This is a genomic window from Confluentibacter citreus, assembly GCF_002807055.1.
GTDB classification, from domain to species: Bacteria; Bacteroidota; Bacteroidia; order Flavobacteriales; family Flavobacteriaceae; genus Confluentibacter; species Confluentibacter citreus.
Genome location: NZ_NIXN01000002.1, coordinates 115,343 through 230,685 on the forward strand (window position 1 = coordinate 115,343; position 115,343 = coordinate 230,685).

At 34.9% G+C, this 115,343-nt stretch carries 112 protein-coding genes and 2 tRNA genes (2 of these 114 running past the window's edge); 63 read left to right on the forward strand and 51 right to left on the reverse strand.

Translation table 11 applies throughout. From position 1 onward, the window contains the following. The 3 genes from CDH49_RS06235 to CDH49_RS06245 form a co-directional block, all read right to left on the reverse strand. A protein-coding gene (locus CDH49_RS06235) for a phosphoribosylaminoimidazolesuccinocarboxamide synthase (protein WP_100614591.1) crosses the window boundary here: on the reverse strand, positions 1-22 show its start. It extends 926 nt beyond the left edge of the window; 22 of the gene's 948 nt are visible here — the first part of the coding sequence; its start codon is at positions 20-22; its stop codon lies off the left edge, out of view. A gap of 282 nt (positions 23-304) precedes the next feature. After that, positions 305-817, reverse strand: coding sequence for a hypothetical protein (locus tag CDH49_RS06240; protein ID WP_100614592.1), 513 nt, complete (start codon positions 815-817; stop codon positions 305-307). A gap of 322 nt (positions 818-1,139) precedes the next feature. Next, on the reverse strand, positions 1,140-2,093 hold the full coding sequence (locus CDH49_RS06245) for a PhoH family protein (protein ID WP_100614904.1): 954 nt from the start codon (positions 2,091-2,093) through the stop codon (positions 1,140-1,142). Positions 2,094-2,335: 242 nt separating this feature from the next. Between CDH49_RS06245 and CDH49_RS06250 the strand changes: the two genes are divergently transcribed. From CDH49_RS06250 to dnaN, 5 genes are all read left to right on the forward strand, one after another. Next, the gene (locus tag CDH49_RS06250) at positions 2,336-3,223 is read left to right on the forward strand and encodes an SAM hydrolase/SAM-dependent halogenase family protein (RefSeq protein WP_100614593.1); all 888 of its coding nucleotides are present in this window, start codon (positions 2,336-2,338) and stop codon (positions 3,221-3,223) included. A gap of 58 nt (positions 3,224-3,281) precedes the next feature. Beyond that, entirely contained in the window at positions 3,282-4,001 is a 720-nt protein-coding gene (gene gldF, locus CDH49_RS06255; RefSeq protein ID WP_100614594.1) for a gliding motility-associated ABC transporter permease subunit GldF, read from the forward strand. Further along, entirely contained in the window at positions 3,998-4,483 is a 486-nt protein-coding gene (locus CDH49_RS06260; RefSeq protein WP_100614595.1) for a hypothetical protein, read from the forward strand. Before gldF ends, CDH49_RS06260 begins: the two co-directional genes overlap by 4 nt. Further along, positions 4,476-6,143 (forward strand): gliding motility-associated ABC transporter substrate-binding protein GldG, encoded by a 1,668-nt coding sequence (gene gldG, locus CDH49_RS06265; protein WP_100614596.1) that lies wholly within the window; start codon positions 4,476-4,478, stop codon positions 6,141-6,143. The genes CDH49_RS06260 and gldG overlap by 8 nt, the downstream gene beginning before the upstream one ends. Before the next feature lie 172 nt (positions 6,144-6,315). Beyond that, on the forward strand, positions 6,316-7,434 hold the full coding sequence (gene dnaN, locus CDH49_RS06270; protein WP_100614905.1) for a DNA polymerase III subunit beta: 1,119 nt from the start codon (positions 6,316-6,318) through the stop codon (positions 7,432-7,434). A gap of 151 nt (positions 7,435-7,585) precedes the next feature. On the opposite strand, the gene CDH49_RS06275 is transcribed toward dnaN, so the two are convergent. The 13 genes from CDH49_RS06275 to CDH49_RS06330 all read right to left on the reverse strand — a co-directional run bounded on the left by CDH49_RS06275 (position 7,586) and on the right by CDH49_RS06330 (position 20,530). Next, the gene (locus tag CDH49_RS06275; RefSeq protein WP_100614906.1) at positions 7,586-7,924 is read right to left on the reverse strand and encodes a DUF4870 domain-containing protein; all 339 of its coding nucleotides are present in this window, start codon (positions 7,922-7,924) and stop codon (positions 7,586-7,588) included. Between the two features lie 71 nt (positions 7,925-7,995). Then, entirely contained in the window at positions 7,996-8,181 is a 186-nt protein-coding gene (locus CDH49_RS06280; RefSeq protein WP_100614597.1) for a YgaP family membrane protein, read from the reverse strand. Between the two features lie 12 nt (positions 8,182-8,193). Continuing rightward, the gene (locus CDH49_RS06285) at positions 8,194-8,499 is read right to left on the reverse strand and encodes a hypothetical protein (RefSeq protein WP_100614598.1); all 306 of its coding nucleotides are present in this window, start codon (positions 8,497-8,499) and stop codon (positions 8,194-8,196) included. A 3-nt stretch (positions 8,500-8,502) separates the two neighbouring features. Then, on the reverse strand, positions 8,503-11,754 hold the full coding sequence (locus CDH49_RS06290) for an efflux RND transporter permease subunit (protein WP_100614599.1): 3,252 nt from the start codon (positions 11,752-11,754) through the stop codon (positions 8,503-8,505). 176 nt (positions 11,755-11,930) lie between these two features. Further along, entirely contained in the window at positions 11,931-13,004 is a 1,074-nt protein-coding gene (locus CDH49_RS06295) for an efflux RND transporter periplasmic adaptor subunit (RefSeq protein WP_100614600.1), read from the reverse strand. A 6-nt stretch (positions 13,005-13,010) separates the two neighbouring features. Continuing rightward, the gene (locus CDH49_RS06300; protein ID WP_100614601.1) at positions 13,011-14,321 is read right to left on the reverse strand and encodes a TolC family protein; all 1,311 of its coding nucleotides are present in this window, start codon (positions 14,319-14,321) and stop codon (positions 13,011-13,013) included. A 121-nt stretch (positions 14,322-14,442) separates the two neighbouring features. After that, the gene (locus CDH49_RS15735; RefSeq protein ID WP_193434717.1) at positions 14,443-14,595 is read right to left on the reverse strand and encodes a hypothetical protein; all 153 of its coding nucleotides are present in this window, start codon (positions 14,593-14,595) and stop codon (positions 14,443-14,445) included. Between the two features lie 12 nt (positions 14,596-14,607). Then, the gene (locus tag CDH49_RS06305) at positions 14,608-16,065 is read right to left on the reverse strand and encodes an NAD(P)/FAD-dependent oxidoreductase (protein WP_100614602.1); all 1,458 of its coding nucleotides are present in this window, start codon (positions 16,063-16,065) and stop codon (positions 14,608-14,610) included. 363 nt (positions 16,066-16,428) lie between these two features. Beyond that, entirely contained in the window at positions 16,429-17,505 is a 1,077-nt protein-coding gene (gene cydB, locus CDH49_RS06310; protein ID WP_100614603.1) for a cytochrome d ubiquinol oxidase subunit II, read from the reverse strand. Between the two features lie 2 nt (positions 17,506-17,507). Continuing rightward, positions 17,508-18,839 carry a cytochrome ubiquinol oxidase subunit I gene (locus tag CDH49_RS06315; RefSeq protein WP_100614604.1) on the reverse strand — a complete coding sequence of 444 codons (1,332 nt, stop codon included), beginning with the start codon at positions 18,837-18,839 and terminating at the stop codon, positions 17,508-17,510. Between the two features lie 59 nt (positions 18,840-18,898). After that, positions 18,899-19,195, reverse strand: a complete 297-nt coding sequence (gene trxA / locus CDH49_RS06320; protein WP_100614605.1) for a thioredoxin — start codon at positions 19,193-19,195, stop codon at positions 18,899-18,901. A gap of 11 nt (positions 19,196-19,206) precedes the next feature. Continuing rightward, the gene (locus tag CDH49_RS06325; protein ID WP_100614606.1) at positions 19,207-19,542 is read right to left on the reverse strand and encodes a cytochrome c family protein; all 336 of its coding nucleotides are present in this window, start codon (positions 19,540-19,542) and stop codon (positions 19,207-19,209) included. Between the two features lie 136 nt (positions 19,543-19,678). Continuing rightward, positions 19,679-20,530 carry a universal stress protein gene (locus CDH49_RS06330; RefSeq protein WP_100614607.1) on the reverse strand — a complete coding sequence of 284 codons (852 nt, stop codon included), beginning with the start codon at positions 20,528-20,530 and terminating at the stop codon, positions 19,679-19,681. Between the two features lie 179 nt (positions 20,531-20,709). Between CDH49_RS06330 and CDH49_RS06335 the strand changes: the two genes are divergently transcribed. The 4 genes from CDH49_RS06335 (at position 20,710) to CDH49_RS06350 (ending at position 24,099) form a co-directional block, all read left to right on the forward strand. Further along, positions 20,710-21,477: a DUF3108 domain-containing protein gene (locus tag CDH49_RS06335; RefSeq protein ID WP_239970599.1), complete on the forward strand. Its 768-nt coding sequence runs from the start codon at positions 20,710-20,712 to the stop codon at positions 21,475-21,477. A gap of 40 nt (positions 21,478-21,517) precedes the next feature. Next, positions 21,518-21,859, forward strand: coding sequence for an FUSC family protein (locus CDH49_RS06340; RefSeq protein WP_100614609.1), 342 nt, complete (start codon positions 21,518-21,520; stop codon positions 21,857-21,859). Positions 21,860-21,985: 126 nt separating this feature from the next. After that, on the forward strand, positions 21,986-23,041 hold the full coding sequence (locus tag CDH49_RS06345; RefSeq protein ID WP_100614907.1) for a M28 family peptidase: 1,056 nt from the start codon (positions 21,986-21,988) through the stop codon (positions 23,039-23,041). A gap of 44 nt (positions 23,042-23,085) precedes the next feature. Further along, positions 23,086-24,099 carry a M28 family metallopeptidase gene (locus tag CDH49_RS06350; protein ID WP_100614610.1) on the forward strand — a complete coding sequence of 338 codons (1,014 nt, stop codon included), beginning with the start codon at positions 23,086-23,088 and terminating at the stop codon, positions 24,097-24,099. 111 nt (positions 24,100-24,210) lie between these two features. Here the strand turns inward: CDH49_RS06350 and CDH49_RS06355 are convergent. Further along, positions 24,211-24,286, reverse strand: a tRNA-His gene (locus tag CDH49_RS06355). Between the two features lie 113 nt (positions 24,287-24,399). Continuing rightward, complete coding sequence (gene bshB1 / locus CDH49_RS06360) at positions 24,400-25,122, reverse strand: bacillithiol biosynthesis deacetylase BshB1 (RefSeq protein ID WP_100614611.1); 723 nt, start codon at positions 25,120-25,122, stop codon at positions 24,400-24,402. Between the two features lie 368 nt (positions 25,123-25,490). Here bshB1 and pckA point away from each other — a divergent pair, with 368 nt between their 5' ends. Both pckA and CDH49_RS06370 read left to right on the forward strand, forming a co-directional pair. Then, positions 25,491-27,122, forward strand: a complete 1,632-nt coding sequence (gene pckA, locus CDH49_RS06365; protein WP_100614612.1) for a phosphoenolpyruvate carboxykinase (ATP) — start codon at positions 25,491-25,493, stop codon at positions 27,120-27,122. 102 nt (positions 27,123-27,224) lie between these two features. Beyond that, positions 27,225-27,899 carry a DUF2490 domain-containing protein gene (locus CDH49_RS06370; RefSeq protein WP_100614614.1) on the forward strand — a complete coding sequence of 225 codons (675 nt, stop codon included), beginning with the start codon at positions 27,225-27,227 and terminating at the stop codon, positions 27,897-27,899. A gap of 1 nt (position 27,900) precedes the next feature. Here the strand turns inward: CDH49_RS06370 and CDH49_RS06375 are convergent, their stop codons facing one another. After that, on the reverse strand, positions 27,901-28,491 hold the full coding sequence (locus CDH49_RS06375; RefSeq protein WP_100614616.1) for a TMEM175 family protein: 591 nt from the start codon (positions 28,489-28,491) through the stop codon (positions 27,901-27,903). Positions 28,492-28,533: 42 nt separating this feature from the next. Further along, complete coding sequence (locus tag CDH49_RS06380) at positions 28,534-29,940, reverse strand: MATE family efflux transporter (RefSeq protein WP_100614617.1); 1,407 nt, start codon at positions 29,938-29,940, stop codon at positions 28,534-28,536. A gap of 190 nt (positions 29,941-30,130) precedes the next feature. Between CDH49_RS06380 and CDH49_RS06385 the strand changes: the two genes are divergently transcribed. Beyond that, positions 30,131-30,787, forward strand: a complete 657-nt coding sequence (locus CDH49_RS06385) for an HAD family hydrolase (protein ID WP_100614619.1) — start codon at positions 30,131-30,133, stop codon at positions 30,785-30,787. 70 nt (positions 30,788-30,857) lie between these two features. On the opposite strand, the gene CDH49_RS15740 is transcribed toward CDH49_RS06385, so the two are convergent. From CDH49_RS15740 to CDH49_RS06395, 3 genes are all read right to left on the reverse strand, one after another. After that, positions 30,858-31,016 (reverse strand): hypothetical protein, encoded by a 159-nt coding sequence (locus CDH49_RS15740; RefSeq protein ID WP_193434718.1) that lies wholly within the window; start codon positions 31,014-31,016, stop codon positions 30,858-30,860. A gap of 8 nt (positions 31,017-31,024) precedes the next feature. Further along, positions 31,025-34,213, reverse strand: coding sequence for a cytochrome c biogenesis protein CcsA (gene ccsA, locus CDH49_RS06390; RefSeq protein WP_100614620.1), 3,189 nt, complete (start codon positions 34,211-34,213; stop codon positions 31,025-31,027). 167 nt (positions 34,214-34,380) lie between these two features. Further along, the gene (locus tag CDH49_RS06395; protein WP_100614621.1) at positions 34,381-34,770 is read right to left on the reverse strand and encodes a group III truncated hemoglobin; all 390 of its coding nucleotides are present in this window, start codon (positions 34,768-34,770) and stop codon (positions 34,381-34,383) included. A 165-nt stretch (positions 34,771-34,935) separates the two neighbouring features. On the opposite strand from CDH49_RS06395, the gene CDH49_RS06400 reads away from it, so the two are divergent. From CDH49_RS06400 to CDH49_RS06440, 9 genes are all read left to right on the forward strand, one after another. Beyond that, positions 34,936-35,706, forward strand: a complete 771-nt coding sequence (locus tag CDH49_RS06400; protein ID WP_100614623.1) for a Rossmann-like and DUF2520 domain-containing protein — start codon at positions 34,936-34,938, stop codon at positions 35,704-35,706. Next, positions 35,687-36,196 carry a KdsC family phosphatase gene (locus tag CDH49_RS06405; RefSeq protein WP_100614625.1) on the forward strand — a complete coding sequence of 170 codons (510 nt, stop codon included), beginning with the start codon at positions 35,687-35,689 and terminating at the stop codon, positions 36,194-36,196. Before CDH49_RS06400 ends, CDH49_RS06405 begins: the two co-directional genes overlap by 20 nt. A gap of 70 nt (positions 36,197-36,266) precedes the next feature. Continuing rightward, the gene (locus CDH49_RS06410; RefSeq protein WP_317044381.1) at positions 36,267-37,184 is read left to right on the forward strand and encodes a geranylgeranylglycerol-phosphate geranylgeranyltransferase; all 918 of its coding nucleotides are present in this window, start codon (positions 36,267-36,269) and stop codon (positions 37,182-37,184) included. Beyond that, entirely contained in the window at positions 37,184-37,777 is a 594-nt protein-coding gene (locus CDH49_RS06415; RefSeq protein WP_100614627.1) for a Maf-like protein, read from the forward strand. The genes CDH49_RS06410 and CDH49_RS06415 overlap by 1 nt, the downstream gene beginning before the upstream one ends. 74 nt (positions 37,778-37,851) lie before the next feature. Then, on the forward strand, positions 37,852-38,385 hold the full coding sequence (locus CDH49_RS06420; RefSeq protein WP_100614629.1) for a mechanosensitive ion channel domain-containing protein: 534 nt from the start codon (positions 37,852-37,854) through the stop codon (positions 38,383-38,385). Between the two features lie 21 nt (positions 38,386-38,406). After that, positions 38,407-39,474, forward strand: a complete 1,068-nt coding sequence (gene corA, locus CDH49_RS06425) for a magnesium/cobalt transporter CorA (RefSeq protein WP_100614631.1) — start codon at positions 38,407-38,409, stop codon at positions 39,472-39,474. Positions 39,475-39,659: 185 nt separating this feature from the next. Then, a complete protein-coding gene (locus tag CDH49_RS06430) occupies positions 39,660-42,185 on the forward strand; it encodes a PIG-L family deacetylase (RefSeq protein WP_100614633.1) in 2,526 nt (841 codons plus the stop codon). A 103-nt stretch (positions 42,186-42,288) separates the two neighbouring features. Continuing rightward, positions 42,289-44,001 carry a sodium:solute symporter gene (locus CDH49_RS06435; RefSeq protein WP_100614634.1) on the forward strand — a complete coding sequence of 571 codons (1,713 nt, stop codon included), beginning with the start codon at positions 42,289-42,291 and terminating at the stop codon, positions 43,999-44,001. Further along, entirely contained in the window at positions 43,979-44,971 is a 993-nt protein-coding gene (locus CDH49_RS06440) for a Gfo/Idh/MocA family protein (RefSeq protein ID WP_100614636.1), read from the forward strand. The genes CDH49_RS06435 and CDH49_RS06440 overlap by 23 nt, the downstream gene beginning before the upstream one ends. 113 nt (positions 44,972-45,084) lie before the next feature. Here CDH49_RS06440 and CDH49_RS06445 read toward each other — a convergent pair whose 3' ends face one another. Continuing rightward, complete coding sequence (locus CDH49_RS06445) at positions 45,085-45,936, reverse strand: DUF2911 domain-containing protein (protein ID WP_100614638.1); 852 nt, start codon at positions 45,934-45,936, stop codon at positions 45,085-45,087. Positions 45,937-46,191: 255 nt separating this feature from the next. Here CDH49_RS06445 and CDH49_RS06450 point away from each other — a divergent pair, with 255 nt between their 5' ends. The 23 genes from CDH49_RS06450 to CDH49_RS06560 all read left to right on the forward strand — a co-directional run bounded on the left by CDH49_RS06450 (position 46,192) and on the right by CDH49_RS06560 (position 63,929). After that, a complete protein-coding gene (locus CDH49_RS06450; protein ID WP_157805279.1) occupies positions 46,192-47,088 on the forward strand; it encodes an alpha/beta hydrolase in 897 nt (298 codons plus the stop codon). Between the two features lie 183 nt (positions 47,089-47,271). Next, on the forward strand, positions 47,272-47,928 hold the full coding sequence (locus tag CDH49_RS06455; protein ID WP_100614642.1) for a TetR/AcrR family transcriptional regulator: 657 nt from the start codon (positions 47,272-47,274) through the stop codon (positions 47,926-47,928). An 8-nt stretch (positions 47,929-47,936) separates the two neighbouring features. Continuing rightward, positions 47,937-49,247, forward strand: a complete 1,311-nt coding sequence (locus CDH49_RS06460) for an ABC1 kinase family protein (protein ID WP_100614644.1) — start codon at positions 47,937-47,939, stop codon at positions 49,245-49,247. Beyond that, positions 49,247-49,870 (forward strand): flavin reductase family protein, encoded by a 624-nt coding sequence (locus CDH49_RS06465; RefSeq protein ID WP_100614646.1) that lies wholly within the window; start codon positions 49,247-49,249, stop codon positions 49,868-49,870. Before CDH49_RS06460 ends, CDH49_RS06465 begins: the two co-directional genes overlap by 1 nt. Beyond that, on the forward strand, positions 49,871-51,292 hold the full coding sequence (locus CDH49_RS06470) for an SDR family oxidoreductase (RefSeq protein ID WP_100614648.1): 1,422 nt from the start codon (positions 49,871-49,873) through the stop codon (positions 51,290-51,292). It abuts the gene before it with no gap. A gap of 6 nt (positions 51,293-51,298) precedes the next feature. Further along, on the forward strand, positions 51,299-51,433 hold the full coding sequence (locus CDH49_RS06475; protein ID WP_204524807.1) for a DUF2256 domain-containing protein: 135 nt from the start codon (positions 51,299-51,301) through the stop codon (positions 51,431-51,433). Positions 51,434-51,479: 46 nt separating this feature from the next. After that, a complete protein-coding gene (locus CDH49_RS06480) occupies positions 51,480-52,955 on the forward strand; it encodes a cryptochrome/deoxyribodipyrimidine photo-lyase family protein (RefSeq protein WP_100614652.1) in 1,476 nt (491 codons plus the stop codon). Between the two features lie 100 nt (positions 52,956-53,055). Further along, complete coding sequence (locus CDH49_RS06485) at positions 53,056-53,484, forward strand: hypothetical protein (RefSeq protein WP_100614653.1); 429 nt, start codon at positions 53,056-53,058, stop codon at positions 53,482-53,484. Then, positions 53,484-53,759 (forward strand): TIGR03643 family protein, encoded by a 276-nt coding sequence (locus tag CDH49_RS06490; protein WP_100614909.1) that lies wholly within the window; start codon positions 53,484-53,486, stop codon positions 53,757-53,759. The genes CDH49_RS06485 and CDH49_RS06490 overlap by 1 nt, the downstream gene beginning before the upstream one ends. Positions 53,760-53,895: 136 nt before the next feature. After that, positions 53,896-54,111 (forward strand): hypothetical protein, encoded by a 216-nt coding sequence (locus CDH49_RS06495; protein WP_100614655.1) that lies wholly within the window; start codon positions 53,896-53,898, stop codon positions 54,109-54,111. Between the two features lie 6 nt (positions 54,112-54,117). Then, positions 54,118-54,801: an SDR family NAD(P)-dependent oxidoreductase gene (locus tag CDH49_RS06500; protein ID WP_100614656.1), complete on the forward strand. Its 684-nt coding sequence runs from the start codon at positions 54,118-54,120 to the stop codon at positions 54,799-54,801. 18 nt (positions 54,802-54,819) lie between these two features. Next, positions 54,820-55,359, forward strand: a complete 540-nt coding sequence (locus tag CDH49_RS06505; protein ID WP_100614658.1) for a glutathione peroxidase — start codon at positions 54,820-54,822, stop codon at positions 55,357-55,359. Further along, positions 55,356-55,817, forward strand: a complete 462-nt coding sequence (locus CDH49_RS06510) for a TspO/MBR family protein (RefSeq protein WP_100614660.1) — start codon at positions 55,356-55,358, stop codon at positions 55,815-55,817. The genes CDH49_RS06505 and CDH49_RS06510 overlap by 4 nt, the downstream gene beginning before the upstream one ends. Next, the gene (locus CDH49_RS06515; RefSeq protein WP_100614662.1) at positions 55,817-56,278 is read left to right on the forward strand and encodes an SRPBCC family protein; all 462 of its coding nucleotides are present in this window, start codon (positions 55,817-55,819) and stop codon (positions 56,276-56,278) included. Before CDH49_RS06510 ends, CDH49_RS06515 begins: the two co-directional genes overlap by 1 nt. A gap of 3 nt (positions 56,279-56,281) precedes the next feature. Next, on the forward strand, positions 56,282-57,586 hold the full coding sequence (locus tag CDH49_RS06520; RefSeq protein WP_100614664.1) for a cryptochrome/photolyase family protein: 1,305 nt from the start codon (positions 56,282-56,284) through the stop codon (positions 57,584-57,586). A 65-nt stretch (positions 57,587-57,651) separates the two neighbouring features. After that, positions 57,652-58,161, forward strand: a complete 510-nt coding sequence (locus CDH49_RS06525) for a hypothetical protein (protein WP_204524802.1) — start codon at positions 57,652-57,654, stop codon at positions 58,159-58,161. Positions 58,162-58,326: 165 nt separating this feature from the next. Next, complete coding sequence (locus CDH49_RS06530) at positions 58,327-58,656, forward strand: ArsR/SmtB family transcription factor (protein WP_100614666.1); 330 nt, start codon at positions 58,327-58,329, stop codon at positions 58,654-58,656. A gap of 72 nt (positions 58,657-58,728) precedes the next feature. Beyond that, positions 58,729-59,196: a DUF6428 family protein gene (locus CDH49_RS06535; protein WP_100614668.1), complete on the forward strand. Its 468-nt coding sequence runs from the start codon at positions 58,729-58,731 to the stop codon at positions 59,194-59,196. 30 nt (positions 59,197-59,226) lie between these two features. Further along, on the forward strand, positions 59,227-59,844 hold the full coding sequence (locus CDH49_RS06540) for a low molecular weight phosphatase family protein (RefSeq protein WP_100614671.1): 618 nt from the start codon (positions 59,227-59,229) through the stop codon (positions 59,842-59,844). Positions 59,845-59,846: 2 nt separating this feature from the next. Next, entirely contained in the window at positions 59,847-60,893 is a 1,047-nt protein-coding gene (arsB, locus tag CDH49_RS06545) for an ACR3 family arsenite efflux transporter (protein ID WP_100614673.1), read from the forward strand. A 313-nt stretch (positions 60,894-61,206) separates the two neighbouring features. Beyond that, positions 61,207-61,626: a DUF3788 family protein gene (locus CDH49_RS06550; protein WP_157805280.1), complete on the forward strand. Its 420-nt coding sequence runs from the start codon at positions 61,207-61,209 to the stop codon at positions 61,624-61,626. Between the two features lie 420 nt (positions 61,627-62,046). Beyond that, positions 62,047-62,286 carry a hypothetical protein gene (locus CDH49_RS06555; RefSeq protein ID WP_100614676.1) on the forward strand — a complete coding sequence of 80 codons (240 nt, stop codon included), beginning with the start codon at positions 62,047-62,049 and terminating at the stop codon, positions 62,284-62,286. A 131-nt stretch (positions 62,287-62,417) separates the two neighbouring features. Beyond that, entirely contained in the window at positions 62,418-63,929 is a 1,512-nt protein-coding gene (locus CDH49_RS06560; RefSeq protein ID WP_100614678.1) for an ATP-binding protein, read from the forward strand. Positions 63,930-64,020: 91 nt separating this feature from the next. Here the strand turns inward: CDH49_RS06560 and murA are convergent, their stop codons facing one another. The 3 genes from murA to CDH49_RS06575 all read right to left on the reverse strand — a co-directional run bounded on the left by murA (position 64,021) and on the right by CDH49_RS06575 (position 66,367). Further along, positions 64,021-65,331, reverse strand: a complete 1,311-nt coding sequence (gene murA, locus CDH49_RS06565) for a UDP-N-acetylglucosamine 1-carboxyvinyltransferase (RefSeq protein WP_100614680.1) — start codon at positions 65,329-65,331, stop codon at positions 64,021-64,023. A 9-nt stretch (positions 65,332-65,340) separates the two neighbouring features. Beyond that, complete coding sequence (locus CDH49_RS06570) at positions 65,341-66,003, reverse strand: DUF4290 domain-containing protein (RefSeq protein ID WP_100614681.1); 663 nt, start codon at positions 66,001-66,003, stop codon at positions 65,341-65,343. A gap of 70 nt (positions 66,004-66,073) precedes the next feature. Then, positions 66,074-66,367 carry a DUF493 family protein gene (locus tag CDH49_RS06575; protein WP_100611322.1) on the reverse strand — a complete coding sequence of 98 codons (294 nt, stop codon included), beginning with the start codon at positions 66,365-66,367 and terminating at the stop codon, positions 66,074-66,076. Between the two features lie 133 nt (positions 66,368-66,500). Between CDH49_RS06575 and CDH49_RS06580 the strand changes: the two genes are divergently transcribed. The 5 genes from CDH49_RS06580 to CDH49_RS06600 all read left to right on the forward strand — a co-directional run bounded on the left by CDH49_RS06580 (position 66,501) and on the right by CDH49_RS06600 (position 71,126). Further along, the gene (locus tag CDH49_RS06580) at positions 66,501-67,043 is read left to right on the forward strand and encodes an AAA family ATPase (protein ID WP_100614683.1); all 543 of its coding nucleotides are present in this window, start codon (positions 66,501-66,503) and stop codon (positions 67,041-67,043) included. Next, positions 67,043-68,947, forward strand: a complete 1,905-nt coding sequence (locus CDH49_RS06585) for a RecQ family ATP-dependent DNA helicase (RefSeq protein WP_100614685.1) — start codon at positions 67,043-67,045, stop codon at positions 68,945-68,947. Before CDH49_RS06580 ends, CDH49_RS06585 begins: the two co-directional genes overlap by 1 nt. An 87-nt stretch (positions 68,948-69,034) precedes the next feature. Continuing rightward, the gene (gene fmt, locus CDH49_RS06590; RefSeq protein WP_100614687.1) at positions 69,035-69,982 is read left to right on the forward strand and encodes a methionyl-tRNA formyltransferase; all 948 of its coding nucleotides are present in this window, start codon (positions 69,035-69,037) and stop codon (positions 69,980-69,982) included. 189 nt (positions 69,983-70,171) lie between these two features. Next, positions 70,172-70,444 carry an HU family DNA-binding protein gene (locus CDH49_RS06595; protein WP_100611319.1) on the forward strand — a complete coding sequence of 91 codons (273 nt, stop codon included), beginning with the start codon at positions 70,172-70,174 and terminating at the stop codon, positions 70,442-70,444. 121 nt (positions 70,445-70,565) lie between these two features. Then, positions 70,566-71,126 (forward strand): YqgE/AlgH family protein, encoded by a 561-nt coding sequence (locus tag CDH49_RS06600; RefSeq protein ID WP_100614689.1) that lies wholly within the window; start codon positions 70,566-70,568, stop codon positions 71,124-71,126. Position 71,127: 1 nt separating this feature from the next. Here CDH49_RS06600 and CDH49_RS06605 read toward each other — a convergent pair whose 3' ends face one another. Both CDH49_RS06605 and CDH49_RS06610 read right to left on the reverse strand, forming a co-directional pair. Next, positions 71,128-71,964: an aminotransferase class IV gene (locus CDH49_RS06605; RefSeq protein WP_100614691.1), complete on the reverse strand. Its 837-nt coding sequence runs from the start codon at positions 71,962-71,964 to the stop codon at positions 71,128-71,130. 67 nt (positions 71,965-72,031) lie between these two features. Next, a complete protein-coding gene (locus CDH49_RS06610) occupies positions 72,032-72,421 on the reverse strand; it encodes an START-like domain-containing protein (protein ID WP_100614693.1) in 390 nt (129 codons plus the stop codon). A 131-nt stretch (positions 72,422-72,552) separates the two neighbouring features. Here CDH49_RS06610 and CDH49_RS06615 point away from each other — a divergent pair. Then, positions 72,553-72,626 (forward strand) — tRNA-Met (locus tag CDH49_RS06615). Positions 72,627-72,773: 147 nt separating this feature from the next. On the opposite strand, the gene CDH49_RS06620 is transcribed toward CDH49_RS06615, so the two are convergent. The 7 genes from CDH49_RS06620 to CDH49_RS06650 form a co-directional block, all read right to left on the reverse strand. Beyond that, positions 72,774-74,312, reverse strand: a complete 1,539-nt coding sequence (locus CDH49_RS06620; protein ID WP_100614695.1) for a SusD/RagB family nutrient-binding outer membrane lipoprotein — start codon at positions 74,310-74,312, stop codon at positions 72,774-72,776. A 14-nt stretch (positions 74,313-74,326) separates the two neighbouring features. Continuing rightward, positions 74,327-77,443, reverse strand: coding sequence for a SusC/RagA family TonB-linked outer membrane protein (locus CDH49_RS06625; protein WP_204524803.1), 3,117 nt, complete (start codon positions 77,441-77,443; stop codon positions 74,327-74,329). An 817-nt stretch (positions 77,444-78,260) separates the two neighbouring features. Continuing rightward, complete coding sequence (locus CDH49_RS06630) at positions 78,261-78,875, reverse strand: DEAD/DEAH box helicase (RefSeq protein ID WP_100614698.1); 615 nt, start codon at positions 78,873-78,875, stop codon at positions 78,261-78,263. Positions 78,876-79,040: 165 nt separating this feature from the next. Next, positions 79,041-79,619 carry a YceI family protein gene (locus CDH49_RS06635; RefSeq protein WP_100614700.1) on the reverse strand — a complete coding sequence of 193 codons (579 nt, stop codon included), beginning with the start codon at positions 79,617-79,619 and terminating at the stop codon, positions 79,041-79,043. Positions 79,620-79,789: 170 nt separating this feature from the next. Next, positions 79,790-80,374 (reverse strand): Crp/Fnr family transcriptional regulator, encoded by a 585-nt coding sequence (locus CDH49_RS06640; RefSeq protein WP_100614702.1) that lies wholly within the window; start codon positions 80,372-80,374, stop codon positions 79,790-79,792. 5 nt (positions 80,375-80,379) lie between these two features. After that, positions 80,380-80,898 carry a DinB family protein gene (locus CDH49_RS06645; RefSeq protein ID WP_100614703.1) on the reverse strand — a complete coding sequence of 173 codons (519 nt, stop codon included), beginning with the start codon at positions 80,896-80,898 and terminating at the stop codon, positions 80,380-80,382. Between the two features lie 6 nt (positions 80,899-80,904). Continuing rightward, entirely contained in the window at positions 80,905-82,671 is a 1,767-nt protein-coding gene (locus tag CDH49_RS06650; protein WP_100614705.1) for an ABC transporter ATP-binding protein, read from the reverse strand. A gap of 169 nt (positions 82,672-82,840) precedes the next feature. Between CDH49_RS06650 and CDH49_RS06655 the strand changes: the two genes are divergently transcribed. After that, entirely contained in the window at positions 82,841-83,266 is a 426-nt protein-coding gene (locus CDH49_RS06655) for a hypothetical protein (RefSeq protein ID WP_100614707.1), read from the forward strand. A gap of 40 nt (positions 83,267-83,306) precedes the next feature. On the opposite strand, the gene CDH49_RS06660 is transcribed toward CDH49_RS06655, so the two are convergent. Continuing rightward, positions 83,307-84,599, reverse strand: a complete 1,293-nt coding sequence (locus CDH49_RS06660) for a serine hydrolase domain-containing protein (protein WP_100614708.1) — start codon at positions 84,597-84,599, stop codon at positions 83,307-83,309. Between the two features lie 450 nt (positions 84,600-85,049). On the opposite strand from CDH49_RS06660, the gene CDH49_RS06665 reads away from it, so the two are divergent. The 4 genes from CDH49_RS06665 to galK are packed head-to-tail and all read left to right on the forward strand — an operon-like array spanning position 85,050 to position 89,448. Continuing rightward, positions 85,050-85,664 (forward strand): fumarylacetoacetate hydrolase family protein, encoded by a 615-nt coding sequence (locus CDH49_RS06665; RefSeq protein ID WP_100614911.1) that lies wholly within the window; start codon positions 85,050-85,052, stop codon positions 85,662-85,664. Positions 85,665-85,691: 27 nt separating this feature from the next. Then, positions 85,692-87,608, forward strand: coding sequence for a DUF294 nucleotidyltransferase-like domain-containing protein (locus CDH49_RS06670; RefSeq protein WP_100614709.1), 1,917 nt, complete (start codon positions 85,692-85,694; stop codon positions 87,606-87,608). A gap of 3 nt (positions 87,609-87,611) precedes the next feature. Next, the gene (locus CDH49_RS06675) at positions 87,612-88,277 is read left to right on the forward strand and encodes a 3'-5' exonuclease (protein WP_239970604.1); all 666 of its coding nucleotides are present in this window, start codon (positions 87,612-87,614) and stop codon (positions 88,275-88,277) included. 25 nt (positions 88,278-88,302) lie between these two features. Further along, positions 88,303-89,448, forward strand: a complete 1,146-nt coding sequence (gene galK, locus CDH49_RS06680; protein WP_100614713.1) for a galactokinase — start codon at positions 88,303-88,305, stop codon at positions 89,446-89,448. Between the two features lie 61 nt (positions 89,449-89,509). Here galK and CDH49_RS06685 read toward each other — a convergent pair whose 3' ends face one another. Next, complete coding sequence (locus CDH49_RS06685; protein WP_100614714.1) at positions 89,510-89,833, reverse strand: hypothetical protein; 324 nt, start codon at positions 89,831-89,833, stop codon at positions 89,510-89,512. 179 nt (positions 89,834-90,012) lie between these two features. On the opposite strand from CDH49_RS06685, the gene CDH49_RS06690 reads away from it, so the two are divergent. The 4 genes from CDH49_RS06690 to CDH49_RS06705 all read left to right on the forward strand — a co-directional run bounded on the left by CDH49_RS06690 (position 90,013) and on the right by CDH49_RS06705 (position 94,402). After that, positions 90,013-90,402 (forward strand): acyl-CoA thioesterase, encoded by a 390-nt coding sequence (locus tag CDH49_RS06690; RefSeq protein WP_100614716.1) that lies wholly within the window; start codon positions 90,013-90,015, stop codon positions 90,400-90,402. A gap of 70 nt (positions 90,403-90,472) precedes the next feature. Beyond that, the gene (locus tag CDH49_RS06695) at positions 90,473-92,038 is read left to right on the forward strand and encodes a hypothetical protein (RefSeq protein ID WP_100614718.1); all 1,566 of its coding nucleotides are present in this window, start codon (positions 90,473-90,475) and stop codon (positions 92,036-92,038) included. Positions 92,039-92,203: 165 nt separating this feature from the next. Next, the gene (locus CDH49_RS06700) at positions 92,204-93,169 is read left to right on the forward strand and encodes a WG repeat-containing protein (RefSeq protein ID WP_100614720.1); all 966 of its coding nucleotides are present in this window, start codon (positions 92,204-92,206) and stop codon (positions 93,167-93,169) included. 30 nt (positions 93,170-93,199) lie between these two features. Continuing rightward, a complete protein-coding gene (locus CDH49_RS06705) occupies positions 93,200-94,402 on the forward strand; it encodes a redoxin domain-containing protein (protein ID WP_100614722.1) in 1,203 nt (400 codons plus the stop codon). 249 nt (positions 94,403-94,651) lie between these two features. Here the strand turns inward: CDH49_RS06705 and glyA are convergent, their stop codons facing one another. Further along, entirely contained in the window at positions 94,652-95,926 is a 1,275-nt protein-coding gene (glyA, locus tag CDH49_RS06710) for a serine hydroxymethyltransferase (RefSeq protein ID WP_100614724.1), read from the reverse strand. A 201-nt stretch (positions 95,927-96,127) separates the two neighbouring features. Between glyA and fahA the strand changes: the two genes are divergently transcribed. Together fahA and CDH49_RS06720 are read left to right on the forward strand one after the other, a co-directional pair. Continuing rightward, positions 96,128-97,411: a fumarylacetoacetase gene (gene fahA / locus CDH49_RS06715; protein WP_100614725.1), complete on the forward strand. Its 1,284-nt coding sequence runs from the start codon at positions 96,128-96,130 to the stop codon at positions 97,409-97,411. Positions 97,412-97,743: 332 nt separating this feature from the next. Beyond that, on the forward strand, positions 97,744-98,925 hold the full coding sequence (locus CDH49_RS06720) for a hypothetical protein (RefSeq protein ID WP_100614727.1): 1,182 nt from the start codon (positions 97,744-97,746) through the stop codon (positions 98,923-98,925). Between the two features lie 46 nt (positions 98,926-98,971). Here the strand turns inward: CDH49_RS06720 and CDH49_RS06725 are convergent, their stop codons facing one another. The 5 genes from CDH49_RS06725 to ytxJ all read right to left on the reverse strand — a co-directional run bounded on the left by CDH49_RS06725 (position 98,972) and on the right by ytxJ (position 103,804). Further along, the gene (locus CDH49_RS06725; protein WP_100614728.1) at positions 98,972-99,895 is read right to left on the reverse strand and encodes an AraC family transcriptional regulator; all 924 of its coding nucleotides are present in this window, start codon (positions 99,893-99,895) and stop codon (positions 98,972-98,974) included. Positions 99,896-99,908: 13 nt separating this feature from the next. Beyond that, the gene (locus CDH49_RS06730) at positions 99,909-101,435 is read right to left on the reverse strand and encodes a carbon-nitrogen hydrolase family protein (RefSeq protein ID WP_100614729.1); all 1,527 of its coding nucleotides are present in this window, start codon (positions 101,433-101,435) and stop codon (positions 99,909-99,911) included. A 112-nt stretch (positions 101,436-101,547) separates the two neighbouring features. Further along, the gene (locus CDH49_RS06735) at positions 101,548-102,738 is read right to left on the reverse strand and encodes an endo-1,4-beta-xylanase (protein ID WP_100614731.1); all 1,191 of its coding nucleotides are present in this window, start codon (positions 102,736-102,738) and stop codon (positions 101,548-101,550) included. A 265-nt stretch (positions 102,739-103,003) separates the two neighbouring features. Next, the gene (locus CDH49_RS06745; protein WP_100614735.1) at positions 103,004-103,390 is read right to left on the reverse strand and encodes a gamma-glutamylcyclotransferase family protein; all 387 of its coding nucleotides are present in this window, start codon (positions 103,388-103,390) and stop codon (positions 103,004-103,006) included. Between the two features lie 6 nt (positions 103,391-103,396). Then, complete coding sequence (gene ytxJ, locus CDH49_RS06750; RefSeq protein WP_317044383.1) at positions 103,397-103,804, reverse strand: bacillithiol system redox-active protein YtxJ; 408 nt, start codon at positions 103,802-103,804, stop codon at positions 103,397-103,399. Positions 103,805-104,029: 225 nt separating this feature from the next. Here ytxJ and clpB point away from each other — a divergent pair, with 225 nt between their 5' ends. Further along, the gene (gene clpB / locus CDH49_RS06755; protein ID WP_100614736.1) at positions 104,030-106,687 is read left to right on the forward strand and encodes an ATP-dependent chaperone ClpB; all 2,658 of its coding nucleotides are present in this window, start codon (positions 104,030-104,032) and stop codon (positions 106,685-106,687) included. A 575-nt stretch (positions 106,688-107,262) separates the two neighbouring features. Next, positions 107,263-107,925, forward strand: coding sequence for a deoxyribose-phosphate aldolase (gene deoC, locus CDH49_RS06760; RefSeq protein WP_100614737.1), 663 nt, complete (start codon positions 107,263-107,265; stop codon positions 107,923-107,925). Here the strand turns inward: deoC and CDH49_RS06765 are convergent. The 7 genes from CDH49_RS06765 to CDH49_RS06800 all read right to left on the reverse strand — a co-directional run. Further along, positions 107,922-108,767: a 5-oxoprolinase subunit C family protein gene (locus CDH49_RS06765; protein WP_100614738.1), complete on the reverse strand. Its 846-nt coding sequence runs from the start codon at positions 108,765-108,767 to the stop codon at positions 107,922-107,924. The genes deoC and CDH49_RS06765 overlap by 4 nt on opposite strands. Beyond that, on the reverse strand, positions 108,760-109,491 hold the full coding sequence (gene pxpB, locus CDH49_RS06770; protein ID WP_100614739.1) for a 5-oxoprolinase subunit PxpB: 732 nt from the start codon (positions 109,489-109,491) through the stop codon (positions 108,760-108,762). The genes CDH49_RS06765 and pxpB overlap by 8 nt, the downstream gene beginning before the upstream one ends. Before the next feature lie 5 nt (positions 109,492-109,496). Then, positions 109,497-110,234: a 5-oxoprolinase subunit PxpA gene (gene pxpA / locus CDH49_RS06775; RefSeq protein WP_100614740.1), complete on the reverse strand. Its 738-nt coding sequence runs from the start codon at positions 110,232-110,234 to the stop codon at positions 109,497-109,499. 13 nt (positions 110,235-110,247) lie between these two features. Continuing rightward, a complete protein-coding gene (locus CDH49_RS06780; RefSeq protein WP_100614741.1) occupies positions 110,248-111,351 on the reverse strand; it encodes a DUF2891 domain-containing protein in 1,104 nt (367 codons plus the stop codon). A 484-nt stretch (positions 111,352-111,835) separates the two neighbouring features. Further along, a complete protein-coding gene (locus CDH49_RS06785; protein ID WP_100614742.1) occupies positions 111,836-112,348 on the reverse strand; it encodes a DinB family protein in 513 nt (170 codons plus the stop codon). A 151-nt stretch (positions 112,349-112,499) separates the two neighbouring features. Then, positions 112,500-113,213, reverse strand: coding sequence for a membrane or secreted protein (locus CDH49_RS06790; protein ID WP_100614743.1), 714 nt, complete (start codon positions 113,211-113,213; stop codon positions 112,500-112,502). 1,020 nt (positions 113,214-114,233) lie between these two features. Further along, positions 114,234-115,343: the 3' portion of an alpha/beta hydrolase-fold protein gene (locus CDH49_RS06800; RefSeq protein WP_100614745.1), read on the reverse strand. Its footprint extends 147 nt past the window's final position; the window shows 1,110 of its 1,257 coding nt (coding positions 148-1,257); its start codon lies beyond the right edge, outside the window; the stop codon is at positions 114,234-114,236.

Genomic DNA, 115,343 nt, shown 5'->3' on the forward strand with positions numbered 1-115,343 from the left:
TTGTAGTGGTAATCGTGTTCATATAATTAGCGGTTTTATGTGATATGCAAATGTAATTTGTTTCATAATGCCAAACAAAAAAAGGAGAAATAAACTTTCTCCTTTTCTAATTCAAATATGTATTTTAAATGAAATTTGTTAGTTTGTTTTTATAGAATAACTAACGAAAGTTCTCGATATAAAATATCTCATTCCTCTATATTTTACTTGAACTGACAGGCAGACTAAAATTAATATCCTAACCTTAAATATCCGTTCGAGTAATTCGCCCGAAGAGAATTGTATCAAGAAGTCTTATTTAAATTTAATTAAATCTAATATTGTATGTTACACCAACACCAACCGTTTGCAAATCAACATCGTTTTCTGCAAAGGTATTTTGGTAAAACGCATACAAATTCCAATCTCTGTTATGGTAACCAATTTGAGGGTTAACATACAATCCACCAGAGTTGTTATCAACATTCGTTAAAAAACCATACCCTAAATCGGCTCCTAAAAATAAGCCTTCAGGTGCAAAATAATAACGTGCAAATCCAGCTAAAGGAATGATACCAAAATCATCAAAACCATCTTTACCAAAAAAATGGGTATAACCAGAAGCTACACCAATGCCGAAATTTGGATTGAACAAGTATTGCCCTCTTAGGTCTAAACCTAAATTAAATGATGCAAAATCGCTAGCATCACCTACTGGAATACCAGCGGTTACTCCTGCTTTAAACCATGAGTTGTCTGGCGTAATGTTTATCTCAGTTTCTTGAGCAAAAATTGGACTAAATCCTAATAATCCGATAATAAAAAATAATTTTTTCATGTTGTTTTCTTAATATTTTATAGTGCAAATCTAGATGATTTATAGCTACCCTTTTTACATTATTTTTGTTAAAGTTTATAGAATTTTAAGAGACATCATGGTATAAAACCCCTAATCATTTGACTGCCTGATAAAAGCATGCACTAAATAAAAAAGCCAGTTAGATTAATAACTGGCTTTTTAATGCTATTCGTCATTACAAGGAATGCAAAATCGAAATAATCTGTAAGTTTTTACATTAAATTTAAGAGATTGCTTCGTCCTATGTCCTCAAAATGACGGTTCATTTTATGGATTAATGTTTTACAGGAATGAAAAACGACTACTCCACGTTTTCAATATGCTTATAAGCATCAATAATCTTTTTAACCAATCGGTGACGAAGCACATCTTTATCATCTAAAAAGATCATACCCACGCCTTCCACATTTTTTAAAATCAATAAAGCTTCCTTCAACCCCGAAATGGTACGTCTTGGTAAATCGATTTGCCCTGGGTCGCCCGTCAATAAAAACTTTGCATTTTTTCCCATACGGGTCAAAAACATCTTCATTTGGTTATGGGTCGTGTTTTGTCCTTCATCCAAAATCACAAACGCATTATCTAAGGTGCGTCCACGCATAAACGCCAAAGGTGCAATTTGTATGGTACCATTTTCAATATAAAGTGCCAATTTTTCAGCAGGAATCATATCCCTTAAGGCATCATATAAGGGTTGCATGTATGGGTCTAGTTTTTCCTTTAAATCACCTGGTAAAAAGCCTAAATTCTCCCCTGCTTCCACCGCTGGCCTTGTTAAGATAATACGCTTGACCTCTTTATTTTTTAGTGCCTGAACCGCTAGCGCAACACCCGTATAGGTTTTACCTGTACCAGCTGGGCCAATAGCGAAAACCATGTCATTAGTACGCATAAGCTCAACCATTTTACGCTGATTGGCTGTTTCCGCTTTTATAAGTTTCCCTCCTACACCATGCACCAAAACCTCGCCACTTTTTTGCGATGTTGTATAATCATCACTGGTTTGGCTTGTTAAAACACGCTCAATAACATTTTCGTCAAGCTTGTTATATTTTGTGAAATGTTTGATGAGCATATTGACACGACGATCAAATTCTTCCAGTAATTCATCATCGCCAAATGCTTTGACTTTATTACCTCGTGCTACAATTTTAAGTTTAGGAAAATACTTTTTAAGAAGTTCAATATTGATGTTTTCTGGTCCAAAAAACTCTTTTGGAGTGATTTCTTCAAGTTCAATAACAATTTCGTTCAAGGGCGGTTCTTTTTGTTTTATTTTCAACTAAGATTAACGAAAATAATGTTTACTCAGATGAAATGATTTATTATTTATTCAGTATTTTTTATTTTGTTAAATAAGACTTTATGACCTTTATTTTTCGTTCGAATTATAAAAACCAAAACGAAAATTTATGTAGGTTTGTAAAACAATCTCGTAAAACTCAAAAATACTAATTTTGAGTAACCAAACGTTAAAAACATATCAACAATTTGCCGATGGCGATTATCACATTAACTTCCGATTTTGGTGAAAAAGATCACTTTGTAGGTGCTATAAAAGGCGCTATCTATTGTGAACTCCCCGATGTGAAAATTGTTGATATCTCACACTTTGTATCGCCTTTCAACATTCCGCAGGCCGCTTACATCATTCAGAATGCCTATAAAAGTTTTCCTAAAGGAAGTGTTCATATTATTGGGGTGGATTCTGAGTTAAATCCCGAAAACAAGCACCTTGCCGTACAACTGGACGAGCATTATTTTATTTGTGCCGATAATGGTATTATGAGCATGCTGTGCAGTGAGATTGCGCCTGAAAAAATTGTTGAAATTAATATCCATGATAAAATTCTAGATAGTTTCCCAGGGTTGGATGTGTTTGTAAAAGTGGCTTGCCATATTGCAAGAGGTGGTACGTTGGAGGTTATTGGAAAAACCATTGATACCATAAAACCTACAAAGAGTCTTGTGCCGTTTATAAATGAAGATAAAACCCAAATTATTGGTAGTATCATTTATATTGACAATTATGGAAACGTTGTAACCAATATAAAACAAGGCTTTTTTGAAACCATTCAAAAAGGACGTGATTTTGAAATTTCGGCGAGAAATAATAAATTTAAAACGGTTTATTCAAAATACAGTGATGTAGTTAATTTTGATATTCCAGAAGATAAACGCCATGATGAAGGCCGAGGTTTGGTGGTATTTAATTCGGGTGGTTATTTAGAAATTGCTGTTTATAGAAGCAACCCAAACACCGTAGGTACAGCCTCTAGTTTAATGGGCTTGGATTTAATGGACACCGTAAGTGTTAATTTTACCGCAACACCCTTAGTGACTAAAGTCAAAGAACCTGTTGCTAAACTGCAAGAATATAAATAATGAAGACACTTTTAACTTTTAACTTTTAACTTTTAACTTTTAACTTTTAACTTAATAAATGTTTGCCATTTTAAAGAAAGAAATCAATTCATTTTTTGCATCGCCCATAGGGTATTTGGTCATTGCTATTTTTTTGATTTTAAACGGCTTGTTTTTATGGATTTTTAAAGGGGAGTTTAATGTGTTGGATTATGGTTTTGCTGATTTATCATCCTTTTTTTTATTGGCACCATGGATATTGATTTTCTTGATTCCCGCAGTCACCATGCGAAGTTTTTCAGATGAAAAAAAACAGGGTACTTTGGAATTATTGCTCACCAAACCCATTTCGCATTTAAAAATTGTTCTTGGTAAATATTTTGGGGCGCTCATTCTTATTATTATCGCTATTTTGCCAACCTTGCTATATGTTTATACAGTATATCAATTGGGAAATCCTATCGGTAATTTAGATATGGGTAGTACCTTGGGTTCTTATTTCGGACTTCTATTCTTAATGGCATCCTATACCGCTATTGGTATTTTTACATCGACCTTATCAGATAATCAAATCGTGGCTTTTATACTTTCGGTGTTTTTATGCTTTTTGTTTTATATCGGATTTGAAGGTATTTCAGAATTTACCTCAAGTACTTTTATGGAACAATTAGGCATGAGTTACCACTTTAAAAGTATGGGCCGTGGCGTTCTTGATACCAGGGATATTATCTATTTTCTCAGTGTTTCCTTCTTCTTTTTAACCATTACTAAACTCAATTTAAACAGAGAGACCAAATGATTGTTACACCGCTTTTTGTTATTTTTATTGTTACCGTTTTTATCCTGACATGGATATTTGCCAACACCATCGACAAGCGCAAATGGGTAAGCTTATTAATAAGTATTATAGCAACACCTATTGTCTATTTTTATGTTTTTTACCCGTTTATAAACATCTTTTTTAGTTATCATCACCAAAAGCATTTCGATTCGGAAGCTTGGAAAGAAAAACCTGCCTTAAGGTACGAAATGAGTACCCAAGTGGTTAATCAAAACTTGTTTCTGGGTAAAACCAAAGATGAAGTTAAGGCGATTTTAGGCACTAGTGAATGGTATGGGTGGGACGATTCCATAAAAGCCAATTCTCAAGACAAATGGAACTATAACCTTGGTTTTAAACCCGGTGCTTTTAATATGACCCAGGAATGTTTGGAACTTGTTTTTAAAAATGATGAAGTAACGAGCATTTCGCAATACCAAATGGAAAAAGAGTTTGACTAGACATATAAAATACATTGGCATTCTTTTAGTAGCTTTAATAGGTGTTAACTATCTAAGCAGCATCGCTTTTAAACGCTTTGATTTAACAAAAGATAAACGTTATACCTTGAGCGACGCTTCTATTAATATTATTAACAGCGTAGAATCACCTATCATCATTGATGTATTCTTAGAAGGTGACCATTTTCCTTCGGAATTTAGACGGCTTCAAAATGAAACCCGACAATTACTAGAAGAATTTTCAGCAAAAAATAGCAATATCGTTTTCAACTTCATGAATCCGCTGGAAGATGAAGCTACACGCGATAGTAATATGCAGCAATTGGTACAGCGCGGATTAACCCCCATGCAATTAAGCGTGCAGGAAAGCGGAAAATCTACCCAAGAAGTTATTTTTCCGTGGGCATTGGCAAGCTATAATGACGAAACCGTAATTATTCCACTGGTAAAGAATAAAATCGGTGCCTCACAACAAGAATTGGTCACAAACTCCGTGCAACATTTGGAATACGCTTTTGCCGATGGTTTTAGTAAACTAACAAAACCTAAGAGTAGAAAAATAGCTGTTTTAAAAGGTAATGGTGAATTACCAGATCGCTACATTGCTGACTTTGCCAAAAAATTAGGCGAATACTATTATTTAGCACCGTTTACGTTGGATAGCGTTGCTGTAAATCCGCAAAAAACATTAAAGGATTTACAGGTTTTCGATTTAATCATTGCTGCCAAACCAACCGAAGCTTTTAGTGAAGAAGAAAAATTAGTGCTAGATCAATACACCATGAACGGCGGAAAAAGTCTGTGGCTTATTGATGCCGTTGCCATGGAAAAAGATAGTTTGTATAATGAATCTGGAAGCAATTTTGCGGTGATTCGGGATTTAAATTTAACGGATTTCTTTTTTAAATATGGCGTTAGAATAAATCCGGTGCTGGTCAGTACCCTCTACTCTGCCCCCATTACTTTGGCTATGGGCGACGGTAGCGAGTCGCAATTTCAACACTTAAGATGGCCTTATTCTCCTTTGGCATCTTCAAACGACAATCATCCCATCGTTAACAATTTAAACTTGGTTCGGTTCGATTTTGCCAATCAAATCGATACGCTTAAAAATAACATTAAGAAAACCATTCTATTAGAAACTGCACCGCTTACAAAACTGGAAGGTACACCAAGGCAAATAAGCCTTGAAATGGTTACACAAGAACCTAATCCAGCCTTGTTCAATAATGGTAATCAAATACTGGCCGTGCTTTTGGAAGGTGAATTCACATCGGTGTACCAAAACAGAATCAAACCATTTAAACTATCCGAAGAAAAGGATAAAAGCGAACCAACCAAAATGATTGTGATTGCAGATGGTGATGTGATTAAAAATGATGTCACCAGAGGTGAACCCCAAGAATTGGGCTTTGATAAGTGGACCGGACAATTGTACGGAAACAAGGAATTTTTATTGAATGCCGTTAATTATTTATTGGACGATGACGGACTTATAAACATTCGTTCCAAAGAAATAACGGTAGCCTTCTTAAATCAGGAAAAAATTGCCGACCAAAAAACGACGTGGCAACTCGTAAATATCGCATTGCCACTGGCATTATTAGGCTTCTTCGGTTTTGGGTTTAACTACTTTAGAAAGAAAAAATACACTGCCTAAATGTTAATAAGTTTGTTTCCTATTTTAGGATGTATGGGATATATTTGTAAGTAATATATATTCAATCAAAACACATTAGTTTTCATGAAACAACCTTGTGTTTCGCTTTTTTAAAAAGCAAACCAATTAGTTATGTTTTATGTTGCCAACAAATAAAAACAACAACTTTCAAATGAAATTTATAGTATCGAGCACATATTTATTAAAACAATTACAGGTTTTGGGTGGTGTTATCAACAGTTCAAACACCTTACCTATTTTAGATAATTTCTTATTTGAATTAGACAAATCTAAATTAACGGTGTCTGCCAGCGATTTGGAAACCACCATGTTGTCTTCTTTAGAAGTTGAGAGCGATAGCAAAGGTAGTGTTGCCATTCCAGCACGCTTGTTATTGGAGACTTTAAAAACGTTTCCTGAACAACCTTTGACCTTTGTTGTAGGAGATAATAATACGGTTGAGATAAGCTCCAATCACGGTAAATATGCCTTGGCGTACGCTAATGGAAATGAGTTCCCAAAAGCGGTGGCTCTTGAAGATCCAAGCACTACTGTAGTTACTGGAGATATTTTGGCTACTGCCATTAGTAAAACCATTTTTGCAGCTGGTAATGATGATTTAAGACCTGTTATGAGCGGTGTGTTTTTTCAATTTTCTACCGAAGGATTAACTTTTGTTGCTACCGATGCTCATAAATTGGTGCGTTACAAACGTGAAGATGTAAAAGCCAATCAAGTAGCGGAATTCATCATGCCTAAAAAACCGTTGAATCTTTTAAAAGGTATTTTGGCTGCTAGTGAAGATGATGTGAAAATAGAATACAACGACTCGAACGCTAAATTTACTTTTGGTAATTCAGAATTAATCTGCCGTTTAATTGATGGCAAATACCCTAATTACGAAGCTGTTATACCAAAGGAAAATCCGAATAAATTAACCATCGACAGAACACAATTTTTAAATTCGGTGCGTCGTGTGAGCATCTTTTCAAATAAAACAACCCATCAGATCCGACTTAAAATTGCAGGAGCCGAATTAAATATTTCTGCGGAAGATATTGATTACAGCAACAAAGCCGAAGAGCGTTTGACTTGTGATTACCAGGGAGATGATATGCAAATAGGCTTTAACTCCCGTTTTTTAACGGAGATGCTGAGCAATCTAAATGCAGACGAGGTGCAGTTGGAAATGAGTTTACCTAACAGGGCTGGTATTTTAACCCCAGTTGATGGCCTTGATGAGGGCGAACAAATTACCATGTTGGTGATGCCTGTGATGTTAAATAGTTAATCCAATTCCTGCGTAGGCAGGAATCTTTTTAAATCAAAACCTAATAATAGATAGATTCCTGCCTTCGCAGGAAATCGAAGATTCGACAAAGTCAATATAAAAAAAGCTCACCAAATGGTGAGCTTTTTGTTTATCCCATACTAAAACTAAACTAACTAATAAATTTAAAAGAAAATGGGTATGTTGGGGTTTCACCATTACTGGCTTTTATTGCATTAATAACAGGAAAAATGATGGATATGATTCCTAAAACTATAAAGCCTAAAAGACCAAGTCCGAGTAATAAAATTAAAGGAATGCATATAATAAAATAGACAATTAGACTTAACTGAAAGTTTACAATATTCTTTCCGTGTGTATCCATGTTATATACCTTTTCCTTTTGTGTCGCCCAAAGAATTAATGGAATGATTAAACTTCCAAAACCAGTAACCAAAGTTACCAATTGGCTTAAATGGGTAATGACTATAAGTTGATTATCTTCTCTCATGGCTGTTGTGTTTTTGATTGATACCAATAAGACGCAACAGCCTGAAAAATGTTACAAACTAATAGCAATAATTAGTCTTTTATCCCCAATTTTTCTAAAATAGTATCCATTAAGCACCATTTTGTGATGGATGACTGTAATAAATTGGCACCCACAAAAGCGGTAAACCATAACCAGTTTTGGTTGACATAAATGGCAAGCAATAAGCTTATTAGTATAAAGGTTCCTGCAACGGCCCTGACGATTCTGTTTTTCATGTTAAATAATTTTTAATTTGATTTTTCTATGTTTACAACGGCTAGATGAATGTGCGACAAGCTTTGTTGTTGCTGGTTAAAATCACTGATGAGTCCAAACAATAAATCAACATGTTCTTCCTTAACAAAGGCATAAAAAAGAATGGATTCCGTTTGGTTCATCTCACTGGAAAACCAATTAGATTCAACAGCATCTTCAGTGCTATCCCTATAACCTGTTACATCTCGAAATGAGAATGTTTTTACATTGGCTTTTTTTAATTGAAGCTTGATGTCTTTTTCAAACTCTTTAATGGCGGTAATAATAACTAGCTTCATGGCTTATAGTTTTGATTCTTTAGCATTTACATCGATATCTTCTTGAGTCTCCACTTCAATATTGTTAGTCTCCCATTTTTTGCGTTCAGTGATATAATAAATTAAAGGCACCACAAGCAAGGTTAGAATGGTAGAAACAATGGCTCCTGCCACCAATGAAATCGCTAATCCTTGAAAAATAGGATCAAATAATATTATGGAAGCACCAATAACAACGGCGCCAGTTGTTAACAAAATGGGCGTTGTTCTCACGGCACCCGCATCAATAATGGCTTGCTTTATAGGAATACCATCATTCAATCTGATTTCAATAAAATCGATTAATAAAACCGAATTCCGAACCATAACACCCGCAAGGGCAATCATCCCAATAAAGGATGTCGCTGTAAAGAAAGCTCCTAATAGCCAGTGACCTAATACGATTCCGACCAACGATAACGGAATGGCAACCATCATCACCAACGGTGTTTTAAAGTTTTGGAACCAGCCAACAATCAGCATGTAAATAATCACAATGACTATTAAAAACGCAGCACCTAAATCGCGGAAGACTTCCAAAGTAATTTGCCATTCGCCATCCCATTTTACCGTGAAATCCGTTTCTTCGGTGGGTGCATCCATATACAATTCATTAATTTTATAACCTTTAGGAAGTTGAATTTTTTGAAGCTTTTCTTCCATACCTAAAATGGCGTATACCGGACTTTCCAAATCGCCAGCCATATCTGCCAATACATACACCACGCGTTTTTGGTCTTTTCGGTAAATGGTCTTTTCTAAAGTTTCTTTTTTAACAGTTACCAAATCGCTTACAGGAATCATATTGCCTTGGCTACTTTTTATTTTTAGATTCTGAATATCTTGTAGTGAGGTTTTATCCTTATCATCCAATGAAAGCACCATACTCACATTATCATTTGATGTTTCATCATATAAATTGGAAATAGGATATTCCTGAAGCAAATAGGTTAAATTACCAACCACTTGTTGTGGCGCAACACCGTAAAGCATGGCTTTTTCTTTATCTACTTCCAAACGGTATTCAATTTGGTTGTCTTCTACCATCCAATCGGCATCAACCACATCCGTAGTGTTTTCCAAAATAGTTTTAACTTGTTGGGCGACTTTAATCTGCTCATCGTAATTAGGCCCATAAACCTCAGCAACCAAGGTTGAAAGCACTGGCGGTCCTGGTGGCACTTCAACAATTTTTACATTGGCTCCGAATTTTTTAGCTATTTTTTGAATATGCGGACGTACTACTTTTGCAATATCATGACTTTGCAAATCCCGATCTTCCTTATGCAACAGATTTACTTGGATATCGGCCATATTACTGCCTCCTCGTAAATCGTAATGACGCACCAATCCGTTAAAAGTTATGGGAGCCGAAGCACCAATATAATTTTGATAATCTACCACTTCTGGAACGGTTTTTAAATATTGTGCAATTTCTTGGGCAACAACAGCCGTTCTTTCTAAGGTCGTACCTTCTGGCATATCAATCACCACCTGAAATTCATTTTTGTTATCAAAAGGCAACATTTTTACGGCAACCGATTTGGTAAAAAACATGAGTACTGAACCTAAAAGCAACACGCCCGTAAGCACGAACATGACGTTACGCTTTTTAGAACTATCTAAAAAAGGCTGTTCTACTTTTTTGTAGATTTTATAAATACGACTGGTTTCTAAACCTGCATCTTCTTTATGGGCTTGCCCCTCTTTTTCTTGTAATAAATGATAACCTAAATAGGGTGTCACCGTTAATGCCACAAATAATGATAATATCATGGCTATAGAGGCACCAATGGGCATCGGACTCATATATGGCCCCATCATACCGGACACAAACGCCATGGGTAAAATAGCAGCAATCACGGTGAACGTTGCTAAAATGGTGGGGTTACCTACTTCGTTAATGGCATAAATAGCTGCTTGCTTAAACGGTAAGCGCTTCATTTTAAAATGCCTGTGCATATTTTCGGCAATGATAATACTATCATCAACCACAATCCCAACCACAAAAACCAATGCAAAAAGCGTGATTCGGTTTAAGGTATAACCCAACATATAATAAGCAAACAAGGTCAAGGCAAATGTTAATGGCACCGAAAAGAATACCACCAAACCACCACGCCAACCCATAGCCAACATCACCAAAATAGTTACGGCTAATATGGCAACACCCAAGTGCAATAACAATTCACCAACTTTATCGGATGCTGTTTCTCCGTAATTTCTGGTGACGTCCACATGAACATCATTTGGAATTAACGTTTCCTTTAACGTATCGATGTGCTCTAAAATCTTATCTGATATTTTCATGGCATCGGCTCCTTTTACTTTAGACACCGAAATGGTCACTGCTGGATATTCAGACTTGTTATTTTTAAATGCGTCGTTGGCTTGTCCGAATCCAAAAGATACATACGAACTTGGTGATTCTGGGCCGTCTTTAATGGTTGCCACTTGTTTTAAATATACCGGCATATTTTTGTTGACACCCACCACCAAATTTTCAACGTCTTCAGTTGTTTCTAAAAATTTCCCAGTAGTGATTAAATATTCCGTATCATTCGTTACAAAACTTCCTGACTGAGAACTACTGTTATTCGCTTGAACCATTTGCATAATACCCATAGCATCCACCCCGTTGCCAGCCATTTTATCCTTATCCAAAACCACTTTCAATTGCCTATTTCTTCCGCCTATGACTTTGGTGATGGATACATCCTTCACTTTTTCAATTTCCGAAGTTAATTCTTCAGCCAATTGGCGCAGTTCATAATCATCGTAATTTTCACTCCATAGCGTTAGTCCCAGCATAGGCACATCATCAATAGAACGTGTTTTTACAACAGGCTTGTAAATTCCTTCCGGAAACATGTTTTCATGTTTCATCAACTCGTCATATAATTTCACATACGAACGTTCTGTATCTTCACCAACATAAAATTGAACAACGATCATGGCCTGTCCATTCATTGCCATACTGTGCACATGTTCAACTCCTTTAATATTAGAAATTATTTTTTCCAAAGGTTTTATAACCCTACTTTCAACCTCCGTTGGGCTAGCTCCAGGATAACCTACCATGACATCGGCCATAGGCACGCTTATTTGAGGTTCTTCTTCCCTTGGGATTAGAAATGAACTGTATGTACCAATAATCATCAAACCAATCATCAACAAAATGGTTAGTTTTGAGTTGATGAAAAAATGGGCAATTTTACCCGAAATTCCTTCTTGCATGTTTATTATTTTTTGGGTGTTTTAACAGGCTATTCGTTGCAATCTTTTTATTTGTCTAAAACATTTCGACTGCGCTCAATGTGACAAATAAAAAGGATTTTCACTCCAAATACATCGTATTCATGAGTTCATTAATTTAAAATAACAAACAACGAATAATCCTTAACGCATTAATTTTATTGAATACTTACTTTTACGCCATTATACAACTTACCATCAGCCGAAATAATAAAGGCTTCATTAGATGATAAACCCGATAACACTTCCACTTGGTTTCCAAACGTTCTTCCCAATCGCAACCATCGTAATAATGCCGTATTACTTTCACTTACCGTGTACACCCCAGATAATTGACCGTTAGTTACAATGGCTTCTTGGGGTACTAAAACCATATCCGTTTTTTCTTGAGCTTCCACAGGAAATTGAACGGTGACAAACATGCCTGATAAAATAGGTACATCCGTTTTATCTAAATTGACTTTTACCATATATTGTCCGCCTGTATTCTTTGCAGAACTACTCACCTCAGTTACTTTTCCCTTTAACTCTTTATTTAAGGATTTAACTAAAACAGTTACCGCAGCACCTAATGTTATTTTAGAAATGTCACTCTCTGGAACACTCGCCGTCACTTCAAAACCTGCTGGCATTTCCATAGCAACTAAAGGCATCCCAGGGTTGGCCATATCACCATTCTTAATAAATTTACCTGTAATAATTCCATCAAAAGGGGCACGAATATTAACATAGGCAAATTGGGCATCCACCTCGTTTTTCATTTGTTTGGCTCCTTCTAATCTGGCTTTTGCCATGTTATAATTTGCGGTGATGTCATCCAATTCCTTTTGCGAAGCACTCGCATCGGCAAATAGGTTTTTGAATCTGTTATAATCTTTTTCAGCATTTGTGAAAGCAGCTGTAGCTTCCATGATGCCAGCATTTACCTGTGAGCGTTTTGCTTGTAAATCGGAATTATTAATAGCAACCAGTAATTGTCCCTTTTTTACTTTATCACCTACGTTTACGGGGATATTAGTAACATATCCCATCATGCGCGTACTTAAATTGGCACTGTTAACGGCCTGAATGGTGCCACTAGCAGTTAAGAAAGGATTATTATTATTTTCATTTATGGAGCTCACTTTTACCGGAACAGTAGTTGTGTCTGCGATTAATTTTTTCTCGTCGCTTCCACAACTTGTTGCTAAAATGGCTAATGCCAATAAGGTTGTTGTATATATAGTCTTCATGTGTTTTTATGCTTTGGTTAAAAATTGTAAATATGCTTGTGCATAATTGTATTCAAAAATGGTTTGGTAATATTCTAATTGTTTTTGTGCGAATTGTGTTTCTGTCATTAACAAATCGGATGTTTTCTCTAAGCCTTCTTCAAAACGATTGGTTCGTATCCTCAATGATTCTTGGGATTGCTCCATAGCTAGTTTTGAAAGCTGCAATTTATTTTCGGCATCTATGAACATCCGTTTAGCTTTATTAAGTTCTAACTGACTTTGTGATACATATTGCTCGTATTGGAGTTTCGATTTTTCATACTCAGCTCTACTTTTTTGAGCTTTTCCAAAACGTTTGGTACCATCTAAAACCGTCCAACTTAACTGTGCCCCTACCACATACCCATTGGCACCACCTTGAAAAATGGCATCATCATATAATTCATAACTTCCAAAGGCATTTAGGGTTGGTAAAAAAGTCATGTTATCTGCTTTATGCATACTTTCATAGGCATTTGAAGCTAATTGCATGGCTTTAATATCAGAGCGTTCTACGGAAACTTGTGAAGGTACTTCTGAATAAGAATTATTGATAGCCAAACTATCTGATGGTTTGTAAATGATATTGTTGTTATCATTCATTAAAAAAGATAGATAATTGGAAGCGTTCGCCAGATTGCTTTTTGCCGATTGCAATTGGTTTTTTATTTCAGTGACTCTAACCTCTACAGCAAGTACATCGGCACGCTGTAAATAGCCTTGCTTAAAACTATTATCTGCCAACTGTTTATTGGATTCGGCTGCTTCAAGGGCTTTTTCCATAACATCTACCAATCTGTAAGCCAATTGTAATTGCATATACGCTTTATCTACTTCAAAAATCAAATAATCGCTAGTACGTTCGGTTTGGAGCGTCATAGCCTGCATTTTAGTTTTGGCTGCTTTACGTTGCAAAAATCCATCGACATTAATTATGGGTTGCTTTACTTCGATAAGAGTGGCGAAATTTTGCGTTTGATTTGGATTGTTTAATAAGGTGGGATCAAAATCGGCAGTCGTCAATATCCCCTGATTTAATTTAGAACCAAATGCCATTAACGGATTGGTAGTCGAAATACCAGTGTGCGATACGCTAATATTTGGCAAAAAAATAGCATTGGTTTGCCTGTAATCCCCTTTTGCAACATTAAAATCTTCTTGGGATATTTTTATGGTTTGGTTGTCTTCAACAACTCTGTTCAAAACATCCGCTTTTGAAATTTGAATGATTTCCTGAGCATGAAGCAGTGATGCCAAACTTAGAAAACCAACCGTTAAACTGTATAATCTTTTCATATGTAAATATTTATTGTTTTTAAATTTTACAGTACAAATGTAGGTTAGGTAAAAAGTCTAGTCCGTAACTTTTGTTACCCAAGAAAAAAGCATCCTTAAAGGATGCTTTTATGTTAAGACATTATTTATGGGAGTCTTGATGTACTTTTCTAGTACCTCCATGACCACCAGCAACAATAGTTAAAACTTTAAGACTTAAATAAATAAATCTGAAAAACTGAATGATGGGGTTCATCATTTTGAATCGTTGGTATGTTGATATTCTTTGTATCATGGTTTTATAATTTTATTCTGGAATCAACCACCAAAATGGATTCATCTTTGCTTTGTAAATAAAGGCATAGTGCAAGGCAAGTTTTAGCCAATGTCCTGCCAATCCTATTTCACCGAATGTTTTGCCAAGCTGTCTTCCTTGCGTTTTAGGATATTTGTTATAATCTGGCACTATAGGATAAGTTGTTATACTAATGCCGCTTCCTTGCGTTAAGCCAAACCCTGCCGATGCGATACAGGCTGCTCCCATATTACCCATAGAACCCTTATGCGCTAATGACTCCCGACCAGTTTTTATGGAATCAATGATATTATCGGCCACCAGTTTTGCCGTTATTCCCGAGGGCATGCCAGTTCTTGGTGGTGATGGAAAAATCTCCGTGCCGTTTTTACTTTTTCGTGGTTTTGAAATACTATGCGGTGGTGCAAAAGCAATTCCTGGGGCAAAAATGTTTTTATAACTCGGATTTTGATAAGTCTCTGGCCAATCTTGAACCGACCATTCTTCATAAGGTTTTGGTGTGTAATTGGCATCTACAATCATGAAGCCTTTAAAAAGCTTATCGGTAATGTCTTCATGATGCTTATTAAAAGCTTTAAAACCATGACCGGAAAAAGATGGGATAAGCATGGCGAAGTCATAAGTCACTGTTTTGGTTTCACCTTCCAAATTCTCATAATGTGCCATGCCGTCTTCAATTTTATGAACGCCTGCCCCAAGTATCCATTTAATATCTCTGTCTTCAAAAATCATTTCAACCATTTCTTTGGATTTCATGGTCAAGCTTCCATAGCTTAACAGCATGCCGTCCATTCCAAAATCACCCAACTCAAATTCATTGGAAATCCATGTAATGTCGGCCATATCACGCACTTTATTTCTTCTAAGTTCATGTTCAACATTCAGAATATATTCAAAAGCCGCTCCTTGACATGTTGCTTTAGCATGACCTGTACCTATAAGTATTTTAGCTTTTTTACCTTGCTTCATGTCATTTATCAATGCACTTAATGCCTGCCAAGCATGGTCTGCGTGGGTATATGTACAAACTGAATAGGTTTTATTTGTGCCAGGAACCAAACCTTCGGTAGCTTCAAAATTAAGTTTTGGTCCCGTAGCGTTTATAAGATAGTTGTATGTTACTTTTTCTTGCTGACCTTTTTTATTAGCATCCACATATTCTATGGTTACATAAGGTCTTGCTTCTTTTTCATCGCCTTCAGGATGAAAGGTTTTAACCATAGCTTGTTTAAAGCCGATACCTTTTCTTATATATAATGGTTCTAATGGAAAAAGTATTTTTTTATAAGGCATTCTTCCCACGCCAACCCAAATATTGGATGGAATCCATTGGTAATTACTATTAGGGGAAACAACCAGAACCTCATGTTCCTTTGATAGCTTTCTACGCAAGTGGGATGCCGCTACATGACCCGAAATACCAGCACCTAAAACAACAATTTTTGACATTATTTCTGATTTAGTATTTATAAAAATAGTCTAAAACCCCATGATAAACCATGATATATATCATCTTGGAAATCAATACAAAATCTCTTAAAACCGTATAAATATGGCTGTTAAAATAATATGGCTATAATTGATACTAACAAAGAAAAAAGCACCCATTGCGAGTGCTTTTAATCATCAACAAACCTTAAAACCACACAATCAAAAAAAGTCACTCCGGATTCGTATTTCATTATGTTAATAGCTTAAGAGAGCCATTAACTATTATAATCCTTTAATTCTTGATATATATCTTATGGAATAAAAGTAAACTATTGTTGTCCATAGAATGTAACTTTTGTTGCATAAGCAACAAGTAGTTAATTAATGCTCGCCATAACCTATATCATCCATTTTACCTTTAAATACTTTATACTGAATGGTAAAATAAACTACTACCAAAATAATAGCTACCACAAACCAATAAATACCAACTGATAAACCGTACTCATGGGCAGCCATATTATAAATGGTTAAATCTGGATTTGTTGAATTTGTTGAAGGCAATAGTTTAGGGAAAATAGAAGCCATTGTTGAAGCTAATCCACCAAATAAAAACATTGAAGAAAATAAAAATCCAGTTCCATCCTTTTTAAAGGATTTGATTTTAAACAATCCTAAATGTCCTATGAAAAAAATGATTGGAAATACCCATAGCCAAGGATATTGCAAAAAATTATAAAACGGTTGTGGTTTTATAAGATGCCAAACCAATAATGATAAAATTATAAGCGCTAGTAATACTATATTTAATTTGAATATGACATTTTTAAGTTTGCTGTTTAAATCAGAGTTGGTTTTAAAAATAATCCAATTGGCCCCATGAATGGTTAATGATACAACCCCAATAATACCCAGCATAAGTGTAAACCAATCAATGATTCCCAAATGTTCAGCTTGCGGACTAAACGTAGGATTCCAAAGCGGCAAAAAGAAATAATGCGCTTCGTGTGCGGAAACGCCATTAGTAACCATACCCAAATTAACCCCTCTAACCACATTTCCTAAAGCAATTCCGAAGAATAAAGCCAAGAACAAACTTGCCACCCCAAAAGCTTTATCCCAAACAGCTTCCCACATCTTATTATGTACTTGTCCACGTAACTCCAAACCAATGGCCCTAAAAATTAGCAACCATAAAATCATAATCAAAGGCAAATAAAAGCCGCTAAACGACGATGCATACAATGTTGGAAATGCAAAAAACAAGACACCGCCTGCCGCGATTAACCAAACTTCGTTGGCATCCCAAAATGGTCCGATGGCATTTGTTATGGCTTTTTTATCCTTTTCGGTTTTAGCAAAAAATAAATGTATGATACCTGCTCCAAAATCGTAGCCATCCAAGATAACATACACCGCTAACATGGTCATTAATACGATATACCAAAATAATTCCATAATTAATGTTTTATAAGTTCTGGTCCTTTATTGATTATTTTCCCAACAAGCATTAAAAATAAGAGTCCTAATAATAGGTAAAGTCCAATAAATCCTAGTAACGTGAATAGTGTGTTTCCCGCAGATACTGTTGGAGAAGCACCTTCTGAAGTTCTTAATAAATTATAAACCAACCACGGTTGCCTACCCAATTCTGCCGTATACCAACCTGTGGTATTAGCAATGTATGGAAAAGGCAGCATAAACAATAACGACCATAAAATCCATTTGGTTTTATAAAGCTTTTTTCTGAATAATTGAACTACGGCAACCAGCATTAAACCAATAAAAATGGTACCTAAACCAACCATGATGTGATAAGCATAATACAACCCTGGAATATTTGTCGGATACACACTTTCATCAAATTCATTCAATCCTTTAATTTCTGCATCCCATTTCTGATAGGTTAAAAAACTTAAAATATTAGGAACGGCAATTTTATTATCAAGTGTTTTATCTATCATATTAGGTTGCCCAATAAGTACGATTTCAGAACCGCCATCTACCGTTTCAAAAAGTCCTTCCATAGCCGCAAAAGTGACAGGCTGATGCTTCACCACGTTTTTTGCTGTCATATCCCCTGTGGGAAATGCAACTAGTATACTAGATATAAATCCGAATATAACACCGGTTTTTACAAACAATTTTCCAAATTCATGGTGTTTATTATTCAAAATATAAAACGCCCCAATAGCTGCAACCACAAAAGATGCTGTTACCAACGATGCTGCCTGATTGTGTAAATACGATGGCCATAGCCACTCGTTAGTGAACAATGCTCCAAAATTATTCAGCACAAATTTTCCGTTTTCTAAAATCTCATAACCAACTGGATGTTGCATCCAAGAATGTGTCGCAATGATTAAAAAGCCACTTGCCCAAGAGCCTAAAAACACTAAAAAACCCGTAACAAAATGAAGTTTATGTCCTAATAATTTTTCTCCGAAAATAAACAGCCCTAAAAATGAAGATTCCAAAAAGAATGAAAACATACCTTCCATAGCGAGTGTCTGACCAATAATACCACCTGTAAGCTCTGAAAATTTAGCCCAATTGGTGCCAAATTGAAATTCCATAGGAATTCCGGTAACAACACCCATCGCAAAATTGAGTGCGAAAATTTTCATCCAGAATTTTGCTGCTTGATTATATGTTTCGGCATGGGTTCTTAGGAATTTCCATTTAAAATAGACGATCATTAAAGATAATCCCATGGTTAATTGCGGAAATAAATAATGGAATGTAATGGTAAATGCGAACTGCATTCTATCATAAAAGAGCATGTCTTCCATGTCGTGATTTTTAGTTTCCCAAAAATACAACACAGCAGATTAATTATAGGTAACTTTTATTACTTATTACGCTCTATTAAGCTAATTAAATCCTTTTTTTGAACGACACCAGACTGTCTCCAAAGTTGTTTACCGTTTTTAAAAAGAATAAGTGTTGGCACGCCCCTTACTTGATACTGAGAAGCTAGGGTTTGATTTTTATCCACATCAATTTTTATAATAGAAACCGTTTCGCCCAAACTATCTTTGACTTCTTTTAATATAGGCGCCATAAGTTTACATGGTCCACACCATTCAGCAAAAAAATCAACCAAAACGGGTCTATCTTGGCTTATTATGTCCAAAAAACGACTCATTAATTTATCATTTAGTTTAGACGCATACCGCCTTTATTTTGGTTATAATGTTCTTCAAACCATTCTGGTTGTTCAATATCATTATCAAACATATAATCCGCTATTTGTTCAATAACGCTTTCAGGATAAGGTAAATTTCCCATGATGCCAAAACGTTTTACCGCACCGTACATTTTAACATTGCTTTCAACAGGATTTTTTATCCAATTTTGCATATCGTCAATAAACTCCTTTTTAGTTGTGGAGCTATTAGTATAACGCATTTTTATCGCTATCATAGGAGGTGCGAGTCTATTTTCTTCACTAGCTGTGGGATGGTGACAAGAGTAGCAATGTACTTCCATCATTTTTTTGCCTGGATGCACTTGCTATTTAGTAATTTCAGTTTTTCTGATATTACTTTTTGGTTTGTGATTGTCACAATTAACAAACAGTAAAACAAACATCAGTCCCATTAAAATAGGTTTCATTTTTTATATAAATTTAATTAAAATTTTCTTTTTTATTGAGAACCAAAAAAGGAATATCTATTTTAAAACCAAAGGTTTCTATAGGTTGTCTAGTAAACAAGCGTTCTAAAAACGAATGCTTTGCACTCAACATAGCAAACATGGCGATGTGGTTTTCAATGATGTGCTTTTTAATAATGTCGAAAACATCTTTGCTGTTTATATGAATGTAATTATGGTTGGCATGGGGAAAATGATTTTTAAAAATAACTTCATTATTAAAAACCTCATATGTTGTATGATTCTCATCCTTTATGTGCAATATTTCTAATTCTGAATTATAAAGTGAATTAAAATCCTTCAACCATTTTAATTCTTCAACGCCATACAACTCTAAATGATTGGTGGTAAATAGTACCTTATGTAATCCGTTAAATTTACAGTTATCGGGAATGGCCAAGATTGGCACATGACACCGTTGCATCACATGGACGGTGTTACTACCAAATATGACTTTTTCCAATCCAGATGCCCCTTTGGTTCCCATAACTATCAAATCCACATGATGAATCTTGGAGACTTGATTTATCGAATCAATTAAATTGTCATAATCTACGATAGAATGAAATTGATGTTTGTCATTAAGGTGCTTAGCTTTAATTTTTAATATAATATTATCAATCGACTTTTTTGCGGCCGATATTAATGTTTGATAGATGGTCGTGGAAGAAGACATAACCATGATATCATCTGAAATAAAGGATGATGCCTTTTGCACATTAAGTAAGTAAAAATCACAGTTTGTATTTTGAAACATGTCTATTGCATACTGAATGGCATTGATTGAATTTTTAGAAAAATCGGTAGGAAGCAGTATTGTTTTCATTTCAAAAAAATAAGGATTATAAGTAAATATATATTACTACATTAAATAAAACTATGATATATGTCAGTTAGCTAAAACTCCTTTTCAACCACTAAAAAAAATTAGCATAATAGCGTAAAGGTTTGTAATTTCGGCACGATAAATGCTTGGTCAAGCTGTAACCCAAACCTAATATTTACATGATGCGTACCTTATTCTTTCTTGCATTTTTAGTAACCATTTCCATCAATGCTCAAAACAATGCCATTGGCCATGCAGAGAAACTGGTATTTACGGCTTCTTATAACATGTCGGGCGTACTTAATAACATCGCTGAAGTTACTATGGAAACCAGTGAAGCCAAAACTTCTAAAGCAACCTTATTACGGTTAAAATGTACTGCGGCGACTTATAGTAAATGGGACAGTTTTTTTAAAATCAGGGATTTATACGAAAGTTATGTTAACCCTAGTAATTTAACCCCTTATTTACACAATAGGGATGTTAATGAGGGAAGCTACAACAAAGCAATGAAGTACACATTTGATACAAAAACCAACAAGGTTAAATCTGTACAAAGCAAAAAAAATAAGCCAGACGAAAATAGAAATCTTACCATACATGGCGGAACTAAAGATATTGTATCTACTATTTATAGTTTAAGGTTGATTGACTTTAAAAATATGGCAGTGGGAACAAAAAAAACCTTTACGATACTTTTTGATTGGGAAGAAATGAAAGGTCAGGTTACCTATTTGGGCAAAGAAACCATTAATACAGCCATTGGGAAAAAAGAATGCTACAAATTAGCAATCGGCTCCAACCAACCAGATGTGCTTAAAGGCACCAATAGTAATTTCTTATGGCTGACGGCAGACGGAAATAAAATCCCTGTCTATGGAAAATTCAAAATTCCTGTAGGCAATGGGGAACTAAAAATAAAATCCGTTGCTGGTTTAAAAAACTAAATGCATTTTATCTGACTACTGAGAAAAATAAATTTAATAGATGAAACAAGTATTCATAACTTTAGGTCTTATATCAGCCATCTTAGCCACGATTTTATCGGTGCTACCGCTTTCAAATTTGGCCATTTTCCCTGCAATAGCAGCGCTTATATTTGGTTTGATTGCCTTTTATTTATCAAAAAAAGCTGGATATGTGAAAAAAATTATTCAATTCACTTTTTTATTGACCATCGTAGCACTTTCAATAACCATATATAAAGCCGTGTTTACAACTGTTGAAGTAACCAATACAGAAGATTTAATTATAAAGGAAGAAGAATCCAAACAAGAAGCTCTTGAAGAGCTTGAAGGATTGGATTTAGAAGATATAAATATTGAATAGTAGTAGTTTTATTACATAGTTTTTATATATTTGCCGAAATTTTATGAAACTAGCATAGTTAACGTTTTTTATGCCCCTAAAAAATTGATTATTGGCGAGTTACATGTGAAAAACCCTCAAAACCACATGAAAACATTTTGCATTCTCTCAGCATTCGCACTAGTTGGTACTTGTGCCACTACAAAATACACCACAAAAATCCAGAATTTAAAGGATAGTATTTACATTGTTGATAGCACCTTGGTTGTCAATTATGCCCATAGCATAACAGCAGAAGAGTTAAGCAAAACTCTCCATGCATTTGCTTCTAATAACTTTGAAGGACGAAAAACTGGAGAAGAAGGGCAAAAATTAGCAGCACAGTTTCTTACGGATTATTACATCAAAGAAAAAATAGCGTCCCCTTTTAGAGATTCCATGTATTTCCAAAACATTCCAGAAACTTTCTTCTCCAATAATATCAAAGCTTCAGAAAATGTATTGGCTTATATTGAAGGTTCAGAAAAACCCAACGAATTGATTATCATCTCCGCGCATTTAGACCATCTTGGAGTAGATGATAGCGGTGATATATACTTTGGTGCTGATGATAATGGCTCTGGAACCTCTGCCGTTATGGAAATAGCACAAGCCTTCCAACAAGCAAAAAACGACGGCCATGGCCCTAAAAGAAGTATCTTATTTTTACATCTTACTGCGGAAGAAATTGGAACACAAGGCTCTTTATATTATACCCAAAATCCCGTATTTCCATTGGAAAACACGATTGCCAATCTAAATATTGACATGATTGGTCGCATAGATAACATTCATAAAGAAGATAAAAATTACATCTATTTAATAGGCTCTGATAGACTTAGCAAGGAACTTCATTACCTTTCAGAAAAAGTAAATAACACCTATTTCAACATCAATTTGGACTACAGGTTTAATGCTGAAAATGATGAGAATCGTTATTATTTCAGATCGGATCATTATAATTTTGCAGCGCACGGCATTCCCGTTATTTTTTATTTTAATGGAGAACACGCCGATTATCATAAAACCACCGATACGCCCGATAAAATAGATTATCAATTATTGCAAAATCGTACCCGGCTTATTTTTGCAACCGCATGGCAACTGGCCAATCAGCCTAACAAACTAGTAGTCGATACCAAAAACCAGCTTCTTTTAAATTAAAATATTCCTTATATTTACTGCACTTACTTATATAAAAAATTCAGATGAAAAAAATAGTATTGCTATTAAGCATCACGATTATGGTTTGTAATTGTGGTACGTCCCAAAGTGTTAGTTCAAATTCAAAAAAGGCCATTCCTGATGTTTCAGATTTTGCCAATACCATATCTTCCGAGCATTTAAAAGATATGTTATATACCTTTGCGTCCAATGAATTTGAAGGCCGCAGAACCGGAGAACCCGGTCAAAAAAAAGCCATCAATTTTATTAAAGATCACTACGTAACTATGGGAATCCCTTCTCCCATTGCCGATGGTGACTATTTTCAAGAAATCCCTGAAGCCTTTTTTGGAGGAAAAGCCAAAGCCTCGGAAAACGTACTTGCTTATATAAAAGGCTCTGAAAAACCAGACGAAGTGCTTATTATTTCTGCGCATTTAGACCATGAAGGGGTAAAAAAAGGAGAAGTTTATAATGGTGCCGATGACGATGGCTCTGGTACAGTAGCCATTTTAGAAATCGCCAAAGCATTTAAAGCCGCTGTAGATAAAGGATTAAGACCAAAGCGTAGCATTTTGTTTTTACATGTAACAGGCGAAGAATTGGGACTTTATGGCTCTAAATATTATGCCGATGTAGACCCTGTTTTTCCATTGGAAAATACAGTAGCCAATTTAAATATAGATATGATTGGCCGTATAGATGCCAAACACGAAACTACTCCAAATTATGTGTATTTAATAGGATCCAACAAATTAAGTACCGAACTCCATGACATATCGGAAGCTGTAAACAAAAAGTATTCTAATATGGAATTGGATTATACTTATAACGAGGATAACGACCCAAACCGTTTTTATTACAGATCGGACCATTACAATTTTGCTAAAAACAATATTCCTGTTATCTTTTACTTTAACGGCACACATGCCGATTACCATAAACCCACAGATACCCCTGATAAAATTGAATATGATTTGTTGGCAAAACGTGCCCAATTAATTTTTTACACGGCTTGGGAAATAGTTAATAGGGATGAGCGGATTAAGTTGGATTAAGAAATAATTTTTCACTCTTAGATAGTGTGAGCATCATTTACTCGTCTGATAAAAAGAATATCTCCTTAAACAAAAAAAGCCTTTCAATAAAATTGAAAGGCTTTACTTTTTGGGTGGAAGACCGGGCTCGAACCGGCGACCCTTGGTACCACAAACCAATGCTCTAACCAACTGAGCTACAACCACCATGTAGCACGCATCTTAAATGCGAGTGCAAATGTAACTGATTTCTGTTTTTCTACAAAGCCTTTTTATAATATTTTAACGAAGAAATTTTAAATACGCAAAGCTTTAAACTAACTACTTCAAATTAAACAAACTATCAACTGCCACATAACGCTCAACCGTAAACCCTTCGCCATACTCTACCCCTACCAATCGTCCCAAATCCCTAGCTCTATAAGAAATACTATCTGCAAAATTCTTGCTGGAAATAGGTGTTTCTGGCTCATTATTGCTACTGTCGTGAAACTGTGTTTTATAAGTAAACACCGCTTTTAATTTGGTGTCTATAAAACCTGTAACATCCACAACAACATCGGGTTGCAGGTTTTTCCACTGTATGTAGTGGTACACGTATTTTGGTCGCCATGCCTCTTGTGGTTGGTCATGTCCTTCCAAAAAGGTTTCCACTTTAATCAATCCGCTTAAAAAACACGCATCGCTCACCAACTTACTGCCTTTGGCATGGTCTATATGCCGATCCTCAACGGCATTGCAAATCACCATCTCCGGTTGGTATTTACGAATCATTTTTATAAGGGCTATCTGGTGCTCTTTATCATTTACAAAAAAACCATCAGCAAACTGCATATTATGCCTCACAGAAGCTCCAAGTATTTTTGCAGCATTCAAAGCTTCTTCATCTCTAATATCTGCACTACCCCTTGTTCCTAATTCTCCACGGGTTAAATCTATAATGCCTACTTTTTTGCCTTTGGCTATTTCTTTAGCTATGGTAGCCCCACAACCTAATTCGACATCATCTGGATGCGAACCAATAGCAAGTATATCTAATTTCATTTTAGTTATTTTTTTAAAAAACTTAGCTTTTAGACACTTTTATTGTGAAATTCTCAAAATTTCAACGTTTGAACATTATTAAAAAATCAAAACTAACAAAAAAAGCATCTAAAAAATCATTACTCAATATTACGAAAACGTATTCGCTCTTACTTTCTTTATATAAACCTACAAAAAAATATGAATAGTTGAAAAGTGCTGTGCTTCAACAAAGTATGACATTAATCATAAAACCTGAAGCTCTTCCACAGTAAATTTAATATGTAATAAAAGCAGTCACGTGACCTGCATGCAAATGTAAAATTAAATAACTATTCATAAACATATACATTAATAAATCAATTAATGGAATCCTTAAAATTAATAAAATGAAAGATTCAGCAACACTTAAACAAAAATCAGGATTAGAACCGTATGGTTTGAAGGATGTCACAGCACATTGGAATTTATCTCCTAAAAAACTTCAACAAATTACTGTCGAAAAAAACATGGGTAAAGAAACCCTAAACGGCACCTTAGCTATTAATACAGGTAAATTTACAGGTAGATCTCCCCAAGATCGTTTTCTTGTAAAAGATGATTATACAAAAGATAAAGTGTGGTGGGGAAATGTTAACAAACCTGTATCTCCCGAAAACTTTGATCGATTAGAAAACGATATTAAAAAATACCTTTCTGGAAAAGAAGTTTATGTGAGAGACGGATATGCCTGTGCAGAACCAGAATACAGAACCAATATTAGAGTCGTTACCGAGTTACCTTGGTCTAGCTTATTTGTTTATAATATGTTCATCAGACCTAGCGAAAGAGACTTACAAAACTTTAAAGAAGATTGGTTGGTGCTTTGTGCTCCCGGTTATGTATGCCCAGACCCTGCCGGTTATGGCATTCGTCAAGGTAATTTCTCTATTATAAATTTCACTAAAAAAATAGCTTTGGTTGGTGGATCTGCTTATACTGGAGAAATTAAAAAAGGGATTTTCTCTGCTTTAAATTTAATTTTACCAGTAGAAAAAAACGTGTTGCCAATGCACTGTTCTGCTAATGTTGGAAAATATGGTGACACAGCTATTTTCTTCGGATTATCTGGAACTGGAAAAACAACCCTGTCTGCCGACCCAGACAGAAAATTGATTGGTGATGATGAACATGGATGGACTGCCGATAACACGATTTTCAATTTTGAAGGCGGTTGTTATGCAAAAGTAATTGACCTTACCGAAGAAAAAGAACCAGACATTTATAGAGCCATACGTCCAGGAGCTTTATTGGAAAACGTGGTATTTAAAGCAAATGGCGAAGTGGATTATTTAGATGGCAGCATCACACAAAACACTCGTGTGAGCTACCCCATTTATCATATTGACAACATACAAGAAACATTGTATGCCAACAACCCAAAAAATATATTTTTCTTAACATGTGATGCTTTTGGTGTATTGCCTCCAGTATCTAAATTAACCCCAGGACAAGCTGCTTACCATTTTATTTCTGGTTACACAGCTAAAGTAGCAGGAACAGAAGCTGGTATTACAGAACCTGTACCATCATTCTCTGCTTGTTTTGGCGCCCCTTTTATGCCATTACACCCAACAGTTTATGGCGAAATGTTAAGTAAAAAAATGAGAGATGCGGGTGTTAGTGTATGGTTAATAAATACTGGTTGGAGTGCTGGCCCTTACGGTGTTGGTTCTCGAATCAAATTAAAATATACCAGAGCCATGATTACTGCCATATTAAATGGCGAATTAGACCATGTGGATTACGAACAAAACCCAATATTTGGTTTATTCATGCCTAAATATTGTCCAGGGGTTCCAACAGAAATGTTAGACCCTATGAATACTTGGTTACAGAAAGGAGCTTATATTGGTAAAGCTATACAGTTAGCACATTCATTCCATCTAAACTTTGAAAAATTTGCTAATGAAGCTTCTAAACAAATTATGGAAGGTGGCCCTTTAATTGATGAGCATCATCACTTAGAAGAACACATTTAATAATAAGTGCTTTCAAGAAAAAAAGGAGCTCCGTTTGGAGCTCCTTTTATATAAAATCAGCATATTTCCTTTACCTACTGTCAAACCCCATTACATATTTCTATGAAGGTCATATCAATTTTTATAGTTTTCATTTTATCTATACAAATATATCTTTCTCAAAATTCTTTAGAAAACGAATTTCCCGCATGGCATACTATAGATGGGACACATGCAATATCAGAAAATTTAAGTACCATAACAGGCGTACAATTACGTACATATAAAACTCTTGATAATATTAATCTTATATTTTATTACACAGGAATCAACTACAACTTAAGCAAAAAATTATTAGTTTCTACTGGATATTATTACATAGATATCGATAGATCCTTTGATGATACTAACACACCCCACATATTTGAGAACACTATTTTTGAACAAATTGCGTATTATCATACTATTGGCAAATTGTCTATCTACCATAAATTGAGGATGGAAAATAGATTTTTACGCTATATGGGCACAACAACAACAAGCAATAGATTTCGTTATTGTTTAGGCACAAAAATTAAAATTAACAATTTATTGTATGTAAACGCCAATAACGAGTTTTTTGCGAATCTAAAAGGTACTTTCTGCAATGAAAACAGATTATATGGTGCATTAGGAATCAATATTTCTAAAGCCAATAGCATTCAATTAGGATATATGAATCACAAAATAAATGGTTTAAATTTGCATACATTACAGACTATACTTTTAATTAAAACCGATTTAAGTAAAAAATATTAAGTTATTTATTCATATTTTCTTTAACAAGCGCCTTTTCAATTCTCCTATCCGGAATTATCCAAATAATGGCAACCAAAATAAATATAGCTCCTGAAATAAACACATTAAAAAACGCACTTATAATCCCCGCGGTATACAAAACTAGAGATAATTTTCCTTTTAAATCTCTACCTAAAGCCTTAGATAAAATGGAATTTTCTCCATGACTTTTAATAATAAAATTTTGCAATATAAAATAAGCAATAGCAGAACCTAAAAGCACGATGCCGTATAAAAATAAAGTGGCATTGGTAAAATGGTTTTCGCCCATCCAGCCAGTTACAAAAGGAATTAAAGATAACCAAAACAACAAATGCATATTGGCCCATAATATAGTACCTGTAACATGTTTAACGGTTTGCATCATATGGTGATGGTTATTCCAGTAAATGGCTAAATAAATAAAACTCAATACATAGCTTAAAAAAACTGGTAACAGGGATTTTAAATCCTCAAAACTGCCTCCATGTGGTACTTTTAATTCCAATACCATAATCGTAATTATGATTGCCAAAACACCATCGGTAAAGGCTTCAAGTCGTCCTTTTGTCATATTGATATATTTATTTAAGTTTCTAAAATACTAATTTTCAAGTTAAACTTTAATAGTTTTCCAAGTGCCTTTTTTAAACCAAATAATGGCTACTATGGCAATTAAGACTTCAGCTATTGTAATCGCCCAAAAAACGCCTGTCGGTCCAAAATTCAAAGTCACAGCCATTAAATAAGCAAACGGTAATTGCAATAACCAAAAGCAAACAAAATTTATGTAGGTAGGTGTTTTAGTATCACCTGCGCCATTAAATGCATTGATAACCACCATGCCGTAGCCATAAAAAATATAACCAGATGCTAAAATCCGTAGACATAAACTACCATATTTTACTACATCGGGTGTTGTATTGAATAACGCAATAATTTGTGGCGCAAATATTAAATAAATCACAGAGACCAATCCCATAAAAATAGCACTATAACCCCCTGTTTTCCAAACAGAAAGTTCAGCTCTATCTGGTTTGTTGGCACCCAAGTTTTGTCCGACCAACGTTGCCGCCGCATTGCTCAATCCCCAAGCAGGCATCATGGTAAACATCATGACCCGAATAGCAATAGTATAACCCGCCAATACTTCACTACCAAAATCGCTCATAATTCGCATTAAAAATACCCAACTAGATGTTGCTATTAAAAACTGACCAATCCCACCTAATGACACTCTAATTAAATTGAACATAATCTTAACTCGGAACACCAAATCTTTAAGTCCTATTTTAATTTTACTATGGCCCTTAAATAAAATAACCAATTGAAATATGACGGCTGTTCCTCTGCCAATTGTGGTTGCAATAGCAGCTCCTTCAACTCCATATGCTTTTATGGGTCCGAATCCGAAAATAAAAATAGGATCTAAAATAATATTCAGCGTATTCGATAAAACAAGTGCCCACATGGCCACGGATGCGTTCCCAGCACCACGAAAAATAGCATTGATTAAAAACAACAACATAATGGTAATATTGCCTCCTAATAACACTCGGGTATAACCATACCCTTCGGCAATTAAATCGGGTTCCGCACCCATAAGGCTTAGAATTTCCTTTGGGTATATAATTCCTATCACACTGATTATGGATGCTACAAAAATTCCAAGGAAAATAACTTGAACCGCGGCATTCGATGCACCTTCAATATCATTTTCACCGACTCGCCTAGCAACAACGGCTGTTGCCGCCATACTTAAGCCGATTGCCAAGGCATACACCAATGTAATAACAGACTCGGTTAAACCAATAGTGGCTACGGCATTTACACTGACTTTTGATACATATAAAATATCCACTAACGCAAAAATGGATTCCATGAGCATTTCCAAAATCATGGGAATGGCCAGCATGAAAACGGCACGGCGAATGCTGCCTGAGGTAAATTCTTGTTCTTTGCCCGTAAAGGCTATTTTAAAGTATTGGAAAAATTGTTTTAAGGATATTTTATTTGATTGCATTTTGAAATATATTAAAAGATAAACATAACCAAGTTCAGGGGACTTAGTTCTTATTGCGAGAGTGTCTCGACTGATTCCGTGGAGTTTACTTAAACAATCATAATAACAAATATGTAAATTTTATTTAAAACTGCAAATAGGTTTTAGGGTATTATTTTCTATTCATATATCTTCGCAAAAAAAATAAAAAATGTTAAAAGCTGTTATATTCGATATGGATGGGGTTATTATTGAAAGTGAACCTTTGCACTATATTGCCTACCATAAAATGTTTGATGATGTTAATATTAAAGTTCCTGCTGCGCTTTATGAATCATTTACTGGAAAATCGACCTTGAATATTTGTAAACAACTCTGTGATATCTATAACCTAGAAGCATCACCTGAAACCTTAGTAAATCTAAAAAGAAAGCATTTTGATTATATTTTTGAAAATGATACCAATTTTGATCTCATGGAAGGTGTTTTGGATTTGATAAAGGATTATCATAATAACGGACTTACTTTGGTTTTAGGATCATCGGCTACTATGCCAAGTATTGAACGCATTTTTAAGCGATTTGATTTAAACCCCTATTTTAAAGCAAAATTGAGTGGCGCCGATTTAAAAGAATCGAAGCCTCACCCTGAAATTTTTATAAAAGCTTCTGAAGCCACAGGTTTTTCAAAAGGAGAATGTATGGTTATTGAAGATGCAACAAACGGTATTACTGCCGCAAAAGCTGCTGGGATATTTTGTGTGGCTTTTGATAGTTTTCACTCAAAAAACCAAGATTATAGCCAAGCGGATTTGGTTATTAAAAAGTTTGATGAGATACGTTATGACAAGATTAAGCAGTTATTTTAATAACTTATTAAATGATTAAAACACGATTAAAAAAAACACTTCTTTCTAAAAATTGAAAGTCAGAACCAAACTAAATATCATTCTTATCTTGGTTTGCTTTATTAATAATAGCTTTTAAGCGTTCTTTTCTTAGTTCCGCTTCTGTTTTTTTCTTGCTAATTTTTTGAGCCATTAGCTTAGAATGCTTCGCTTTATTTTTTGTGTTTTTATCTCGACCTGTTTTAGCCATAAAAAATATTACTTCTTATAATACTTGGCATACCCACGATACGCAAAAAAACCTAGTAAAGCTATCAGCCCAACTGCAATGGCAATGGCATTAAAACTTGCTATTTGCTGACCAGATTGATAAGAATGCAATCCCGATAGATAAAAATTAACCCCAAAATAGGTAAATATAATAAACCCAAAGGCAATGATGGAAGACAGGTTATACAACCAACTACCACGAAGTCCAGGAATGAGTCTCATATGTATGACAAAGGCATACATCATAATACTTATCAGCGCCCAAGTTTCTTTTGGATCCCAGCCCCAATAACGTCCCCAACTTTCGTTCGCCCACATACCTCCTAAAAAGTTTCCAATGGTTAACATGACCAAACCAACGGTTAATGACATTTCATTTATGATCGTAAGTTCTTTAATATTCAAATCCATTTTAACCTTATTCTTTTCCGTAGTGAAAATCATAAGCAGTAAGGACACAATGCCTAAAATCATTCCCAATGTGAAAGGTCCGTAACTCGCCACAATAACAGCTACGTGAATCATGAGCCAATAACTATTTAAAACCGGTTGTAAATTAGCAATGGCAGGATCCATCCAACTCCAATGGGCTATCATTAAAAGCATAGCGGTTACAAATGCTGTAGCAGCAATGGTTAATTCACTTTTTCTACCAAATGCTAAACCAAAAAACATGGTCGCCCAAGCCACATAAATCATAGATTCGTAGGCATCACTCCAAGGCGCATGTCCGGAAATATACCATCTTACAATTAACCCGGCAGTATGCAGCAAAAACAATCCAATTATAATAACCTTAAATATGGTCGCTACTATTTTTAAAGTCTTGCTTTTGTCTTTAAAAATTTGAATAATCAAGACAATAAAAAGAATAGAACCGGCATATAAATACCAACTAAATAACTTTTTAAAAATATCGTATTTATTATATAATACCTCTGTGTTTATCTTTTCATCAGAAAGCATGACGGAAGCTCCGTAACGTTGTTGTGTTTTCTTAAATGCCTCTAAAAACTTATCAGCCTCGGAAAAATTTCCTGACTGCTTAGCTGTATTCAGCATATACAAGTAAGCGTTGAGCCCATTATTTATAAAGTTGGCATATAATGAATCTGTTATTTTAATATTTTCATCCCGCTTAAAATCGTAATTTGAAATCCATTTATTATTCTCATCATTGGGCACAGGAAATATTTTTAATGGCATACCTTCAAGCGTATTATAAAGCAACGTCACCCGTTGATCTGTTTCTTTAAATTGCGTTTGGTAAGCATTAGGCTGATTTGTTTTGTATGCATCATCGAGATAAGGCGCTAATTTATATTCCCCTTTTTCCGTAAAGAAATCTGACAAAGTAACATATTTTTCACTTTCGTCCACGCCAACAATATGTCTAATAGAGTCTCCTTTTTTTAAGGCTAAATAAATGACAGGAACGTTGTACCAAAGCATGGGGCTTTCTTGCATAGATAAAAAGATTTGATTCGCATCAAATTCCTCATAAGTATCATTCTTGCTTAATTTACGAAGCATTTCTGATGCATAGGTATTTACGGGCATCATACGCCCACCAAGATCTTGAATCACCATGTGTCCGAAATTTTCCGCATGTTCCTTAGGTGCTATATTTGCCTTCAAAATCGAGTCCACCAATGTTTTTTGGGCTTTGATATCATTGCGAACACCGTGCTGGGAATGGTCTTGAGAAAACCCATTCAAACCAAAACATAACAATAAAATAGCAAGTAATTTTGTCTTTTTTGATTTAACATTTTCCAATTGCCTTTTTAAATCACCAAAACGGGAGTGCTTACTAAATAGAATGGCCATTAACCCAAAATACAACAAGAAATATCCAATATATGTAATCAAAGAGCCCCAATAATCGTGATTTACAGATAAAATCGTTCCTTTTTCATCAGGGTCGAAACCCGATTGAAAAAACCTATAACCACCATGATCCAAAATATTATTCATGAAAATCTTATAGTCATAACTACCTTCCTTCTCATCAATTATGGTGACTTCGCTGGAATAGGCCGAATAGCCTCTTTCCGTACCTGGATAACGTTCAGCCTCAAAATCGTTTAGCTTAATTTGAAATGGTAATTCCATTACTTTAGATCCATACTTTAAGGCAAAATCCAAGCCGCCAACTTGTACTTGTTTGAAGGCTCTATCCATACCCTTTCCTCCAAGTACACCAATACGTTTAGTTTCTCCATTGGTAGTTATTTTAATTACGGCACCATCTTCATCGTTTTTCAATATTTGTGATTTTTGAACCACATCAAAAAAGCCTTTTACAACAGGGTTTGGAAATACCATTTGCATATCGCCTATTATATAGCGCGAACGCAACATTAATGGTTGCACACTGTCTTTTACAAGAGTGCCTTGAGCCATGGTTGCCATGGTTAAATACTCACCTTCAAACGGCGAATTTATGGTAAGTCCCTCATCATTATAAGTGATATTGATGGCACCATCGGTGGGTTTGTTTAGTGCAAATAAAACATTATGGATACTTGCCACTTCTCCCATTTTTAGAAAGTGATTGTGTGGCCCGTCACCACCAGACTCCACAACTTTTAAATAAGATTCCCCGCTTTCATCTGGCACAATATCTTCTTCTGCGCCTTTGATGAATTTTTCAAGTTCTATGGTTACCGGTTGCTGGTTGTATTTGGTTTCAATTTTAAAATTGTTATCCATGCGATGTGAAAAATCCACTTCCTTTTCTATAGGTAAGCGTTGTGCCACACCGTCAATTTCATAATCACCATCTATATAAGCCGTAACATAGGTCTTTTGTGACAAAAATGTGTTTTCAGTAGCACCCTCACGAATCGCCATCATCCCTTCAAAACTCACGTATCTGGTTATAAAAGCGCCTATTAAGATAAAAATGAATGCCAAGTGCAAAATTAAAGTCGACCATTTTTCTTTTTTGTATAGCCTAAATCTCACAATATTTCCTAAAAAATTGATAACAAAAATCCCCATAATGGCTTCAAACCACCAAGCGTTGTAAATTAAGTTTCTTGTATAAGCAGTTGGAGACGTATCTTGTCCAGCATCTAAAAAAGTACCTGTTACCATAGCGGCAGCAAAAACTATAAATAAAACGGCTGTGAGACGGGTAGAAAAAAGAATTTTGGCTAGTTTATTTTGCATAAGATGAACCCTTTTTAGGTGGGGCAAATTTAAGTATTAATGTTGATTTTGAAGTGTTAAAGTTTGTGAAAAAGAGTTTCGAAGTTTCAGGGTTTCAAAGTTTCTAAGTTGCAAAGATTTTGGGTTTCTGAGTTTCTGAAAAAACTGTGATTTCTAGTAAAAACTGATTACTGAGACTGTCTTGCCTCAAAAATTTTTAAATACAGAAACGTTCCCATTTTTCGAGCACGTTGTTTCGCATTTTCGGCATAATCACCTTCAAAAAGTTCGTCAATGGTTTGAAACCAAAGGTTTATCCAGAGTCCGAAATGCAATTCCGTTATTGTATTGTTGTTTTCTTGGTCAACTTTTACATGCGCTTCCAACGGATTTCCCAAATATTTTGTTTTTAAAAACAAACTGGATTCCCAAAAGGTCGTGAGTCGGTCTAAATGGGCGTCCCAATCCGTAATCACATCATTAAAAAAAGGCCCTAAAACAGCATCCTTTCTCACTTTTACATAGAAAGTAGACACTAATAAAAATACATCTTCCCTGGTTTTAATATCATTCTTCATATAAACAAATTTACGCTATTTTCTTGCGAAGTTGTTAAGTTACAAAGCAACAAAGCTTCTAGTTGATAAAATCTTCCTGGAAGTTTAACAATTCATATGAGTAACTTTATCACTTTGCTACTTTGAAACTTTTAATTTTCAATTTATCTTCTGTATTTTAGCAACATGATTTCTGTAATAATTCTAGGCGCTGGTAATGTCGCCACACATTTATTCAAAGCTTTCCAAAAAACAGAACTAATATCTGTTAAACAATGGTATAACAGACATTTAAACCTAATTAGTCCATATAAAAATGATGTAGATATTATTGATGATTTGTCTCAACTTAAAGAAGCCGATGTCTATATTTTGGCCGTGAGCGATGATGCTATTAAAGAATTATCATCAAAACTGCCATTTGAAAATCGATTGGTAGTTCATACCTCGGGAAGTGTTAGCCTTTATGATATTGACAAAAAACATAGACGTGGTGTTTTTTATCCATTACAAACATTTAGCAAAAATGCTTATATGGATTTTGAAAATGTGCCTATTTGTATAGAAGCTATTAAAAGTGCCGATTATCATCTTTTAAAATCCATGGCAATTAGTTTAGGAAGTTCCACTAAGAGAGTGAATAGCGACCAAAGACGCGTGTTACATCTAGCTGCTGTTTTTGTGAACAATTTTACAAATCAATTATACAGAGTGGCTCATGAAATCACGGAAAGTGAAGGTGCTGATTTTGATATTTTAAAACCGCTAATACTTGAAACCGCTAATAAAGTTCAGGAATTTTCACCTTATATGGCACAAACGGGGCCTGCCAAACGCAATGATAAAAAAACCATCAGAAAACATTTGAAAATTTTAAATAACAACCCACATCATAAAGCCATTTATGAATTACTAACCGAATCTATACAAAAGACACATGGAAGAAAAAAGCTATAAAGAATATTTAAACCACATTACCACTTTTATTTTTGACGTCGATGGCGTTTTAACCAATGGTGATTTGCACGTTACCAACACGGGAGAACTTTTAAGAATTATGAATGTAAGGGATGGTTTCGCCCTTAAATTCGCGGTAAATTCGGGTTATAATGTTGCCATCATTTCGGCAGGCACTAACGATGGTGTTAAAATTCGGTTAGAAGCACTCGGTATTAAAACAGTCTATCTAGGAGCCCACAAAAAACTAGAGAAATTTTATGAATACATAGAAACCAACAATATTAAAACAGAAAACATACTTTATATGGGTGACGATATGCCAGACTACCCTGTTTTAAAAGTTGTTGGGTTACCTTGTTGCCCACAAGATGCCGTTGCAGAGATAAAAGGGGTTGCCAAATACATATCCCATAAAAAAGGTGGAAAAGGTGCCGTTCGCGATGTTATAGAACAAGTTTTAAAAGTTCAGGATAAATGGGTTTTTTAAAGTTATGTGTTTGTTGTTGAGGATTATCGTTACCCATACACTATTCACTTTTCATTATTAACTATTAACTTTGATTAGCATCTTAAACCTCATTCGCTGGAAAAATTTAGTAATGATTGCCATAGTGCAGTTACTAATTAAATATGCTTTTCTGGAACCTTATGGAGTAACAACTACCTTAGATACTTTAGGTATCATTCTTCTAATTGTTGCGACCATTTTTATTGCGGCGGCTGGAAATATTATTAACGATATTAATGATATTGAAACCGATGTCATTAATAAACCTGATAAAATCATTGTAGGTAAAAGCATTTCAGAAAAGATAGCTTATAATTTATTTATTATTTTAAATGTGGTTGGTGTTGGAATTGGATATTATTTATCCAATTCCGTTGGAAGAAGCGGATTTTTTTCTTTGTTCGTAATCATTTCAGTATTACTTTATGTGTATTCAACCTATTTAAAACAACTCTTCTTAATAGGTAATCTAATCATTTCAGTAATAGTGGCTTTAAGCATTCTTATTGTTGGTATTTTTGAATTGATTCCTAATATTACCGAGCAAAACCAAACCATCCAATTCCTGTATTTTAAAACCATATTAAATTACGCTTATATGGCTTTCATTTTAAACTTCATAAGGGAAATAGCCAAAGACGTTGAAGATATAGAAGGGGATGCTAAAGCGGGCATGCATACGCTACCAATTATTATTGGAAAGGAAAAAACAAAGTATATAATTTTGGGGCTTTCACTATTGACGTTATTTGTTATAGGATATTATGTGGTGGATTCTTTATACAACAACCAAATCGCTGTCATTTATTTCTTGATTTTCATCCTAGCGCCTCTACTCTATTTGAATATTAAAATTTTGAGTGCCCAAATAAAAACCGACTACACCCATATTAGTAACATCCTTAAATGGATTATGCTTTTTGGAATGCTTTCCTTACTTTTATACACCTATAATGTAACAAGGTAATGCTAAGCGAAACATTAAAAAACCATAACATCATTTTAGCTTCGGGTTCCCCTCGACGGCAACAGTTTTTTAAAGAATTGGGATTGGATTTTGAGGTTCGTTTAAAACCCATAAAGGAAGACTATCCTTCTCGATTGAAGCATTTTGAAATCAGTGATTATTTAGCACAGTTAAAGGCACTTCCGTTTAAAAATGAATTAAATGATGACGATATTCTAATCACAAGCGATACCATTGTTTGGCACAACGGAAAAGCACTAGGTAAACCATTAGATGAATTTGATGCTTTTGCGATGCTAAAATCTTTAAGCAATGCTACTCATGAAGTGATTACATCAATCTGTTTTACAACAACTAAATTTGAAAAAACACTTAACGACATTACAAAAGTCACTTTTAAAAATTTAACCGACGAAGAAATAAATTATTACATTAAAACCTGTGAGCCCTTTGATAAAGCCGGTGCTTATGGCATACAAGAATGGATTGGGCAAATTGGTGTTACCAATATACAAGGCTCTTACTTTAATGTTATGGGCATGCCAACGCATCTTGTTTACAAATCGTTATATGATATTGTTAATGATTTGTAAAAACAATAAATTAAACAACCCTTTTCTATTTTCTAGCGTATCTTTGTTAATCATTGAATTAAAACAAAATTAACATGTTTTTCGAAACTCATAAAAGCGCCTTAATAGCCACTGGCTTTCTTCTTATTTTTTTACTAATCGTCCGATTTATTTTAACCACACTTATCACAAAAATATCCCGAAGAAACGGTATTAATTTGGCCAGAATCCATTTAATTAATAGATATGTTTCAGTTACGTTATTTCTAATAGCGCTCCTTATAATTCCATTTATTTTCGGTACTGAGGCAAAGGATTTAGCAGTTATATTCTCCTCTGTTTTTGCGGTTTTAGGTATTGGATTGTTTGCCATTTGGTCTATTTTAAGCAACATCACCTCTGGTATCATCATGTTTTTCTCGTTTCCTTATAAAGTTGGAGACAAAATTCAAATACACGATAAAGATTTCCCTATTGAAGGTATTATAGAAGACATTAGAGCGTTTCAGCTACATCTTCGATTGCAGAATGGTGATCTAGTAACCTATCCCAACAATTTAATGCTACAAAAAGCAGTGACCCTTATTGAAAAAGACGCTATTGTTGATGACGGCATGGATGCCATATAAATACGTTATACATTTATAAAAATGGGTAAAATCAAAGGTAAAAAACGGTATAAAAAAATAGGACTGGCACCTGGCAGTGTTATTTATACTGGGGAAAAATCATCAAAAAAATTATTCATTGAAGCTTTTGATTATAATAACGAACAATGTATCGATAAAGAATTAAATAATGTTGAAGACATTTTTGAATTCAAGTATACAGATACCATTACATGGATTAATCTTAATGGTCTGAACCATGTTAATGAAATTGAAAAAATAGGCAAGCACTTCAATTTACACCCTTTGGTTTTAGAAGATATTGTAAGCATTTCGCAACGTCCTAAAATTGATGAATATGATGATTATTTATTTGTCGTCTTGAAAATGCTTTATCAGCACGAAAACGAAACCATAGTTTCAGAACAAGTCAGCTTTGTTCTTGGCAAAAACTATGTGCTTTCTTTCCAAGAATCTGATGGTGATGTATTTGATACCGTAAGAAACCGTATCAGGCATGGAAAAGGTAGGGTTCGCACTATGCAAGCCGATTATTTGTTGTACATTTTGATGGATGCTATTGTCGATCACTATTTTAGTATTATAGAGGATTTAGGCGAAAAAATTGAAGATTATGAAAGTCGTATCTTTTCAGGACATGTAGATAAATTAATCAATAGAGATATTCAAGATTTAAAAAGAGAAATATTAAGAGTTCGCCGTGCTATTTTTCCGCTGCGTGAAGTCATTAGCAGAATTGAAAAACATGAGAGTCCACTCATTCTAGAGAAAACAAAAACCTATTACCGCGATATTTACGACCACTTAATTCAGGTTTCAGAAAATATTGATATCTACAGGGAAATGATTTGGAGTTTAATGGATATGTACATGACTACCATTAGCAATAAAATGAACGAAGTCATGAAAGTATTAACCATTATGGCTTCGATATTCATTCCTCTAACATTTATTGCGGGTATTTATGGAATGAACTTCGATTACATGCCTGAACTTCATTATAAATATTCTTATTTTATTCTTTGGGGCGTTATGATTGTCCTTTTTATAGGAATGCTTATTTACTTCAAACGGAAGAAGTGGCTTTAGGGTTGCTTTTGGTCTTGGGCCTTTGGTCTTAGGGAGACAAACCATCCTGAACACAATTTGCCAACAATCATAACTACCAACCAACAACTTGTAACCAACAACCATTCTAACGTTAAAGAAACATTAAAAGAAACCTACACGCTTGTTTAGTTTTATATATTTGGCTATCAGCTAACAAAAACTTTATGAGAAAACATTTACTCATTCCTTTTCTATGTGCCCTATTTTGTGGCATTCTTCAAGCACAACAACCAGTAAAACCTTCAACATCCGACATTTATCTATCCATTCAAAAACTAAATTTTTTAGGGTCTGTTTTATATGTAGCGGCGCATCCCGATGATGAAAACACGTCGCTTATCTCCTATATGTCCAACCATGTAAAAGCCAGAACTGGATATTTATCCATAACACGAGGTGATGGTGGACAAAACCTGATTGGCCCTGAAATTAGGGATTTATTGGGTGTTATAAGAACCCAAGAATTATTGGCAGCTAGAAGTATTGATGGCGGGGAACAGTTTTTTACAAGAGCCAATGATTTTGGTTTTTCAAAAGACCCAGAAGAAACCTTATCTATTTGGGATAAAAATGGTGTATTAAGTGATGTGGTTTTAGCCATTAGAAAATTTAAACCAGATGTGATCATTAACCGTTTTGACCATAGAACCCCAGGTACAACACACGGACATCATACCAGTTCTGCCATGTTAAGTTTTGAAGCTTTTGATTTGGCGAATGACAAATCTGCTTTTCCTGATATACAAAAAATCGCTGATGTTTGGCAACCAAAACGCATATTTTATAACACCAGTCCTTGGGCTTTTGGAAGTCCGGAAGAGTTCGAAAAAGCCGATAAAACTAACCTAATAACTTTTGATATTGGCGAATACTATCCACTTAAAGGCTTATCAAACAATGAAGTGTCTTCGTTGGCAAGTAGTCAACATTTAAGTCAGGGTTTTGGAAGACAAACCAATAGAGGATCACAAAATGAATATATTGAATTTTTAAAAGGTGATGCTTTAGTAAATAATAAATCTGTTTTTTCGGGCATTGATACGTCCTGGAACCGTGTAAAAGGTGGAAAAGCCATTGGTGATATTTTATATAAAGTTGAACAGGAATTCAATTTTAAAGACCCATCGGTACATCTTACGGATTTAATGAAAGCCTACCAATTACTGCAAGCTATTGAAGATACGCATTGGAAAACCATCAAAACCAAAGAATTAAAATTCATCATAGAAGCCTGTGCTGGATTATATTTGGAAGCATCCGCTGAAACCAGTTCAAGTACCCCAAACAGTAAAATCAAAATAAATATTGAAGCTGTAAATAGAAGTAATGCAACTATTGAATTGGTTAGCCTTTCACAAAAAGATGGTTCTACCAGTCAACAAAATACCGTTTTAAAACCAAACATCAAACAAAATATTAAAACCGACTATACCATCTCAAATGACGAAACCTATACAACACCTTATTGGTTGGCTGAAAAAGGTTCGTTGGGCATGTATAAAGTAGATGATATAAATTTAATTGGATTGCCGGAAACACCGAGACATGTTTCTGTTGACATCAATTTAAAAATAAATGACACGCCTATTACCATTACAAAACACGTTGTCTATCGTTTTGGAAAACCAGAAAAAGGTGAGTTGTACCGTCCGTTCGAAATTATTCCAGAAGCTTCAGCAAAAATTCCTGAAAAGGTCATCATTTTTGAAAATGACAAACAAAAAAATGTGGAAATCATTGTAAAAGCAGGTCGGGATAATTTAGAAGGTTTTGTTGAAATCAATCATCCCAAAGATTGGAGTGTATCTCCAGAAAAACAAACTGTTTCTATCGCCAATAAAGATGAGGAGCAACGATTCATATTTACTATCATGCCGCCTAAAAACCAAAGCGAAGGGCATATCAAACCAATCATCCATATTAACAATAAAACATATACCAAAGAACGCATTGAAATGGATTACGACCATATTCCATATCAAACTGTTTTAGAACCAAGTGAAAGCAAAGTTGTAAGGTTAGATATTAAGAAAAAAGGCGACAATATTGCTTATATTGCTGGAGCTGGCGATGTCGTTCCAGAAAGTTTACAACAAATTGGTTACCAAGTACAAACCTTAAATCCAGAAAGCATTAATGCCGACATATTAAGTGCATTTGATGCCGTTGTGGTTGGTGTTAGAGCTTACAATATCATTGACGAATTAAAATTTAAGCAACAATTATTATTCGATTTTGTTGAAAAAGGCGGTAATATGATTGTCCAGTATAATACGAATACCAGATTGAAGGTGGATAAATTGGCGCCTTATGATTTAAAATTGTCTAGAGATCGTGTCACTGATGAAAATGCTGAAGTCCGTTTTTTACATCCGAATCACCCCATTTTAAATTATCCCAATAAAATAACCCAAGAAGATTTTGAAGGATGGACACAAGAACGTGGTTTATATTATCCAGGTGAATGGGCAAGCGAGTTTACACCCATTCTTTCTATGAACGACAAAGGTGAAACACCAAAAGATGGTAGCTTATTAGTTGCTAAATACGGTAAAGGCCATTATATTTATACAGGGTTAAGCTTTTTTAGGGAATTCCCAGAAGGGGTTTCTGGAGCTTATAGACTATTTGCCAATATGTTATCGATAGGTAAAGAAGACATCAAACAAGCTGAAAATCTTAAAAAATAACGGATGAAAGATTATAAATGGAATAAGATGTACACGCTGGTGCTGGTTGCGAATGCTGTTTATATCATCTTATTTTATTTTTTAACGCAATCCATTTAAAACAATGCAAGAACTCTATTGGATAGATTGGATTGTTTTAGTAGTTACTCTGTTAGGTATTGTTGTATATGGAACGTGGCAAACTCGAGGCAGCAAAAATGTACAGGACTATATAAAAGGGGGTAACACCTCTAAATGGTGGACCATTGGTTTATCGGTTATGGCGACACAGGCCAGTGCCATAACCTTCCTTTCAACTCCTGGACAAGCCTTTAATGACGGGATGGGCTTTGTACAATTCTATTTTGGTTTACCCATAGCCATGATTGTTATTTGCATGGTTTTTATCCCTTTGTACCATCGGCTTAATGTGTATACGGCTTATGAATTTCTTGAAAATCGTTTCGATTTAAAAACCAGAACCCTTACAGCCATTTTATTTTTAATTCAGCGCGGTTTAGCGGCAGGGATAACCATTTTTGCGCCTGCTATTATTTTATCCGTTGTACTGGGTTGGAATTTATTGATTCTGAATATCATCATCGGTATTTTAGTCATTATTTATACCGTTTCCGGTGGCACAAAGGCGGTTAACGTGACCCAAAAACATCAAATGGTCATTATTTTCATTGGGATGCTTGTAGCATTTTTTATCATCATAAGTAAACTTCCGCAGGATATTACATTTACCAAAGCCCTTCATATAGCAAGCGCCAGTGGAAAGATGAATATTTTAGATTTTTCATTTGATTTTAATAATAGATACACCTTTTGGAGCGGTATTATTGGTGGAACGTTTTTAATGCTATCGTATTTTGGTACTGACCAAAGTCAAGTACAGCGCTATTTATCTGGGAAATCGGTTAAGGAAATGCAATTAGGTCTCCTCTTTAACGGTCTGCTAAAAGTACCTATGCAATTTTTTATCTTGTTGGTTGGTATCATGGTTTTTGTTTTTTATCAGTTCAATCAAGCACCTTTAAACTTTAATCCCAATGCGACGGAATTTATTCTGAATTCTGAATTTGCTGACGACTATAAATCCCTTCAACAAGAAGAAGACATTATTTTTAACAATAAAAGGGAACATATAAAATCATACGTAAGTTCTGAAAGCACTGATGCCGCTAAAGCCATTATATTGGCGAATGAAGCTAATAGCAACATAAGAAATAAAGCAAAGTCCCTAATCGATAAAGCTGCTGAAAAGCAAAAAATTAAAGTAGAAAAAAACGACGTGGATTATGTGTTTATCTATTTTATTTTAAACAATTTACCCAGAGGACTCATAGGTTTACTTTTAGCTGTTATTTTAAGTGCCGCTATGTCCAGTACCTCAAGTGAATTAAATGCGTTGGGTTCTACAACAACCATGGATTTGTACAAACGTAACACCAGTGAAAAAACCGAAGACCACATGGTAAAAGCCTCCAAATGGTTTACATTCGCTTGGGGCATAATAGCGATTGGCGTTGCCTGTATTGCCAATCTTGCCGAAAACTTAATACAATTGGTAAACATTATCGGCTCCATATTTTATGGTAATGTATTGGGCATATTTTTATTGGCATTTTTCTTTAAATTTGTTAGAGGTAATGCTGTTTTTATAAGCGCATTAATTACGCAAGCCATCGTCATTGCTCTTTATTTTTTAGACTTATACGAATATATTAACCTTCCTTTTTTATGGTTAAATTTTGTAGGGTGCACCATAGTTATTACTATTGCAAGTATAATACAACTAACAACAAGAAATGATAGAACAATCACAAACTAAAAAAATTAAATGGGGCATTATTGGTCTAGGCGGTATTGCCAATAAATTCGCAAACGACCTTTTAACCATTAAAGATGCCGAATTATACGCTGTTGCCTCTAGATCACAAGAAAAAGCAGATGAATTTGCAAAAAAATATGGGGCTACAAAAGCCTATGCCACCTATGAGGATTTAGCAAACGACCCGAATATTGATGCCGTTTATATAGCAACGCCTCATGCCCTTCACAAAGAAAACGCACTCATGTGTTTAGAAAAAGGCATCGCCGTTTTAGGTGAAAAACCTTTTGCCATGAACGCGAAGGATGTTGATATCATGATTGCAAAAGCCAAAGAAAAAAATGTGCTTTTAATGGAAGCACTTTGGACGTATTTTTTGCCGCATTATCAATATGTACTAAAGGAATTAGAAAATAAAACCTATGGAAATATTCTAAAAGTAGAAAGTGATTTCGGATTTAAAAAACCGTTCGACACTCAAGATAGATTATTTAATAAAGCTGTTGGCGGTGGTAGTTTATTGGATATTGGCATCTATCCTATTTTTGCAAGTTTATCAACCTTAGGAATGCCGAATAATATAGAGGCCAACGCTACTTTTTTTGAAAATGGCATTGATTCTTCATGCCACATGGTTTTTAATTACGGTGATAACGTAAATGCCTATTTAAAAAGTTCCATTTTGGAAGTATTTCCAACGGAAGCTATTTTTTATTGTGAAAAGGGAACCATAAAAATCAATCGCGAGTTTCATTGTCCAAGTACGGTTACTTTAATTTCAGATGGCAAAGAAGAAACCATTGATTTTGGTTACGACAGTAACATCTTTGGTTATAAATACGAAACTATGCACTTCAATAAGCTGCTTCAAGAAGGTAAAAAAGAAAGTAATATCATGACCTTTGATTTCAGCAGAAAACTTATCAAACTACTGGATGAGGTTAGGGAAATTATAAACCTGAAATACTAAAAACTAAAAAAACCTAACAAAAATAAATCTGTTAGGTTTTTTTAATTTATGTAAACAAATCTCAAAGGTCTAAAAATCTAAACCTCTAAAAGCTAAGCGTTCTATCATCCAAATTACATCGCTCCCCACTCCTTCAAAGAATCTTTGTTCAATTTTACATAATCTGCATTTCCTTCCTCTTCAGAAGCAGCCAAAGATTTTTTTGCAACTGCAATCGCTCCTGCTTTATCGCCAGCTTTTGCATAAATCAATGATTGCTGTCTTAGCTGCCAAAACGGAGCTTTGTCACCAGCCATGGTAATGGCTTTATCAATCCATGTCTTCGCTTGTTTAATATCTTTATTTTCTTGTAAATAATACACTGCAGCGTTAAAATAATCATTAGCTGTTGGTGTAGCATTCATTACATTATTGATGCTAGTTAATACCATATCATCAGTAGGTACATCAATTTTTACACCCACATATATTTGTTCCCACATAATTCCTAAAACCCCACTATTACTTGTTAAATCATCAAATGATATGGTAAACGTTTCTATATTCATTGGCAAAGGATAAATTTCAGCATTTACTTTTGCTGCTACTTTTGCATCATCCCATTTAGCTGGCAAGCCACCGTTAGTGGCATCTGTATAAAATATAACATCCCATGCAGTAGCATTAGGGATGGCATAAACAGCATACGTTCCTGCTTTTAATGTCTTTTCACCCACTTTAACATCGGTGCTAAAGGTGATTTTTGTATTTTGATTAGCTCCTAAACGCCAAACTTGGCCATAGGGAACTAAATCTCCAAAAATTTTACGTCCTCGCATGTTGGGTCTGGAATATTCCAGAGTTACATCTGTTAATCCGACTTTCTGTTCTACTTTAGAGGACGGACTTGGTTGTGGTGTTACTATTTGTGCTTCAACAGCAAGCACCGTAGTAATGGTTAGCAATAATACTAATAGTTTTTTCATGTTATTTTTTTGATTTTATTTTAACTTTTAAAATTAAACATTCTTATTTTCTAATTTGTTAACAAAATCTTAAATTAAGTACGGATTATTCATCTAAATGCCTCTAATGGAAAACTTTAATTTAAGCTCATGGGTTTCTTGGTGCTTTATTATAACATTTTAGTTTTCAGTAAATTATTTATTTAAATGGTATCCATAAATATTTTCGTAGTTCCTTTTTTAGTCTTTACTTTGGCTATTATTTACTACCACATTATGACCCATAAAATAGCAACATGCATATTGTTGTTTTTTTCTTGTATTGCTATATCACAAACCAGATACATCGATCCTGTTTTCGATAGTATAAGCAGTAAAACATATACTTATTCCATTAAGGGCAAGGACACCTTGAAATTGGATCTTTATGAACCTGAAAACGATTCACTTGTCAAAAGACCTTTATTTGTTATTGTACATGGAGGTGGTTTTAATTCTGGTAGTAGAAATACTAATTCGTTAATTAATTTAGCCGAAAATGTCGCAAAAAAAGGGTATGTAGTAACGTCTATTGATTACAGGCTGTTAAAAAAAAATGAATACTTTAGTTGTAACTTACCCGTAAACAGAAAATTAAAAGTCTACAGCAATGCTGCTGATGATTTACTAAGTGCCTTAGAATATTTGTTGAATTATAAAACCAATTTTAGAATAGATGAGTCTAAAATTGTTATTATAGGCATAAGTGCTGGTGCAGAAACGGCGTTAAATGTTATTTATAATAGAGAATTGGTTATTAGAAATTTAGATAGGTATTCCCATATTAAACCTGCTGCCGTTATTTCTGTTTCTGGTGCTTTATTGAATGCGGATATCATAAATAATTCAGTCCCCGCCGTTTTTTATCATGGTGCCTTAGATAAAATTGTTCCTTATGGCAAGGGAGCTCACCATACCTGCGATTTAAAAAGTAAAGGATTTTTAATTATTGACGGGTCCCAACGAATTACCGAAAAATTAGAAGCTCTTAATTCTAGCTTTATGTTTTATAGTTACTTAAAACAAGGACATAAAGAATTCGACATCCCCAACGAGGATATTAAGGAAGCCTTTCTTTTTATTAACGATATCGTCTTCGAAAAAAAATTCTATCAAGCGAGAATTACACAATAAATTACGCGACTAAACTCAAGCACTACTTTAGTTTGAACGATTAAACCTCTGTTAAAACCCTCTTATCATTAATTTTAGACATCCTTTTTCATGGTGTCTTAATCCTTCATACTGTTAATATTTGTTTAACTTTTTATTTATATCGTTAAACATTTTGTATCTTTACGCTATATCTACAAAGTCATGGCAAAAAAGAAAACAATTACTGAAAATGACATCATCACATGGTATATGGATTATGTTTTAGAACATAACCAACATCCTAAATCGGTGTATGCGTTCGCAAAAGCAAATAATATTGATGAATCATTGTTTTATACTCATTTCGGGTCCTTTGAAGCGATTGAAAAGCACGTTTTCAAAGCGTTTTTTCACAATACCATCACTGTGTTGGAAAAGAATGAGGATTACAACACATATGACTCTCGAAACAAGTTATTGGCATTTTATTTTACCTTTTTTGAAAACTTAACTGCCAATAGAAGTTACGTGGTTTATGCTTTGAACAAGCACAAAAACAGTCTTAAAAATCTAGCTGTATTATCGGAATTAAAACGTCATTTTTCAAAATACATTGACCAATTAGGTATTGAAATACTTGATATCAAACAGGCTCAGATAGAAAAATTTCAAAACAAGGCCATTAGCGAATCTGGTTGGATTCAATTGTTGGTTACCATGAAATTCTGGTTGGATGACACATCTGCCAGTTTTGAGAAAACGGACATTTTCATAGAAAAATCGGTAAACACTAGTTTTGATATTTTAAATGTTACCCCCATTAAAAGTGTCATTGACTTTGGAAAATTTCTTTTCAAAGAAAAAATGAACATGAATTAAAAAAGAAAATGAAAACCATAGACAGTATACCTACTTCAAAAATGCAACGCGCCAGTAAATTAGTATCCACTGGTGCCAAAGTCGGCGTTAATTACCTCAAGTATTATGGGGATAAAATGATTAATCCAGAAACAGAGGCTAAAGATCGCTTAAACAAAAATAATGCTGAAGATATTTATGATGGGCTGAAACAGCTAAAAGGAAGTGCTTTAAAAGTCGCGCAAATGTTAAGCATGGAAAAAAGCATTTTACCTCAAGCGTATGTTGATAAATTTTCGCTTTCACAATTTTCGGTTCCGCCATTATCTCCGCCATTAGTTTTAAAAACATTCAAAACATATTTCGGGAAATCTCCCAATGACATATACGATACTTTTAATGCAACTTCTGTAAATGCCGCAAGCATCGGACAAGTCCATGTTGCGGAAAAAGACGGGAAAAAACTTGCTGTGAAAATCCAATACCCAGGAGTTGCAAAAAGTATCGCGTCCGATTTGGCTATGGTAAAACCCATTGCCATGAGTATGTTTAATATTAAGGGAAAAGATTCCGATAAATATTTTAAGGAAGTAGAAAATAAACTTATTGAGGAAACGGATTATTTGTTGGAAATGAAGCAAAGTAAGGAAATTGCTTTGGCTTGCTCTCACATTTCCAACCTCTTGTTTCCGAATTATTATGAAGCCTTGTCCTGTGAACGCATCATTACGATGGATTATATGGAAGGCGAACATATTTCGGAATTTACAGCTTACAATAATGATGTTGAAAAGTCTAACAAACTCGGACAATCACTTTGGGATTTCTATATGTATCAAATTCATGTACTGAAAAAAGTACATGCAGACCCACATCCGGGTAATTTTTTAATTTCTAAAAATGCGGAACTTATCGCATTGGATTTTGGTTGTATGAAAGCCATCCCCAATGATTTTTATGTGCCTTATTTTGAACTGGCAAAGCCTGAAAGCATAAATGATAAAGCCTATTTTACATCTAAGTTGTTTGAATTGGAAATATTAAAAGTAGACGATAATAAAGAAGAATTGGAATTTTTCACCACTATGTTCCACGAGATGCTGAGTTTATTTACACAGCCATTTCACAAGGAGCATTTTGATTTTTCAGATAAAAATTTCTTCGGAAAAATTGCAGAACTGGGTGAACGCTACTCTAAAAGTACAGATTTAAAGAAAATGAATGGTAATAGAGGTTCGAAGCATTTCATCTATATCAATCGAACCTTTTTCGGTTTGTATAATTTAATGTTCGATTTAAAAGCGAATAACATTAAAATAAATAATTACAAGCATTTATAATGGCTTATTTCAGCAACAAAGATATTTCAGAATTAAATCATTTTTACAAAATAAATCTCATCAACAGTTGTTCTGGTTATAAATCGGCTAACTTAATTGGCACAAAATCCGCAAGCGGTATTTCTAATGTGGCGATTTTTAGTTCGGTGATACATCTAGGCTCAGAACCCGCCTTGTTAGGATTTATTTTAAGGCCAAATACGGTGACTAGAAACACCTACGATAACATTAAAGAAACGGGCGTTTATACCATAAACCATGTACACCAAGCCATCATCGAAGAAGCGCATCATACTTCAGCTAAATACGATTCATCCATTTCAGAATTTGATATGACTACTTTGGAAGAAGATTATTTGAACCATTTTCACGCACCTTACGTCAAACATGCACCTGTTCAAATGGGTATGAAATATGTTGAAGAATACGCTATTAAAGAGAATGGCACTATTCTTTTAATTGGAGAAATCCAACATTTAAACATCAATGATCCTCTTTTAAAAGAAGATGGTTTTGTCAATTTATCCGAAGCACATGTTGTTGCCATCAATGGTTTGGATGGTTATGCTTTGCCGATATCACCAACACGCTTGGATTACCAAAGACCCAGAAAAATATCTTAAATGAAAATTCTCGTTACAGGAGCCACCGGTTACATTGGCAAGAGGCTTATCCCTTTATTAATCCAAGAAGGACATGACATTGTGTGCACTGTAAGAGATACGATGCGTGCTGATAAAGGGTATTTGAAAGAAGAACAAGTCTCTTTTGTTCAAGTAGATTTTTTAAATGAAGCTACCTTAAATAATATCCCAAAGGATATCGATGTTGCGTATTACTTGATACATTCTATGTCCAATGCTTCAGAAGATTTTAGCATTCTGGAAGCACGTTGCGCTGTGAATTTTAAAAACAGTTTGGAACAGACGGCTGTAAAACAAGTTATTTATTTAAGTGGCATCACCAACGAAAAAGAACTTTCCAAACATTTAAGTTCACGCAAGCATGTAGAAGACATTTTACAATCAAATACCTATGCATTAACCATTTTTAAAGCTGGTATTATTGTCGGTTCTGGCAGTTCTTCTTTTGAAATCATAAGGGATTTGGTTGAAAAACTACCTTTTATGATTGCACCAAAATGGCTAAATACAAAAACGCAGCCCATTGCGGTAAGGGATGTTTTAACCTTTTTAGTGAATAGTGCCGGAAACACAACATTATACAACAACTCTTACGATATTTTCGGACCAGAAATATTGACCTATAAAGAAATGTTACTCAAGTTTGCTGAAGTACGAAAACTTAAAAGATACATCATCACTGTTCCTGTAATGACGCCAAAATTATCATCGTATTGGTTGTATTTTGTCACGTCCACATCCTATAAATTGGCGACGACTTTGGTAGATAGCATGGGCGTTCAAATTATTGGGAAACCGAGTAATATCAATAGCATTTTAGGTGTCTTACCATTAACTTATAAGAAAGCTGTGGAGTTAGCTTTTGAGAAAATTGAACAAAATAGCATCATTTCCAGTTGGAAAGATTCGTTGGTTAGCAGCGGCAGATTGGGAAATGATTTGCATAAATACATTAACGTTCCAAAATTCGGATGTTTCAAAGATTACAAGGAAAGTAAGGTTAAAAACGAAGCCAATACTCTAGATAAAATTTGGTCCATAGGTGGTACGAATGGTTGGTATTATGGTAACTTTTTATGGAAAATCCGTGGATATATCGATAAACTTTTTGGAGGTATTGGATTAAGACGAGGCAGAACGAGTCCGACGGACTTGGATGCCGGCGATGCCCTAGACTTTTGGCGTGTTATTTTTGCGGATAAACAACAAAAAAAATTGCTTTTATATGCCGAAATGAAGCTTCCGGGTGAAGCTTGGCTGGAATTTAAAATCGAAGATGGTATTTTAAAACAAACTGCCACATTCAGACCTCGCGGATTAGCGGGCAGATTGTATTGGTATGCCGTTTTGCCGTTTCACGGCATTATTTTTAATGGATTGATTAAAGAATTAGCCCATTAAAACATGATTAAAAAACAACACCTACCTCAAAAAACATGTGTTGTTTGTCAATTGCCATTTACATGGCGAAAAAAATGGGAAAAGAATTGGGAATCTGTCAAATATTGTAGTGATCGATGCCGTAAACGCAAAGCCTTATAAAACAATAGGCTACGGATTTAAAAACCTAATATTATAGAACATCAAGATGCCTACTGATAAAGAACCTATTTCCGTTGTTTGGCTGAAACGTGACTTACGCTTGGATGATAATGAAGCCATCCAAAATGCGTTGGCTTCGGACAATCGTGTACTGGTATTATATGTGTTTGAAACCATGTTGCTAGACGACCCACATTACAGCGAGCGCCATTGGAATTTTATCAAACAATCATTAGAAGATATGAATGCTAGGCTAAGCCAATTCAATACCAAAGTTTTAGCCATACAAACAGATATTATTTCCGCATTTAATAGAATCCAAACCCACTTCAAAGTTGTGAATGTATTTTCACATCAAGAGACAGGTATTTTGGTAACATTCAATAGGGATAAAATTTTCAAACGATTTTGTAAAAACAATTTTATCGATTGGCAGGAAAACATTAATAATGGGATTTACAGGGGCTTGCAAAACAGAGAACAATGGGCAGAGAAATGGGAAACCTTTATGAATATGCCATTATGTGAATTTCACCCAAAAACAGAACAGTTCTTATCGACTGAAGACATTGCCATCCTAGAACAAGAATGCCAAACCGTATCTTTGTCAACTCCAAAAACAACCAATTTTCAAAAAGGCGGGACAACTACCGGGCTTAAATATTTAGAATCTTTTTTAAACAGTCGCTACAAAAATTACATGTTTTCCATCTCAAAACCATTGGACGCCAGAAAATCATGTAGCAGACTTTCTCCCTACTTAGCTTGGGGAAATCTTTCGGTGCGGCAAGTTTTTAAATCGGCTTTGGATTTGAATGTTTCCTCATCAAACAAAAAACAATTGGAAGCATTTTTGTCCAGGCTCAAATGGCAAGCCCATTTTATTCAAAAGTTCGAAATGGAGCACACCATGGAAACGGAAAGTATCAACAAAGGTTATCATGAACTCAGAAAAGACTTGTCTAAACAGTATCAAGAGGCTTGGAAAACGGGAAAAACTGGCGTACCGTTGGTAGATGCCTGCATGCGTTGTTTGAACGAAACGGGGTATTTAAATTTTAGAATGCGTGCTTTGGTGGTTTCGTTTTTCACACACAATTTATGGCAACCATGGCAAGAAGCCAGCAAACATTTATCACAACAGTTTTTGGATTTTGAACCCGGCATCCATTTTCCACAACTACAAATGCAAGCTGGTGAAACGGGCATCAATACCCTTAGAATTTACAATCCCATAAAAAATGGCTTAGAGCACGACCCAGAAGCGATATTCATAAAAAAATGGGTGCCTGAGCTGAAAGACTTAGACACACCTTTTGCTCATGAACCTTATTTAATGACCGAGATGGAACAACGTTTTTACAATGTGAGATTGGGAATCGATTACCCTTATCCCATTGTGGACATTCAAGCAAGTAGAAAAAGAGCGAGTACCACGCTTTGGAATCTTCAAAAAAACATGCTCGTAAAAAATGAAAGCCTTCGCATTTTAAAAAAGCATACCCTCAGTAAGCGTAAATGATATTATTATTTTTTCAAAAATTCATATATAAATGTTAATTTTTTGTTTAACATATATCAAAAAATATTAAACATTTAGTAAATTTGATGTATATTTGGATATGGTATTAGACACCACACATAAAAACAAAGAACACGAAAACCTAATCAACGATTTGGTTGGAAAACGCTATTCTTTTTTACAGTCGCTTAAAATGAAAGGCATTGGTTCTAAACGTATGATTATTGATGAAGTTAGTCCGAATATGAAAACATATACCAACATCATTTCCGATGTTAATTATGCCAATATTGAAATGCGTTCACGCGGCATTCTCATATACATCAACAAAGGGTTGAGTAATTTTACTTGGGTCATTCCTTACTATCAATTAGTGATTTATAAAACCAACGGAAGCAGTATTCATGCGCAAGGTCGTTTTATTAAATTCAGAAATAATAATATGTTTAAAGAAAATAAATCCTTTTTTGATAAGCTTTTGGATAAAAAAATAGAACATGAAGCCCAATACAATTTTCAAGGTTTATGATGGTTTTATCAGAAATGGATAGGGATAGAATCGTAGAAATGGCTTGGGAAGACCGAACCACTTTTGAAGCCATTAAATTTCAGTTTCAGATTAATGAACAAGAGGTTATTGAATTGATGCGAAACGAACTGAAACCGAATAGTTTTAAAAGATGGCGTAAGCGTGTACAAGGTCGTGCTACGAAACATGAAAAATTGAGAAGCTTTGAATTAGGAAGATTTAAATGTTCTAGGCAAAAACAGATTTCCAATAACAGGATATCAAAACGTTGTTGACAAAACTAAAATGCTAATATTTACTTAATATATCCTCTTAAAACAAAGGAAATATCCTATAATTTATTATATTGGTAAATTGTGGCAAAAAAGTCGCAAGCAGATAAAAAAATAAATAATATTTAGACAGAACATTATGGATATTGTTAACAAAGCTTTAGAATTTGAACAACGCAAACAAGTTTTTAAAACCACTAGCGAACGCATAGAGGCATCAAGAGAAGTAAAAGATCTTATTTTGGATTTGAATACGGTTTATAAAACCGAAAAAGACCCCAAATTAATGGATATTATGAAACGACTGACTGCCATCAAACAAAAAATAGAAAAGCGTCTTAAGGGACGACCATAAATTAAAATGAAAACGATATTAATAATTGGCGGTAGCAAAGGAATCGGAAATTCCATTGTAAATGCATTAGTAAACACTCATAAGATTATTAATATCAGCAGAAGTAGCCCGCAGCTGACTCACAATCATTTAATACATTACAGTTGTGATATTACAAAAGACGATCTTCCTGATATTGAAAAAGCGGATGGCTTGATTTATTGTCCGGGCAGCATCAATTTAAAACCCATATCCCGATTAAGCATCGATGAGTTTAAGGAAGATTTTGAAATCAATGTTTTAGGAGCCGTTAAAGCAATTCACAAGTATTTGCCGATTTTGAAAAATGGTGAGAAACCTGCCATCATTCTTTTTAGTACGGTGGCCGCAAAATTGGGAATGCCTTTTCATGCCTCTATTGCCACGGCCAAAGCGGGTGTGGAAGGATTGGTAAAATCTTTAGGAGCCGAATTAGCACCAACCATCAGGATAAACGCCATCGCACCAACTGTAACTGATACCGAATTGGCTTCCAAATTATTACGTAACGACAAAATGGTAGAGGCCATTACAGAACGCCACCCTCTTAAAAAAATCTTAAATCCCGACGAAGTTGCAGAAATGGCAGTATTTTTATTATCAGAAAAGGCAGCTTCCATATCCGGACAAATATTCCAAATGGATTGTGGCATTGTTTCATTCAAAATCTAATCCTATAAAATCAATCTTATGCAAAAATTAATCTTCTTAAGTTTAATCCTTTTAGTCTCTACAAAATCCATGGCACAAGCACCTAAAACATCTATCTACGACATCAAACTTACAGGTCTGGATGGCAGTCAAATAGACTTAAATAAATTTAAAGGGAAACATATTCTGTTTGTCAATGTCGCTTCAAAATGCGGGTTTACGGGGCAATATGCTGAATTACAAAAACTATACGATACGCACAAAGGTAATTTAATGGTTATTGGAGCACCTTGCAACCAATTTGCCAATCAAGAATCTGGAACTGCTAAAGAGATACAAGAATTCTGTCAAGCTAATTATGGCGTCACGTTTTTAATGGCCGAGAAATTAGATGTGAAAGGTGAGAAACAACATCCATTATACCAATGGTTAACAAAAGCATCGAAAAATGGGAAAGTGGATTCTGAAGTAAAATGGAATTTCCAAAAATATTTGGTGGATGGCAAAGGTAATTTAGTGGATTATTATTTATCAGCCGTAACCCCTATGGATGCTAAAATTGTTAAAAACCTACAATGAAAATTTTAAAACCCATTGCTGTATTTTTAATCATCAATTTTGGCGCCCTTGCCATTGGCTCATGGTTAATGAATGGCGGATCAACTTCCGCTTGGTACACCAATTTAAATCAAGCGCCTTGGACACCACCCGGATGGGCTTTTGGGGCGGCTTGGTCGTTTATAATGGTTTGTTTTTCAGTATATATGGCATATCTGTATACGGAATCACCAACCACCAAAGTGAAAACATTATTTCTCATTCAGTTTGTACTGAATGTCTCTTGGAATTTTATATTTTTCAATCAACACTTGATTAGTTTAGGACTTCTGGACATTATTTTGCTCACCATTGTAGTAGCCGTGTTTTTGTTTACCTATATGAAACAGCTCAAAACAAAATCCCTTTTAATACTCCCTTACTTTGTTTGGTTGTGTATTGCGACATCTCTTAACGCCTACATTCTTTTTAATAATTAATGAAAGTATATACCCTTTATAAAAAACAGCTCTTACCTATTTCAAAAAAGGAAGCTTGGGCATTTTTATCAGACCCAAAAAACTTAAAAACCATCACACCCGATTATATGGGTTTCGATATTTTATCTGGGGCAGATAGACCCATGTTTGCTGGTCAGATTATTCAATACATTGTGACTCCCATATTAGGCATTAAAACCAAATGGGTGACCGAAATCACTCATGTGGTTGATGGCCACTATTTTGTTGATGAACAACGTTTTGGACCTTATGCTTTGTGGCACCACAAACATTTTATAAAAGAGATTGATGGCGGTGTGGAAATGGAAGACATTATTGATTATAAAGTGCCGTTCGGAATTTTAGGGCAACTCGTTCAGCCTATTTTGGTCAAGCCGAAATTGGAGGAAATCTTCAATTACCGAACTAAAAAACTGGAAGAACTGTTTGGTACATTATAAATTATGAATTCTTCTATTAGCATTTTTTGGTTTCGTCGTGATCTGCGTTTAGATGATAATAAAGGTTTTTTTGAAGCTTTAAAAAATGAAGAAAACGTATTGCCGATTTTCATTTTTGATAAACAGATTTTAGAACTCCTTCCCGAAGATGATGCACGTGTTTCTTTTATATTTGAAACGCTCCAAACGATGCGTGAAACACTTCAAAATAAGCTTGACAGCACTTTAGCATTATTTCATGGAAACCCTTTCGATATTTACAAAAAATTAATAGAAACCTATACTATTAAAGCGGTTTACACCAATCATGATTATGAACCGTATGCCAAACAACGGGATGCTGAAATCAAGTCCTTGTTAGAAAAACATCAGATTTCATTTAAAACATATAAAGACCAAGTCATTTTTGAAAAAGATGAGCTTGTAAAAAGTGATGGCAAGCCTTATGTGGTTTACACGCCATACATGAAATTATGGAAACAAACGTTTAAATCCGTAACCCTTGAAACCTATAAAACGGAGGCTTATTTTAAACATTTAATTAAGAATGTTGACGCGCCTAACCTCACTTTAAACGCTATTGGTTTTATAAAATCATCGCAAAATATTGCAGATTATAAGGTCAATTCGCAACTCATTCAAAATTACGAAGCCACTCGGAATTTCCCTGACCAAGATTCGACCTCCAAATTAGGACCGCATTTACGTTTTGGAACGGTGAGTGTTCGCGACATGGTTAGAAAAGCGACTTCGGAAAACAATGAAATTTTTTGGCAAGAACTCATTTGGCGCGAATTTTTTATGCAAATATTGTGGCACTTTCCGCAAACGGCGACACAAAGTTTTAAACCGCAGTACGACCGCATTGTTTGGCGAAATAATGAAGCCGAATTCAAATTATGGTGCCAAGGCGCAACGGGTTATCCATTGGTGGATGCTGGGATGCGACAACTTAATGAAACGGGATTCATGCACAACCGGGTGCGTATGCTCGTTGGGAGTTTTTTATGCAAACATTTATTAATCGATTGGCGTTGGGGCGAAGCGTATTTTGCCGAAAAATTGCATGATTACGACATGGCAAGCAATGTGGGCAATTGGCAGTGGGTCGCTGGTTGTGGCGTGGATGCAGCCCCCTATTTTAGAATATTCAATCCCACGACGCAAATTGAAAAGTTCGATAAGGATTTAAAATACATCCATAAATGGGTGCCAGAATTTCAAGAACTCACCTATCCACAACCTATGGTAGACCATACTTTTGCAAGGGAACGCTGCTTAAAAACTTATAAAGAGGCATTGAATTAATCTTTATATTTAAATTGTAATCAAAAATAATTTAGATTAGCAATTCATTTACTAAACAACTTGTTATGAAATTATTTTATACAACCATCCTTTTGGCAACAGTTACAATTAATTCATTTTCTCAAAATTTCTCAACTAAAAATGCAGGAAATTGTTACACGTTAGATATACCAAACTATATGGTTAAAACATTCGATTTAAATGATGTTGCAACCTTGCAATATAAAAATGCTTTAAAAGAAGCGTACACCATTGTTATTGAAGACAACAAAGACGAACTAACTTCTTTAGCAATGGTTTTTCAAAACCCGCATGAATTCTTAGAAAATTTTATTAAAGATTATCGAGCTACTAACGATAGGGTTTTATCTGAAATTGTTGAATTTGAATCTAATGGATATCCACATGCCCAAGTGGAAATGACCTGGAATGATGAAGATGGCGATTTTTACATGCTTGTTACTTCTGTTGAAACAGAAGGTCACTTTTATAAAATTTTATGTTGGACATTTCTTGAGTATAAAGACGTTCTAAAAAATGATTTCTTGGTAATTTCGAAATCATTAAAAGAATAAATATTCCTATTGATAGTTAACAGCTTATTTATTTTACACGAATTACACAAATTAGCACTAATTAATTTGTGAAAATTTGTGCAATTCGTGTCTAAATTTTTAGAAAAAATATTTGTTCATTAAATCTATTAATCGTAATATTGCAATGAAACAATATAAACGATTATGGGTTTAACTAAAACAGACATGTTCACCGATGAACAAAACGACATTGCCCTCATAGCAAAAGTGTTCGGTCATCCCGCAAGAGTCGCCATTTTACAGCACTTATTCAAAACAAATGCTTGTGTTTGTGGTGATTTAGTCACTGAAATCGGACTCGCCCAACCCACCATTTCCCAACACCTAAAAGAACTAAAACACTTAGGTCTTATTAAAGGAAACGTCGAAGGCACCAGTGTGTGTTATTGTATTGACACCGATAATTGGGCCAAAATGAAAAACATCATGTTTCAATTTTTAGATCAAGATATCGCAAAAGGAACGTGCTGTTAAAAAAATTTAATATCATTCATCGTATCATCGCAATAAACAAATATAATAAAATCACCATTTAATATTCACATTATGAAACTATCAGAAATTAAATCCGTTCTAAATCAATCAAGCAACATAGCTTTTCAATTACCAAATGGCGACTTAGTGCCTAACCATTTTCATGTGACCGAAGTTGGCAAAATAACAAAACACTTTATCGATTGTGGTGGCACAGTCCGTAACGAAGAAATCGTGAACTTCCAACTGTGGAATGCCAATGATTACGACCATAGGTTACATCCAGAAAAGTTATTAAAAATTATCGAACTTTCAGAAAAGGTTCTTGGAATAACAGACTTAGAAATAGAAGTTGAATATCAAGGAGACACCATTGGAAAATTCGGATTGGATTATGACGGCACCAACTTTTTATTGACCACCAAACAAACCGATTGCTTGGCAAAAGATAATTGCGGCGTGCCTTCACAAAAACCAAAAGTAAAGCTTTCGGACATCAAGGCAGAAGCGTGTTGTGCACCAAACAGTGGATGTTGCTAAGAAACCCTCATATAAAAAAATTAACAAAGCATGAAAGTATTCCAAAAAATAGACCACATCATTTCCACATTAAACGTTGAAACCATTTCCGAAGAACGCAAAGAAACCTTGCAACCATTAATCGATTTTGTTCAAACAAAAGTCAATGACAACAAGGAGATTCGTATCAATTTCATTTGTACGCACAATTCCCGTAGAAGTCATTTATCACAAGTTTGGGCACAAACCTTAGCCTTTCATTTTAATATAAAAAATGTATTTTGCTATTCCGGTGGCACGGAAGCTACTGCCCTATTTCCTATGGCGGCAAAAACATTGAAGAATTCAGGTTTTCAAATTAAAACCATGTCGGAAGGAAACAATCCCATTTACAGCATTAAATATGCGGATAATGAGCATCCTATTATGGGGTTTTCAAAAAAGCTGGATGATGATTTTAATCCGAAATCGGAATTTGCAGCCATCATGACCTGCGATTCGGCAAACGAAGCCTGCCCCTTTGTTGTGGGTGCAGAAAAGCGCATCCCCATCACGTTTGAAGATCCTAAAGCATTTGACGGCACACCGCAACAAGCTGAAAAATATAATGAGCGTAGTTTACAAATCGCCACCGAATTGTTTTATGTATTCTCTAAAATCAATCTTTAAACATGGCGACACATAAAAAATTAAGTTTTTTAGATAGTTATTTAACCTTATGGATTTTTATCGCCATGGCATTGGGCGTTGGTATTGGTTATTTTGCGCCATCATTTCCCGAGATCATTAACTCCTTTAATAGTGGCACAACTAACATTCCCATAGCCATCGGGCTTATTTTAATGATGTATCCACCATTGGCAAAAGTGAACTATGCACTGCTGCCAAAGGTATTTCGCAACACAAAAATTTTATCAATATCATTAATCCTCAATTGGATCATTGGTCCGGTGTTGATGTTTATTTTGGCCATCACGTTTTTGCGGGATTACCCAGAATATATGGTGGGGCTTATTTTAATTGGCTTGGCGCGTTGCATTGCCATGGTGCTGGTCTGGAACGACCTAGCCGATGGCAGTAGCGAGTATGGAGCTGGGTTAGTCGCATTAAACAGTATTTTTCAAGTGTTTGCCTATAGTTTTTATGCGTGGATTTTTATAACGGTACTTCCTCCCTATTTCGGATTTGAAGGAGCCATTGTAGATATTTCCATTGCCACCATTGCAGAAAGTGTGGCTATTTATTTGGGAATTCCATTTGCCTTGGGCATATTAAGTCGACTGATATTGGTAAAACTAAAAGGTGAAACATGGTACACTGAAAAATTCATTCCCACCATTTCCCCATTAACCTTAATAGCGCTTTTGTTTACCATTATAGTGATGTTCTCATTAAAAGGCGAATTGATTGTTGAAATCCCGATGGATGTTTTAATCATTGCTGTCCCCTTGCTTATTTACTTTACGGTCATGTTCATCATTGGGTTCTTTGTCACGAAAGCCATGGGTGCCGAGTATGATAAAACAGCAGCAGTCGCATTTACGGCAGCAGGTAATAATTTTGAATTGGCCATCGCGGTAGCCATTGCGGTATTCGGACTCAATTCTGGGCAAGCATTTGCAGGCGTTATTGGCCCGTTGGTGGAAGTGCCTGCCTTAATTCTATTGGTGAAGGTGTCGTTTTGGCTGAGGAAGAAGTATTATTTAAAAACGGTTTAAGGAAGTAAAACTAAATCTATAAAATGAATCGGAAGCTTATTCAACAAAGGTTCTCGATACAAAATACTCCGTGCCTCCGTATTTCACTCGAACTGACAGGCTAACTAACTAAAAACACAATTATTACCCTAGATGTCACTTCGAGTGATTTTCGAAGGATGAGAAAATTGTATCGAGAAGCTTTATTAATTAAAGTTCTCGATACATTTTTTTTGAAAAATAACGAACTCACATTTTGTTCAAATTTAGATTGTCTTTATGTGAAGAAATGCCGAACTTAGTATAACGGTTACTATAGATAAATCATAGGATGATGTCTGCAAGTATTTACACTGAAAAATTGGTGGAACCTAATGATAAGATGTTGACTTATGATTTGGCAGAGACCAAAAGCCATCTTGATAAAATCGCGGAATTCATTGAGAGCGCGTATGGTGATTTTATGCCTGAATGGAAATTTTACAATCAAAAATCAGGTTGGATTCTTAAAATGTTTACTAAAAAACGAAATGTGTTGTTTATTGTGCCTTGTGATAACTATTTCCGAGTCGCATTCACCTTAGGAGATAAAGCATCTGATTTGGTTTTTAATAGCCAATTGCCTGATGCTATAAAAAAGGATTTATTCGAGGCGAAAAAATATGCAGAAGGTCGGACGATTCAGATTGAGGTAAAAACTGAAAATGATTTGGATACCATATTGGATATGATAAAAATAAAACTCACGAATTAAATTAATACTGGCCATAAAAGTTTAACTCGTAATGGTTCTCGATACAAAATACTTCGTGCCTCAGTATTTCACTCGAACTGACAGGCTAACTAAAAACATAATCATTATCCTAGATGTCACTTCGAGTGGATTTGTGAAGTGCAACGGAACAAATTTGTATCGAGAAGCTTTACAACTAATAGCGGTTCTCGATACAAAATTCTGAAAAAGAATTTCACTCGAACTGACAGGCTAACTAAAAACACAATTAATAACCTAGATGTCACTTCGAGTGGATTTGTGAAGTGCAACGGAACAAATTTGTATCGAGAAGCTTTATAACTCTTAACGGTTCTCGATACAAAATACTCACAAGTACGTATTTCATATGAAGATTCACAATGATATATTTGATGATAATTTATTATAAATCAACAACCTATGATACCAATACATATAAAGCCTTCTATTTTGAAAAGCTTGAATTTTAATGAAGAAAATAAATCTTTAGAAATAGAATTTAAAAAAGACGTTAAAACTCCAAAATATATTGAAATCCCAATAGCCACCATTAAAGAATTTATAAATTCCCTAAATGCAAACATTCTGCAGGAGAATCTACAAGAACATCCTTCCCATTTAAAAATTGTGCATTCTAATTTTAATGATTCATTGAATTAACGAATAAAGAAGCATTAACAACAATTGTTTAAAACTACTCATAACTGTATATTGATTTCTTACAATTGAAAGGTTACATTAGCTTAAAATCTGTTTTTCTATTTTTAGAACAAGATCAACCAAAATAGCAAATGAAAATTAAGAAAATTAAATTAGAGAATTTTAGAGGATACACGAGTGAAACCATAATTGAATTAGGAAATCTGAGTGTCTTTGTTGGAAAAAATGATGTTGGAAAATCTTCAATTTTAGAAGCTTTAGACATATTCTTTAATGAAAACAAAGGTGTTATTAAAATTGACAAAGATGACATAAATAAACAATGTTTTAAAAATGGAAATTCTGAAATAAAAATCAGTGTCGTTTTTGAAGAACTTCCTGACACACTAACAATTGACGCTACTAATCCAACTACTCTTGCAGATGAATACCTACTTCAAACAGATGGAACTCTTGAAATCGTAAAATACTACCCCAATGCAGGGAAAGAAAAAGTATTCATTAAAGCAAACCATCCAACTAATCCAAATTGTTCTGAATTGTTATTAAAAAAGAATGCTGACCTAAAAAAGTTGCTTACAGAAGAAATTGAATGTGCTGATAAAACTAAAAATGCTGTAATTAGAAAATCTATTTGGAATCATTTTTCAGCTGATTTACAACTCCAAGAAATAGAAATCGAACTAGCAAAGTTAGATGCTAAAAATACTTGGGAACAGTTAAAGAATTACATGCCATTATATTCTCTTTTTCAATCTGATAGAAAAAATAGTGATGGAGATAATGAAGTTCAGAATCCAATGAAATTAGCAGTCCAAGAAATTCTAAAAGACAATGAACTTAAAGCAAGTTTAGATAAGGTAGCGAAAGAAGTTGAGAAGAAGTTAAATGAAGTTGCAACAAAGACTTTAGAAAAGCTTAATGAAATGAATCCAGAAATAGCGGAAAGTTTAACACCTATTATTCCAAGCCCTGATAGTTTAAAATGGATTGATGTCTTTAAAAGTGTTTCTATAGCTTGTGATGAAGATATTCCAATTAATAAAAGAGGAAGTGGTGTTAAACGATTAATACTATTAAATTTCTTCAGAGCGGAAGCTGAAAGAAGAAAAACAGCAGAAAATATTCCAAGCATTATTTATGGCATTGAAGAACCCGAAACTTCTCAACATCCAAGTCATCAAAGGAAACTAATAGCCGCCTTTATTGAATTATCTAATGCACCTAATACACAAGTAATTATGACAACGCATAGTCCTGCAATTGTAAAATTATTGGATTTTGAACATCTTCAGCTTGTAAAAAACGGAAATGGTAAAGAAGTAATAAATGTGGAAAAAGGAAATCTTCCTTATCCATCTTTAAATGAAGTAAATTATTTAGCCTTTGGAGAATCAAATGATGAGTATCATAATGAACTTTATGGCTACATAGAAAGTGAACAAACTTTGGCCGATTATAAAATTGGAAAATCAACTATGATATATAAAAGACAAAGGAGTGGAAATATAATTGAAGAACAAAAAATACTTAGTGAATATATACGACATCAAATTCATCATCCTGAGAATGTTGAAAATGTTCGATTTACAAATGAGCAATTACAGGAATCAATTGAAGAAATGCGACAATTTATACTTTGAGCTATGCTTAATAAGAATATAAGCTATATTCAAGACTAATAATCTATATTAAAATTTATCAATTCAAATCTATGCCCATAAAAACTACAACCTACTCCAACCTCTCAATCCTAGCACCAATAGCACGTAAACGTTCATCGATATTTTCGTAACCTCTATCAATCTGCTCGATATTTTGTATGATTGATGTGCCTTTGGCGGACAAAGCTGCAATCAATAACGACACACCAGCACGAATATCGGGCGAGGTCATGGTCATCGCTTTTAAAGTCGATTTAAAATCGTGTCCAATCACAGTGGCTCTATGCGGGTCACACAAAATAATTTTGGCACCCATATCAATCAATTTATCCACGAAGAACAAACGGCTCTCAAACATTTTTTGGTGAATAAGCACACTACCTCTAGCTTGTGTCGCCACAACCAAAATAATACTCAATAAATCAGGGGTAAATCCTGGCCAAGGGGCATCGGCAATGGTTAAAATAGAACCATCAATAAAACTTTGTATTTCGTAGCCATCGGTATGCGCTGGAATATGAATATCGTCACCACGTCTTTCAACGGTGATGCCTAACTTTCTAAACACGGTTGGAATGATACCTAAATCGTCCCATGACACATTGGTAATAGTCAGTTCACTTTTGGTCATCGCCGCCAAACCAATCCAGCTACCAATTTCAATCATATCGGGCAACATGGTATGATGCGTCCCAGTTAATTTTTCAACACCATCAATAATCAACATATTAGAACCTACACCGCTAATTTGTGCGCCCATACGGTTAAGCATTTTGCATAATTGCTGTAAATACGGTTCGCAAGCAGCGTTATAAATGGTGGTTCTGCCTTCGGCAAGCACAGCAGCCATCACAATATTGGCTGTTCCTGTTACTGAAGCTTCTTCAAGGAGCATGTACGCACCTTTTAATCTATCGGCTTCAACACCGTAAAATTGGTCTTCTTTATTATATCTAAACTTGGCTCCTAAATTAATAAGGCCTTCAAAATGGGTATCTAAACGACGGCGACCGATTTTATCACCGCCCGGTTTCGGAATGTAACCTTTACCGAATCTGGCAAGCATCGGGCCGACAATCATAATGGAACCACGTAATCCACGGCCATCTTCTTTAAATTCGTCGGATTCCAAAAACTTTAAATTAACGTCATCCGCTTGAAACGTATACGTTCCTTTGCTGATTTTTTCAACTTTAACGCCCAGCTTTTTAAGTAGGCTTATCAGTTTATTGACATCAACAATATCTGGAATGTTATTAATGGTGACAAGGTCTGGAGTAAGAAGTACGGCACATAAAATTTGTAACGCTTCATTTTTGGCTCCTTGAGGCTGAATGCTTCCTTTTAGTTGGTGGCCTCCTTCAATTTTAAATGTTCCCATAGGTGGTGGTTAGTAACGTTTTCTTGGGCGATTGCTTAAATTACTCTTTTTATGATGGCCTCCTTTTTTGTTGTTATTGGTGGTGGCAAATTTGGTTTTACTACGCATTAAACTGGTGGCATCGGACAAATCTTCTTCGGAATTCTGTAAATTTATTTTTCCGCCAGAAAGCTCGTATAAATGACCATAAATCACATCATCTTCCACGGTGTCTTTATTCCAATTCAAGAAACACTTTTTCATGTGGTTGGCAATGGTAAAAATGAGCGCTTCCTTAAGGTCGCCGTCGTCCCAAGTATTGGCAACGTCTATCATCGTTTTAATATTGTTTCCGTAAAAACGATATTTAGGAAAGTTTTGTGGATATTTTAACGGATCAGGACGTTCTGCCAATAATTCCCGTGATGGTTTTGGATATGGAGAATCGACATCCAATTCAAAATCGGCCATAATAAACAGCTGATCCCAAAGTTTATGTTGGAAATCGGGGACATCGCGTAAATGTGGTTGCATGTTTCCCATAACTGCAATAATGGCTTTTGCCACTTTATCGCGTTCTTCTTTGGTCTCACGGGTTTTAGCGTAATGAATCATTTTCTGCATATGGCGACCATATTCTGGAATGATTAAATGTTCACGCTCGGTATTGTATTCTAAATCGTCTATCGTCAAAATTAAAGTGTGTGTAGAGTTAAATGTTTCTGCATGTAGTCGTTATGCATGCGCAAAATACAAAAAAAAATTAAAGACTTATGACGCCTTCCACTTTTTCTGCAACTTCCAAGTATTTTTCTATGACAGCATCCGGATTTCTCATTAAAATATTAATGGAAACACTGGTGTACTTGCCGTTTTTAGATTCAGTCGTATTGATAACGGCGCCCATATTATCGAAAATAGCTTCTAAAACGGCTATTTTATGCACATCTGTGGGGATAATGAATTTGTATAGATATTCTGCTGGCCAATTGGCGCTTTGTCGTAATTGCTCTCTTAATTTATTGTAAAATTCATCCGAATTTTGCGGTGTACTCATAATATAATTCTAAGCTACAAATATACAGTTTCCATTTAATTTATAGAGGCAGCCATAGGATTTGATATAATTTTAATTCGAAATTGGTAGTCTTCATTTTAATTCCGATTTTTACAGCTAAAATCTTACCCATTTGAATACGAAAAGAATTGTTATTACAGGTGGCCCTGGTACAGGAAAATCATCTATTATAAACGACTTGATGCAACGCGGTTTTACCTGTCTTGAAGAAATTTCTAGGGATATTATATTGGAAGCCCAAAAACAAGGCATTGAACAATTGTTTTTAACGAATCCGTTGCTATTTAGCGAACGTCTTTTAGATGGACGAAAACAACAATATGCAGATGCCCTGAATGAAACGGCTAATCCTGTTTTTTTTGACAGAGGTGTGCCTGATATTGTTGCTTACATGGATTTTAAAAGGGAAGATTATCCAAACCATTTTACAGACGCTTGTAAAGATTGTGTATACGATTATGTGTTTATTTTAAAACCTTGGCAAGATATTTATACCAGTGATAATGAACGTTACGAGGATTTCGGACAAGCCATGCAAATCCATGAACATTTATTGAATACCTATCAAAAATACGATTACAAGTTGTTGGATGTGCCTTTTGATACCGTTGAAAACAGAACCAATTATATTTTAAAAACCCTAAACATCATATAGTGGACCATCCTGTAAACATATTAGAACGCTACTGGAAGTTTACAGAATTCAGGCCTTTTCAAGAAGAAGCCATCAATGCCGTATTGAAAGGTGAAGATACGTTTGTATTATTACCCACAGGTGGCGGAAAATCACTATGTTTTCAAGTACCTGCGTTGATTAAAGAGGGTATTTGTATTGTTATTTCGCCCTTAATTGCCTTGATGAAAGAGCAAGTACAAACCTTACAAGATAAAGGCATTAAAGCGATGGCGTTGACTAGCGGCATTAGTTATGCGCAATTAGACACACTCTTGGATAATTGCATTTACGGAAATTATAAATTCTTGTACCTCTCTCCCGAAAGGTTACAACAAGAATTGGTGCAAGAACGTATCAAGCAAATGAACGTGAGTTTGATTGCAGTGGATGAAGCGCATTGTATTTCGCAATGGGGAAACGATTTTAGACCAGCATATAAAAATATTGCCTTATTACGGCAGATTCAGCCAACCGTGAATATGATTGCGTTGACGGCATCGGCAACACCGAATGTGGTTGAGGATATTATTAAGGAGCTTGATTTCATCAATCCGAAAGTCTTTAAACAATCGTTTTACAGACCCAATTTGGCTTACATGGTATGTCATGAAGATGATAAATATTATCGGATTGAAACCATTTTAAAGAAATATAAATCGCCTTCCATTATTTATGTCAGGAATCGGAAATTGACTTTGGAATTGAGTGGATTTTTGGAATCGAAAGGGATTTTGGCGACGTATTATCATGGCGGACTTTCCAACGCGGAAAAAGACTTGCACATGAATTTATGGTTGAACGACCAAAAACAAGTCATGGTTGCTACCAATGCGTTCGGGATGGGCATTGATAAACCCGATGTAAAAACGGTCATCCATTTAAATCTGCCTGAAAGTATGGAAAGCTATTTTCAGGAAGCTGGTAGGGCTGGCAGAAATGGCGAAAAAGCCTTTGCCGTTATTTTAAAGAATAATAGTGATGAAGGCATGGTGAAAAGTCAGTTTTTAAATGTGCTTCCCACGGTCGATTTCATCAAGCAAGTCTATAGAAAACTGTGTAATTATTTTCAAATCCCTTATGGTGAAGGAGAATATTCAACGTTTGATTTCGACTTTAATACGTTTTGTAAAACCTATGATTTTAATAGTGTTCTTTCTTATAATGCGTTGCTGGCATTGGATAGAAATAGCGTCATAGGGTTATCCAAACAATTTAAAAATAACATATCGGTTCAATTTATCATAGCCAGTAATGCACTTTTTAGTTATTTGGAAAGGCATCAAAATTTAAATATTATTGTGAAATCCATGCTCCGTATTTATGGTGGTATTTTTGACCACGACACTAAAATAAATACGTCCATTGTTTCGGAAAAAGCATCCGTTACCGAACCTGAATTGATTTCGGCTTTGCTACAATTAGAAAAAGATGGTATTATTAAGCTAAATTTAGCGAAAACAGATGCACAAGTAACGTTTATTGAACCTCGGGAAGATGATAAAACCATCAACCGGATTGCTTATATTATCAATCAGCAAAACGAGCTAAAACAGCAACAAGTGAAAGCGATGTTGGATTATGTTGAAAATGATTCGGTTTGTAAAAGCATGCAGCTACTCGCCTATTTTGGTGAAAAAAAGATAGAACCTTGTGGCATTTGTTCGGTGTGCGCGAATACTAAAAAAGTAAGTCCGCCACAAGACACCAAAACCATAAAAAACCGTATTATTGAATTACTTGAAACGGGAGACCAGTCGTCTCGGATGATTGAAACTACTTTAGGGATTTCGGATAAAGACCTAAAACCCGTATTACTCTTAATGTTGGAACATAACATCATATCGATAACAAAAACAAATACTTACAAATTAAGTCATTTATGAAATGAGCATTCCAAAACATTTGTCTTTTTTGGGATTATAATATGCGAATTGCATCTGACAATTAAAAAAACAATAAAATACCAACAGATGAAAAATTTAAGGATTGTATTTATGGGCACACCCGATTTCGCCGTGGCTACATTAAAAACCCTAGTTGAAAACAACTATCATGTGGTTGGCGTTATAACGGCTCCAGATAAACCAGCAGGCCGCGGACAAAAACTGAGTGAAAGTGCCGTAAAACAATATGCAACATTGCAAAATCTAACAATTTTACAACCGACCAATTTAAAAAATGAGGCTTTTTTACAGGAATTGAAATCCTTAAACGCCAATCTGCAAATTGTAGTCGCTTTTAGAATGTTACCAGAAGCCGTTTGGAAGATGCCCGAATATGGTACTTTTAATTTGCACGCTTCGTTATTACCAAACTACCGAGGAGCTGCTCCTATTAATTGGGCGATTATTAATGGTGAAACAAAAACAGGGGTTTCTACCTTTTTTATAGACGACAAAATTGATACAGGCGATATGATTCTTCAAGAAGAAATACAAATAGATTCCGAAGAAAATGCAGGAAGTTTACATGATAAATTGATGGAGATTGGTAGCCAATTGGTTTTAAAAACAGTGGTATTAATTGAAAAAGGACAGCCTAAAACCGTTCCGCAAAAAGATCCTGCAAACATAAAAACTGCTTATAAACTGGACAGGGATAACTGTAAAATAGATTGGAATGGGTCACTAGACACTATTTACAACCACATTCGTGGATTGAGTCCATATCCCGCCGCTTGGTGCACCTTAATTAATGGAACTGATGAACTGGATGTGAAAATTTATAAAGCCGAAAAAGAAATCTCACATCATTCCAAAAGCATAGGGAGTATTGTTTCAACCAAAAATGAATTAAAAGTAGCTGTTGAAAATGGATACATCATTATTAAAGAGATTAAACTTCCTGGAAAACGCACGATGGACATCAAATCACTTTTAAATGGTTATAAATTTGAAGAGGATGCCAAAATGCTCTAAACCCTTAGTATCATTGATGTTTTCAATTAATCGATGAAATGCCCTACCTTTATTAACAAATGAGTTAAGTTATCAACAATAATGCGGATTTCCCACGTTATTACTTGCACGATTGCATAATCCGTATAAATTTGTAATAGGATTTAACAAAAACGTTTAACCTTTTATTAATAATTAAACTTTATATTTATGAACAAAACAGATTTAATCGACGGAATGGCAGAAAATGCTGGAATCACTAAAGCAGCTGCAAAAAAAGCTTTAGATTCTTTATTAATCGATATCGAAGGTGCTTTACAAAAAGGCAAAAGAGTATCTTTAGTTGGATTTGGATCTTGGTCAGTTTCTAAAAGAGCTGCAAGAGAAGGAAGAAACCCTCAAACTGGTGCTACTATCAAAATTAAAGCTAAAAACGTTGTTAAGTTTAAAGCTGGTGCAGATTTATCAAACGCTGTAAACTAATTGTTTACTTATTTAATATTTAAAAAAGCTTTCTAAAATTTAGAAGGCTTTTTCATTTTAAATACACCCTTTATTGTTTTTTAAATAAATAAATATTAGATTTAATTAAAATTTCATTGGCATGATAACTATAAAACCTAAAAGAGGTGACTTATTAATAGCCGAACCTACCATTATAGGTGATTCTTCTTTTAATCGTTCCATCATCCTTTTAGCAGACCATAATGAAGAAGGTTCTATTGGCTTTATACTTAATAAGCCTTTAGAATATACCATTAACGATTTAGTACCTGAAATTGAAGTGCCTTTTAAAGTTTATAATGGAGGCCCTGTGGAACAAGACAATTTATATTTTATTCATAAAGTTCCAGAATTAATCCCTAATAGTGTTGAAATTTCATTAGGTGTATTTTGGGGAGGCGATTTTAATAATGTAGCAGAACTTATTGCCAACAATGAAATCAAAGAAACGGATATTCGATTCTTTTTAGGATATTCTGGTTGGGAGGTGAATCAATTAGAAAATGAATTGAAAACAAACTCTTGGCTAGTCACCGAAAACATTTACAAAAAAGACATTATTGCCAAGGATTATGAATCTTTTTGGAAAGAAAAAATGCTTGAATTTGGTGGTGAATACAGTATTTGGTCCAATGCTCCAGAAAATCCGAATTACAATTAATTCAACTTATTTTTTCATTTAAGACATTTAAAAGCAATGTTGACACGTCGTTTTTGAATACTTTTTTCCTGTACTTCGTTATGGGTTGAATGCCTACAATCACATTGGTTATAAATAATTCATCAGCCTGTTGAAGTTCAAAAGGCGACAGGGACGTTTCTTCTAAAGTATATTCAGGCATACTTTTTATAATCTCCATAAGTTGCTTGCGCAAAATTCCTTTTAAACAGCCGTCTAAAATAGGTGGGGTTTTTATCGTGCTGCCCTTTACAAGAAATACATTGCCGTTTAAAGCTTCTACAACCTGTTTGTCAGTATTTAAGAGCAAGCAGTTTTGCAAATTGTTTTCCTTGGCATAGATACTAGCAATGACATTTAAAGCCTTATTGTTTGTTTTTAAAGTAGATAATAAACCAGGGGCTATAAAATAGTCTTTAAATAAATCCACTTCATACGCATTCTCTTTAATCGAGTAGAATCGATTTTCAAGTTGCTTGGCTGTAATTACAAAACTAATGGTATTGGTATTTGGCAAATACAATCCACCTTCATTTCTATGAACCAATAATTTAATTCTTGCTGATGTATCTTGTAGTTCATTAGCCTCTAAAGTTTTAAGCATTTGGTCTTCAAGAAATTCCATAGTAAAGTTCATGGGAATCTCCATACGCATGATACGCATGGAAGCCATCAATCGAAAGTAATGATCTTCCCAAAACAATATGCGACCATTAGAAACCTTGATAGTTTCAAAAAGGGCATCACCGTAAGCATAACCTCTATTGTTTATCGATAATATGTTACTGTTTTCTAAAATAGTGCCGTTAAAATTTGTCATAAAAAATACCCTATTCCTTCGTTTTTGGAATAGGGCAAAGATATCATTTATATTGTTTTGGATGGAATTAAGTCGACCCTAAAACCTGTTTTAAACTAGAGATTTGATTTTCCCAAAGCATTTTAGCTTGATCAACTTCATCTTCTTCTGCAAAATCGGTTACTATAATGGATACATCTTTTGTGATTTCATCCACTTGGATTTTAATCTCAAAAAAGACGGCTTTATCATCTTCATCTGCAATCCATCTAAATTTAACGCGTTCATCACTTTTTTTACTTAGCAATTTTGCTTGTTCTTCGCTATCATCCCAAATAAAGGTAAATAACTCACCTCTAGAGTTTACGTTGTCTGAAAACCATTCAGACAATCCCGAAGGCGTAGATATGTATTGGTATAACAGTTGAGGAGAAGCATGAATTGGGAACTCAATATCAAATCTAATTTTTTCGTCCATAAGTAATTTAAATGTTTAAGGTGTTCAATATATACATTAATTGGTAAGATTAACAATTATTTTTAAAAATATTTTACATGAGTAAAGTTTGTAAGCATCAATATTGTTTTTATATTTGCAGCCTTAAATTAGGCGAGGTAGCTCAGCTGGTTAGAGCGTCGGATTCATAACCCGGAGGTCGGGGGATCGTGCCCCCCTCTCGCTACAAATCAGAATCATTTCAAAACAAACGGTTTAGTTCACTCTAAACCGTTTTTTTATGTTTAATAGGATACAAACAAAAAGACCTTTCAAAAAATTGAAAGGTCTTTTCTTATCTATTCTTTAATTCTATAAAGAATATTTATTCATATCAAGGATTATCCCAGAATACTCTTACAGTCATGTCATTGCTATTATCCTCAGTTATTCCCATGGCAGCTCGAGCTGCGAAATAACTATCTGGATTTGAACCACTCTCTTGAGTTGGATAAGGTACCCTCCTTACAAATCCACCGTTTAAGTTATTATTATAAAGGTTAGGACTTAACGCAGGCCAACCCGATCTTCTAAAGTTTGACCAGCCTTCTAATGGATTATTAACATTAGATACCCAATACTCTGTATTGATTAATCTAAGAGCATCGGTTGCGTTGTAAGCAACATTAGGATCTGCTATGTAAGCATCTTGATCTGCAACAGAGATAGCACCATAACCGCCAGGATACAGAGTGTATTGCCCCATGCTTGCTCTAATACCTTCTTCATACAATGCTTGGGCATTACCACCAGGAATCCAACCTCTAAAAGCGGCTTCAGCTAAAAGTAATTTGGTTTGTGAATTGGTAATAAAAAATCTAGGTGCCAATAAAGCAAACATAGCAAAATAATTTGGTTGTGAGTAATCTACGCCACCACCTTTAGTATGTGGAACTGGCGCACCTGGTAAAGCCGCAGCCGTCACATTATTATATCCAACAGGGAAACCTTGCTGATTTGCTAGAGTAACGTCCGGTGGTGTATTCAATACATTATTTGGATCAGGATATTTTCCTGTAATGTATTTTGAACGTGGGTCATTTTTTAATTTGAGTTGATCAATCAAAGGCTTTTCCATGTAATAGAAACGAGGGTTATTACCACTGATGCCGTTCATACCATTAGTATATAACGCATTATAGAATAACACACAATCGTCTGCATTTGTTTGCATAACCCCTGCATTAAATGCTTCAGAAACTATACTAGCAGCTCTTGTTGGGTTTAACTTGGAATAACGCATGCCCAATCTCACTAAGAGGGAGTTAGCCATTCTTTGCCATTTGGTGATATTGCCATCGTAGATAAGATCGGCAGTCACAACATCCCCAGAAGGATTTAAAGCCAATGATGCTTCTCTTATTTCTGTATACAGACTTTCATAAATGGCAGCATCGTCATCATATTTTGGTGTAAAAATTTGATCTAAGTAGGCTCTGCCTGCTTCACTGTAAGGGACATCACCATGCGTATCCACCAAATTCATAAAAATAAGTGCTTTCCAAATACGCATCATACTTCTTAGGTTGTTTCTGGTTGGGTCTCCTTCTATATTATGCAATCCTTGCACGAGGTTTTTAATAGGTCCCCCATAATTACCCCAACGTATTTGATTGAAGTTATTATTGTTTTCATTAAATTGAAATCCAGATGTAGCACCCTGATCATAAGCATTTTGAAAATACTGGGCAATCGTGGCTTCACCTTCCCATGATCCAAAACTCAACGCTTGTTGCGAGTTGGCAAATATAAATGATGCATCAAGGTCATTTATGGCATAAGGGTTTATGTTCATTTCTTCAAAGCCCTTATCACACCCTGTTAATCCCATAAAGACACAACAGGTAATAATAATATTTCTTATTGTTTTCATAAAAATGTTTTTTTTTAAAATTTAACATTTACGGTAAAAGTAAAGTCTCTTGTGGTAGGCAATGTTGTTTGTTCGTAACCTACCCTTGTATCCCCAGTTGAAGCAAAAGCCTCAGGATCTAAATCAGGTATAAAACTATGAAGCACTGCTACGTTACGGCAAGCTGCAGACAAGGTAAGTCCTTTTACAAAGCTGTTTTGGTCTCTTAAAATTCCACTCATATCATAGGTTAATGCAATGGTTCGTAATTTGATGAAATCTGACTTGAAAATAAATGGGTCACCAATTTGATCATTTCTAAAACCTGCATAATAATTTTGTAAACTAGCTGGTGCTGGTGCTGGTGTATCTGTTCCTTGGATAACCGCATCTGGAATTGGCGCTGTACCATCACGACCCACTAAAGATGCTTGCGTAAGACCTTGTCTTAACCCGTTTAAAGCTGTTGAAGAAATTACTTTTCCTCCAGCTTTGAAATCTGCATGGATCAAAAGACTCAAGTTTTTGTAAGTGAAATTATTGGTCCAACCACCTGTCCATGTAGGAAGCGCGCTTCCAAAATATCTATAATCACTAGGAGGTGTGGCGACTACGGTTCCATTTGCCCTTACTTGAATTCTACCTTGATCATCTCTTAAATAGGTTCTGGCCGCTATTTGGTTTAATGGCATACCTACTTGATGGTAAAGCCTTCCTAAAAATTCATTACCACCATATTCAGCAATTAAAAACTGATCGGATGTTGGAGATAATTTTAACACCTCAGTTTCATTGAAAGCCGCATTAAAAGCACTGTTCCAAGTAAAATTTTCTGTTTGTATTGGCGTTATATCTAACAACATCTCAACACCACGGTTACTTAAAGACGCTAGGTTTTGTTGAACACTTGAATAGCCAGATGTTTGAGATAATTGAACGGGTAAAATCTGGTCTGTAGTTATTTTTTCGTAAACAGCAACATCCAAGTTTACCCTACTTTTAAACATTCTTAACTCCATACCAATTTCCTTTTCTGATACGCTAAAAGGTCTTAGGAGCGCATTTGGCGCTCCAGCACCTGCAATAGACCCCAATTTTTGTCCGTCAAAGGCATTATTGGCAACATTATAATTTAAAACCCCTGCAAAATTCCCTACACTATTTACAGAACCTACATCCGCATAGGAAGCTCTTAATTTACCATAGGTTAACCATTCAGCATCCATCACTTCGGAGAAAATAAAACTACCACCTACTGATGGGTAAAAGTAGCTATTAAGGTCTGGATTTAATACAGAAAACCAATCATTTCTACCTGTTGCATTTAAAAACAAAATGCCTTTATAACCAAAATCAGCAAATGCATATAAAGAGTTCACTTGGCTTCTACCAAAATTAGAAAATTGCGTATTGGCAACTCCATTTCCAATAGAATAAACATCTCTAACAATAAAATCCGTTGCACCGGCACCTACATTTCTATTTTTCACTTTAAAAATGTTACCACCAACACTCACATCTACTGAAAAATCTCCAATGACTTGATTTGTACCCAATAAGAAATCCGCATTTAAATCAGTTCCGTAACCATTCTCAACATTATAAGAGCCAGCAAATGCCCCATTAGCCTGATTTATAGGGGTACTAGTACCCACGCCTGTAGGATTGTTTCTCTCATTGAAAGAAGTCGAGAAATCGTAATTGATCCTACCTTGCGCATATAACCAATCATTAAATTCATATCTCAATGTGGCGGTTCCTAACAAACGGTTTCTGGTATCAAGATAAAATATACGCTCATTTATATAATAAGGATTGATTAATGTCCCTTGGAAACCAGAAGTCACTCGTTCTGTAGTGGTAACAGGATCATAATTACTTTCTATAAAAGCACTTGTTGGGATGGTATGTGACATTCTGTGCAAGAAGTTAGCTGCACCCTGTCCTTGTAAGCCTATTTGTGGGGGGTTATTATTCTTTTCGTTCGTGTAGTTTATATTTAAAGATAAACTAAGCTTGTCAGTAACTTGTTGATTCAACCCTAAATTAACAACCTTTCTAGAATAAGTATTTATAGGATCAACACCATCTGCATCAGTATGGGCGAATGATGTTCTAAAACTTCCTTTTTCGCCGCCACCAGATAAAGCAACAGAGTTAGTCATGGCATTTCCATTTCTATAATACTCTTTAATCCTGTTTATACCCAAAGGAGAATAAGGTCTTAAAATACCATCAAAAGACACTGTTGGTACACCATCATGTCTTTCTCCCCATGAAAACTGACCGTTACCAGCCGCTTGTCCTTGAGTTGCAGGTCTTACACCATTAGAACCAATTCCATATTCAGTTTGATAATTAGTGAAATCCAAAATCGTGTTGGACGTAAAACTGGAACTTACCTCCACACCAATACCTTGATTTTTGGCCCCCGATTTAGTTGTAATGATAATCGCACCATTAGAGGCTCTAGAGCCATAAAGCGCTGCCGCAGTAGCACCTTTTAATACGGTCATACTTTCAATATCATCCGGGTTGATGTTCGACATATTATCACCACGGTCACGACTAGAATTCGGACCATCAGCACCTCGGTTTGATTGGTCTATTGGAAGACCATTTATTACGATAAGCGGTGAGTTATTTGCTCCAGCAAATCCAGATTGACCACGCATACGGATTTTTGTACTAGATCCAGCACCAGCAGCTGGTGGTGAAATGTCCAAACCGGCAACCTTACCAACAAGACTGGTACCAATGTTATTGGTTCTGTTAGCTTGAAGATCTGCTACTTCAACATTTTCAACGGAATACGATAATCGCTTTGCTTCTTTCTTAATACCCAAAGCGGTTACAACAACCTCATCTAGCGCAGATGCACTCTCATTTAAAGTTACATTGAGAACTGTTTTACCTGCAATTGCTACATCTTTGGTTTCATACCCAATGTATGAAAATGTTAAAGTTCCACTGCTTTGTCCTCCAACTTGCAGTTGGTATTGACCATCAAAATCTGTTACAGTACCGGTACTAGTGTTTTTTAACAACACATTCACACCTAATAATGGTACTCCGTTAGCATCTGTTACTTTTCCCGTAACTGTTTGAGCTTGGGCAAAACCAAATGCGCCAAGCATCATAATACTTAACATAATTGTTCGAAGCGTGATTGCGTTTCGCATCAATCGCCTCGGACTACAATAAATTGTAAATTTACTCTCCATTGATTTAATTGTTTTAAATTAGTTAATAAAAATTTAGTTAATAAAGTTGATTCTAAATGATAATAAGAATTTACTAAAACAGAAAAGGTTAAAATCAACAAACAATATTTAAACAACAAGATTGTTAATTTAAACCATATTGATTATTTTGATGAATAGGTGAAAAAAAGATTTTAAATAACTTGGATATTATACAATGAAAAAACTTTACATTTACTTTTAAGCCCTATGCTTTGATAAAAAAAAACACTTAATTTTATTTAATTAAGCGATTCATTTTATAGTAATTTTTTAACCATTTTTTGCTTTTTTAAAATTTTCAAGACCATTTATTTGTCGAACATACAATTTTTTTTTCTTTAAAAAAAAATTTAAAGTGTTTTTTTAACACATAAGCAAAATTGCGGTTTTAATGAATAATATAATATTATGCGGTTTTTTTGTTTATTATGATTTTTTTCTTACGCTTTTTTATAGATTTCAAATTGTGCTTGAAAAAAAAATTTGTACTTCAATGTATCATTCTTTGTTATGGTACATAATGATTAATATGCACATCATGGCCATATGAGGAGGCTGTCTAGTACTATATTTAAAAAGGAGATTTAGTTAATTTGGATATAAGGAGTCATATCCTAATTAAATTATAAAGAATACCATACTGTAAGACCATGGCTTTAAATAAATTTTATCAAATGTTTACAGTCTTATTTATTGACAAAACAATTATAAATAATTTGATTTATTATGAATGCTCTATAATTTGGGAATTATGCATAAAGGAATCTTTCCAACGCTCAAAACGCTCATCAAATTTGGTTGAAAAAATAAGATATTGACATTTTGCTATACTTTCTGGAGTTCTTGTTACTTCAGCAAAATGGTTGTTTCTAAACAAAAATTCGGCATCCTCAACAATACATAGTTGTAACTCATTCAAATTAATACCGTTTAAATAGAATATTCTATTCAACCTTTTGGGTGTTGCTATGACGATGTCTGTCCCCAAATAAAGTTCCTCACGCTGCAATTCCATGTTATGTTCTTCATAAGCACAATAAATACGCAAATCGGTTCCTTTAGTATATGCCTTAAATTCAGCTTCCAGGTTTAGCGCAGCTTGCTTATCTTTTACAAAAATCAATGCTCTAGGTGCGTCTTCAAAAGCTTCACCTTTTAGTTTATTGATAACACTTATAATCAAACTTGTGGTTTTACCACTTCCTGGAGGTGCTATAACAAATAAATTACCCCCTCCTTTTATTTTTGAAAGTGTTAATTGCTGTAATGGCAACATTTCTATAAATCCTTTTTGCTTTAAGGTGTCCTGTAGAGGCTCTATTAATTTTTTGAATGACATTGAGGTATTCTATATTTAATATGGTGCAAATATAACTTTTTAAAACTCTAATCCATTTTACAAATGCACGTACTGGCGTAGATTCGTAATTATTTTAGAATGTGTTAAAAACAAAAAAAGCGCTCATAAATGAACGCTTTGGAATTTTAAATATAAATATGGTTTTTAGAACTGTAAATCTGCTACTAAATCGAACTCATCATAAATAACTTGATCTTGTAAGTTTTCGAAGTAACTTCCAGATCTAAATTTAATATCATATAACGTTCTATCTACTTTTAAATTCGCTGTTGCTTTACTTCCGTAAACGGATATTTTAAACGTATTAGGTTTTGTAATACCTTTAATAGTTAAATCACCAGTTACCGTATAAGTGTTTTTTCCAGTGGACTCGATTGATTTAAAAACTAAAGTTGAAGTTGGGTGTTTATCTACTCCAAAGAAATCATCAGCTTTTAAATGACCTTCCAATCTATCCTTCATAGCACCTTGAGCATCTAAACTGATTAAAGATGTCATATCTACCACAAATTCACCACCTGTTAATTTAGCGCCATCGAAAGTTAATGAACCAGATTTAATGTTAATGGTACCATCATGCGACCCTGTGAATTTATAACCTTTCCAAACTAATTTACTTTGATCGGTTTTAATTTCTTTTTTTTCAGCAGTAATAGCCATAAAAGATAATGTTGTAAAAGCTACTAAAGCCACAATTGCTAAATTTTTAATTGTTTTTCTCATGTTTTTATTGTTTTGTTGTTTTTGGTTTTAATGATATCTGTTTGTATCGTTTTAAATATTGTAAACATCGTTATCAAAAACTATGCTAATTTTATAATGCAAAGTTCTAATAGCGTACGAATATAGAAAATAATCTAAATTATTAAATTATGTTAACTTAGTTTAACATTTTAATCCTCAGTAAGTAACTGACTTTTTATTTTACTAAGAAATTCTTTAGTGATGCCCAAATAAGAAGCTACCATATATTGAGGAATACGTTGCTCTATTTGAGGATATTGGTCTCTAAAATAAATATATCTATCCTTGGCAGTCATACTTAAATTTCTAACGAGTCTTTTTTGCGAGGCGATAAAAGCTTTTTCAATGATTTGTCTAAAAAAACGTTCCAGTTTGGGAATTTGTAGATATAAATCTTCAATAACATCATACGGGAACATAATCAATTCAGTGTTTTCCAAAAATTGAATATTGAAATCGGCCGGGGTTTGGTTAATAAAACTGCTCATGTCTGATGTCCACCAATCTTCTATCGAAAACATCATAATATGTTCTTGACCTTCCTCATCCATATAAAATGTTTTTGTACAGCCCGAAATAACAAAACAAGAATATTTGCAAACATCGCCTTGCTGAGCTAAATATTGTCCTTTTAAATACTTTCTGTAAATAACTTTGGAAACAAGAAAATCCGTTTCCTCTTGTGTTAAGGAAACATACTTATTAATATACTTTAAAAGGGGTTCTATTTTCATTCAATCTATAAATAACGCTCCATGATGATATCAATATGCCACTTATTATGCCCAATAATATTGAAAGCAGCCGCTCTGGCGGAAATGGGATTTCCATTGACTATACCTATGAATTTTAAATCGTTGTCATTCAAACTTTTCAATAATATTATGGAATGTTGTCTGACTGCTTTAAACTCTTCCATTAAATCTTCAATACTTTTTTTATCTGCTTCTGAAGGCAAGATGTAATCGTCTTGCTCAAATCCTGTCAACGGTGTTTTATCGTGTCTCGCTATTCTGAAACAACGGTAGATAAAAATGCGTTCTGTATCTATGATATGCTGAAAAACCTCTTTAAGATTCCATTTACCTTCCGCATATCTGTAATCCCATTTATCTGATGGTATGTATTGAAATAAGTTCAAAATAACATCAAAATCGTCTTTAAAACTTTTAATAAGTTCCAAATCTTTAGGAAGTATGCCTATATATCTTCCATTATTTTGGCTGTATTCTTCTGGTTGTAAATCTGATACTTGCATAAAAAATTAAATTTTAGCTTGGTAAGTATATAAATCGTAATAACGTCCTTGCAAAGCAATCAACTCATCATGTGTGCCACGCTCTGCAATTTTACCCGCTTCAATAACCAAAATCTGGTCGGCTTTTCTAATCGTGCTTAATCTGTGCGCAATTACAATAGTAGTGCGGTCTTTCATTAATTCGGATAAACTTTTCTGAATCAATCCTTCACTTTCGGTATCTAAATTAGACGTTGCTTCATCTAAGATAATGATTTTCGGGTTTGCCAAAATGGCTCTAGCAATGGCCAAACGCTGACGTTGTCCTCCAGAAAGCTTCACACCTCGCTCGCCTATTAAGGTGTCTAAACCGTCATCAAATCTATCGGTGAATTCGTTAACATACGCCGCTTTTACGGCATTTTGTAAATCCGCTTCACTGGCATCGGGTCTTGGGAATAATATATTTTCTCGAATGGTGCCTTCAAATAAAAATTCATCTTGAAGTACCACGCCCAAATATTGACGGTAGCTGCTTAATTTCACTTTGGATAAATCTTGATTATCGATTGATACTACACCTGATTTAGGAGTCAAGAAGGTAGCCGATAATCCAGCAATAGTAGATTTTCCCGAACCCGAACTACCTACCAAAGCGGTCACTGAGCCTGCTGGCGCTTTAAAATTGATGTTATGCAACACTTCTTTTCCTGCTTCATAAGAAAAAGAGACGTCCTTAAATTCAATGTCGCCTTTTAGGGATTCTAATGTGATGGTTCTTTCTTCGTTATCTTCTTCGGCAGTCATATTCATGAGTTCTTCGGTTCTATCTAAACCTGCAAACGCTTCGGTTAGCTGACTTCCAATATTACTCATTTGTACAATGGGTGCAATCATAAATCCAAGTAACAAGGTGAACGACAGAAAATCACCTATGGTTAATTCATCAACCATAATTTTATAACCGCCAATACCCATAATACCTGTAGAAGCTATTCCTAATAAAAATGTGGAAGAACTCGTCATGAAAGCCGTCGCCGTTAAACTCTTTTTTACGTTTTGGAATAATCTATCGACGCCTAGTTCGAAGGTTTTGTTTTCTTGTTCTTCAGCATTAAACGCTTTAATGACACGAACGCCCGCTAAGGTTTCAGTCAATCTCCCAGTCACTTCTGCATTGATTTTACCTCGTGTTCTAAAAATAGGACGGATATAGCCAAAAGCTTTCAACGCTATAATCCCAAAAATGGCCACGGGAACTAATACGAATAAGGTCATAGACGGACTTATTCGTATCAGTAAAATTAAAGAAATAACCGCGGTGATTGTGCCACCTACCATTTGTACCAAACCCGTACCAATTAAATTGCGAACACCTTCAACATCACTCATAATACGTGATACCAAAGCGCCTGATTTTGTATTGTCAAAAAAACTGATGGGCAACGACAATACCTTTTTTTGGACTTGGGCACGTAATTCGGATATTAAATATTGTGCTTGAACACTTAAAATTTTTGTCAATAGAAAAGACGTCACAGACTGTACCAAAATAGCCAATCCTACGATGATTAACAAATTGCGAAGTTCAACATAATCTTTGTTTGGAATGACATCATCCAGCAATGCCTTACTTTTCCAAGGCAAAACCAAACTGGACAATCTACTTAAAACAATAAGAATTAATCCAATAAACACCAGATTTCGCCTTGGCCAAATAATGGTTTTAAAAGCGGTTGCAAGCGTTACTTTAGATTTTTCTTTAGATTTTGGGGTACTTTTATAGTGTTGCATGAATTGTTTTTATAGTTTGGAATAGTCTCCAAAAATAATCAATCTTTACAAGCAATCATATCTTAATTTCATTGAATAAAAAATCATTTTCCATATAAAAACACCATGGTTATTCTAACTGATTGACGCAACCAATTATAAAATTTCACATCTAATAAAAAAACAAAACATGAGCTACAGATCTTTAATAATAATTGTATTATATCTTGCCGTTTTGGGTTGTAATAAAGATGATGAAGACTATTCTATAGATTGTGAGTTTTCAACAATAATTAGTTCAGAAGAATATAAAAATGCGCCTTCGGATCTTATAACAATTAATAGTTTAAAGATAAACGGTGATTGTCTAAAAATTAATTTCAGTGCGGGCGGATGCAACGGTAATAGTTGGGAAGTCATATTAATTGATTCCGGAGAGACGTCAAAATTGTTACCTGCACAAAGGAATTTAAGATTATCATTAAAAAATGATGAATTATGTTATGCTTACATCACGAAAGAATTGACGTTTGACATTTCAAATTTAAGAGTCAGTAGCAATAAAGTGCAACTTAACATAACTAATTCGGGAGAAAGCATCCTCTATAGATATTAAATTTATAATAGCACTTTAAAAAAAATTATTAATCAACTACTTAAAAAACAGTTTCTGCTTTTTCATTTGGGCTAGTGGCAGCCACTTTTAATGTGTTTGATCTATAAATATCGTTTACAATTTTTTGCAAGTCCGGAATAACGGTTTGAGCGAGTTTTGAATTACTGTTTAAAAGGACACAAATCCCTAAATCATCTTCGGGAAAAAGGGCGATTTCGTTTCTATAATTATTAACACTTCCGCCATGGTGCAAAATGGTTTTTTCTTGACCACTAATATCTTCTAAATATTTGTGAATCCGCCACCCATAACCATAATAAGAGGTTAGATGACCAGACCATTTTTGGTAATACTTACCATGTTCCTTGATTTCAATAAATGGGTTAAAAGCGTCCTCGAAAGCAGACTTATCCATTATTTCAGGGTTATGTCCGAGTAAAAAACGCATCCATTTAGCCATGTCTAGGGCACTGGCATTGATACCACCAGCCGCAACGGCATTATAGTATTTGTCATTAAGTTTTAGGGTTCTAAATTTATATCGGCTTTGTGAATGTGGTAAAGCTACATTTTCTGTATGTATCAAGGTTTCATTATCCATCGAGGTATTTTGCATATCAAGTGGCTTAAAAAACTTCTCATTTAATAATGCTGTAATATCTTGGCCTGTTGCTTTATACATGACCTCACCACAAAGGGCAAACATAGCATTCTGATAACTATACGTTAACCCTGGTTTACTAATGGGGTTAACATTTTTAAATCGTTTAGCAATATCACTTAAAGAAAAACCAGCTTCCACAAGATCTGTGTAACTATGATACGGTGTCCCCGAAGTGTGCGACAATACATTAGCAAGTGTTATATTATCTATATTAGGTTTATCTCCTAAATGGAATTCAGGGATGTACTCGCTTATCCTATCATCCCAATGCAATTTTCCTTCATTATTTAAACTAGCGGCCAAAATACCCGCGAATCCTTTAGATAAAGATCCAAGTCTAAAAACGGTTTCCCCATTAACTTTTTTATTAAGCGTAATATTCTTTTTACCGTAACCTTCTGATATCACTATGGAATCTCTTTGTACAATACTCACACCCGCACCAACTATGTCACCAGATGCTATTGCCTTATTAAAATAGGATTCTATAGCTTCTTTTAGTGCTTGTTGATTCGATTTATATAATTGAATCTCTTTATGGTCAACTAAAGTTTCATCTAGCTTTGCGGTTGGAACGACCGTTTCTGCTTCCTTATTAAACATGGGTTTAAGGGCGCTTAAACATAGAACGAATAGCGCAAGTCCTATCAAAATTTTGAATCTCTGCATAGGTTAATTTATTGGTTAGATTGGTTTTAACAAGCCAAACATACGACAAAATACACAAATAAACGACAAAACACATACTTTATTTCATTTAAAATAAAAACATGAATTCTTAGGCATTCAAAAAAGATAAGCTGTCTAAAATAGACTTAAGGAAAATTAAGTTTTTTAGACAGCTTATTATCTTTCAAAAGAAATATAACTAAGTTCGTTTTGCCTTTTTAGCAATTTTTGCAGCTTTCTTTTCTTTTGGTGTTAAAAGAGGTTCCTTTTTAACATTTTTCTTCGTGTCGAGTGATTTTGCCATGATATAATAAATTTTTGAAAATTGAACTTACTAGGTAAATATCGCTAATCCATTTAAATAAATCATTAAAAAGAGTGCATTATTACTTTGCTAATTTATTACTTTTAACTATTCAAAAACAAAACATATATATTAAATATTTAATCATGAAAATTATAGGCATTGGTAAAAATTATGTGAGCGATAAAGCCGAAATTAACGCATTAAAAACAGGCTTTCAAACCATATTTTTAAAAGCAGATACCACGTTGGTAACGAACAACAAACATGTTGAATTTCCAGCAATTACGAAGGAACTGATTTACGAAGTTGAATTGGTCGCTAAAATAGGTAAACAAGGTAAGAATATTGCTTTAGAAGATGCCAATTCATACATATCAGACATTGGAGTGGGCATCGATTTTACAGCCAAAGATGTACTAACAGCTAGTAGAAACGACAAAGGACCGTGGGCATTGGCGAAAGGGTTTGATGGTGCTTCTCCTGTGTCGTCATTTAAATCAATTTCAAATTTCCCTGATTTAAATAACATAAATTTTGATTTACTGATTAATGGCGAGCAAAAGCAAGTCGGAAATACCAGTTTTATGATTTATAATTTTGGTGAGATTATCGCTTTTGTTTCTTCGTACATGACCTTAATACCGGGTGATCTTATTTTTACGGGAACACCAGCTGTTGGAGCGGGCTCCACTTTTAAAGGCGATCATATACAAGCAGCTATTGAGGGCGACTTATTACTGGATTTTAAAATGATATAAACATACCTTTAGTTTATATTTAAAAATATGAAAAATTCCATTGCAGAACGTATCAGCGATTTTTTAAAAGGCTTCCCTCCTTTCAATCTTTTAAAAGAAAAACACCTTCTTGAAATTGCGACGGACGTTAATATCATATACCTTGAAAAAGGCGACACGCTTTATAAGAAAGATGAGGCGTTTCATGAGTATTTTTATATTGTGAGGAATGGAGGCGTTAGTTTATACCATCATGATACTGATGGCAACAAACATATGGTCAATATTAATGATGCTGGAGATATTTTTGGTGTACGTCCATTAATAATTAAAGAAAATTACAAGCTTACAGCCATTGCTAATGAAGAATCTATTGTGTATGCCATTCCCATAGATCTCTTTCAATCGGTTACAAAAAATAACGTTAGCGTCTATAAGTATTTAATCACATCATTTGCTTCTAATGCATACGACCCTTATACCGCGGAAGAAAACACCAAAATATTTGTAGATTATCTGCCACACACCTCACAGGACATTGTCAATTTTCAAACAGCAAATTATACCAAAAACCCTGTTTGTTGTAAAGAAACCGCGACTCTAAAAGAGGCTGCAATAAAAATGAGTGAATTCAAAATTGGTTGTATCATTGTTGTGGACGATAAAAAACACCCCCTAGGCATCATAACAAGCAGCGATATAAAAAATAAAATTGCTACAGGATTATTCCCAATTACAACGGTTGTCACCAATATCATGTCTGCTCCTGTTATTTCAGAAAAAAACGACCTGACTGTTGCAGATGCCCAATTAAAAATGATAAAATACAATATTGGTCATTTGTGCATTACTGAAGACGGCACCCCAAATTCCAAACTTGTAGGTGTCTTAACAAACCACGATGTGATTGCCGCCTTAGGAAATAACCCAACTGCCATTCTTAAAGAAATAAAACGTGCTAGCAGAACCAAAACACTTAGAGCCGCCAGACGAAAAGCGAATGGTTTATTAATAAGCTACCTAGAACAAAATATTCCTTTAACACATATCATCAACATCATTTCCCAAATAAACGATGCTGTAACTATGAAAGCCATAGAGATTGCTTTGGAAAAAATGCCCACACCACCACCAGTCACATTTTCTTGGTTGGCTTTGGGAAGCCAAGGTAGAAAGGAACAATTACTGTTTTCAGACCAAGATAATGCCTTGGTCTTTGAAGATGTTGCGGTAGACAAATATGAAGAAACGCAAAATTATTTTTTAGAGTTATCCAGAATAGTCACTAAATCTTTAAATAAGATCGGATTTGAATATTGCGAAGCCGATATGATGGCAAGCAACCCAGCTTGGTGTAAATCCATTTCAGAATGGAAAGCCCAGTTTAAAAGCTGGATTCTGAATCCCGATGATAAAGCCATATTGTTATCTTCCATATTTTTTGATTACAACCACATTTATGGAAACCAAAACCTTGAAAAAGAACTAACGGACGCTATTTATGAAACACTTGAACATACCTCATTATTCTTTAGGTATTTAGGCAGAGATGCGCTTAAAAACCCATCACCTCTTGGATTCTTCAAACAGTTTTTGGTTGAACAAGATGGCGAACAAAAAGATCTTTTTAATATAAAATACAGGGCACTCATGCCACTTATTGATACCGCGCGTTTGCTCATTTTAAGCAAACAAGTAAGAGGTATTAATAATACTTACGAGCGTTTTGAAAAGATGGCTGAGCTGGAACCCAACAACAAAGAACTTTATGAATCTTGTGCCTATGCGTTTAAAGCCCTTTTAAAATTCAAGACCAAACAAGGGATCCTACATAACGATTCAGGAAAACTAATAGATTTAGAAGCGTTAACCAAGGAAGAAAAGCTGAAACTGAAACGTTGCTTTAAACCGCTTCACGATATTCAAGAATCCCTTAAATTACGTTTTGACCTCGCAAATTTTTAATACATGATGTGGAATTGGTTTCGTAAAAAGTACAACAACAATCATCCAGATTTCTGGAAGGCTTATGTGGACAGCTTTGATAAAAAAAACAAGAAATCCATTCAAGAAACTCGGTTTGTTGCTTTTGATACCGAAACCACTGGATTCGATAAAAAAGAAGACCGTATATTGTCCCTTGGCGCTGTTGAAATCATCAATAAGACCATCAAAGCAAATAATGCTTTCGAAATCTACATAAAACAAGATGTTTTCAAACCTGAAACCGTAAAAATCCATGGAATATTAAAAGATGGTGATTTAGATAAAGTTTCAGAAATAGAAGCCATTGAACGCTTTTTAGCATATATAAAAAATGATATTTTAATTGCCCATCATGCGGGTTTCGATTATGGTATGGTAAACGAGATGCTTTTAAGGCACGGCTTGGGAAAATTAAAAAACGATTTTATAGATACGGGCGTATTGTTTTCAAAATCGAAGCACATCATTTATCATGAGAATTTAAAAAAGCACTATACTTTGGACGATTTATGCAAAGAACTGAACGTCTCCATGGCAGATAGGCACACCTCCATTGGCGATGCGCTTATTACGGCTTTGGTGTTCTTAAAAACAATAGCCCGACTCGATAAAAGAAACGTATTAAAATGGGATTATTTATTAAAATAACCCTTCATAAAACCAGTTAAAATCAATGAATAATTTAATCAGCAGCGTAAAATCAACATTCATCAATACTTTTAAAACCGAACCTTTGCTTATTTTTTCTCCAGGGAGAATCAATATTATCGGCGAACACACCGATTATAATGATGGTTTTGTATTTCCTGCGGCAGTAAATAAAGGCATTGTTGCCGCTTTTCAAAAAAGTGATTCTGGAATATCAACAGCTTACGCTTTGGATATGGACAGTTCTATTGAATTTTCATTAGAACATTTAAAACCTTCCAAACAAGGAAACTGGGAAAATTATGTATTTGGCGTGATTGCCGAACTCCAAAATAGAAGTCATAAAATAGGTAATTTCAATGTGGTTTTTAAAGGAGATATTCCCGCTGGATCTGGTATGTCATCTTCAGCAGCACTCGAAAACAGTATTGTTTACGGTTTAAATGAACTTTTCAGTTTAGGACTTTCCAAACACGATATGATTCACATTTCCCAAAAAGCAGAGCATAATTATGTGGGCGTTAATTGTGGCATTATGGATCAATACGCCAGTATGTTTGGCATTGAAAACAATGCCTTGTTATTGGATTGCAGAACAGTGGCATCTAAACCATATGAAATAGACTTTAAAGACCACCAACTCATACTTATCAATACCAACGTAAAGCACAGTTTGTCGGATAGTGCTTATAATGACCGACGTTCTGTTTGCGAACATATTTCAGGATTGCTTGGCATCAAAGCATTACGTGATGCTACTGAAGCAGATTTAGAAAAAATAAAAAATCAAGTAACACCCGAAAATTATCAAAAAGCATTGTTTGTCATTCAAGAAAATGATAGAGCCATTAAAGCTTCAAAAGCAATTGAAAAAGGTGATTTAGTGACTTTAGGAAATCTTATTTATGGTTCGCATAACGGATTGCAACATCAGTATAAAGTCAGCTGCGAGGAATTGGATTTTCTGGTGGAACAAGCCAAATTAAACAAAGATGTTTTAGGAGCAAGAATGATGGGTGGTGGTTTTGGTGGCTGTACTATTAATCTGGTTGCAAAAAATACTATTGAAGATTTTGCGAAAAGCACTTCTAAAGCCTATAAAGAGAGATTTAATAAAGCCTGTTCCGTATATTTTGTAGAACTGTCTAACGGAACCCATATCATAAAATAAAGCATTTTTTAACATTAAGAGAACCCATATACTATCATATAAGTTCTCTTAAATACTTTTTTTATAAGATGATGATTAGCAATAAAATAAGAATAATCACACCAGTTGAAATGTAAAGACCATTTCCGGCAGCACGGAGGGTTGATTTAATTTCACGAACTTCGGCACGAAGTTCTTTTCTTTCAGAAGATTTTAAATCAGATTTATCCATCGCTTTAATCGCTTCTAAACGATCCAACATCACTTGAACTTCGGCTGGGATTTCTTCTACTTTATTAGTTGTTGCTGTACTGTTGGGTTTTGGATCTTTTTCAGAAGCCATTGCCGGACTTGTAAATGATACTAAGGATAACATCACTAAAAATAAAATAATTGATTTTCTCATTGGTTATGATTTTAATTATTAAACATTACGAATTTAAATGTTAAAGATTCTAGTCCCATTACATCATTTTCACCAAAATTTACATAATTCAACTAAATAATAAGCAATATACTTAAATATAGCGTTGAAGTATATAGATACATAAAATAAAAGTATTTTAGTGCCTTAAAAAATTGAAAATGCCAATATTCGAATCTGTTATCACTGTCGAAACAAAACATTTAGATGATTTATTACACGTAAACAACGTGCATTATGTACAATGGGTACAGGATGTCGCCAAGCTACACTGGGATAGAAATGCCACCGATGCTATTCTAAAAAGATACTTCTGGGTGTTAACGACACATTTTATAGAATATAAAAATTCTGCTTTTTTGGGAGATACCATTCATATAAAGACCTATGTGCCAAAATACAAAGGCGCTGTATGCCATCGCATTGTTGAAATAACCAACAAAACCACCAACACGCTTTTAGCAACCTCGGAAACCAAATGGTGCTTAATAGATGCTGAAACCAAACGGCCGACCCGAATCACCAAAGAAATTTCAGAATTATTTATATAATTAATGTATTTGGATAAGCGTTCACATTTTCAAAAGTTATATTTTTAGCCTAAAAACTTATCATTTTTAAATGAAACGGCATCTATACTTTACACTTACCCTACTCTTTTTAATGCTTTGGAGCTCTTGCAGAAAAGATTTTGAATTCTCCGCAAGCACGGGCAGTTTGGAATTTTCTAAAGATACCGTGTATTTAGATACTGTTTTTACCAACATTGGCTCAAGCACCTACAATTTAAAAGTTTATAATAGAAGTAATGAAAATATTGTCATTCCCGTTGTGAGATTAGGATTGGGTGAAGCATCCCAATATCGATTGAATGTAGATGGCATGGCTGGAAAAGTATTTGAAAATGTTGAAATATTGGCAAAAGACAGCATGTTCATTTTTGTTGAAACCACTATTGATATCAATAATTTTCCGAATCCAGAAGGCAAATATTTGTATACAGACCATATTGAATTTGATACCAGCGCCAACCTTCAAAAAGTAGCATTGGTAACCTTGATTCAAGATGCTGTGTTTATTTATCCTGATAGAGATAATACAACCAAAATTGTTGAAACGTTGACACTGAATGTGGGCGGACAAGCTATTGAAACCGACATACAAGGTCGGGAGTTATTACCCAGCGAACTCACGTTTACAAATGAGAAACCCTATGTTATTTATGGCTTTGCAGCCGTAGCCAATGGTGAAACACTGACCATTAATGCTGGTGCCAGATTGCATTTTCATGAAAATTCTGGTTTGATAGTTTCCGAAGGTGCGACAATTAACATCAATGGTGCATTGAGTACCGACCAAGTTGCTCTCGAAAATGAAGTTATTTTAGAAGGAGACCGTTTAGAACCACTGTTTTCTGATATTCCTGGGCAATGGGGAACGATTTGGCTTTTTGATGGCAGTATTAATAACACAATCAATTACACCACCATAAAAAATGCGTCCGTTGGTATTTTATCCGATGGCAATCCGAATGCGGCAACCAATAAATTAACCATCACCAATTCACAAATATACAACTCCAGTAATTTTGGCATTTTAGGCAGAAACACGTCTATTGCAGCCGAAAATGTGGTTATAAATAACAGCGGACAATCTTCATTTGCTGGCACTTTGGGTGGAAAATACAATGTTACACATTGCACCATTGCCAATTATTGGAATGCCAGTTCCAGACAATTCCCTACCGTGCTTTTAAATAATTTTGTGACGGACGAGAATAACAACGTCATTATTACAGATTTAACCGAAGCCAATTTTAACAACTGTATCATTTACGGAAACGACAATCCTGAAATTCTTTTGGATGAAGTGGAAGACCCTTCAGTGGATTTCAATTTTAAATTTACCAATTGCTTGATTCGTTTTCAAAACAACAATAACAATTTTACGGGACCGAATTACGATTTAACAAACACCTCCCATTACGAGGGAAACATTTTTAATCTGAATCCCAATTTTAAAGATGCTTCTAAAAACCTGCTTTTGATTGGCGACGATTCTCCTGCCAATAATCAAGGTTCTGCCCTATTTGCCAGCCAAGTGCCGACTGATATTTTAAATGTCAATAGAACGGCTTCACCAGATTTGGGAGCTTATCAGCATGTGACCTTTCCTCAAGAAAACTAATACCCTGAAATACATTTACGATTTAATTTAGTATTATTACATTGTCTGATTTTAGAGCAATAGTGATGTCAAAACCGAATGTCGTATAAATGTCGTCCATAAAACAGCTTTAATTTTTGGTCAGTACAATCATTGAGGATAGTTTTATTTAAAATTTCAATTTGAATGGAGAATTTGGATTTTGGGAAAAAATTAATTGAAGTAAGAAAACAAAAAGGTTTAACACAGGCAGACGTTGCAGAAAAATGTAATGTAACCATTCGCACCATTCAGCGAATAGAGTCTGGGTCTGTAAAACCAAGAAGTTCAACAATTAAAATAATTTCCAAAGCCTTAGAATTTGACTTTTTCGAAACATCAACCCAAAATTCAAAATTGAAATCCAATACCCTATTATGGTATGCAAAGGATTTATTTAATTTTAAAACAAACACAATGAAAAAAATCTCAATCTTAACGGCTTGTCTTCTACTTTTCGCTTTCACTTTTAGTAATTTATTTAGCAGCAAAGCACAATCTGCTAATCCTGAAAATGAACAAAAAACTGAAAATCAATCTTTTGACCGGCTTATATTCCGTGATGGTTTCTTAATTATAATGAAAAACGATAAATATGGATTGTATAATTCAAAAAGTAAAGTAATAATACCATGCGAGTACGACAAATTGGAAATTGAAGGAAATTATGCAATCACCTTTAAAGACAATAAACGAGGATTGATTGACAAAAATTTAAATACAATAATTCCTTGTGAATATGGTAAATTTCAAATTGAAGGACACCTAATTTTTACTTATAAAAATAACAAACAAGGATTAACGAATCTAGATGGGAAGGTAATTATTCCTTGTGAATATGATAGATTTCAAGTTACTGAAAATAATTTTGTGTTTACATCAAAAAACAATAAACATGGATTGATGAATTTAGATGGAGAAACAATCATTCCATGTGAATACCATAAATTCCAAGTAGAAAATAACTTTGTATTTGTTTCAAAATACAATAAGAATGGGTTGATGAATCTAGATGGAGAAACAATTATTCCTTGTGAATATGATTCTATTAAAATTAATGGATCTATTGCCATAGTCACAAAAAATGGAAAAACAGAAAACATACAAATTTAAAATTATTAATAAGTAGTTAAACCAAGACTTATGAGAAAAACAAATATCATTTTTTTTATCCTATCACTTCTAATCATTAACAGTTGCAAAAAGGAATTAACAACAGAACAAATAGTTGAAAAAGTTCAAGAAACAATAGAAAATAGTAAGTTCGGTTATTACAAACAAACTGAAATTACTAAAGAAGTATCTGTTGGAGAGGACTCAACAACAACTAAAAGTCAACGTGATTTTTATTATAAAAAAGAACCTAAAGATACACTTATTGGGTTTAAAATTGCTTCTCTTCAAAAGAATGGTCATCACCAGGTTTACAATACAGAAAATCTTTTTGGATTAACTACTGGGAACAAAACTCTAACTATAACAAATAAAAACCAATATCCAAAACAAGTATCTAGAATTAAACAATTTTACATTAGTTTTCCTTTTTTCTATTTGGTTAAAAACGCTTTTGATTATGCTGAGAAAGATGAGAAAACAGAAATCATAAATTTAGGTTCTGTAAAAATTAACAATCAAGACTGTTATAAATTAACAATTTCAACCCCTAAAAACAATGACCAAATGTCATCAGAACAAATTTATTATATTTCTAAAGATACATACTTACCAATAGGTTCTGATCTTTCTGTTAGTACTAAAATTGGAAATGCAACAGAAATCATATCTCTTGAGATCCGCATTTCTGATATTAACCTCGAAGACGAAATATCTGATAAAATCTTTACTCAAGAAGAGCTATCTGAGTATGTAAAAGTCATTAATTATACTCCTGAATTAGAACAAAGGGCAAATACACTTCTTGCTATTGGAGAAAAAGCCCCTGAATGGGAATTATCAAATTCACAAGGAAAAAAAATTAATCTAAATGATTTAAAAGGGAGAATAACTATAATGGATTTTTGGTACAAAGCGTGTGGGCCTTGTAACAAGCAAATGGTAAAACTTCAAGAATTACACAATAAATATCCTGAAAACAAAGTAAAATTTATCGGAATAAACACAATAGATGATCCAATTGAGGATAATATCGATTTGTTTTTAGAAAATCGGAATATCACAATGGAAACCGTATTTAACGGGAAAACTATTGAAAACGATTATCAGGTTACGGCTTCACCTGCATTATTTGTGATTGACCAAAACGGATTTATTGTTCATAATATAGATGGATATTCCTCAAACATTGTAACTGAACTAACCGAAGTAATTGAAAAACATCTGAAATAAAAAGAGGAAATAATTTGAGACCAAGTATGGAATCAACCGAAGTAAAAATAAAAGAACAAATATAATTTAGAATTTCTAATCAAAATAGATTTTATGTCATTTCAAAGTATAAAAAATCCCACTTAAAAAAGCGGGATTTTTTGTTTTTATATTATTTGTCATTGCGAGGAAGTATGACGAAGCAATCTCATGATGTAACTAAAATTAAACAGATGCTTCATCGCTGCTCTCTTCACAATGACGATATGATTAAGCTACAAACAAAGGTCTACCGGCCATCATCGCGTTTACTTTATCTTTTACGGCTTCTAAAACGGATTCATCTTGGTGGTTTATAATCACTTCATCAATCAAATCAACAATCGCAATCATATCATCTTCTTTTAAACCTCTGGTGGTGATCGCAGCCGTACCAACACGAATACCCGATGTTACAAACGGTGAACGTGTATCAAAAGGCACCATATTTTTATTAACCGTAATATCGGCTTTTACCAAAGCTTGTTCGGCATCCTTACCAGATACGTCTTTATTACGTAAATCGATAAGCATACAATGGTTATCTGTACCGCCAGAAATAATATTATAGCCTTTACCAACCAAAGCTTTTGCCATAGTAGCCGCATTTAGTTTTACCTGTAATTGATACTGTAAAAAATTATCGGTCAAAGCCTCACCAAAAGCAATCGCCTTCGCAGCAATAATATGCTCTAACGGCCCACCTTGATTTCCAGGAAACACTGCAGAATCCAATAACGAAGACATTTTACGTAAACTGCCATCTTTTAAGGTAATTCCAAACGGATTATCGAAATCCTTACCCATCATAATAATACCACCTCTTGGTCCTCTAAGAGTTTTATGGGTGGTGGTGGTTACAATATGGCAATGTGGGATGGGATCGTTTAAAATTCCTTTGGCAATCAATCCTGCAGGATGCGAAATGTCCGCCATCAAAATAGCACCCACGCTATCGGCTATCACTCTAAAACGTTTAAAATCAATATCACGGGAATAGGCTGATGCACCTGCAATGATTAATTTTGGTTGTTCCTTAGTCGCTATCTCTTGAATTTTATCATAGTTCAAAACACCTGTCTCCTGCTCTACCCCATAAAATACGGGATTATATAATTTACCTGAAAAATTGACTGGTGAGCCGTGCGTTAAATGGCCTCCGTGAGATAAATCGAATCCTAATATTTTATCGCCAGGGCTTAAACACGCATGGTAAACCGCTGAATTTGCCTGACTTCCAGAATGTGGTTGTACGTTCACATACTCAGCTCCAAACAATGTTTTTGCTCTATCAATCGCTATTTGCTCTACTTCATCAACCACCTCGCAACCGCCATAATAACGTTTGCCTGGGTAGCCTTCTGCATACTTATTGGTCAACACAGAGCCAGCAGCTTCCATTACTTGGTCGCTTACAAAATTCTCTGATGCAATAAGTTCAATACCATGTAGTTGGCGTTCTTTTTCAGCTTGTATAAGTTCAAAAATTTGTTCGTCGCGTTGCATAAAATTACGTTCTAGTTTAAATATTCGGCAAAAATAACAAATAGATTAGTTAAATACATGAAAAAACATATATTTACTTATAAGTTTTTAACGAGGTTATCAACCTTTAATTTAAATCATATTTTACATTTTTTTATCAATAGTAAAGAAAAAAATATGTAGGTTTGAATACAATTCAATAACACTAATCAAATAATAGTTATGCCTTTATCAGCTAACAATCCAGATAGAAAATCGTGGTTACACGTAGACAAGAATTCTGATTTCCCAATTCAGAATATTCCTTTTGGCGTATTCCTGACGCGTGATGACATCATTACCATTGGGACAAGAATTGGCGATACAGCCATAGACCTTGGTGCTTTGCATCAATTGGGCTATTTTGATGATATCCCGTTAACCGATGATATTTTCCTTCAAGACACCTTAAATGATTTTATTGCTGATGGCAGAAAAACATGGCGTGCAGTACGAAATAAGGTTGCAGAGATTTTTGATGTGAATAACAAGACCTTAAAAAATAACGTTAAACATAAAGAAATCGTTCTGTTTCGTTTGGATGAGATAGAAATGCAATTACCGGTTCAAATTGGCGATTACACCGATTTTCATTCCAGCATAGAACACGCTACCAATATTGGCTCCATGGTTCGGGATATTGACAATGCTTTATTGCCAAATTGGTTGCACATTCCAGTGGCATACCATGGCAGAAGTTCTTCTATTATTCCTTCGGGGATTTCGGTTTACAGACCACAAGGGCAATCATTTCCCGATGGTGCTACCGAGCCTATTTTTGGACCATCAAAAGCAGTAGATTTTGAATTGGAAATGGCTTTCATTACAACCGTTGCCAACGATTTGGGAGAACCCATTCCTGCAGATGAAACCGAAGAATATATTTTTGGATTGGTATTATTAAACGATTGGAGTGCGCGTGACATCCAAAAATGGGAGTATTTACCTTTAGGACCATTTTCATCCAAAAACTTTGCATCGTCTATTTCACCATGGATTGTGACCTTGGATGCCTTAGAACCTTTTAGGGTTGAAGGACCTAAACCTATAAAACCACAATTATCCTATTTGCATTTTACGGGCAAAAAAAGTTTCGACATCAATTTAGAGGTTGCCATACAGCCAAAAAATGCCAAAGAAACCATCGTGAGTAAAACCAATTTTAAGCACATGTACTGGAATATGTCGCAACAATTGGCACACCATACCATAAATGGTTGCCCTATCAATGCAGGCGATTTAATGGGTAGTGGTACCATTTCTGGACCAACTCCAGATTCTTACGGCTCTATGCTAGAACTGACTTGGGGTGGCGAAAAACCGATAAAAATGAAAGACGGTAGCGAGCGTACCTTCATCAATGATAATGATACGGTGATCATGCGAGGTCATTGCGAAAAAGATGGTACGCGTATTGGTTTTGGTGAAGTATCCTCTCAATTGCTTCCTGTTTTTGTTAAGAAATAAATACCGTCATTGCGAAGACAAAGGACGAAGCAATCTCATCATCGTCATTGCGAGGCACTAAGCAATCTCATGATGCATAATAAAAAGCAATCCCGTCATTAAACCATGTCATTACGAGGACATAGAACGAAGCAATCTCATTATCCCGTCATTGCGAGGGACGAAGCAATCTCATGATGTAAAAACTAAAAATAAACAGATTGCTTCGTCGTGCCTCCTCGCAATGACGTTAAGTAAGCATTTAAACGGATTTATTTGTATTTTATCTGCGTTTTTAATATTTTTGGCACTATATTTGGCAACCAAATCAAACAACCAAATTTATTAAGTGTATGAAAAAATCATTACTTTCTGCAATCATCATCATCCTTATCATTTCCTGTAGTTCCAGCAAACAAATTGAAAGAGCCGTGAGTTCTGGTAATTACGACCAGGCTATTAGTGATGCCATTGGTAAATTACGAACCAATAAAGATAAAAAAGGAAAAACTGAATTTATTGTGATGCTGGAAGATGCTTTCAATAAAGCTACTGAGCGTGACTTGAATAATATTGACTATTTAAATAAAGATAGCAATCCAGAAAATTACCTGAAAATTTATGACTTGTATGTAGGACTAGATAACCGTCAAGAACGTATTAAACCCTTGCTACCATTGTATATAAACAATAGAGAAGTAAGATTGAATATGAAGGATTATTCAAGTCAGATTATCGCCAATAAAGACAAAGCCTCACAACATCTTTATAATAACGCATCAGCCCTTTTAAAATCCAATAACAAAATGGATTTTAGATATGCCTATAATGATTTTCAAGAGATAGAAAATATCAATCCAAATTTTAAGGATGTGCGCCAGTTGATGGATGTGGCACATCAAAAGGGAACCGATTTCGTAATTGTTGATATGAGAAATGACACCCAAAAAGTGATTCCCAACCGATTAGAAACTGATTTATTGAATTTTAGCACCTACGGACTTAATAATCTTTGGACGGTTTACCACAATACGCCAACAAATGATGTGAAATACGATTATAACATGTTGGTGAATTTAAGGCAAATCAACATCTCGCCAGAACAGGTAAAAGAACGCCAAATCATTAAGGAAAAACAAATTGTGGATGGCAAAAAGAATTTATTGGACAATAAAGGCAATGTGGTTAAGGACAGTCTTGGCAAAAATATTCAAGTCGATAATTTAAAAACCATTCGCTGCGAATATTATGAGTTCAGACAATTCAAATCGGTGCAAGTAACCGGTAATGTGGAATATGTTAATCTAAATACCAAGCAATTGGAAGATGCCTTTCCTGTAACCAGCGAATTTGTGTTCGAACATATTTACGCCACTTATAGAGGTGATAAACGCGCTTTGGACACTGATTTATTACCATTTTTAGACCGCAGAGGTGTTCCCTTCCCTACGGAAGAACAGATGATTTATGATACTGGTGAAGATTTAAAAGCCCAATTAAAACGCATTATAAACAGTTATACGATTCGACGATAAACAAAAAAGCTCCCAAAATTGGGAGCTTTTTTGTTTTGTTTATCAATTATTCTATTGGAATATATAAATCTACAATGGCTTTTCCTTCTGGATGTTTCCTAAAATCGTTATGATATATTTCAAATGGATTTTCATTTGCCTTTTTATAACCATTATCAGCCATCCAAATAAATAAACTGCGCCAAGACGTTTCAAAATTATCGGGTGTCACTTCAAAATGGCCAACAATACATTTACTTTTATTTATGCTCATTTTATTTATTTCTCCCTCAGCAACAAAATCTTCATTAGTAAATAAACTAACGCTCATTCTAACTCTATCTGGCGACGTAATTTTAAAACTATCATAAAAAACCCTTCCTACTTTAGTTTCTGGCTTATCCAATAATCCTTTTGAATTTCCCCATTTAATAAGTTTATCAAAAGCATTTTCTAAACCCTCAATGCCCATATGTGTAATACTGGCAAAATTCATTTGCGGCATGTCTTTAATTTCAATTTTTGCATTCATTGTAATCCATTTTAAATGATTATTAATGTCGCAAATGTATTTTTCAAATATTAAATTCTTTTGACCATTCTTGCTTTCTACTTGACTTATCTTGCTAAACTTACTAGGGCTTTGTTTCTTGAATTCCGAAGGACTCACGCCATAAAACTTCTTAAACGCTCGTGTAAATGAAGAATTACTATTAAAACCATATTGAAGATAAAGACTTGAAATATTGATTTCTTTTTTATGCATTAATATAGAAGCTGCCTTTTCAATACGTCTTCTATTGATGTAGGTATTTAGGGTCTCACCAATGATGGCTTTAAAAATTCTGTGGAAGTGAAATGATGAATAACACGCCACTTGAGATACAGTTTCCAATGATAACTCTGAATCAAGATTATCATCAATAAATACCAAAGCGGTATTTATGCGTTTTAAATAGTCTTTTTCAATATCACTTTCTATGATTGGCATTCTGTAAAAAAAACTAGCGTTTTCGCAACTCAAAAATGTCTTTCCTTCTATCCTTTAAATTACGTACACTACCAAATTGGTTCAGTTCTCGCAACAAATCAATATCCACATCGGCAATTAAAATCATTTCGGTATTGGTGGTCGCTTCAGCTTTAATCCCATTTGCAGGAAACGAAAAATCGCAAGGTGTAAATACCATCGACTGTGCAAACTGTATATCCATATTGTTCACCTTTGGTAAATTCCCAACGCTACCTGCAATCGCCACATAACATTCATTTTCAATAGCTCTAGCTTGTGCACAATGGCGTACTCTAGAATAGCCATTTTGGGTATCCGTTAAAAATGGGATAAACAAAATATCCATGCCTTCGTCTGCCAACAGTCTGCTTAGCTCTGGAAATTCGGAATCATAACAAATTAATATACCAATTTTTCCACAGTCGGTGTCATATGTACGCAATTCCTTGCCCCCCTGCATCCCCCATACCCTAGCTTCATCGGGTGTGACGTGCAGCTTTTCGTAACGCTCCGTTGTTCCGTCCCGTTTACACAAGTACCCCACATTATACAGCAAACCGTCACGCATTTCAGGCATACTACCTGTAATAACATTGATATTATAGGCTATAGCCAATTTCGAGAATTGCAGAACAATCTCCGGCGTATGTTTTGCTAATTCCCTAATGGCCTCCGCTTCTGGCAAATGATTATTATCTGCCATGAGTGGCGCATTAAAAAACTCGGGAAACAAAGCAAAATCCGAACGATAGGCAGAAACCGCATCAATAAAATATTCCGCTTGCTCCATCAATTCCGCCATATCTTTATACAAACGCATTTGCCATTGAATCAACCCCAGTCGAATCACCTTTTTATTATTGACTGCTTTTTTGGACTGCTTTTCATAGTAAATATTGTCCCACTCCATTAACACGGCAAATTCATTGGAAGCCTCATCACCAGCCAAATAACCTTTTAAAATTTTGGTTGGGTGAAAATCATTAGAGATTTGAAAGTTTAAAACTGGATCATGAATTTCCTTTCTCTTTACTTTTTCAATATATTCCTTTGGCGATATTTTATCAGCATACAAATTAAAATTAGGCATCCTACCACCAAAAGCAATCCCTCTTAAATTTAGCTTTTCACATAAATCCTTTCTGTAATCGTATAATCTACGACCCAAACGCAAGCCTCTATATTCTGTTTTAATAAATATATCAATACCATATAGCACGTCGCCTTGTGGCCGGTGCGTATCGAAAGTATAATCACCTGTAATTTCCTTGTAGGTGTGGTGTTCGTCAAAATCGTCGTAATCAACAAGAATGGACAAGGCACATCCTGCCAATTCATTATTTACTTTAAGAACTATTTGGCCTTGTGGAAATTTATCGATTAATAGTTTTATATGCGCTTCGTCCCAATAAGAATCCGGCAAGTTTAACGAATACGCTTCCAACATGGCACTTTTAAGCTCTTGATAATCATTAAGCGTTAAAAATTCCAGTTCAATATTTTCAATACTATTTATCATGTGTTTGGTTTTCTATTAGCAATCATGCAAAGTTAGGGCTTTTAAAACAAAAAACTCCCGAAATGGCGTTCGGGAGTTTTTTGTGTCTATACTTTTTATATGGATGGTTTATTTATTTGGAACTAGCTTCAATAATAGCCTTGAATGCTGGTTTAGGTTGTAATTGTCCATCAAACACCAAGGCATCTTGCCCTCTACGCCACGATCTGGTATCGCTAATGCCCCAAAAAGTGACACGATCAATCACATCGGAATGACGCATGAAAATCTCAAACAGTTGTTTGTAAACCTCTGCTTGTTTTTCATAATTCTCTGCTGGTATGGTTCTGTCGCCTTGGTTCACACCAAAAGCACCGCTATTATTACCAGTCGCCGTAACATCTAATTCTGTGATAGCAACCCTTAAGCCAAGAGATTTATAGTTTTCTATGGCCTTTTCAACATCAGCAAGATTAGTATCTAAATGCCAGTGCCCTTGAATACCCACACCTGTAATGGGAGCTCCTTCTGCAATAAGACGTTTCAGCAACAACATAGAACTGGCATGTTTGCCTTTATTTTCAACAGCGCCTTGCTCAATATTGTAATCATTGTAGTAAAGCTGAGCGTTCGGGTCGGCTTCACGTGCCCATTTGAAAGCCCATGTCAACACCTCTGGTCCAACCACTTTATACCAACTAAAATCCCTAAGACTTTCAGTAGTTCCGTCGCCACCATCTTCAATCGATTCATTAACAACATCCCACCCAATAACGTCTCCTTTGTAACGTCCGGCTACGGTCATAATATGGTCTTTAAGACGTGCAAGAGCCACCTCTTTGCTCGCCATCTCACCTTGTATGCTATTACGCCACATTTCGGACATGGAAGGACGAGGTGCATTTGGGTCTCTAGGACCCCTAGGGCCTCTTACTGGTTCAGCACCTTCTTCGACCTTAGGGTTTACGGCCTGAAAAAACCAAGGTGCTGTTTGCGAATGCCAGACCAAAGTATGTCCCCAAGTCTGAAGCCCGTTCTCTTTACTCCATGCAATCATAGCATCGGGCGTTTCAAAATTGTACTTGTCCTCCGAAGGATGGATGGGTTGCGGTTTCATGCAATTCTCCGGTGTATTGATGTCGTATTGTGCTTTTACGTTTGCGAACTCCGCCTCAGAAAGCCCTCTCATATCGGTTGCAGTTCCTATTAGGAATTTACCGGCGTAAGCTTCTTTTAGTGTTTTTTGGGATGTGTTTTGACTGTAAACACTCGTACCTAGTGCCACAGTTAGGATAAAGCTTGTAATTAAATGTTTGTTAATCATGATGTTGTTTATTTAGTTTATGTTGTATGTTTTGCGACTTTAAATATAATTTTTTTCAATTATATAAGAGGAGCTTTTGTGGAGAATTTAACGAAACTTATAGGTTTGTTTGTTGGTGATTTGATGATTTTAATTGGTGATGCTCTTTTTATTGCTATTTGTTAAGTCATAGCGAGGATATACGACGAAGCAATCTGTTTAATTGTAGTTCTGCATTATGAGATTGCTTCGTACCTCGCATTGATGTGAGGCCTCGCAATGAGGGTTACAAATAACGCCCAGAAGCAATCAATCGCAATGCATCGGTTGGAAAGTTATAAGCATAAAACCAAGCAATCACTTCAGTACCATTTTCAAAATACACAGTGACTTTCGTGCGTAGATACTCATAATCGCTGGGTTTACCATCACCAATACCTTCATAATCATCCAACACTTTAAAAACAGCTTTGGTATCTTTAATCTTGAAAACATGGCCGTACACATGTTCGGAAGGATTGTTACTAACAACAGCTCCCGGATAACCTTTCAAATCGTAAAGCTTCCCGTAGATATAGGCATTCCCAATAAACTCGGAATTGGAATGTAAAAAGCGAGACATACCATTGCTTAGGGTTTTCATCAAAGTACCATAAACAAATAGATAGTCCATAGAATTCTATATAAAACGGTTTAAATCCAAATCGTTAATTCCTCCATGACTTTCATGCTTAACTACAATGCTATTTTTAATAACTAACAGTTGTGGCGATTCGTGCACAACATTAAAGGTATTCGCAACCGCATTTGAAACCTCTCGGTAAGCGATTAAATCCAGATAATATAAATCGAGTTGATTTTCAGAAAATACGAAATCTTCAGTAAATTGCTTTATCACCATTCTGCTAATCCCACAGCGTGTGGAGTGCTTAAAAATAACTTGTGTTTTGGCAGTCGATTTATCTTTAATGGTTTGTAACTGATTGATCGTGTTCAAATCTAACCAAGGCAATGATTTTTCTTCTTTTTGTTCAACTGAACTGCTAAATAATTTGCTAAATAATCCCATAATTTGTATCTTAAACATGATAAGTCTCATAATTTTAGAAATCTTACAAACTGACTAAAAGTCAGTGTTTTAAAAGTTTTTAACGTCATTTTGTCTTGTAAAATGAACTGGTAAGATTATTGACTAAATCAAGATGTAAAATTAAATCAATTAAAAAGATTTAAGGTTTATAAAAGATAAAATTAATGAGATTCCTCCCGACAGCTATCGGGATAGAGGGAATAAAAAAAACATATAAGCATTATGAACTTAAATAATTATACCATAAAATCGCAAGAAGCCATACAGCAAGCGCAACAGATTGCGCAAAGTTATGGTCATCAACAAATTGAAAATGAACACCTTTTTAAAGGTATTTTTGAAGTTGATGAAAACGTGTTGCCGTTCCTTTTGAAAAAATTGAATGTGAACATCGTTGTTTTAGAACAGGCTCTGGATAAGCAATTGGAAAGTTTCCCTAAAGTATCTGGTGGTGAACTCATGGTATCCCGTGAAGCTGGAAAAACGCTTAATGAAGCAGCTATTATTGCCAAAAAAATGAATGATGATTATGTCTCTGTGGAGCATCTAATCATTGCCATTTTTAAATCAAGCAGCAAAATAGCACAGATGCTAAAAGACCAAGGTGTTACGGAAAAAGCACTAAACGCTGGTATTAATGAATTACGCAAAGGCGATAGAGTGACGTCTCAAAGTCAGGAAGAAACCTATAATTCATTAAACAAATATGCTAAAAACTTAAATCAGTTAGCCAAAGATGGCAAGCTGGACCCCGTAATTGGGCGTGATGAGGAAATACGAAGAATTCTTCAAATCCTATCACGTAGAACCAAAAACAACCCGATTTTGGTTGGTGAACCCGGTACCGGTAAAACCGCCATTGCTGAAGGCTTGGCACATAGGATTATTGATGGCGACGTGCCCGATAACTTAAAAGAAAAACAAATCTTCGCCTTGGATATGGGTGCGCTTATTGCGGGTGCCAAATATAAAGGTGAGTTTGAGGAACGACTAAAAGCCGTGATTAAGGAAGTGACCGAAAGCGAAGGCGATATCGTCCTATTTATAGATGAAATCCATACGCTGGTCGGGGCTGGTGGCGGACAAGGTGCCATGGACGCAGCCAATATTTTAAAACCTGCTTTGGCTCGTGGTGAGTTACGTGCTATTGGAGCTACAACCCTAGATGAGTACCAAAAATACTTTGAAAAAGACAAAGCCCTAGAGCGTCGTTTTCAAAAAGTAATGGTGGATGAGCCTGATACAGAAAGTGCCATTTCCATACTTCGTGGTATTAAGGAAAAATACGAAACCCACCATAAAGTGCGCATTAAAGACGAAGCGATCATCGCTGCTGTGGAATTATCCCAACGCTATATCACAAACCGTTTCTTGCCTGATAAGGCGATTGACTTAATGGATGAAGCAGCTTCTAAATTACGTATGGAAATCAATTCCAAACCAGAAGAATTGGATGTGTTGGATAGAAAGATCATGCAGTTGGAAATCGAAATTGAAGCGATTAAACGCGAAATAGAATATTCGCCGAACACCTATAATAAAGAAAGTGACGTGAGGCAAAAGGATGAAAGTAAATTAAAGTCATTACGCTCCGATTTAGCCAATTTAAAGGAACAGCGCAACGAATTGAATGCAAAATGGAAAAGTGAAAAAGAAGTCGTTGACAACATTCAAACCATTAAATTAAATATCGAAAACTTTAAACTGGAAGCTGAGCGTGCCGAGCGTGATGGCGATTATGGTAAAGTAGCGGAATTGCGTTATGGAAAAATAAAAGAAGCTCAAGAACAATTAGAGACACTTCAAAAGGAATTACAGGAAAATCAATCAGAAAGCTCGCTTATAAAAGAAGAGGTGACTTATGAAGACATTGCAGAAGTGGTTGCTAAATGGACAGGCATTCCTGTTTCTAAAATGATTCAGAGTGAGCGTGAAAAGCTATTAAAACTGGAAGATCAATTGCACAAACGTGTTGTGGGGCAAGAAGAAGCCATTGTTGCCGTGAGTGATGCTGTGAGACGAAGTCGCTCTGGATTGCAAAATCCACAAAAACCAATCGGTACCTTCTTGTTTTTAGGAACTACTGGTGTTGGTAAAACGGAATTAGCCAAAGCATTGGCAGAATACCTGTTTGATGATGAAAATGCCATGACCAGAATAGATATGAGCGAATACCAAGAACGTCATGCCGTAAGCAGATTGGTTGGTGCGCCTCCAGGCTATGTTGGTTATGATGAGGGTGGTCAATTAACCGAAGCCGTGAGAAGAAAACCGTATTCAGTTGTTTTATTGGATGAAATTGAAAAAGCACATCCAGATACTTTTAATATTCTGTTGCAAGTACTGGACGAAGGGCATCTAACGGACAATAAGGGACGTGTGGCGGATTTCAAAAACACGATTATTATCATGACTTCAAACATTGGCAGCCAAATAATACAAGAGCGTTTTGAAGCCACTAAGGATATTGATGCCGCTATTGAGGTCGCGAAATTGGATGTGCTTGCTTTATTAAAGCAAAGTGTACGCCCCGAGTTTTTAAACAGAATTGACGATATTATTATGTTCACGCCTTTAACTAAGGAAAACATTATGGAGATTGTTGGCTTACAACTCAAAGGCATCACTAAAATGATTGCAAAACAAGGCATTACCTTTGATGCCACTCCAGAAGCTGTGGCCTATTTAGCCAATAAAGGCTATCATCCGGAATATGGAGCGCGCCCTGTAAAACGTGTCATTCAAAAAGAAGTTCTAAATGCATTGAGCAAAGAGATTTTATCGGGAAAAGTGACAACCGATAGCATCATTCTGTTGGACGCTTTTGATGATGAACTAGTGTTTAGAAACCAAAGCGACTTGATAACAAAAAATATTTAATCGAAAAGAATTCCTCGACGCTTTACGTCGGGGTTTCCGTTGAAATTGTCATTCCCGTGAAAACGGGAATCTAAATAGAGAATTTTGTTTTATAAAAATTCTTTATCATGTAACAAAAAAAATAAATTTAAGTCTTATCATTGGTTGGTTAGTGAAGCAACGAGCGTTGGATACAAAGCATTTTGTTGAAAACAATCGTTGCTTTTTTTATTAAATAAACCAATTGTCTGGTTGAGCGCAGTTGAAACCTACCAAAACCGGGAAATATCATACTATTTTAAATGAATTTTACTAAAATAGCCTGTTATAATTGTTTTCGGAAAAGCAATCCATTTGTTAAAAAACAACTAAATTTAATTCGCTACCCAATTTATTTAAAATGAATGCCTTATTATCAAATATTCATTTTTTTTAGTTAAATTCGATGAAATGCAAAAAATCATAATCCATTTTTTGCTTTTTTTCGTAAATTTGCCTGACTACTAGCCCCAACCTAAGTAATATTTAATTTTTAACTAGCTCATTATGTTCTTATTCGAAAGACCATAATAAGCCGCAAAACCCTACTTATAACAATGAGTATATCTAAGTATATAGAGCATACGCTTTTGAAATCCACAGCTACAGAACGAGAGATTATTAATCTTTGCCAAGAAGCCATCGAAAATAATTTTTATGCTGTTTGCGTAAACAGTTGCTATGTCGCATTAGCCAAACAATTATTGCATGATACAAATGTTAAAGTTTGTTCTGTTATTGGATTTCCCTTAGGAGGTATGTCTACTGACGCTAAAGTATTTGAAGCAAAAAAAGCCGTAGAAGATGGCGCCGATGAAATTGATATGGTGATTAATTTAGGCTTCCTTAAAAGCAAAAATTATGTACTGGTATTCAAAGATATCAGAGATGTAAAATTAGCCATTGGAAGAACACCTTTGAAAGTGATTATAGAGATTTCTGAATTAAATAAAAATGAGGTCATTAAGGCTTGCGAAATATGCATGGATGCTAAAGCCGAATTCATAAAAACATCCACAGGATATTCTAAAAGTGGTGCCACATTAACCGCTGTTAAAATCATCAAGAAAACCGTACGTGATAATGCTAAAATTAAAGCTTCTGGTGGTATTAAAGATTACGATACTGCTGTAAAGTATATTGAAGCCGGCGCGGATAGAATTGGAACATCTTCTGGTGTTGACATTCTAAATATGACCATGACAACAAGCATATATTAAACGAGTTTAAAACTTACTTTATTTCCCATAAATTTTTGTGCCATGATATTCATGGCACTTTCTTTTAATTGCAGCACCCTAGGATAACCACCTGTGGTTTGGCAATCGCGCATTAAAACAATAAGCTTCCCAGAAGGTGTTAATTGCACGGTTCCCGGAAGCACCAAAGAGGTAATTATGGCGTCCAAAGTATTTTCCAAAGGTTGCTCTAATTGGTACGCCATACGGTTGTTATCTTTAGAAATACTGAATTCTTGGGTCAATAATATATGCTGTTGGTTTTTTGAAAGTTTGTCGAACTCCGGACCTTTAAAAACCTCAATGTTTTTTGATTGCAAATACTTATAATTCATTTTAATAGAAGCATTTTTTTTAACTAATGCTTCAATATAATTATCGATCGGTATTTCATCACCTTTGGCAATAAAATACTGTTCGGTTACGCCTTTAAACATACTCCTACTTCCCATCACACTATCCGTTTTAAACCCACCTGAAACCGAGAGATAACCTCTGAAACCATTCTTCAGTTTTCCAAAAGATAAGACTGCATTTTTAGCAACGTGAATGGCTCTATTATTTTGAATAGGAACATTGTTGAGCATGGGCGACATATCCGCACCAGACAAGCAAATGATGGTCTCACAATCAAATTGCAAGGTTGGCCCTGTCATCGTCATTTCCATAACAGCAGCATTTTCATCATTCCCTAGCACCATATTAGCCATAGAAGCCGCATAAATGTCCATCACGCCAGAATATGGCACGCCATACGCTTGGAATCCGAAACGCCCAGCATCTTGAATGGTTGAATAAAACCCAGGCTTTAAAATTTTAATCATGAATAACCTCACTTTCCAATTGGTAAACACCTGCTACCGATAACATTTTAATGTCGTTATACTCATTCATTGATATAGAATGGAAACTAATTTTATCACCCGCATTGACAAAACACGGTGGATTGGTTTTAGGATTAAAAAACGCGACGGGCGAATTCCCAATGATGTTCCAACCACCAGGACTTTCTATGGGATACACTCCCGTTTGATAGCCACCAATGGCAACCGCTCCTTTTTCAATTTTTAATCTCGGTGTCGATTTTCTAGGAACATGAAGCGTTTCATCCAAGCCTCCCAAGTATAAAAATCCGGGTAAAAACCCAATAAAATAAACGGTATAAATCGTTTGGGAATGCCGTTTAATTATGTCGGCTTTTGAAAGCTTTTTTTCCATTGAAATGGCTTCCAAATCAATCCCAAAACTTGCATCATAGCACACTGGGATTTTCCATAATCTTGACAGAATGACAGGTTCAGAATCTGAAGAATTATACATGTTTTTCAACAGAATTATCTCATTTTCAAAATTCCTACAAACAGCATTGTAAATTATTAATAACGAGTTATATGCGGATTTTAATTCAACAATAGATTTAATATTATTCTCTTGAATAGTGGTTTTGAATCTTATGATATCCTTTAATATAAGCGCATCTATTTTTGCTGGCCATTCTACTAAAATAGCACGCTCTCCAAAGGCTTTATATGTTAGGTTAAATATCATTTATTTTATAAAATGTCTATGCGTTTTTCTTCCAAATATTGTCTCAAATTTTTAAGCAAATTTATAGCATCTGGATGGTCTCCATGCACGCAGCAGGTCTCCGCTTTAATGGTCACCTCTTCCCCTCTCAGGGTTTTTACTTTTTGGTTTACCACCATGTTGTAGACATGTTCAACCAACATCTTGGGGTCGTGGATTAAAGCATTTTTTTCTTTACGGGATACCAATGTTAAATCGGCGTTATAATGTCTATCCGCAAAAACTTCATACACTATGGGGATGTTATTTTGGATTGCTAAGTCGGCTATCACGGATTTATAAGGCACGTATAATTTAATGGGAAGCACAAACCGTTTCATAACTTCAATGACCACCATCGCTGTTTTTTCATCAATAGCAGCCATGTTATAAAGTGCGCCATGTGGCTTCACATGATTTAGATTTGCTTGTTCATCTCGTAGTATATGCTCTAAACTTTCAATCTGGTTTTTTATAGACACGAACAATGCCGCACAAGAAAGATCCATTTTTTCCCTTCCAAAGTTCTTGGTATCTGGAAAGGACGGATGTGCACCGATTTTAACGCCATACTGTTTTGCCAATGTCACCACAGTCCGCATGGTTTCAGGCGTGCCGGCATGACCGCCACAGGCAATGTTACACGACGATAAATAAGGCATTAATGCTGGCTCGTTACCAACTCCTTCACCAACATCGGCATTTATGTCAATTGTATATGGCATCTTGCCAATATAACTATTCTGAAATAGAATTCAAAGCATATAGCGCAAAACTACCTAACCAATGCCCACCTTCATAGTTTCCATCTACAATACTAGGTAAGGAATAATTGATATGCTGATTGGCTATATTTTTAAGATGTGCGTACTCCTGCAAGTCTTCTGCGATGGTATTTAAACTCCAAGCCCTAGAGAAATTCACACCATCTAAATGCACCAAATGACCATCGGTCCTGTCTGATACTATGCCTGGTTCTAAGGTAAAATGTTCCTCTTTTAACTGTGGTAAGAATGCCTCCAACCACGTTTTGAAATCTTCTTTAGCAAGCACACGTTTCATTAAAGCGGCTTCTTCTAAACACGGTGATAAAAAATCGGTGCCGCTGGGCTCCCATGTCATCGGACATTCTTTGTCATTCAAATAAAAATCTTTGGCGCGCTGTTCGATAGCAGATTTCAGAACCGTATTATTTAAAGTATTAGCATAATCCCAAGCAAAACTCAATCCGAATGCCGTATTGGTATGTTCGCCAACCCGAATGGGATAATTTAATTTTGGCAGAAACTCGATGTATTTACCAACGATTAAATCTGTTAAAGGTTGTAGGTTTTGTTCCAAAACTCTCGCCGTGTCGTTATCCCAAGTATGTAATTCCTCCGCTAGTTTTAGCAACCACGCCCAACCATACGTACGTTCGTATGATTTATTATGTTCCCCAAAAAAGTAAGCGACTTCGGTTTTAATATTTGCTTCGGACATATTTTGAAGTAATTTTTGTTTTATGTCCTCAGCATTATCTATGTCTGGAAACTGCTTTAACAGACTCACCAAGGTCCAATGGCCGTGTACGGACGAATGCCAATCGAAACACCCATAAAACGCGGGGTGCAACACTTTTGGTGATTTTAAATCGGCATCGCCTCCCAAGGTTTGCGATAACCTGTTTGGATATTCGGTATCCATACAATGCAAAGGCAATTGCGCTAACCTATTCGCTTCTTGCAGATTTAAAACGGGTGTTTTTTCTTGTTTGATGTCTGGCTTGATTGGCGGGGTTTCCTTTTGTGACTTATTGCAACCAAACATCAAAACACATAATAAAAGCGAGTAATATTTCATAAAAGATTAAAAATTTATCTGAAGTCTAAAAATCAACTCTCTAATTTATGCAAAAAATAACAGCCACGAATATTAAAACAAAAAGTCTTTAACAACACGCGTTAAAGACTTTGCTTATTACTTATAAAAACGTTAGTTATATTTTCTATTGAGAAGTTTGATTTTATGGCTTCTCGATACAATTTTTATTCCGTTTTACTGCACAAAAAACACTCGAGGCTACGACATTTAACGGCATATTATTTTGCGGTTGGTTTGTCAGTTCGAGTGAAATAGTGAGGCACGAGCTATTTTGTATCGAGAACTTTTGTTCAACGAGCTTCTCGATACAATTTTCTCATGCTTCGAAAATCACTCGAAGTGACATTTAGATTGTTAATTGTATTTTTAGTTAGTTAGTTAGTTAGCCTGTCAGTTCGAGTGAAATTCTTTTTCAGAATTTTGTATCGAGAACTTTTGTTCAACGAGCTTCTCGATACAATTTTTAATTACTCCAAGGTGGTGTAATGCCATTAGCCCGGGCATAAGCAATTAGTTGCCCTTTATGCTCACCAGTATGCTCTAAAACAACCATCATGGTCGCTACGGTAGTTAACTTGTTAAATCCTAAATCAATTTCTTTACTAAAATCATCCGATTTTGTTGCCCCTATCTTCTCAATTGCATATGCAAATGATTTATTTAAGGCATCTAAAATCTGCTGTTTCCCTTTTATTTTTTCCATACCTGCCATATCAACATCGCTCGGAATTGGAAACCCAAGTTTAGACACTAAAAAATAGTTTGCCGCTGCGGTATGTAAAATTACTTCACCTACCGAACGAACGCCTTCTGCTGGTCGCCAGTCGTACTGTTCTTCTGTAAACGCATTTGCCAACGTACTGATTTGATTTTGATTATGACTCAAAAGTCCGTTCACACTCGTTTGCACCACGTTGTCTTGCGCCGAAATTAAAAGGGTACTCATTAATAAAAAAAAGGATACTAGATGTTTCATATTATTGTGGATTAAGGTTATTGAATTATTATTGTCTCTAATACTCCAAATTGATTACATGCTTCTCGATAAAATTTTCTCATACTTCGAATCCCGATAGCTATCGGGAGCGCCACAAGCGAATTGTATCGAGAACCAGTTTAAAATAAAATTACTTTTCTCTAATGCTCCAAACCTCATGAATGGGATCACCAGCACTAGAAAGTCCCTTGTGATGCCATTTACCATTTACTAACTCATAATCGAATGGCAAACTCGCACCAACCCTAGAGTTATCCCTTGAAAAGAATTCAATGTTTTCGGTATATTTTCCATCTACAGTGGTGTATGTGCCACCACCAGTTCCAGAAAACTGCTTTGTTTCGGTGTTATAGGCAATCCATTGAAATCGGGTTCCAGATAGTATTTTCATGGTTTTTCTTGGGCCACTGGTATCTCGGGTTTCTTCTTTACCATCTCTCATGCGTCCAGACATGAGCCACGCGCCTTGTAACGCCCCAGGTGTGCCATCATCAATGCGTTTCATTTCCATATTTTCACCAACAATGGAAAACACTTTTCCATCATTAGTTACTTTAAAACTCACTTCACTCCCAACCCGCTCTGGGTTATCGGTATCAAACTCCACTTTTTCGGTCATGGTATCGCCTTCCAGTTTCCAAGTACCACCATTCGCAGCCATAAACCGACCTGTTTCTGCTTCATAGGTTGTTATTACTTGGTAGCCATCAGCAAATATCACAACGCTTTTTAGTTTTTCGCCCAACGGAGTGGTATGGTACATTTCCCAAGCCCCAATAAAACTTTGTGCTTTAACGGATACGGACAATAATGTACAAACCAGTAAAATAAATATCTTTTTCATGTGTAAATAGTTTATGATGAATTGTTTAGTGCTAAAATAGAGTTTTTTTTGGTTAGAGTAATTAAAAAATCCACTAAGCAGAGCTTAGCGGTAGCGGGGGATTAAAAGATAAAAAAAGCGAAGTCAAAGAGGAATATCAACATATAGATGTGAATAAATAAAATTATATATAGTAAAAAATATAAAAGAGAAATTGTAAATTTGAATATCGAATTAATACTTCAAATATTAGATTTGGCAAACTACCTAATAACAGGTGGCTTATTTTTATACCCTTTTTTAAAAAAATCTAATTTTCTCCTTAAGCTAAATTATACTAAAAAAAAAAATCTATTAATGTAGGAAATTTACAGTCGTAACGATTATTTAATACAGTATTTTCTTATATTTATAAATATATCACCACTGCGCAAAGTCTCCCGACTTTGAAGAGCTGGAAAATTTATTAGTTAGCCAATTTTTCAAAAACAATACTTAATATAGTCAATGCAGCTATTAAAATTATAAGTAAGCACCCTATTTTCTCACTTAAACTAGTTTTATTGTTATTAATTTGACTTGATTTCTCGTATTCTGGAACTAATTTTTTTCTGTCACCAGAAATACTGTTAGATATCAAATAAGCTAAACCAATTGTTATGAACTGAATAATCATTAATCTTGAGGTGAAAACCATTATCACAGTAAATATTAAAAATAACACGGTTGCTGTATTTCTTGCCGATTTCCCAAAAAAACCACAAATTATGATAATCAATAAAATCCCAATTTGAAAACTAAGCACTTCCATCTTATATTAAAAAAACAATAATGATTATTTGAACCGCCGCGCAAAGTACCTCGACTTTGAGCCCTCTATATCATACACAACCAATCCTTATCCTTTAATATTGATTGTATTTGGTTATCGATGAACTATTTAACACATCTACAATTGGATTATCCACAATTTCAACATCAATAATCCCTTCGTTGTTCACATAATTGCTCTCAGTTCCTTAATTTATATTCCTAATTTTTTTAATGTTTTTGAACTTCAGAATCACCATCTAATTCCAAGGTTTTAATATAATATTTCTTAGCTGACATTGTATCTTTTTGAGTTAAATAAAAGTCAGCTAAATCTTTATATGCACTCGAACTATTTGGATAGTATTCTATATTTAGTTTGAACGTTTCTATTGCTTGGTCTGGTTGTTTTTGAAAACTGTACAAGGAACCTGCATAGCCACTTAACCAATTTTGTTCAGGTTTGAAATCGTAGCCTAATTTTTCCGAAACATTTTCAAAGTGCTTTTTGGTCAGATTGGCAAATCTGTCTTCGTTAGTTTGAGGCACGAAATATTTACTGCGATAATTTTGTTCTTTCTTAAACTCAAACCACGAATAGAAAAACCGAAAACCATCGAGTTGTGATAGAAATGCTGTACTTCCGTGAGTATCATTTTCGTAATATTTCCATTGCATATTTAAATCTGTGTCCAAATTTTCTATTTGGTCAACGAGTTTAAGGGAATAACGAACATATTTATTTGCACCAATTGTGTCTTTTTTTATACTTTCTAAATCACTTCCGTAAGTTGCAGTATTTGCAATTCCGATATAAAGATTTTTGCCTTTTAAATCCTTTCCTTTTAGACTGTATTTTGGACTATTAAGGAATAATTCGTCGTCAAAATATAAACTACCGTCTATCAATAAATAATTAGTAAACATTTCTTGGTTTGTTGTAAGCGCATTCATAACCACCAAACCACCAAACGAATGTCCAACGATGGTTCTATTTTGTGAGCCTGAATAATATTGTTCAATGTATGGAAAAAGCTCCATTTTCATAAATTCCAAAAACTTGTTTCCTCCACCATATTGTTCCGGATTTCCTTCTGCTGTTGGTGAAAAATCCATCATTCTACTTTTAAAATCCACATTTGGAATTCCTACGACTATCATTTCCGGTAGAATTTTCGTGTCGTTCATTTCGCTGTATTGCTTTAACATTCCAACAAATGAGACGAAACTATAATCTCCATCTAATAAATAAACAACTGGATATTTGTCTCTTTTCCTGTTTGAGTCTTTAGCACTTTCAGGAATATAAATTACGAGTTCTCTTTCTTGGTTGAGGATTTT

Bases quoted from the DNA above. Each gene is read 5' to 3' on its own strand.
- CDH49_RS06240 (WP_100614592.1), bottom strand. From the start codon at position 817: ATGAAAAAATTATTTTTTATTATCGGATTATTAGGATTTAGTCCAATT.
- CDH49_RS06250 (WP_100614593.1), top strand. From the start codon at position 2,336: ATGGCGATTATCACATTAACTTCCGATTTTGGTGAAAAAGATCACTTT.
- gldF (WP_100614594.1), top strand. From the start codon at position 3,282: ATGTTTGCCATTTTAAAGAAAGAAATCAATTCATTTTTTGCATCGCCC.
- CDH49_RS06260 (WP_100614595.1), top strand. From the start codon at position 3,998: ATGATTGTTACACCGCTTTTTGTTATTTTTATTGTTACCGTTTTTATC.
- dnaN (WP_100614905.1), top strand. From the start codon at position 6,316: ATGAAATTTATAGTATCGAGCACATATTTATTAAAACAATTACAGGTT.
- CDH49_RS06275 (WP_100614906.1), bottom strand. From the start codon at position 7,924: ATGAGAGAAGATAATCAACTTATAGTCATTACCCATTTAAGCCAATTG.
- CDH49_RS06280 (WP_100614597.1), bottom strand. From the start codon at position 8,181: ATGAAAAACAGAATCGTCAGGGCCGTTGCAGGAACCTTTATACTAATA.
- CDH49_RS06285 (WP_100614598.1), bottom strand. From the start codon at position 8,499: ATGAAGCTAGTTATTATTACCGCCATTAAAGAGTTTGAAAAAGACATC.
- CDH49_RS06290 (WP_100614599.1), bottom strand. From the start codon at position 11,754: ATGCAAGAAGGAATTTCGGGTAAAATTGCCCATTTTTTCATCAACTCA.
- CDH49_RS06295 (WP_100614600.1), bottom strand. From the start codon at position 13,004: ATGAAGACTATATATACAACAACCTTATTGGCATTAGCCATTTTAGCA.
- CDH49_RS06300 (WP_100614601.1), bottom strand. From the start codon at position 14,321: ATGAAAAGATTATACAGTTTAACGGTTGGTTTTCTAAGTTTGGCATCA.
- CDH49_RS15735 (WP_193434717.1), bottom strand. From the start codon at position 14,595: ATGATACAAAGAATATCAACATACCAACGATTCAAAATGATGAACCCC.
- CDH49_RS06305 (WP_100614602.1), bottom strand. From the start codon at position 16,065: ATGTCAAAAATTGTTGTTTTAGGTGCTGGTATTTCGGGTCATGTAGCG.
- cydB (WP_100614603.1), bottom strand. From the start codon at position 17,505: ATGGAATTATTTTGGTATATCGTATTAATGACCATGTTAGCGGTGTAT.
- CDH49_RS06315 (WP_100614604.1), bottom strand. From the start codon at position 18,839: ATGGAAGACATGCTCTTTTATGATAGAATGCAGTTCGCATTTACCATT.
- trxA (WP_100614605.1), bottom strand. From the start codon at position 19,195: ATGAGTCGTTTTTTGGACATAATAAGCCAAGATAGACCCGTTTTGGTT.
- CDH49_RS06325 (WP_100614606.1), bottom strand. From the start codon at position 19,542: ATGATGGAAGTACATTGCTACTCTTGTCACCATCCCACAGCTAGTGAA.
- CDH49_RS06330 (WP_100614607.1), bottom strand. From the start codon at position 20,530: ATGAAAACAATACTGCTTCCTACCGATTTTTCTAAAAATTCAATCAAT.
- CDH49_RS06335 (WP_239970599.1), top strand. From the start codon at position 20,710: ATGATGCGTACCTTATTCTTTCTTGCATTTTTAGTAACCATTTCCATC.
- CDH49_RS06340 (WP_100614609.1), top strand. From the start codon at position 21,518: ATGAAACAAGTATTCATAACTTTAGGTCTTATATCAGCCATCTTAGCC.
- CDH49_RS06345 (WP_100614907.1), top strand. From the start codon at position 21,986: ATGAAAACATTTTGCATTCTCTCAGCATTCGCACTAGTTGGTACTTGT.
- CDH49_RS06350 (WP_100614610.1), top strand. From the start codon at position 23,086: ATGAAAAAAATAGTATTGCTATTAAGCATCACGATTATGGTTTGTAAT.
- bshB1 (WP_100614611.1), bottom strand. From the start codon at position 25,122: ATGAAATTAGATATACTTGCTATTGGTTCGCATCCAGATGATGTCGAA.
- pckA (WP_100614612.1), top strand. From the start codon at position 25,491: ATGAAAGATTCAGCAACACTTAAACAAAAATCAGGATTAGAACCGTAT.
- CDH49_RS06370 (WP_100614614.1), top strand. From the start codon at position 27,225: ATGAAGGTCATATCAATTTTTATAGTTTTCATTTTATCTATACAAATA.
- CDH49_RS06375 (WP_100614616.1), bottom strand. From the start codon at position 28,491: ATGACAAAAGGACGACTTGAAGCCTTTACCGATGGTGTTTTGGCAATC.
- CDH49_RS06380 (WP_100614617.1), bottom strand. From the start codon at position 29,940: ATGCAATCAAATAAAATATCCTTAAAACAATTTTTCCAATACTTTAAA.
- CDH49_RS06385 (WP_100614619.1), top strand. From the start codon at position 30,131: ATGTTAAAAGCTGTTATATTCGATATGGATGGGGTTATTATTGAAAGT.
- CDH49_RS15740 (WP_193434718.1), bottom strand. From the start codon at position 31,016: ATGGCTAAAACAGGTCGAGATAAAAACACAAAAAATAAAGCGAAGCAT.
- ccsA (WP_100614620.1), bottom strand. From the start codon at position 34,213: ATGCAAAATAAACTAGCCAAAATTCTTTTTTCTACCCGTCTCACAGCC.
- CDH49_RS06395 (WP_100614621.1), bottom strand. From the start codon at position 34,770: ATGAAGAATGATATTAAAACCAGGGAAGATGTATTTTTATTAGTGTCT.
- CDH49_RS06400 (WP_100614623.1), top strand. From the start codon at position 34,936: ATGATTTCTGTAATAATTCTAGGCGCTGGTAATGTCGCCACACATTTA.
- CDH49_RS06405 (WP_100614625.1), top strand. From the start codon at position 35,687: ATGGAAGAAAAAAGCTATAAAGAATATTTAAACCACATTACCACTTTT.
- CDH49_RS06415 (WP_100614627.1), top strand. From the start codon at position 37,184: ATGCTAAGCGAAACATTAAAAAACCATAACATCATTTTAGCTTCGGGT.
- CDH49_RS06420 (WP_100614629.1), top strand. From the start codon at position 37,852: ATGTTTTTCGAAACTCATAAAAGCGCCTTAATAGCCACTGGCTTTCTT.
- corA (WP_100614631.1), top strand. From the start codon at position 38,407: ATGGGTAAAATCAAAGGTAAAAAACGGTATAAAAAAATAGGACTGGCA.
- CDH49_RS06430 (WP_100614633.1), top strand. From the start codon at position 39,660: ATGAGAAAACATTTACTCATTCCTTTTCTATGTGCCCTATTTTGTGGC.
- CDH49_RS06435 (WP_100614634.1), top strand. From the start codon at position 42,289: ATGCAAGAACTCTATTGGATAGATTGGATTGTTTTAGTAGTTACTCTG.
- CDH49_RS06440 (WP_100614636.1), top strand. From the start codon at position 43,979: ATGATAGAACAATCACAAACTAAAAAAATTAAATGGGGCATTATTGGT.
- CDH49_RS06445 (WP_100614638.1), bottom strand. From the start codon at position 45,936: ATGAAAAAACTATTAGTATTATTGCTAACCATTACTACGGTGCTTGCT.
- CDH49_RS06450 (WP_157805279.1), top strand. From the start codon at position 46,192: ATGACCCATAAAATAGCAACATGCATATTGTTGTTTTTTTCTTGTATT.
- CDH49_RS06455 (WP_100614642.1), top strand. From the start codon at position 47,272: ATGGCAAAAAAGAAAACAATTACTGAAAATGACATCATCACATGGTAT.
- CDH49_RS06460 (WP_100614644.1), top strand. From the start codon at position 47,937: ATGAAAACCATAGACAGTATACCTACTTCAAAAATGCAACGCGCCAGT.
- CDH49_RS06465 (WP_100614646.1), top strand. From the start codon at position 49,247: ATGGCTTATTTCAGCAACAAAGATATTTCAGAATTAAATCATTTTTAC.
- CDH49_RS06470 (WP_100614648.1), top strand. From the start codon at position 49,871: ATGAAAATTCTCGTTACAGGAGCCACCGGTTACATTGGCAAGAGGCTT.
- CDH49_RS06480 (WP_100614652.1), top strand. From the start codon at position 51,480: ATGCCTACTGATAAAGAACCTATTTCCGTTGTTTGGCTGAAACGTGAC.
- CDH49_RS06485 (WP_100614653.1), top strand. From the start codon at position 53,056: ATGGTATTAGACACCACACATAAAAACAAAGAACACGAAAACCTAATC.
- CDH49_RS06490 (WP_100614909.1), top strand. From the start codon at position 53,484: ATGGTTTTATCAGAAATGGATAGGGATAGAATCGTAGAAATGGCTTGG.
- CDH49_RS06495 (WP_100614655.1), top strand. From the start codon at position 53,896: ATGGATATTGTTAACAAAGCTTTAGAATTTGAACAACGCAAACAAGTT.
- CDH49_RS06500 (WP_100614656.1), top strand. From the start codon at position 54,118: ATGAAAACGATATTAATAATTGGCGGTAGCAAAGGAATCGGAAATTCC.
- CDH49_RS06505 (WP_100614658.1), top strand. From the start codon at position 54,820: ATGCAAAAATTAATCTTCTTAAGTTTAATCCTTTTAGTCTCTACAAAA.
- CDH49_RS06510 (WP_100614660.1), top strand. From the start codon at position 55,356: ATGAAAATTTTAAAACCCATTGCTGTATTTTTAATCATCAATTTTGGC.
- CDH49_RS06515 (WP_100614662.1), top strand. From the start codon at position 55,817: ATGAAAGTATATACCCTTTATAAAAAACAGCTCTTACCTATTTCAAAA.
- CDH49_RS06520 (WP_100614664.1), top strand. From the start codon at position 56,282: ATGAATTCTTCTATTAGCATTTTTTGGTTTCGTCGTGATCTGCGTTTA.
- CDH49_RS06525 (WP_204524802.1), top strand. From the start codon at position 57,652: ATGAAATTATTTTATACAACCATCCTTTTGGCAACAGTTACAATTAAT.
- CDH49_RS06530 (WP_100614666.1), top strand. From the start codon at position 58,327: ATGGGTTTAACTAAAACAGACATGTTCACCGATGAACAAAACGACATT.
- CDH49_RS06535 (WP_100614668.1), top strand. From the start codon at position 58,729: ATGAAACTATCAGAAATTAAATCCGTTCTAAATCAATCAAGCAACATA.
- CDH49_RS06540 (WP_100614671.1), top strand. From the start codon at position 59,227: ATGAAAGTATTCCAAAAAATAGACCACATCATTTCCACATTAAACGTT.
- arsB (WP_100614673.1), top strand. From the start codon at position 59,847: ATGGCGACACATAAAAAATTAAGTTTTTTAGATAGTTATTTAACCTTA.
- CDH49_RS06550 (WP_157805280.1), top strand. From the start codon at position 61,207: ATGTCTGCAAGTATTTACACTGAAAAATTGGTGGAACCTAATGATAAG.
- CDH49_RS06555 (WP_100614676.1), top strand. From the start codon at position 62,047: ATGATACCAATACATATAAAGCCTTCTATTTTGAAAAGCTTGAATTTT.
- CDH49_RS06560 (WP_100614678.1), top strand. From the start codon at position 62,418: ATGAAAATTAAGAAAATTAAATTAGAGAATTTTAGAGGATACACGAGT.
- murA (WP_100614680.1), bottom strand. From the start codon at position 65,331: ATGGGAACATTTAAAATTGAAGGAGGCCACCAACTAAAAGGAAGCATT.
- CDH49_RS06575 (WP_100611322.1), bottom strand. From the start codon at position 66,367: ATGAGTACACCGCAAAATTCGGATGAATTTTACAATAAATTAAGAGAG.
- fmt (WP_100614687.1), top strand. From the start codon at position 69,035: ATGAAAAATTTAAGGATTGTATTTATGGGCACACCCGATTTCGCCGTG.
- CDH49_RS06595 (WP_100611319.1), top strand. From the start codon at position 70,172: ATGAACAAAACAGATTTAATCGACGGAATGGCAGAAAATGCTGGAATC.
- CDH49_RS06600 (WP_100614689.1), top strand. From the start codon at position 70,566: ATGATAACTATAAAACCTAAAAGAGGTGACTTATTAATAGCCGAACCT.
- CDH49_RS06605 (WP_100614691.1), bottom strand. From the start codon at position 71,964: ATGACAAATTTTAACGGCACTATTTTAGAAAACAGTAACATATTATCG.
- CDH49_RS06610 (WP_100614693.1), bottom strand. From the start codon at position 72,421: ATGGACGAAAAAATTAGATTTGATATTGAGTTCCCAATTCATGCTTCT.
- CDH49_RS06620 (WP_100614695.1), bottom strand. From the start codon at position 74,312: ATGAAAACAATAAGAAATATTATTATTACCTGTTGTGTCTTTATGGGA.
- CDH49_RS06625 (WP_204524803.1), bottom strand. From the start codon at position 77,443: ATGTTAAGTATTATGATGCTTGGCGCATTTGGTTTTGCCCAAGCTCAA.
- CDH49_RS06630 (WP_100614698.1), bottom strand. From the start codon at position 78,875: ATGTCATTCAAAAAATTAATAGAGCCTCTACAGGACACCTTAAAGCAA.
- CDH49_RS06635 (WP_100614700.1), bottom strand. From the start codon at position 79,619: ATGAGAAAAACAATTAAAAATTTAGCAATTGTGGCTTTAGTAGCTTTT.
- CDH49_RS06640 (WP_100614702.1), bottom strand. From the start codon at position 80,374: ATGAAAATAGAACCCCTTTTAAAGTATATTAATAAGTATGTTTCCTTA.
- CDH49_RS06645 (WP_100614703.1), bottom strand. From the start codon at position 80,898: ATGCAAGTATCAGATTTACAACCAGAAGAATACAGCCAAAATAATGGA.
- CDH49_RS06650 (WP_100614705.1), bottom strand. From the start codon at position 82,671: ATGCAACACTATAAAAGTACCCCAAAATCTAAAGAAAAATCTAAAGTA.
- CDH49_RS06655 (WP_100614707.1), top strand. From the start codon at position 82,841: ATGAGCTACAGATCTTTAATAATAATTGTATTATATCTTGCCGTTTTG.
- CDH49_RS06660 (WP_100614708.1), bottom strand. From the start codon at position 84,599: ATGCAGAGATTCAAAATTTTGATAGGACTTGCGCTATTCGTTCTATGT.
- CDH49_RS06665 (WP_100614911.1), top strand. From the start codon at position 85,050: ATGAAAATTATAGGCATTGGTAAAAATTATGTGAGCGATAAAGCCGAA.
- CDH49_RS06670 (WP_100614709.1), top strand. From the start codon at position 85,692: ATGAAAAATTCCATTGCAGAACGTATCAGCGATTTTTTAAAAGGCTTC.
- CDH49_RS06675 (WP_239970604.1), top strand. From the start codon at position 87,612: ATGATGTGGAATTGGTTTCGTAAAAAGTACAACAACAATCATCCAGAT.
- galK (WP_100614713.1), top strand. From the start codon at position 88,303: ATGAATAATTTAATCAGCAGCGTAAAATCAACATTCATCAATACTTTT.
- CDH49_RS06685 (WP_100614714.1), bottom strand. From the start codon at position 89,833: ATGAGAAAATCAATTATTTTATTTTTAGTGATGTTATCCTTAGTATCA.
- CDH49_RS06690 (WP_100614716.1), top strand. From the start codon at position 90,013: ATGCCAATATTCGAATCTGTTATCACTGTCGAAACAAAACATTTAGAT.
- CDH49_RS06695 (WP_100614718.1), top strand. From the start codon at position 90,473: ATGAAACGGCATCTATACTTTACACTTACCCTACTCTTTTTAATGCTT.
- CDH49_RS06700 (WP_100614720.1), top strand. From the start codon at position 92,204: ATGGAGAATTTGGATTTTGGGAAAAAATTAATTGAAGTAAGAAAACAA.
- CDH49_RS06705 (WP_100614722.1), top strand. From the start codon at position 93,200: ATGAGAAAAACAAATATCATTTTTTTTATCCTATCACTTCTAATCATT.
- glyA (WP_100614724.1), bottom strand. From the start codon at position 95,926: ATGCAACGCGACGAACAAATTTTTGAACTTATACAAGCTGAAAAAGAA.
- fahA (WP_100614725.1), top strand. From the start codon at position 96,128: ATGCCTTTATCAGCTAACAATCCAGATAGAAAATCGTGGTTACACGTA.
- CDH49_RS06720 (WP_100614727.1), top strand. From the start codon at position 97,744: ATGAAAAAATCATTACTTTCTGCAATCATCATCATCCTTATCATTTCC.
- CDH49_RS06725 (WP_100614728.1), bottom strand. From the start codon at position 99,895: ATGCCAATCATAGAAAGTGATATTGAAAAAGACTATTTAAAACGCATA.
- CDH49_RS06730 (WP_100614729.1), bottom strand. From the start codon at position 101,435: ATGATAAATAGTATTGAAAATATTGAACTGGAATTTTTAACGCTTAAT.
- CDH49_RS06735 (WP_100614731.1), bottom strand. From the start codon at position 102,738: ATGATTAACAAACATTTAATTACAAGCTTTATCCTAACTGTGGCACTA.
- CDH49_RS06745 (WP_100614735.1), bottom strand. From the start codon at position 103,390: ATGGACTATCTATTTGTTTATGGTACTTTGATGAAAACCCTAAGCAAT.
- ytxJ (WP_317044383.1), bottom strand. From the start codon at position 103,804: ATGTTTAAGATACAAATTATGGGATTATTTAGCAAATTATTTAGCAGT.
- clpB (WP_100614736.1), top strand. From the start codon at position 104,030: ATGAACTTAAATAATTATACCATAAAATCGCAAGAAGCCATACAGCAA.
- deoC (WP_100614737.1), top strand. From the start codon at position 107,263: ATGAGTATATCTAAGTATATAGAGCATACGCTTTTGAAATCCACAGCT.
- CDH49_RS06765 (WP_100614738.1), bottom strand. From the start codon at position 108,767: ATGATTAAAATTTTAAAGCCTGGGTTTTATTCAACCATTCAAGATGCT.
- pxpB (WP_100614739.1), bottom strand. From the start codon at position 109,491: ATGATATTTAACCTAACATATAAAGCCTTTGGAGAGCGTGCTATTTTA.
- pxpA (WP_100614740.1), bottom strand. From the start codon at position 110,234: ATGCCATATACAATTGACATAAATGCCGATGTTGGTGAAGGAGTTGGT.
- CDH49_RS06780 (WP_100614741.1), bottom strand. From the start codon at position 111,351: ATGAAATATTACTCGCTTTTATTATGTGTTTTGATGTTTGGTTGCAAT.
- CDH49_RS06785 (WP_100614742.1), bottom strand. From the start codon at position 112,348: ATGAAACATCTAGTATCCTTTTTTTTATTAATGAGTACCCTTTTAATT.
- CDH49_RS06790 (WP_100614743.1), bottom strand. From the start codon at position 113,213: ATGAAAAAGATATTTATTTTACTGGTTTGTACATTATTGTCCGTATCC.